At 69.8% G+C, this 115,343-nt stretch carries 96 protein-coding genes, 1 tRNA gene and 3 pseudogenes (2 of these 100 cut by a window edge); 46 read left to right on the forward strand and 54 right to left on the reverse strand.

The annotated features are described in order from the left end of the window. The 3 genes from P3G67_RS02395 to P3G67_RS02405 all read right to left on the reverse strand — a co-directional run. On the reverse strand, window positions 1-374 hold the 5' portion of the coding sequence (locus P3G67_RS02395; protein WP_276091950.1) for a DUF302 domain-containing protein. The gene continues 151 nt to the left of window position 1, outside the view; only the first 374 of its 525 coding nucleotides appear in the window; it begins with the start codon at window positions 372-374; its stop codon lies beyond the left edge, outside the window. Between the two features lie 202 nt (window positions 375-576). After that, window positions 577-1,284 (reverse strand): DUF6585 family protein, encoded by a 708-nt coding sequence (locus P3G67_RS02400; protein ID WP_276091951.1) that lies wholly within the window; start codon window positions 1,282-1,284, stop codon window positions 577-579. Window positions 1,285-1,383: 99 nt separating this feature from the next. Continuing rightward, the gene (locus P3G67_RS02405) at window positions 1,384-2,469 is read right to left on the reverse strand and encodes a BTAD domain-containing putative transcriptional regulator (protein ID WP_276091952.1); all 1,086 of its coding nucleotides are present in this window, start codon (window positions 2,467-2,469) and stop codon (window positions 1,384-1,386) included. A gap of 166 nt (window positions 2,470-2,635) precedes the next feature. Between P3G67_RS02405 and P3G67_RS02410 the strand changes: the two genes are divergently transcribed. The 5 genes from P3G67_RS02410 (at window position 2,636) to P3G67_RS02430 (ending at window position 7,239) form a co-directional block, all read left to right on the forward strand. Beyond that, window positions 2,636-4,996 (forward strand): XRE family transcriptional regulator, encoded by a 2,361-nt coding sequence (locus P3G67_RS02410; protein WP_276091953.1) that lies wholly within the window; start codon window positions 2,636-2,638, stop codon window positions 4,994-4,996. A 350-nt stretch (window positions 4,997-5,346) separates the two neighbouring features. Next, window positions 5,347-6,033, forward strand: coding sequence for an LppU/SCO3897 family protein (locus tag P3G67_RS02415; protein ID WP_276091954.1), 687 nt, complete (start codon window positions 5,347-5,349; stop codon window positions 6,031-6,033). A gap of 139 nt (window positions 6,034-6,172) precedes the next feature. Beyond that, window positions 6,173-6,505 (forward strand): DUF6479 family protein, encoded by a 333-nt coding sequence (locus tag P3G67_RS02420; RefSeq protein WP_269858984.1) that lies wholly within the window; start codon window positions 6,173-6,175, stop codon window positions 6,503-6,505. Between the two features lie 285 nt (window positions 6,506-6,790). After that, window positions 6,791-6,961 carry an FAD-dependent oxidoreductase gene (locus P3G67_RS02425; RefSeq protein WP_276091955.1) on the forward strand — a complete coding sequence of 57 codons (171 nt, stop codon included), beginning with the start codon at window positions 6,791-6,793 and terminating at the stop codon, window positions 6,959-6,961. Next, window positions 6,958-7,239, forward strand: a complete 282-nt coding sequence (locus P3G67_RS02430) for an aromatic-ring hydroxylase C-terminal domain-containing protein (RefSeq protein WP_276091956.1) — start codon at window positions 6,958-6,960, stop codon at window positions 7,237-7,239. Before P3G67_RS02425 ends, P3G67_RS02430 begins: the two co-directional genes overlap by 4 nt. Here the strand turns inward: P3G67_RS02430 and P3G67_RS02435 are convergent. After that, the gene (locus tag P3G67_RS02435) at window positions 7,218-8,333 is read right to left on the reverse strand and encodes an alkene reductase (protein ID WP_276091957.1); all 1,116 of its coding nucleotides are present in this window, start codon (window positions 8,331-8,333) and stop codon (window positions 7,218-7,220) included. The genes P3G67_RS02430 and P3G67_RS02435 overlap by 22 nt on opposite strands. A gap of 97 nt (window positions 8,334-8,430) precedes the next feature. Between P3G67_RS02435 and P3G67_RS02440 the strand changes: the two genes are divergently transcribed. Next, the gene (locus P3G67_RS02440) at window positions 8,431-9,321 is read left to right on the forward strand and encodes a sigma-70 family RNA polymerase sigma factor (RefSeq protein WP_276091958.1); all 891 of its coding nucleotides are present in this window, start codon (window positions 8,431-8,433) and stop codon (window positions 9,319-9,321) included. An 849-nt stretch (window positions 9,322-10,170) separates the two neighbouring features. Further along, window positions 10,171-10,944, forward strand: a complete 774-nt coding sequence (locus P3G67_RS02445) for a glucose 1-dehydrogenase (RefSeq protein ID WP_276091959.1) — start codon at window positions 10,171-10,173, stop codon at window positions 10,942-10,944. Window positions 10,945-10,992: 48 nt separating this feature from the next. Here the strand turns inward: P3G67_RS02445 and P3G67_RS02450 are convergent, their stop codons facing one another. Continuing rightward, on the reverse strand, window positions 10,993-11,199 hold the full coding sequence (locus P3G67_RS02450; RefSeq protein ID WP_276091960.1) for a hypothetical protein: 207 nt from the start codon (window positions 11,197-11,199) through the stop codon (window positions 10,993-10,995). Window positions 11,200-11,630: 431 nt separating this feature from the next. On the opposite strand from P3G67_RS02450, the pseudogene P3G67_RS02455 reads away from it, so the two are divergent. Next, a pseudogene (locus P3G67_RS02455) lies at window positions 11,631-12,002 on the forward strand (wax ester/triacylglycerol synthase domain-containing protein); the annotation flags it as partial. Between the two features lie 489 nt (window positions 12,003-12,491). Here the strand turns inward: P3G67_RS02455 and P3G67_RS02460 are convergent. Further along, window positions 12,492-16,655 (reverse strand): Pls/PosA family non-ribosomal peptide synthetase, encoded by a 4,164-nt coding sequence (locus tag P3G67_RS02460; protein ID WP_276091961.1) that lies wholly within the window; start codon window positions 16,653-16,655, stop codon window positions 12,492-12,494. 444 nt (window positions 16,656-17,099) lie between these two features. Here P3G67_RS02460 and P3G67_RS02465 point away from each other — a divergent pair, with 444 nt between their 5' ends. Next, window positions 17,100-17,681, forward strand: a complete 582-nt coding sequence (locus tag P3G67_RS02465; RefSeq protein ID WP_276091962.1) for a GTP-binding protein — start codon at window positions 17,100-17,102, stop codon at window positions 17,679-17,681. A gap of 245 nt (window positions 17,682-17,926) precedes the next feature. After that, the gene (locus P3G67_RS02470) at window positions 17,927-21,868 is read left to right on the forward strand and encodes a Pls/PosA family non-ribosomal peptide synthetase (RefSeq protein WP_391858163.1); all 3,942 of its coding nucleotides are present in this window, start codon (window positions 17,927-17,929) and stop codon (window positions 21,866-21,868) included. Between the two features lie 108 nt (window positions 21,869-21,976). On the opposite strand, the gene pgm is transcribed toward P3G67_RS02470, so the two are convergent. Next, window positions 21,977-23,623 (reverse strand): phosphoglucomutase (alpha-D-glucose-1,6-bisphosphate-dependent), encoded by a 1,647-nt coding sequence (pgm, locus tag P3G67_RS02475; protein ID WP_276091963.1) that lies wholly within the window; start codon window positions 23,621-23,623, stop codon window positions 21,977-21,979. A gap of 167 nt (window positions 23,624-23,790) precedes the next feature. Then, the gene (locus P3G67_RS02480) at window positions 23,791-25,086 is read right to left on the reverse strand and encodes an ATP-binding protein (RefSeq protein ID WP_391858164.1); all 1,296 of its coding nucleotides are present in this window, start codon (window positions 25,084-25,086) and stop codon (window positions 23,791-23,793) included. 110 nt (window positions 25,087-25,196) lie between these two features. Between P3G67_RS02480 and P3G67_RS02485 the strand changes: the two genes are divergently transcribed. The 4 genes from P3G67_RS02485 to P3G67_RS02500 all read left to right on the forward strand — a co-directional run bounded on the left by P3G67_RS02485 (window position 25,197) and on the right by P3G67_RS02500 (window position 30,485). After that, window positions 25,197-26,459 (forward strand): MFS transporter, encoded by a 1,263-nt coding sequence (locus P3G67_RS02485; protein WP_276091965.1) that lies wholly within the window; start codon window positions 25,197-25,199, stop codon window positions 26,457-26,459. 309 nt (window positions 26,460-26,768) lie between these two features. Further along, entirely contained in the window at window positions 26,769-27,842 is a 1,074-nt protein-coding gene (locus P3G67_RS02490) for an iron ABC transporter substrate-binding protein (protein WP_276091966.1), read from the forward strand. A 74-nt stretch (window positions 27,843-27,916) separates the two neighbouring features. Then, entirely contained in the window at window positions 27,917-29,413 is a 1,497-nt protein-coding gene (locus P3G67_RS02495) for an ABC transporter permease (protein ID WP_276091967.1), read from the forward strand. Window position 29,414: 1 nt separating this feature from the next. Continuing rightward, the gene (locus P3G67_RS02500; protein ID WP_276091968.1) at window positions 29,415-30,485 is read left to right on the forward strand and encodes an ABC transporter ATP-binding protein; all 1,071 of its coding nucleotides are present in this window, start codon (window positions 29,415-29,417) and stop codon (window positions 30,483-30,485) included. Window positions 30,486-30,607: 122 nt separating this feature from the next. On the opposite strand, the gene P3G67_RS02505 is transcribed toward P3G67_RS02500, so the two are convergent. Then, window positions 30,608-31,015 carry an STAS domain-containing protein gene (locus tag P3G67_RS02505; protein WP_269859147.1) on the reverse strand — a complete coding sequence of 136 codons (408 nt, stop codon included), beginning with the start codon at window positions 31,013-31,015 and terminating at the stop codon, window positions 30,608-30,610. 623 nt (window positions 31,016-31,638) lie between these two features. Between P3G67_RS02505 and P3G67_RS02510 the strand changes: the two genes are divergently transcribed. Continuing rightward, on the forward strand, window positions 31,639-31,797 hold the full coding sequence (locus tag P3G67_RS02510) for a hypothetical protein (protein WP_276091969.1): 159 nt from the start codon (window positions 31,639-31,641) through the stop codon (window positions 31,795-31,797). A gap of 27 nt (window positions 31,798-31,824) precedes the next feature. Here the strand turns inward: P3G67_RS02510 and P3G67_RS02515 are convergent, their stop codons facing one another. From P3G67_RS02515 to P3G67_RS02530, 4 genes are all read right to left on the reverse strand, one after another. Next, window positions 31,825-32,238 (reverse strand): DUF3052 domain-containing protein, encoded by a 414-nt coding sequence (locus tag P3G67_RS02515; protein WP_269859148.1) that lies wholly within the window; start codon window positions 32,236-32,238, stop codon window positions 31,825-31,827. A gap of 111 nt (window positions 32,239-32,349) precedes the next feature. Further along, window positions 32,350-32,724 (reverse strand): hypothetical protein, encoded by a 375-nt coding sequence (locus tag P3G67_RS02520; RefSeq protein WP_276091970.1) that lies wholly within the window; start codon window positions 32,722-32,724, stop codon window positions 32,350-32,352. A 206-nt stretch (window positions 32,725-32,930) separates the two neighbouring features. Then, complete coding sequence (locus P3G67_RS02525) at window positions 32,931-33,116, reverse strand: hypothetical protein (protein ID WP_269859150.1); 186 nt, start codon at window positions 33,114-33,116, stop codon at window positions 32,931-32,933. Window positions 33,117-33,314: 198 nt separating this feature from the next. Then, the gene (locus tag P3G67_RS02530) at window positions 33,315-33,845 is read right to left on the reverse strand and encodes a MarR family winged helix-turn-helix transcriptional regulator (RefSeq protein ID WP_269859151.1); all 531 of its coding nucleotides are present in this window, start codon (window positions 33,843-33,845) and stop codon (window positions 33,315-33,317) included. A 222-nt stretch (window positions 33,846-34,067) separates the two neighbouring features. Here P3G67_RS02530 and P3G67_RS02535 point away from each other — a divergent pair, with 222 nt between their 5' ends. Continuing rightward, window positions 34,068-35,759 carry a chloride channel protein gene (locus P3G67_RS02535; RefSeq protein WP_276092058.1) on the forward strand — a complete coding sequence of 564 codons (1,692 nt, stop codon included), beginning with the start codon at window positions 34,068-34,070 and terminating at the stop codon, window positions 35,757-35,759. Window positions 35,760-35,876: 117 nt separating this feature from the next. On the opposite strand, the gene P3G67_RS02540 is transcribed toward P3G67_RS02535, so the two are convergent. Both P3G67_RS02540 and P3G67_RS02550 read right to left on the reverse strand, forming a co-directional pair. Then, complete coding sequence (locus tag P3G67_RS02540; protein ID WP_391858165.1) at window positions 35,877-36,422, reverse strand: Clp protease N-terminal domain-containing protein; 546 nt, start codon at window positions 36,420-36,422, stop codon at window positions 35,877-35,879. Window position 36,423: 1 nt separating this feature from the next. Next, on the reverse strand, window positions 36,424-36,666 hold the full coding sequence (locus P3G67_RS02550; RefSeq protein WP_269859152.1) for a helix-turn-helix domain-containing protein: 243 nt from the start codon (window positions 36,664-36,666) through the stop codon (window positions 36,424-36,426). A 306-nt stretch (window positions 36,667-36,972) separates the two neighbouring features. On the opposite strand from P3G67_RS02550, the gene P3G67_RS02555 reads away from it, so the two are divergent. Together P3G67_RS02555 and P3G67_RS02560 are read left to right on the forward strand one after the other, a co-directional pair. Then, window positions 36,973-38,322, forward strand: a complete 1,350-nt coding sequence (locus P3G67_RS02555; RefSeq protein WP_276091971.1) for a glutamate-cysteine ligase family protein — start codon at window positions 36,973-36,975, stop codon at window positions 38,320-38,322. A gap of 588 nt (window positions 38,323-38,910) precedes the next feature. Further along, a complete protein-coding gene (locus P3G67_RS02560; RefSeq protein ID WP_276091972.1) occupies window positions 38,911-39,648 on the forward strand; it encodes a class I SAM-dependent methyltransferase in 738 nt (245 codons plus the stop codon). A gap of 93 nt (window positions 39,649-39,741) precedes the next feature. Here P3G67_RS02560 and P3G67_RS02565 read toward each other — a convergent pair whose 3' ends face one another. From P3G67_RS02565 to P3G67_RS02585, 5 genes and pseudogenes are all read right to left on the reverse strand, one after another. Beyond that, the gene (locus P3G67_RS02565) at window positions 39,742-40,452 is read right to left on the reverse strand and encodes a class I SAM-dependent methyltransferase (protein ID WP_276091973.1); all 711 of its coding nucleotides are present in this window, start codon (window positions 40,450-40,452) and stop codon (window positions 39,742-39,744) included. Window positions 40,453-40,499: 47 nt separating this feature from the next. Further along, window positions 40,500-40,937, reverse strand: coding sequence for a MerR family transcriptional regulator (locus P3G67_RS02570; RefSeq protein ID WP_276091974.1), 438 nt, complete (start codon window positions 40,935-40,937; stop codon window positions 40,500-40,502). A gap of 134 nt (window positions 40,938-41,071) precedes the next feature. Further along, window positions 41,072-41,374: pseudogene (locus P3G67_RS02575) on the reverse strand (GNAT family N-acetyltransferase); the annotation flags it as partial. Window positions 41,375-41,562: 188 nt separating this feature from the next. Next, window positions 41,563-42,801 (reverse strand): IS4 family transposase, encoded by a 1,239-nt coding sequence (locus P3G67_RS02580; protein WP_276091975.1) that lies wholly within the window; start codon window positions 42,799-42,801, stop codon window positions 41,563-41,565. 328 nt (window positions 42,802-43,129) lie between these two features. Beyond that, window positions 43,130-43,789: a class I SAM-dependent methyltransferase gene (locus tag P3G67_RS02585; protein ID WP_276091976.1), complete on the reverse strand. Its 660-nt coding sequence runs from the start codon at window positions 43,787-43,789 to the stop codon at window positions 43,130-43,132. Window positions 43,790-43,982: 193 nt separating this feature from the next. On the opposite strand from P3G67_RS02585, the gene P3G67_RS02590 reads away from it, so the two are divergent. From P3G67_RS02590 to P3G67_RS02600, 3 genes are all read left to right on the forward strand, one after another. Continuing rightward, the gene (locus P3G67_RS02590) at window positions 43,983-44,408 is read left to right on the forward strand and encodes a hypothetical protein (protein WP_276091977.1); all 426 of its coding nucleotides are present in this window, start codon (window positions 43,983-43,985) and stop codon (window positions 44,406-44,408) included. Window positions 44,409-44,621: 213 nt separating this feature from the next. Beyond that, window positions 44,622-44,786, forward strand: coding sequence for a hypothetical protein (locus P3G67_RS02595; protein WP_276092065.1), 165 nt, complete (start codon window positions 44,622-44,624; stop codon window positions 44,784-44,786). A gap of 32 nt (window positions 44,787-44,818) precedes the next feature. Then, the gene (locus P3G67_RS02600; RefSeq protein ID WP_276091978.1) at window positions 44,819-45,082 is read left to right on the forward strand and encodes a DUF4190 domain-containing protein; all 264 of its coding nucleotides are present in this window, start codon (window positions 44,819-44,821) and stop codon (window positions 45,080-45,082) included. Window positions 45,083-46,265: 1,183 nt separating this feature from the next. Here the strand turns inward: P3G67_RS02600 and P3G67_RS02605 are convergent. From P3G67_RS02605 to P3G67_RS02615, 3 genes are all read right to left on the reverse strand, one after another. Then, on the reverse strand, window positions 46,266-47,639 hold the full coding sequence (locus tag P3G67_RS02605) for a cryptochrome/photolyase family protein (protein WP_276091979.1): 1,374 nt from the start codon (window positions 47,637-47,639) through the stop codon (window positions 46,266-46,268). 95 nt (window positions 47,640-47,734) lie between these two features. Beyond that, the gene (locus P3G67_RS02610; RefSeq protein ID WP_276091980.1) at window positions 47,735-49,240 is read right to left on the reverse strand and encodes an SDR family oxidoreductase; all 1,506 of its coding nucleotides are present in this window, start codon (window positions 49,238-49,240) and stop codon (window positions 47,735-47,737) included. Window positions 49,241-49,325: 85 nt separating this feature from the next. After that, window positions 49,326-49,847: an SgcJ/EcaC family oxidoreductase gene (locus P3G67_RS02615; protein ID WP_276091981.1), complete on the reverse strand. Its 522-nt coding sequence runs from the start codon at window positions 49,845-49,847 to the stop codon at window positions 49,326-49,328. A 1,121-nt stretch (window positions 49,848-50,968) separates the two neighbouring features. Between P3G67_RS02615 and P3G67_RS02620 the strand changes: the two genes are divergently transcribed. The 5 genes from P3G67_RS02620 to sbnA all read left to right on the forward strand — a co-directional run bounded on the left by P3G67_RS02620 (window position 50,969) and on the right by sbnA (window position 59,987). After that, on the forward strand, window positions 50,969-53,596 hold the full coding sequence (locus P3G67_RS02620; protein WP_391858166.1) for a Pls/PosA family non-ribosomal peptide synthetase: 2,628 nt from the start codon (window positions 50,969-50,971) through the stop codon (window positions 53,594-53,596). After that, window positions 53,593-56,841, forward strand: a complete 3,249-nt coding sequence (locus P3G67_RS02625) for a non-ribosomal peptide synthetase (protein WP_276091982.1) — start codon at window positions 53,593-53,595, stop codon at window positions 56,839-56,841. The genes P3G67_RS02620 and P3G67_RS02625 overlap by 4 nt, the downstream gene beginning before the upstream one ends. A 62-nt stretch (window positions 56,842-56,903) precedes the next feature. Then, on the forward strand, window positions 56,904-57,908 hold the full coding sequence (locus P3G67_RS02630) for a TauD/TfdA family dioxygenase (protein WP_276091983.1): 1,005 nt from the start codon (window positions 56,904-56,906) through the stop codon (window positions 57,906-57,908). Further along, on the forward strand, window positions 57,905-58,963 hold the full coding sequence (gene sbnB, locus P3G67_RS02635; RefSeq protein WP_276091984.1) for a 2,3-diaminopropionate biosynthesis protein SbnB: 1,059 nt from the start codon (window positions 57,905-57,907) through the stop codon (window positions 58,961-58,963). Before P3G67_RS02630 ends, sbnB begins: the two co-directional genes overlap by 4 nt. Window positions 58,964-59,000: 37 nt before the next feature. Next, a complete protein-coding gene (gene sbnA / locus P3G67_RS02640; protein ID WP_269859165.1) occupies window positions 59,001-59,987 on the forward strand; it encodes a 2,3-diaminopropionate biosynthesis protein SbnA in 987 nt (328 codons plus the stop codon). A gap of 54 nt (window positions 59,988-60,041) precedes the next feature. On the opposite strand, the gene P3G67_RS02645 is transcribed toward sbnA, so the two are convergent. Beyond that, the gene (locus P3G67_RS02645; RefSeq protein WP_276091985.1) at window positions 60,042-60,953 is read right to left on the reverse strand and encodes an SMP-30/gluconolactonase/LRE family protein; all 912 of its coding nucleotides are present in this window, start codon (window positions 60,951-60,953) and stop codon (window positions 60,042-60,044) included. 526 nt (window positions 60,954-61,479) lie between these two features. Here P3G67_RS02645 and htpG point away from each other — a divergent pair. From htpG to P3G67_RS02670, 5 genes are all read left to right on the forward strand, one after another. Then, complete coding sequence (htpG, locus tag P3G67_RS02650; protein WP_276091986.1) at window positions 61,480-63,405, forward strand: molecular chaperone HtpG; 1,926 nt, start codon at window positions 61,480-61,482, stop codon at window positions 63,403-63,405. Window positions 63,406-63,603: 198 nt separating this feature from the next. Further along, complete coding sequence (locus tag P3G67_RS02655) at window positions 63,604-64,386, forward strand: Fpg/Nei family DNA glycosylase (RefSeq protein WP_276091987.1); 783 nt, start codon at window positions 63,604-63,606, stop codon at window positions 64,384-64,386. Between the two features lie 380 nt (window positions 64,387-64,766). Then, window positions 64,767-65,375, forward strand: coding sequence for a sigma-70 family RNA polymerase sigma factor (locus P3G67_RS02660; RefSeq protein ID WP_276091988.1), 609 nt, complete (start codon window positions 64,767-64,769; stop codon window positions 65,373-65,375). Beyond that, window positions 65,372-66,040, forward strand: coding sequence for a hypothetical protein (locus P3G67_RS02665; RefSeq protein WP_276091989.1), 669 nt, complete (start codon window positions 65,372-65,374; stop codon window positions 66,038-66,040). Before P3G67_RS02660 ends, P3G67_RS02665 begins: the two co-directional genes overlap by 4 nt. Before the next feature lie 97 nt (window positions 66,041-66,137). Then, entirely contained in the window at window positions 66,138-66,320 is a 183-nt protein-coding gene (locus P3G67_RS02670; protein ID WP_276091990.1) for a hypothetical protein, read from the forward strand. 231 nt (window positions 66,321-66,551) lie between these two features. On the opposite strand, the gene P3G67_RS02675 is transcribed toward P3G67_RS02670, so the two are convergent. From P3G67_RS02675 to P3G67_RS02710, 8 genes are all read right to left on the reverse strand, one after another. Beyond that, on the reverse strand, window positions 66,552-67,460 hold the full coding sequence (locus P3G67_RS02675; RefSeq protein ID WP_276091991.1) for a ribokinase: 909 nt from the start codon (window positions 67,458-67,460) through the stop codon (window positions 66,552-66,554). Window positions 67,461-67,509: 49 nt separating this feature from the next. Beyond that, entirely contained in the window at window positions 67,510-69,450 is a 1,941-nt protein-coding gene (locus tag P3G67_RS02680) for an ABC transporter permease/substrate-binding protein (protein WP_276091992.1), read from the reverse strand. Then, window positions 69,440-70,975, reverse strand: coding sequence for a sugar ABC transporter ATP-binding protein (locus P3G67_RS02685; RefSeq protein WP_276091993.1), 1,536 nt, complete (start codon window positions 70,973-70,975; stop codon window positions 69,440-69,442). The genes P3G67_RS02680 and P3G67_RS02685 overlap by 11 nt, the downstream gene beginning before the upstream one ends. Next, window positions 70,972-72,009 carry a LacI family DNA-binding transcriptional regulator gene (locus P3G67_RS02690; protein ID WP_276091994.1) on the reverse strand — a complete coding sequence of 346 codons (1,038 nt, stop codon included), beginning with the start codon at window positions 72,007-72,009 and terminating at the stop codon, window positions 70,972-70,974. The genes P3G67_RS02685 and P3G67_RS02690 overlap by 4 nt, the downstream gene beginning before the upstream one ends. A gap of 312 nt (window positions 72,010-72,321) precedes the next feature. Further along, window positions 72,322-72,669: a hypothetical protein gene (locus tag P3G67_RS02695; protein ID WP_276091995.1), complete on the reverse strand. Its 348-nt coding sequence runs from the start codon at window positions 72,667-72,669 to the stop codon at window positions 72,322-72,324. 228 nt (window positions 72,670-72,897) lie between these two features. Then, window positions 72,898-74,349: an amino acid permease gene (locus P3G67_RS02700; RefSeq protein ID WP_276091996.1), complete on the reverse strand. Its 1,452-nt coding sequence runs from the start codon at window positions 74,347-74,349 to the stop codon at window positions 72,898-72,900. Window positions 74,350-74,528: 179 nt separating this feature from the next. Continuing rightward, the gene (locus P3G67_RS02705; protein ID WP_276091997.1) at window positions 74,529-75,485 is read right to left on the reverse strand and encodes a hypothetical protein; all 957 of its coding nucleotides are present in this window, start codon (window positions 75,483-75,485) and stop codon (window positions 74,529-74,531) included. Between the two features lie 317 nt (window positions 75,486-75,802). Continuing rightward, on the reverse strand, window positions 75,803-78,571 hold the full coding sequence (locus P3G67_RS02710) for a SpoIIE family protein phosphatase (RefSeq protein ID WP_391858167.1): 2,769 nt from the start codon (window positions 78,569-78,571) through the stop codon (window positions 75,803-75,805). A gap of 334 nt (window positions 78,572-78,905) precedes the next feature. Between P3G67_RS02710 and P3G67_RS02715 the strand changes: the two genes are divergently transcribed. Beyond that, entirely contained in the window at window positions 78,906-79,883 is a 978-nt protein-coding gene (locus P3G67_RS02715; RefSeq protein WP_313879553.1) for an Lrp/AsnC family transcriptional regulator, read from the forward strand. A gap of 151 nt (window positions 79,884-80,034) precedes the next feature. Then, window positions 80,035-81,402, forward strand: coding sequence for a carboxylesterase/lipase family protein (locus P3G67_RS02720; protein ID WP_276091998.1), 1,368 nt, complete (start codon window positions 80,035-80,037; stop codon window positions 81,400-81,402). A gap of 103 nt (window positions 81,403-81,505) precedes the next feature. Here the strand turns inward: P3G67_RS02720 and P3G67_RS02725 are convergent, their stop codons facing one another. Next, window positions 81,506-82,111 carry a TetR/AcrR family transcriptional regulator gene (locus tag P3G67_RS02725; protein WP_269859179.1) on the reverse strand — a complete coding sequence of 202 codons (606 nt, stop codon included), beginning with the start codon at window positions 82,109-82,111 and terminating at the stop codon, window positions 81,506-81,508. A 101-nt stretch (window positions 82,112-82,212) separates the two neighbouring features. Between P3G67_RS02725 and P3G67_RS02730 the strand changes: the two genes are divergently transcribed. After that, window positions 82,213-83,796: a carboxylesterase/lipase family protein gene (locus P3G67_RS02730; protein ID WP_276091999.1), complete on the forward strand. Its 1,584-nt coding sequence runs from the start codon at window positions 82,213-82,215 to the stop codon at window positions 83,794-83,796. Window positions 83,797-83,858: 62 nt separating this feature from the next. Here the strand turns inward: P3G67_RS02730 and P3G67_RS02735 are convergent, their stop codons facing one another. Then, window positions 83,859-85,181, reverse strand: coding sequence for an NRAMP family divalent metal transporter (locus P3G67_RS02735; RefSeq protein WP_276092000.1), 1,323 nt, complete (start codon window positions 85,179-85,181; stop codon window positions 83,859-83,861). A gap of 431 nt (window positions 85,182-85,612) precedes the next feature. On the opposite strand from P3G67_RS02735, the gene selA reads away from it, so the two are divergent. The 4 genes from selA to P3G67_RS02755 all read left to right on the forward strand — a co-directional run bounded on the left by selA (window position 85,613) and on the right by P3G67_RS02755 (window position 89,523). After that, window positions 85,613-86,968, forward strand: a complete 1,356-nt coding sequence (selA, locus tag P3G67_RS02740; RefSeq protein WP_276092001.1) for an L-seryl-tRNA(Sec) selenium transferase — start codon at window positions 85,613-85,615, stop codon at window positions 86,966-86,968. Further along, on the forward strand, window positions 86,959-88,791 hold the full coding sequence (locus P3G67_RS02745) for a selenocysteine-specific translation elongation factor (protein ID WP_276092002.1): 1,833 nt from the start codon (window positions 86,959-86,961) through the stop codon (window positions 88,789-88,791). Before selA ends, P3G67_RS02745 begins: the two co-directional genes overlap by 10 nt. A gap of 147 nt (window positions 88,792-88,938) precedes the next feature. Further along, entirely contained in the window at window positions 88,939-89,124 is a 186-nt protein-coding gene (locus tag P3G67_RS02750; protein ID WP_276092003.1) for a hypothetical protein, read from the forward strand. A 222-nt stretch (window positions 89,125-89,346) separates the two neighbouring features. Then, window positions 89,347-89,523: a hypothetical protein gene (locus P3G67_RS02755; protein WP_276092004.1), complete on the forward strand. Its 177-nt coding sequence runs from the start codon at window positions 89,347-89,349 to the stop codon at window positions 89,521-89,523. Window positions 89,524-89,683: 160 nt separating this feature from the next. Here the strand turns inward: P3G67_RS02755 and P3G67_RS02760 are convergent, their stop codons facing one another. Beyond that, on the reverse strand, window positions 89,684-90,079 hold the full coding sequence (locus P3G67_RS02760) for a hypothetical protein (protein ID WP_269859186.1): 396 nt from the start codon (window positions 90,077-90,079) through the stop codon (window positions 89,684-89,686). Window positions 90,080-90,372: 293 nt separating this feature from the next. Here P3G67_RS02760 and P3G67_RS02765 point away from each other — a divergent pair, with 293 nt between their 5' ends. Further along, window positions 90,373-91,473 (forward strand): M20 family metallopeptidase, encoded by a 1,101-nt coding sequence (locus tag P3G67_RS02765; protein WP_276092005.1) that lies wholly within the window; start codon window positions 90,373-90,375, stop codon window positions 91,471-91,473. A 442-nt stretch (window positions 91,474-91,915) separates the two neighbouring features. Here the strand turns inward: P3G67_RS02765 and P3G67_RS02770 are convergent. After that, a tRNA-Sec gene (locus P3G67_RS02770) sits at window positions 91,916-92,009 on the reverse strand. Between the two features lie 68 nt (window positions 92,010-92,077). Here P3G67_RS02770 and selD point away from each other — a divergent pair. Then, a complete protein-coding gene (selD, locus tag P3G67_RS02775) occupies window positions 92,078-93,100 on the forward strand; it encodes a selenide, water dikinase SelD (protein ID WP_276092006.1) in 1,023 nt (340 codons plus the stop codon). 7 nt (window positions 93,101-93,107) lie between these two features. On the opposite strand, the gene fdh is transcribed toward selD, so the two are convergent. From fdh to P3G67_RS02790, 3 genes are all read right to left on the reverse strand, one after another. Beyond that, window positions 93,108-96,350: a formate dehydrogenase gene (gene fdh / locus P3G67_RS02780; protein WP_276092007.1), complete on the reverse strand. Its 3,243-nt coding sequence runs from the start codon at window positions 96,348-96,350 to the stop codon at window positions 93,108-93,110. Between the two features lie 52 nt (window positions 96,351-96,402). Beyond that, the gene (nrfD, locus tag P3G67_RS02785; RefSeq protein ID WP_391858168.1) at window positions 96,403-97,338 is read right to left on the reverse strand and encodes an NrfD/PsrC family molybdoenzyme membrane anchor subunit; all 936 of its coding nucleotides are present in this window, start codon (window positions 97,336-97,338) and stop codon (window positions 96,403-96,405) included. A 74-nt stretch (window positions 97,339-97,412) separates the two neighbouring features. After that, the gene (locus P3G67_RS02790) at window positions 97,413-98,381 is read right to left on the reverse strand and encodes a 4Fe-4S dicluster domain-containing protein (RefSeq protein WP_276092009.1); all 969 of its coding nucleotides are present in this window, start codon (window positions 98,379-98,381) and stop codon (window positions 97,413-97,415) included. Window positions 98,382-98,640: 259 nt separating this feature from the next. Here P3G67_RS02790 and P3G67_RS02795 point away from each other — a divergent pair, with 259 nt between their 5' ends. Next, window positions 98,641-98,997 (forward strand): DUF6204 family protein, encoded by a 357-nt coding sequence (locus P3G67_RS02795; RefSeq protein ID WP_276092010.1) that lies wholly within the window; start codon window positions 98,641-98,643, stop codon window positions 98,995-98,997. Between the two features lie 25 nt (window positions 98,998-99,022). Here P3G67_RS02795 and P3G67_RS02800 read toward each other — a convergent pair whose 3' ends face one another. From P3G67_RS02800 to P3G67_RS02835, 8 genes are all read right to left on the reverse strand, one after another. Beyond that, entirely contained in the window at window positions 99,023-100,831 is a 1,809-nt protein-coding gene (locus P3G67_RS02800) for a complex I subunit 5 family protein (RefSeq protein WP_276092011.1), read from the reverse strand. A 6-nt stretch (window positions 100,832-100,837) separates the two neighbouring features. Next, entirely contained in the window at window positions 100,838-101,182 is a 345-nt protein-coding gene (locus P3G67_RS02805) for a sodium:proton antiporter (RefSeq protein WP_269859548.1), read from the reverse strand. Then, window positions 101,179-101,934 carry an MnhB domain-containing protein gene (locus P3G67_RS02810; protein ID WP_276092012.1) on the reverse strand — a complete coding sequence of 252 codons (756 nt, stop codon included), beginning with the start codon at window positions 101,932-101,934 and terminating at the stop codon, window positions 101,179-101,181. Before P3G67_RS02810 ends, P3G67_RS02805 begins: the two co-directional genes overlap by 4 nt. Continuing rightward, window positions 101,931-102,200 (reverse strand): Na(+)/H(+) antiporter subunit B, encoded by a 270-nt coding sequence (locus tag P3G67_RS02815; RefSeq protein ID WP_276092062.1) that lies wholly within the window; start codon window positions 102,198-102,200, stop codon window positions 101,931-101,933. The genes P3G67_RS02810 and P3G67_RS02815 overlap by 4 nt, the downstream gene beginning before the upstream one ends. Window positions 102,201-102,214: 14 nt before the next feature. Further along, window positions 102,215-102,523, reverse strand: a complete 309-nt coding sequence (locus P3G67_RS02820) for a cation:proton antiporter (RefSeq protein WP_276092013.1) — start codon at window positions 102,521-102,523, stop codon at window positions 102,215-102,217. A 1-nt stretch (window position 102,524) separates the two neighbouring features. Further along, entirely contained in the window at window positions 102,525-102,806 is a 282-nt protein-coding gene (locus tag P3G67_RS02825; protein ID WP_276092014.1) for an MrpF/PhaF family protein, read from the reverse strand. After that, complete coding sequence (locus P3G67_RS02830; RefSeq protein WP_276092066.1) at window positions 102,803-103,288, reverse strand: hypothetical protein; 486 nt, start codon at window positions 103,286-103,288, stop codon at window positions 102,803-102,805. The genes P3G67_RS02825 and P3G67_RS02830 overlap by 4 nt, the downstream gene beginning before the upstream one ends. 102 nt (window positions 103,289-103,390) lie before the next feature. Then, window positions 103,391-104,290, reverse strand: coding sequence for a polysaccharide deacetylase family protein (locus P3G67_RS02835; RefSeq protein ID WP_276092015.1), 900 nt, complete (start codon window positions 104,288-104,290; stop codon window positions 103,391-103,393). Window positions 104,291-104,383: 93 nt separating this feature from the next. Here P3G67_RS02835 and P3G67_RS02840 point away from each other — a divergent pair, with 93 nt between their 5' ends. From P3G67_RS02840 to P3G67_RS02850, 3 genes are all read left to right on the forward strand, one after another. Then, window positions 104,384-104,533: a hypothetical protein gene (locus P3G67_RS02840; protein WP_276092016.1), complete on the forward strand. Its 150-nt coding sequence runs from the start codon at window positions 104,384-104,386 to the stop codon at window positions 104,531-104,533. Window positions 104,534-104,550: 17 nt separating this feature from the next. Next, window positions 104,551-105,336 carry a polysaccharide deacetylase family protein gene (locus P3G67_RS02845; protein WP_276092017.1) on the forward strand — a complete coding sequence of 262 codons (786 nt, stop codon included), beginning with the start codon at window positions 104,551-104,553 and terminating at the stop codon, window positions 105,334-105,336. A 180-nt stretch (window positions 105,337-105,516) separates the two neighbouring features. Then, complete coding sequence (locus P3G67_RS02850) at window positions 105,517-106,962, forward strand: glyceraldehyde-3-phosphate dehydrogenase (protein ID WP_269859539.1); 1,446 nt, start codon at window positions 105,517-105,519, stop codon at window positions 106,960-106,962. Between the two features lie 98 nt (window positions 106,963-107,060). Here P3G67_RS02850 and P3G67_RS02855 read toward each other — a convergent pair whose 3' ends face one another. From P3G67_RS02855 to P3G67_RS02875, 5 genes and pseudogenes are all read right to left on the reverse strand, one after another. Then, window positions 107,061-107,729: an O-methyltransferase gene (locus P3G67_RS02855; RefSeq protein WP_276092018.1), complete on the reverse strand. Its 669-nt coding sequence runs from the start codon at window positions 107,727-107,729 to the stop codon at window positions 107,061-107,063. Window positions 107,730-107,946: 217 nt separating this feature from the next. Then, window positions 107,947-108,924, reverse strand: coding sequence for a phosphatidylinositol-specific phospholipase C (locus P3G67_RS02860; protein ID WP_276092019.1), 978 nt, complete (start codon window positions 108,922-108,924; stop codon window positions 107,947-107,949). Between the two features lie 411 nt (window positions 108,925-109,335). Next, window positions 109,336-109,665, reverse strand: a pseudogene (locus P3G67_RS02865) (alpha/beta fold hydrolase); the annotation flags it as partial. Window positions 109,666-109,798: 133 nt separating this feature from the next. Further along, window positions 109,799-111,112, reverse strand: a complete 1,314-nt coding sequence (locus P3G67_RS02870) for a hypothetical protein (protein WP_276092020.1) — start codon at window positions 111,110-111,112, stop codon at window positions 109,799-109,801. 110 nt (window positions 111,113-111,222) lie between these two features. After that, window positions 111,223-111,801: a TetR/AcrR family transcriptional regulator gene (locus P3G67_RS02875; RefSeq protein ID WP_276092021.1), complete on the reverse strand. Its 579-nt coding sequence runs from the start codon at window positions 111,799-111,801 to the stop codon at window positions 111,223-111,225. Window positions 111,802-112,174: 373 nt separating this feature from the next. Between P3G67_RS02875 and nadE the strand changes: the two genes are divergently transcribed. Then, on the forward strand, window positions 112,175-113,005 hold the full coding sequence (gene nadE, locus P3G67_RS02880; protein WP_276092022.1) for an ammonia-dependent NAD(+) synthetase: 831 nt from the start codon (window positions 112,175-112,177) through the stop codon (window positions 113,003-113,005). Between the two features lie 291 nt (window positions 113,006-113,296). On the opposite strand, the gene P3G67_RS36310 is transcribed toward nadE, so the two are convergent. Next, window positions 113,297-113,428, reverse strand: a complete 132-nt coding sequence (locus tag P3G67_RS36310) for a hypothetical protein (protein WP_449343245.1) — start codon at window positions 113,426-113,428, stop codon at window positions 113,297-113,299. Between the two features lie 4 nt (window positions 113,429-113,432). Further along, window positions 113,433-113,774 (reverse strand): hypothetical protein, encoded by a 342-nt coding sequence (locus tag P3G67_RS02885; protein WP_449343246.1) that lies wholly within the window; start codon window positions 113,772-113,774, stop codon window positions 113,433-113,435. Window positions 113,775-114,540: 766 nt separating this feature from the next. Here P3G67_RS02885 and P3G67_RS02890 point away from each other — a divergent pair. Continuing rightward, window positions 114,541-115,343: the 5' portion of a cytochrome P450 gene (locus tag P3G67_RS02890; protein ID WP_276092023.1), read on the forward strand. It continues 370 nt past the right edge of the window; the window shows 803 of its 1,173 coding nt (coding positions 1-803); its start codon is at window positions 114,541-114,543; its stop codon lies off the right edge, out of view.

The following is a 115,343-nucleotide window of genomic DNA, read 5'->3' on the forward strand; positions in this document are numbered from 1 at the left end:
CCCGTCCGGTCGGTGTGGATCACCACACGCAGGGGTGCGTAGAGCATGGCCGTCGGGTCGTGGCGGAACATGCGCTCGGCGATGACGTGGTTGCCCATCAGATACTCGGTGCACTGCCGGCCCGATCCCGATCCGGCCATGAGCGCGGTGACGTCGGCCTGCCAGTAGACCATGAATGCGTGCGGAGCGTTGGCCTCGGCCTGTTCCACAACGGCGTCCCAGTCGGTGAGTTGGCTGAACCGGGCGAGATCCGCGGCGGGGACCAGTTCGCCGAACCGCTCGATCGCGCGGTCGTACGGCAGCGGCAGTGGAACCGAGAGGTGACGTACCTGGAATGTGGCCACGGCCGTGGATGCCGTCGGATCGGTGCTCATGGCGGTTCCTTCCGGGGGAGCGGTGGTGATGGACGGCATGTTCGCGTTGGATGTGTTGACCGCGGGTTTGAACGGCGTCAGGCCGCCCAGGCGCCTGCTGAGTTGACGTGCGCAGCCGCGACCGCCACCAGGATGAGCGAGTCGCCCCCGTGCCGCCACTGGGCGCGCCAGGAATCGCGTGCGTCAGCCACCGTGCGGGCCGTCACGGCGGGCACGCACCATCCGTGCGCAGGTGTTCGACGAGGGCGCGCAGGACGAAGAAGTTCGGGACCTCGGACACCACGGTTCCCAGGCCGTGCCACTTCCCGGCGATGTTGAGCTCGACGGACCCGTTGTGGATCTCGATCCGCTCAACCAGCGGCCAACGCGCGGAGACTTGCCCGGAGCCGACCTTCTCCTTGGTCAGCCAGATGTCGCCGAAGGCGAGTTGCTCCCCCTTGCCGAGTGCGGCCATCGCACGCGGCAACTGGGCCTCGGTGACGGCTCGCTGGATCTCGGGCTGCCATACTTCCGCGTCGTGGAAGCCGCCGCACGAGGCAATCCTGGTCAAGCCGCGCTCCGGCCTACCGCACAGCGCGACTTGCTGCCCATGGACATCGGTGACCGCATAGGTTTCGAGATGATGGTCCTGGTGTGAGGCGTATGCCCGAAACACGGAGGTGCTGTCATAGCGGACGACATGAATCCGCCCGTTGACGGCAACGGTCATGCCATGCTCGTACAAGTCCAGCCGCGTGGCGGCGCGCTGGGCTTCCCGGATCGCCAGGATCCTCATGACCGCCGGGCAGCTTCTGTGCGCCAGTCCCGGAAAGGTGGCGTGCCGCCTGCCGATGCGCTCCCGGCCCGCCGCCTCGGAGATCCTCGCCAACAGCAACTCGTCATCGCCGTTTCGCGGGGTCTTTCGGGGCACGTCCAGATCCTCCGGTCGACGACAGCGAAGGCTGCCGGTGGCTCATCGGGGCAGGTTGGGCTTTTCGGTGACACCGCGGGGGCACCACCCGAGCGCGGGTCAGCGGGCGGCCCTGGTTCGAGTACGGTCGCGTTCGACATGGTTCTCGCGCAGAACCACCTGGCGAGTCCGCCGCAGCAACTCGCCCGGGGCAACCCCCAGATCATCGGCCAGATGACGGCGGGTGCGGTCGAACACGGCCAGCGCCTCGGTCCGTCGGCCGCTGCGGTGCAGCGCGCACATGAGCATCGCGGCGATCGGTTCGTTCTGGGGGTGCGCGACGGTGAGGGCGGACAACTCGGCGATCGCCTCGCGGTGTTGGCCCAGCCGCAGCTGCCAGTCCAGCTTCCGCTGGGCCAGGGCGATTCTGCGCTCGGCGAGCCGTAGCCGCTCCAACTCGGCGAACGGCCCGGGCAGTCCGGCCAACGGCTCGCCGCGGAAGAGGTCCAGCGCCCGGGAGCAGGCACGCACCGCCTCGGCCAGATCGCCGGCTCGCTCGGCCGCTCCCGCCGCGGAGACGAGTTCCTCCATGCGCGCCACGTCCACCTCGACCGCGTTCCGGGCGAACCGGTAACCGCACCGGTCACGGGTGATCACCGACTCCGGGCTGTCCCCGAGGCGCAGGATCTTGCGGAGCCGGTAGATGTAGACCGGCACGACGTTCCCGATCGGCGGCGCCATCCCCCATACCCCGTCGAGCAGTTCCTGCTGGCTGACCGCCCGATCCGGGCACAGCGCCAACACCGCCAGTACGGCCTGCTGACGCACCGGCCCCAGGTCCACCGGCCGCCCGGCCTGCCACGCCAGCAACGGGCCGAGTACGGAGATGCGCAGCCACGGATCGGGCACGGGGGCCGCCCGCCGGACGGTGATCCGCGGTGCCGCGGTCACCGTGTGCCCGCGCGGACCCTGGCCGGGGATCACCAGGCCGCAGTCGAAGGCGTGCACGATGGCGGCGGCCCGGTCGCGCAGCCCGAGCTTGGCGAGGATCCGGCCGAGGCGTTCGGCTACGGCGTGCTCGGGAACGGCGAGGGCGGCGGCGATCTCCCCCTCCCTCATGCCGCAGCCGATCGCATACAGAACCTCGCGCTCCTGGTCGGTGAGCACGGTGGCGGTCGGTTGGTCGGCGGTCGCGGTCGACGGCATGGCGGCTCCCTGTTCTCCGGATTGGCCGGCGCCGTCGATGCTGGTTCTGGCGTCGGACAGCGGACAGGCCAAACCACCGGCCGTATCCGGCCGGTGGCCGCGCTAGAGTCCCTCACCTGGGGAAACGTGTGAAAGGGCGACACTTCAGGTGGGGAGGCTGTGAGTTGTGGCCAGTGAGTTCGGCCTGCTGCTACGGCGGCTGCGGCACCAGGCGGGAATGACCCAGGAGGCCTTGGCGGAGCGCGCAGGGGTGGGCGTGCGTACCGTTCGCGGCCTGGAGACCGGCGAGCGCGCCGACCCGCGGGTGGCCACGGTGCGGCTGCTGGCCGATGCGTTGCAACTGCGGCCCGAGGAACGCGAGGAACTGCTGAGAGCTGCCGTCCGTCGCACTGCGGAGGGGAACCGGCAGGACGAGTCCGGCGACCGCCTCCAGCCAGGCTCGGGGGAGCCAGGCGCGGAGGAGTCGGGCTCGGGGCGGTCGGGGTCGGCGGCGCACGACGCGCTGGCCGATGTGGCCGAGCAACTCGCGCAGGCGGTGGTCGCTCGCTGGCAACGCGAGGAGGAGCAACGGCAGGTACAGGATCCGTTCCCGCTCCCCGTGCGCTGGCGGTCGGCTTCTGAGGAACTGACCGACCACTGGGCCAACATCCGCCGTCTTCCGGCCGGCAGCACACACGGTCCACTGGACCTGAGCGGCCGGCTGGACGGGATCGTGGAGATGCACCGGCGGATCCCGTCCGGGCGGCTGGTGGTGCTGGGCCGGTCCGGCTCGGGAAAGACGATCCTGACCGTGCGGTTCGTCCTGGACCACCTGAAGTCACGGGCCCGCGCCGAAGCCGTCCCAGTGATCTTCAGCATCGGCTCGTGGAGCCCCACGACCGTGACGTTGAGGGACTGGCTGGCCGGTCAACTCATGCGCGACCACCCCGGTCTGGCTGCCGCGGCCCCCGGCGGGGTGAGCCTGGCCGCCGCCCTGGTCGAGACCGGCCGAGTGCTCCCCGTACTGGACGGCTTCGACGAGATCGCCGACGGTCTGCGGCGCCCCGCGCTGGAAGCGCTCAACGCCACCAACCTGCCCCTGCTGCTGACCAGCCGCCCGGCCGAATACGGCGCCGCGGTGGCCGAGACCGACGTGCTGACCTCGGCCGCCGCGGTCGAGCTGACCGATCTCACGCTGAGCGACCTGGCCGACTACCTGCCGCGCACCATACGCAAGGCCAGCGGCGCGGATCCGGGGGCGACCGCCTGGGACCCCGTGCTGACCGAACTGCGTGAGCGGCCGCACAGCAAGGCCAGCGCCAATCTCACCGCGGTGCTCGCCACTCCCCTGATGGTCGCTCTGGCCCGTACCGTCTACAGCGACACCCCTGACCACGACCCCGCCACACTCCTGGACACAGACCGGTTCAACAGCCCCGAGAAGCTGGAGGACCACCTCCTGGACAACTTCCTCCCCACCGTCTACCGCCGCCGACCCGAGCACCGCCCAACCGGCAGGCGGGGCCGCGGCTTCGACCCCGCACGCGCCCAGTACTGGCTCGGCTACCTCGCCCACCACCTGACCCGACTCGGCACCCCCGACCTGGCCTGGTGGCGACTCGGCGGCGGACTGCGCCGCTCCACGCGTACCCTGGTGACCGCGCTGGTCACGGCGGTGGCCATCGCGCTCGTCGACTGCTGTGTCGGCACGATCTTCGACCCGCTCGGGTTCCAACTCGTGGACGGAATGGTGGCCGGGCTACTGTCCGGGCCCATGTTCGGGCTCGCCTACTGGCTCGTTGTCGCGGCCAGGGACACGGCGGTGGCGCCGTCCATTGTGCGTATGAAGATCCTCGGCAGGTCGGGGAAGACCCGGCACAGGACCGTCCCACGACTCGCGATCGGGTTGCTCTGCGGGCTGGCCTTCGGCTTCGGCTACGGGTTCCTGCGCGGAGTGCTCAACGGCTTCATCCGGGGCGTCGGGCTGTCGGTCGGGCTGGACATCGGGCTCGCCGACGGACTCTTCTACGGGCTCGTGTTCGGCCTAGGCGCCGGGCTCGCCTTCGGCTTCCTGACCCTGCTGGAAACCCCCTTCGACATCAGGTCCGCGGTCAACCCGCCCAGCCTGCTGAGGACGAACCGCAGAACCGTGGCCACCCAACTCCTGGTGTGGGCCCCCGTGTTCGGGCTGCTGGTCGGCACCGGAGCCGGACTGGTGGTCCGACCCATGCAGGGGCTGCTGGGGCCGCTGGTCTGGAGCCTCACGGCAGGGCTCAAGCTCGGAATCGTGAGCGGTCTCAGCGGTGCGCTCGGCTACGCGCTGGCGCTGACCGCGTGGGGCCAGTGGGCGGTACTCTCGCGGATCTGGCTGCCGTTGACCGGGCGGCTGCCCTGGGCCGTGATGACGTTCCTTGAGGACGCCTATCAGCGCGGTGTGCTGCGCCAGGTCGGCGCGGTCTACCAGTTCCGCCACGCCCGGTTGCAACACCACCTCAACCGCGCTTACCAGACACCCCGCACCCCGAGCCAGGCGCCCGGCCAGAGGTAGCGACCCGCCAACCCCAGACGCGGCGGCCCACGCCGCTTCATGGCGATTTCATCGGCCGCTCCTAGCGTCCGGCGTGAACGTGTTCGTGGTCGCGCCTGATCGTCAAGTGCGCGATGCAATGGGGGAGTGGAGTCTTTGGTGACCGATTTGCTGCACAAGCTGGTCTCTGCCGCCATCGCCGGCGGGCTGATCGCGTTGGCGGGACGGTTGGGCGCCCAGAGGCGCAGGCGGAAGGCCGCCGAGGCGGGGTCTGGCGAGGCGGGGGCTGCCACGCCAACCGCGGTCGAGGATCCTTCGCAGGCACCGCAGGGTCACGTCCGGCAGGCCGACCGCAGTCGGGATGGACTCGCATGACGGAACGTCCGAACGGGACGACCGAAGTCATCGTCCGTCTGACGCCGCAGGAGGCGGCGAGCGGGGTCACCAAGGTGGTGGCGCTTCCGGGTGAGACGCTCACCCTGGGCATCCCGCCGTGCCAGGACGGCAGCCTGGTGCGAATCACCCACGGGAGACGGGAGTTGCTGCTCCGGATCCGGGTCACCGTGGGCGACTACCCGTCGGCAGTGCGGCCGAAGCGCTCCGGCGCCGCGGCACTGCTCGCGCTGGGGACGGTGGGCGTCATCATGCTCATCGGCGTGGCCTCGTGCGACAGCGGGTCGCCGGCCGGGGCGACGAATCCGGTCGCCGCCGCCTCCAGCAGCTACGACGACAGCGGCGGTGCCACGGACACCCCGACACCCGGCCCCACGGACACCAGCACGCCCACCGCCAGCCCGTACCGGACCGGTACCTGCCTCAACGGCACGCTGCCGGACTCGACGACGGCGCAGGAGGTCAATGACGTCAGCGAGGTCGACTGCTCGTCGTCCGACGCCCACTACCGCGTGATCCAAACCTTCTACGAGACCACCGACTTGAGCCGGTGCGACAGCAACCCCGGTACCCAGTACGCGTTCTCCGACAAGGAGACCTGGGGCGGGTCCGTCATCGACGAGTACGTCTACTGCCTTGTCGGACTGGGCTCGTACGCACGGTGAGCGCGGGCTCGCCGTGAGCCGACCCCGCAAGGTCCGGACCCACCACGGGGGTGTGGGTCCGGGCCGTCCCTCGCCCGGCAGACAACAGTCGTATGCGCACCGCTCGGCCGGGTAGGCGACCGCCATGCGAACTCCTACCGTGAGCGCCGGCGTTGTACGAGACCTGAGCGTCGGCATCGCCCCTGCCGCCATAGGCATCGCCATCGTGGTCTGCCTGGTCGCCGCCGTGGTGTACGGATACCGGGCGCGAGCCCGTGAACCCGCACCGCCGCGTGAGCCGCAGCCTCGTGGCGGGGCCTGGCAGACACCCGAGGAACGGGAGTCGGCGGTCCCGCCCGACCGAGGTGTGCAGGACCCGGAAGCCGACCCCGTCGGCTACGAGGAGACCAGCCGCGGCCCCGAGGAGGTCCCGCGGGACGGCCACCGCAGAACCCCGCACGAACTGCGCCACTACCCGGGTCCCCGCACGTAGCGGGAATCGGCCACCCGAGACGGCCCGCACCCTACGAGAAGTGCCGTGACCGCGCCCGCGGAGACCGCAACGCCCCGACCGTCCGGGCAGGTTGACCGGAGCCGTACGGCTCCGGTCAACGGTAGTCAACCGCGGTTTGCTGCGTGGCATGGGCAGCGCGTCGATGCCTTCGGTATCGGCGAGTTGGGTATCGCAGCGCACGATCCGCTCCTCGCTGAGCTCGGAACGCGTGGAACTACAGTGTTCCCACACGCGGGAACACTGTTCCAAGCGAAGGGGCATTCCATGCCCAAGCTTCCGGTCCTGATCGCGGGCGGCGGCACGGTCGGCCTGACCACTGCCGTGTTCCTCGGCCACCACGGCGTGCCGTCACTCGTTGTGGAGCGCCGCACGGCGCCGTCGAACCATCCGCGCGCCCTCGGGTTGAGCCCCCCGCACGTTGGAGTTCTTCCGTGAGGTGGGACTGCGCGGCGCGGCGCGGGGGATGGATCTGCGCGCCGTCCGGCTCGACGCTCGGGGCCGCCGCTGTACGGCTTGAGGACGACGGCATGATGCTGCTGCGGCCGGACGGGTTCATAGCGTGGCGTACCCGGCAGTCCGCGGATGCCACCGTGCTGGACGGGGTGTTGACTTCGGTCACCGGTCACTGGCGATTCCGCCTGGTGCGGCGGGAGTTGGCGTCATGGGACCCTCCGGCCGACCGCTTCGCCGGTCACTCCGCAGCGCTGACCTGATGGTCGACGTACCCGCGGGCGCCGCCGGTGTAGTACGTGTCACGATCCGCCACCGCCAAATCGTGCCCCGTCGCGAAGCGGGCGACGAGATCGGGGTTGGCGATGAAGTGGGTGGCGAAGGACACCGCGTCGGCGGTTCCGGCTTCGATGACGGCGTTCGCGGACTCGCGGTCGAAGCCGTTGTTCGCGATCAACGGGCCGTGGAACGCCCGCCGGTAGCGTGCGATCGCCTCGAAGTCGGGGACGGCGCCGGGGGTTGTGCGGTCCTTGCCGCGTAGGTGCAGGTAGGCCACGGGGTGGTCGTTGAGCTGTGCGACGAGTGCGTCGTAGTCCGCGAGCAGGTCCTCGTCGACCCGGAACGGCTCTCCTGGGGTCAGATACGGGCCGAGGCGGACCCCTACGCACCGTCCGTCCCACGGCTCGGCGACCGCGTCGATGATGTCGAGCAGCAGTTGGCGCCGCCGTGCGCGGTCGCCGCCGTAGGCGTCCGAGCGCCGGTTCAGCCCCGGGTTGAGGAACTGCGCGATCAGGAAGGAGCCAAGGGCGGCGATCTCGACTCCGTCGAACCCGGCACGTCGGGCGTTCGCCGCGGCGGTACGGAAGTCGGCGATGGCGGTCCTGATGTCCCGCGCGGTCATCTCCCGCGGGGTGACCGTCTCCTGGAAACCACTGGCCGTGAAGGACATCACCCGGGGGTTGATCGCTGAAGGGCCCGCGGGCAGGCGCCCTCCGAGGTGGTCGGGATGGGAGGCTGCACCGGTGTGCCACAGCTGTAGCACGATGCGACCGCCGAGGGCGTGCACGGTGTCGGTGACCTGCCGCCATGCGGTCACCTGCGGCTCGCTGTAGATGCCGGGTACGTTGACGAAGCCGACGGCCCGCTCACTGACCCAGGTCGACTCGGTGATGATCAGCCCGGCGCTGGCGCGTTGGCCGTAGTGGGTAGCGTGCATCGGTGTGGGCACCAGTCCGTCGTCGACCGCACGGGCCCGTGTGGTCGGCGCCATCACCACTCGGTTGGGCAACTGGAAGTCTCCGAAGTCCGCTCGCCGCAGCAGCGGCTGGTCGAGGGCGGCGGGTAGGGCGGTGCTCATGGTGTGTCTCCTTGTCGTGTCCCGGGCGCGTTGCCGTCACTTCGGCCTGGTGGCATGCGTCATAAAGGTGACGGAGCCCGATGGCGAAAGGTGACCGATGGACGAGCAGGACCGGCTGGCCGAACGGTTCGAGACGCGGCGAACCCATCTGCGAGCGGTCGCCTACCGGATGCTCGGTTCACTCAGCGAGGCCGACGACGCGGTCCAGGAGGCGTGGCTGCGACTCAGCCGCACGGATGCCAGCGGTATCGAGAACCTGCCCGCCTGGTTGCGGACGGTCGTCTCCCGGGTGTGCCTGGACATGCTGCGAGCACGTGCGGCACGACGGGAGGAGCCGGTCGGACAGCAGCCGGAGCAGGACTGGGACGAGCGCGGTACTGATGACGGTGGTGATCCGGAACAGGAGGCGCTGCTCGTCGACTCGGTCGGCCGTGCGCTTCTTGTGGTCCTGGACCGGCTGGCTCCGGCCGAGCGGATCGCCTTCGTGCTGCATGACACCTTTGCCGTGCCGTTCGAACAGATCGCGCCCATCGTGGAACGCACTCCGGTCACGACGAAGAAGCTCGCCAGCCGGGCGCGTCAGAAGGTGCGCGGGACGGCGGTGGATTCCACTGTCGATCTCGCCCGTCAGCGGCGCGTGGTCGATGCCTTCCTCGCCGCCGCGCGGCTCGGCGACCTGGACGCGCTGCTCACCGTCCTCGCCCCGGATGTGGTACGCCGCGCCGACCGTGCCGCCCTGCCGCCGGGCGTCGAGACCACGGCCATCGGTGCCCGTACCGTGGCGGAACAGACCGTTGTCTTCGGCCGCCGGGCGCGCTTCGCCGAGCCCGCGCTGGTCAACGGGTTGGTGGGCGCCGTCGTGGCACCGCGTGGGCGACTGCTTCTCGTGCTGACCTTCACGACCGAAGGGGAGAGGATCACCGGATATGAGGTGATCGCCGACCCCGCCCGCTTGCGGTTGCTGGAGTTGGCCGTTCTGGGCGAGTGAGGTCGCCGCCACTGCTGGGAGCCGGGCCGGAGCGGAAGCAGACCGGCTGTTGTTCGTCGCCCACAGGCCGCGCACGGCACAGCGTTCGGCGGTCAACCAGGCGGCGCACGCGATGAGTTGGTCCCCTCCGGCAGCGAGCCGTCCGCCAGGGTTCGCCCGTACGGGACAGGCCCCTGCGGTCCCGGAGAGCGGCAGGGGAACGGCTCGTCCGCGTGGCCGATGAGGGGCGGCGGGGCAGCGGCAGACCATGGTTCCAGAACGTGAGCCGTATCAGAGTCCGCCGCTGACAAGGGAAGACAAGGAACCTCATGAACGCCCGCAGTCCACGCCCTGTCGCCGTATCCGACGAAGACCTGAACCAGCCGCGCAGTCAGGCGGCGTTCCGGAACGCGAAGCGGCTCGTCGGCGCCTACCTCGGCATCAGCGTGGTCACCCTCGCGGTCATCGCGCTGCTTCGCGGTGACCCCGCTGTGGTGAACCATGCCGTCTGGGTACGCGGCAGTGCGGTCGCCGCCAGCGCCCTGTTGACCTATGTGTTCGCCACCCGTATGACCCGTGGCTCGCGTGACGCGTACCGCCGACTGCGGATCATGTCGGCCCTCATGGTGGTGGCCATCGTCGCCATCGTCACGCTGCCCGGCACGTATCCGCTGTGGATGAAGGTCGAGCAGGGGCTCTGCGGGCTCTGCCTGCTGGGCGTGGCCCTGATCGTGAACGGTAGGCACCTGCGGTCGTTGCTCACCGCATCGTGGCCAGGTGCCCCCGCGCAGTCAACGCGGCGTCGCGGTTGTGTCCGGGCCGTGGTCCTGGGTAGGTGGTCGACAGGCGTCGGTCTGGTGGAGGCGCGCTGTGAACGGCAATGGAAAGCTCAGTGGGAAAGCCGCCCTGGTCACGGGAGCGAGCCGGGGCATCGGCAAGGCGACGGCCGTCCGCCTCGCCCAGGACGGCGCGAGCGTCGCGGTCAACTACCGAGGCAACGCCCGCGGCGCCGAGGAACTGGTCCGCGAACTCAAGGCACAGGGAGCCGAGGCCGCCGCGTTCCAGGCGGACGTCTCCGACGTCGCCCAGACCACGCGGCTGGTGGACCTGGCGGCCGATGCCTTCGGCGGGCTCGACATCCTTGTCAGCAACGCCGGGGTGGAGCATTTCGCTCCGCTCGCCGAGATCACCCCGGAGGACTTCGACCGGATATTCGCCATCAACACCAGAGGTCAGCTGTTCGCGGTGCAACAGGCGGTCCGGTACATGGGCGACGGCGGCCGCATCGTGCTGACCTCCTCGGTGAGCGCGACCCGCTCCGTCTTCCACCACACCCTTTACGCGGCCAGCAAGGCCGCGGTGAGCAGCATGGTGCTCAACCTCGCCGCCGAACTCGGGCAGCGCGGCATCACGATCAACGCCATAGCCCCCGGTGGTACCGCCACGGACATGGCCAGTACCCACGCCGCCAGCTACAAGCCACCACCGCTCGACGTGTCGATGGAAACCTGGGTGAAGCTGTACGTCGCCCTGGGCCGGTTGGCCCGGCCGGAGGAGATCGCCGCCGTGACCGCTTTCCTGGTCTCCGACGACGCCTCCTACATCACCGGTCGAACCATCCAGGCCGACGGCGGTTTCTACTGAGCCGACCGGGCCGCGCTCCGTTCGCCGCCGGGCCGAATCCGGCAGCCCTCAGCCGAGGCGCAGCAGCTTCGCGCCGAACGACGGCTCGGTCAGATCGGCGCTCCGCGTCACCGGCACCGCCACCCGGCCCGTACCAGCGCCCGCGGTGAGCGAGCCGATGCGCGTACCAGCCTGCGCCTGGCGCGGAACCCCCTTGCCGTTGTCTCCTTCGCGCCCGCGAGCCGCCGCACCCGTGGACCCCGGCGGCTCGTTCACCGATGCCCAGCCCGATGCGGCCTTGCCGATCTTGCTGGAGTCTCGCTAGCGGGGACGAGGGGGACATACCTACGGTTCCCTAAAGATCCGCGCAAAGTGGCCGGCACGCCCGTGGGCGTTCACCGATGGCGGGCGTGTCAGGTTTCAATCTGGTTACGGTCACGACCCGTTACCCGCCAAGCCAGGGATCGTTGCAGCCGTTGACCGGAAACGGTGGGGGAGAGGACAGCGGACAAGTGGCAAGCGGGAGTGGACATGTCCACCCGGATACGACTGGTACGAGCGCACCTGCCGCGACATCGGGCGCGGAACAGTCCAGCGGAGCCGACGCGGTGAGCAGCCTCGCCATGGACCGGGCGATGCTGGAGTGGTCACGGCGGCGACCCGGCGACGGGTACACCTTCGGTGTGCTGCTGGGCGTCAACGGCCCCATGCCGCCGTTGCGCCAGCTCGCCGCCCTGGCCCAGCGGCGGGCCGCGGGAGTGCCCTGCCTGTCGTGGCACCTCACCGGGCCGACCCGGGAGGAGCTCTGGCAGCCTTACGAGGACTTCGACGCCGGCGCGCACGTCCACCGCCTTGAGCTGCCACCCGGACCGGACCCGTACACCCGGGCGTTGACCGCCCTCGCCAACCAACCGGTGTCCGGAGCAGGGCCGTTGTGGGGGCTCTGGGTACTGGACGGCGCCCAGCCGGACACGTACCTGCTCGGCTACCTTGTGCACCAGGCGGCACAGGACGGCGTCGGCGCCGCACACGCGTTGCAGCGGCTCTTCGGCGACACCCCCGGCAGCCGGACCGACGAGGACACGGCCGAGCCCGACGGGCGGCCCGAACCGTTCATCGGTTCGGACCCGCCGAGCCTTCCCACCACCGGCCAGCGCACTCTTGTCACCGCGGCCGTGCCGCTCGACCTGCTGCGTGCCGCCGTCGGCGCGGGCACGAGCACCGTGCACGACGCCTATCTGGCCGCGCTCGCCGGTGCGTTGCGCTGGTGGCTGCCGCCCGCTGACCGCGGCCATGACATCCCGGTGCGGGTGCCGTTGTCCATCCGGCAGCCCGGTGACGATCCCGCCTTGGGCAATCACGTGGGCAACGCGCGACTGTTGCTGCCCGTCACCGAGCCCGACCCCGTGCGGCGGCTGGCAGAGGTCACCCGTCAGACGTCCGCAGTCAAGACACCCGCCCACCGTGAACGCACCCGTGACCGACTGGAACGGGTGCCGGAACAACAGCTGTTGCGCCGTATCGCCGAACCGGTGTCCCCTGTGGACTCCCTGCTGTGCGCCACCTCGCTACGCATCCGCCATCCCCTCGCGGTGGCGGGTGCGCCGGTGGCCACGGCCGCGGCGATTCCGCCGCTGGTCGGAGGGCATCTGCTCACCAGCATGCTGTGCACCCACGACACCGGCGCGTCGGTCTCGTTCACCACCCAGATCGCCCACCAGGAAATAAGGCGACTGCCCGCGCTGTGGCAGGAAGCCGTCGGCGAACTTGCCGCCGCGATCTGAGGGGTTGGCGGTCACCGGGATGTCGTGAGGGGGTGTGTGCCAACGCACCACGGGGTTGCCGAGCCAACGGCTGCCGGCGGGCACATGCTCGCCCCGCATCACCAGGGACGAGGGACCGATCACGGTGCCGTCGCCGAGCGTCGCGCCGGGCAGGATGATGGAGTGCGGACCCAGCGTGGCGCCGCGGCCCAGACGCACGGTGTCGACGCGCAGCAGCCGGTCGTGGAAGAGATGGGTTTGCAGCACACAGCCGCGGTTGACGCTCACCGCGTCGTCCAGCCGTACCAGGTCGGTCTCCGGCAGCCAGTGGCTTTCCAGCCACACGCCCCGGCCGATGTGCGCGCCGAGGGTGCGCAGCCAGGCGTTCAACATCGGTGTGCCCACCAGGTAGTGGCCCAGCCAGGGCATGGCGAGGGTCTCCACGAAGGTGTCGTACAGCTCGTTGCGCCACACGAACGAGCTCCACAGCGGATGCCGGCCGACGGTGAAGCGCCCGACCAGCAGCCACTTCGCCGCGGTCGTGGTCAGCAGGGCGAGCACACCCGCGGCCATGAACAGCGGACCGACCAGTGCTATCGCCGCCAACCAGCCGACGGCGTCGGTCAGTTCGGTCAATGCCAGGAAGAAGGCATCAGCGAGTACGGCCACGCACAACAGCGGAACCAGGCGGCACGCCTCGACCGCGGCGCGCATGACTACCAGATGCCTCGGTGGGTGGAACGTGAGCCGTGGATCCGCGGCCTCCGGGCGGCGGGGCACGGTGAACCCCGGGCGCCCCAGCCAGGAGGCGCCGGGAGCCAGGTGCGCGGGCGCGTCGGACAGCACGCCGACGAGGGCCTGGTCCGGCAGCGCACGGTCCGCCCCGACGATGCCGGAATTCCCGACGAACGCCCGCCGTCCGACCGCGGACCTGCCCAACCGCAGCCATCGGCCACGCAGTTCGAACGGCGCGACCAAGGTGTCGTCCGCCAGGAAGGCGCCGTGCTCGATCCGGGTCAGCTGCGGCAGCGTCAGTACCGTGGAGATCTCCGCCCGACGGCCCACCTTCGCGCCGCACAGTCTCAGCCACAGCGGGGTCAACAGGCTGGCGTAGAAGGGGAACAGCAGCCTGCGGGCCTGATCCATCAGCCGTGAGGTGACCCACGCACACCAGGCCACCGAGCCGTACACCGGATGTGAACCCGGCCTCAGTGCGCCACCGGTGACGCGTACGACCAGCGCGACCAGGGCGGCGTAGCTGGCCGTGGTCAGCACCGCACCGATCGGTGCCGCCCACGGCAGTTGATGGATGATGGCGGTCGGCGTCACGCCGTCGCCCGTGGCGTTCGCGAAGAGGACCAGCGCGGGGAGCAGGGCGAGCAGGGGGATGGCGTCGAACCCGAGACCGGCGAGCGCGTACGCCGTGGGCCACCAGATGCCGCGTGACCGCGTGGCGCCGTGCGCATCCGGGCCATGGCCGTCCACGTTGTCTCCACGCGCCGGTCGCGCCGGGCTGCCGCTCCACATCCGGCCGGGCGGCACCTGCCCGGTGAGACAGGCGCCGGGGGCGACGTCGGCTCCGGCCCCGACGCTCGCGCCGGGAAGCAGCGTCGCACGGGCCGCGACCCGGGCATGGGCGCCCACGCGGACCGTGCCCAGGCGGAACGCGTCACCGTCCAGCCACCAGCCGCTGACGTCCGCCTCCGGCTCCACGGCGCACCCGTCCCCGAAGTCCGCCAGCCCGGTGACCGGCGGCGGGGCGTGCAGCACCACGTCACGGCCCACCGAGCACCCCACGGCCCGGGCGAACAGCGCTGCCCACGGTGTCCCGAGCAGTGTCGGGACACCCATGGTGGTGGCGATGCGCTCCGCCGCCCACACCCGTAGGTGCACGGAACCACCCCGTTGATGGGTTCCTGGTCGGACACCCGACGTGAGCAGCCGCGCCGCTCCCGCGCTGATGCCCACTCGGGCCGGTGCGCTGTAGAGGCCGAGCCAGCTGACGACGATCAGCCACCAGGACAGTCGCGCGGTGCCCGGCAGCGGTCCCGCCAGGTTGTTGAGGGCGGCCAGCACGAGCAGCCAGCGCAGTCCGGCGACGGTCGACAGCACGACAAGGAAGAGGAACTGCAGCACTCCGGCCCGGCGCGGGGTGGGCCGGACCACACGGTGTGGCTCGCTCCGCCGCGACTGCGCGTCAAGTCTGTCGGCCAGGTCGCGCAGCGTCGGGTAGTGGTAGACGTCGGTGACGGAGACCTCCGGGTACCGCTCGCGCAAGGTCGAAACCAAGCGGGCCGCGGTCAGGCTGGTACCGCCCGCCGCGAAGAAGTCCGACTCGCCGGTCACGGCGACGCCCAGCAGCCGCCGCCACCGCGCCGCGAGCCACGCGGCGGTTCCGTCCAGCAGGTCATCGTGCGGACCGTCGTCCGCTGGTGGCGGCCAGGGCAGTGCCCGCCGGTCGATCTTGCCTGACGTACGCCTGGGCAGATCGTCGACGACCACGATCCTGGGCACCAGCGCCGTCGGGAGCCGGGTGCCCAGCCGTTCGCGGGCGGCGGCCGCGTCGAAGTGGGGCGCGCCGTCGTCCAACGGGCGCTCGGGGACCACGTATCCCACCAGCACCTGGTCCGAGCCCGTGGTGCTGCGGACGGCAGCGGCGGCGGCCCGTACCCCCGGCAGTTCTCGCAGGGCGCCGTCGATCTCACCGAGTTCCACCCGCCGCCCGGCGAGTTTTACCTGATCGTCGACGCGACCGAGGAACACCAGGCCCTGCGGGTCGGCCCGCACCAGGTCACCGGTGCGGTAGGCCCGCCGCCCGTCCAGTACGGGGTGGGTGCCGAACGCCTCCGTGTCCCGTGCGTCGTCGAGGTAGCGGGCGGTGCCCACTCCGGCGATCACCAGCTGACCGGTCGCGCCCCACGGGACCGGGCGGCCCTGGGGGTCCACCACGGCGACCATCCAGCCGTCCAGCGGCCTGCCGATGCGCACCGGCTCACCGGGCCGCAGACGGCAGGCGCAGGCGACCACAGCGGTCTCGGTGGGGCCGTAGGTGTTCCACATCTCCCGGCCCGCGCCCAGCCGCTCGACCAGTTCGCCCGGACAGTCCTCGCCGCCGACGACGAGTAGCCGTACCCGGTCCAGCGCCGCGTTCGGCCACAGCGCCAGCAGGCCGGGAACCGTGGAGATCGCGGTGACGCGGCGGTCGACCAGCCACGGCCCGAGGTCAGCGCCCGTGCGCACAAGTGAGCGCGGTGCCGGGACCAGGCAGGCACCGTGCCGCCAGGCCAGCCACATCTCCTCGCAGGAGGCGTCGAACGCCACGGAAAGCCCGGCGAGTACGCGGTCCCCGGGGCCGAGCGGTCGGTCCTGTAGGAACAACCGGGCCTCGGCGTCCACGAAAGCCGCGGCCGACCGGTGGGAGACCGCGACACCCTTGGGCCGCCCGGTGGTTCCGGAGGTGAAGATGACCCACGCGTCGTCCTCCGGGGACGGGCGGCGGGCTCGCCCCCGCGGCTGCGCGCGGTCTCGGCGGCGCACCGACAGGCCGGGGCCGATGACCGCGCGTACGGCGGCCTCGGACCAGATCGTCTCGGCTCGCTCGTCGGGGTCGTCGGCGTCGACCGGTACGTAGGCCGCGCCGGTCCACAGCACGGCCAGGATCGCGACGTACAACTCGGCGGTGCCGGACGGAACGCGGACCCCTACCCGGTCCCCGGGGCCGATCCGCAGTTCGCGAAGGGTCGCGCCGAAGGCGTTCACCTCGGCGAGCAGGGCCTGGTAGTCAACGGCGCCGGATCCGGCGTCCAGCGCCGGGGCGTCCGGATGCGCGCACGCCGTCGCCTCCAGCACGTCCACCAGCGTGCGCGGCGCAGCCGCGGGCACCACCGGCCACAGCGTCCCGCTCGGCGCGGGCGCTGTCCGCACACTCTGCGAGACCGGCATCCTGCCAGTGGGAAGGACGTGGTTCATCGGCCCGTCCGACGGTCCTTCGCAGCGGTATCGCGCGTCCCTTCGGTACGACCCGGCCCGGACCGCGCACGACGGCGGACCGGATCCACTTCCATTGTCGCTCCGATTTCGTCCCCGTCGAGGCGAAAGTCGTCCGAGTGCTGACGAACAAATACCGGGCCAATTCCGGCGGCAGCCAATCAGCAACCGGAGAAGTAACGACACAGGCACGGCCACCAGTTCGCACTTTCCGTCACATTGCGCATCTTCCACGGATGACCGGCGGAGGGTTGGTACGACTACTGCCCCGGCGCACGGCATCGGTCACGCGTGCTGTGCGTTTCCATTCGATTCCGGTGACCAAGGGGCGGTGATCGTCATCAGCCACGGACTTCGCTGGTGCCACGCCGCTTCGGCTCCGCGGTAGACGGCTGACCGGACATGGCACTGCTCGAAAGGCGCTCAGTGGACTTCGCACCCTCCAGTGCTGTGGTGCCCCGCTCCACCACCTCGGCGAAGATCGTGGTGGCCGGTGGCTTCGGGGTGGGCAAGACCACGTTCGTCGGATCCGTCTCGGAGATCAGCCCGCTGCGCAGTGAGGCCGTGCTGACCTCCGCCTCGGCGGGCATCGACGACCTCACCCACGCGCCGGAGAAGACCACGACGACCGTGGCGATGGACTTCGGCCGCCTCACCCTCGACGACGACCTGGTGCTGTACCTGTTCGGTACGCCCGGCCAGGACCGCTTCTGGTTCATGTGGGACGACCTGATGCGCGGCGCGATCGGCGCGGTGGTCCTGGTGGACACCCGGCGGCTGGCCGACTGCTTCCCGGCCATCGACTACTTCGAGAACTCCGGACTGCCCTTCGTCATCGCGCTCAACGGGTTCGACGGCCACCAACCCTACGCCCCTGACGAGGTACGAGAGGCGCTGCAGATCAGCCACGAGGCACCCGTCGTGAGTACCGACGCACGCCTGCGCCAGGAAGCCAAGAACACACTCATCGCCCTCATGGAACACGCCCTGCTGGCCCGACTGCGCTAGGTCGGCCGTGAGTGCGCCCCTTGGACTTCGCGATTCTGAGAGCGTCTCAGAGAGCTTCCACGTCTTATAAGACATCGCTCAACTATGCCTAAGAAGACAGTGAAAGGCGCAACCCGCGCATTCCGGTTCGCCGTCGGAATCCAGTGATGTGACGTTGCCTGTGCCGGATGTGAGGCGATTCCCGCGTGAGCGCGGCATCCGGCGCATGTCGTCAGCCTTCTCGACCCGGAACAGAAGGACTGGATATGTTGACCCGGACACCGGAATTCCCCGTGGAGTCAGGCCAGTCGGCCGTGCCTCCACCCCCGTCAGCCGCCCCCGCCGCCGACCGCGCCGTATGGCGTGCCGACGGGCGGGCCGCCGCGCCGAGGACGCTGGTCGATGTGTTAGAGGCATCGGCGAGGGCGCACCCCTACGCACTCGCCCTCGACGCCGGTGACACCGCGATGGACTACCGCGAACTGCTGGCGGAGGTCACCGCCATGGCGGGGAAGTTGCGGACGCACGGTGTGGGCGCCGGAGACCGTGTCGGTGTACGGGTCCCGTCGGGCACCGCCGATCTGTACGTGGCCGTGCTCGCGGTGCTGGAGGCCGGCGCGGCCTACGTACCGGTCGACGCCGACGACCCCGACGAACGCGCGGAGTTGATCTGGTCCGAGGCGCGGGTGTGTGCGGTGATCGGCGCGGGGCTGGCGATCACCCTGCGTCCGGAAGTAGCCGGGTGCGGTGAACACCGCGGACCGCGGCCCGGGGACGACGCGTGGGTCATCTTCACCTCCGGAACCACCGGGCGGCCCAAGGGTGTCGCCGTCTCCCACCGGTCGGCCGCGGCCTTCGTGGACGCCGAGGCCCGGTTGTTCCTACAGGACCGACCGCTCGGCCCCGGGGACCGCGTACTCGCCGGGCTTTCCGTGGCGTTCGACGCCTCCTGTGAGGAGATGTGGCTGGCCTGGCGGCACGGTGCCTGCCTGGTCCCGGCACCGCGCTCGCTGGTCCGCACCGGCGGCGACCTGGGGCCCTGGCTGGTGGAACGGCGGATCACCGCCATCTCCACTGTGCCAACTCTGTTCGCGCTCTGGCCGGTTGAGTCCCTGGAGCGGGTCCGGTTGGTGATCCTGGGCGGCGAGGCGTGCCCGCCCGAGCTGGTCGACCGGCTCTCCGCCGGACACCGCGAGCTGTGGAACACCTATGGCCCCACCGAAACCACCGTGGTGGCCTGCGCGGCACCTCTGCTGGCGGGTCAGCCGGTACGGATCGGCGTGCCGCTGGACGGATGGGACCTCGCGGTGGTGGACGGTGACGGCCACCCCGTCCGCTGGGGCGAGAGCGGGGAGTTGCTGATCTCAGGGGTCGGCACCGCGCGCTACCTGGACCCGGCGAAGGACGCCGAGCGGTTCCGTACGCACCCGGCCCTGCCCGGCGGACGCGTCTACCGCAGCGGCGACCGGGTACGTGCCGACCGAGAGGGCCTGGTCTTCCTCGGCCGCGTGGACGAGCAGGTCAAACTGGCGGGTCGCCGGATCGAACTGGGCGAGATCGACGCGGCGTTGCGGGCGCTGCCTGGTATCGCGGCGGCCGCCGCGGCCGTGCGGAGCACCGCCACCGGGGGACGGACGCTGGTCGGCTACCTGGTACCTGAACAGGCGCCGGGTACGACCGAGTTCGACACCGCCGCCGCACGCGAACGACTCCTGGAGCAGCTGCCGCACGCGCTCGTCCCCGTGCTCGCGCTCGTAGCCGAACTGCCGACCCGCACCTCCGGCAAGGTCGACCGCGACGCCCTGCCGTGGCCCGTACCGCTCGCCGGGACGAGCGGCGAAGGCGGCCCCGACGCCTCGTCGACCGGCACCGAAGCCTGGCTCGCCGAGCGGTGGCAGGAGGTGCTGGGCCTGCGAGTGTCCAGTGACAGTGACTTCTTCGCACTCGGTGGAGGCAGTCTTGCCGCCGCCGCACTGGTGTCGGCGCTGCGCGAGCGCTACCCGGAGGTCTCGGTCGCCGACCTCTACCGCTCTCCCACGCCGCGCGCACTGGCCGCACGGCTGGACGGATCGGCGCGGGGCTCCCGGTCACGACGTGAGGTGCGCCGGACACCGCGCCGCACCGGATTCGTCCAAAGCCTCGTGCTCGCCGGGCTGTTCGCGGTGACCGGGCTGCGCTGGCTGCTCGTCCTGGCCGCGATCGACAACATCGCCGAACCGCTGCCGTGGGCCAGGCACACCTCGTGGTGGCTGGTCACGGCCGGCTGGGTGGTGCTGTACAGCGCGCCCGCCCGAGTGGCGATCGGCGCGGGCGCGGCCCGACTGCTGACCCGCGGACTGCGCCCCGGCACCCATCCGCGAGGTGGCGGTACACATCTACGCCTGTGGGCGGCGGAGCGGATCGCGGGCACGTTCGGGGTGCCCGCGCTGCTCGGTACCCCCTGGGCCAGCCGCTACGCCCGTGCGCTGGGGTGTGCCGTCGGCCGCGATGTGGAACTGCACGCCATGCCGCCGGTCACCGGGCTGGCCGAGTTCGGCGACGGCTGCGCGGTCGAGCGGGAGGTCGACCTCGCCGGGTGGTGGCTGGACGGCGACCTGCTGCGGATCGGCGCGGTACGCGTCGGCGCCGGTGCCCGGGTGGCCGCCCGCAGCACACTGCTGCCCGGCGCGGTGATCGGTGACCGGGCCGAGGTGGCCGCTGGATCCAGCGTGCACGGCACGGTGCCGGACGGCCAGTTGTGGGCCGGCAGCCCGGCCCGGCCCGCCACCGAAGCCGGGCGCGACTGGCCTGCCCCACGGCACGGCACCTCGCGCCGGTGGCATGTCGCCTACGGCGCCGGGCTGTTGGGGTTCGCCGTACTGCCGTTGCTGGCCGCACTACCGGCGGTCGCGCTGCTCGGCCGGGTCGCGGAGGGCACGACCACGTTGACCGCCTTGCTCGGCGAACTCCTGGCGTGGGCGGCCCCGGCCACCGTACTGGTGACGGTCTGCTACGCGGCACTGCTGGCCGGGGTGGTACGGCTGGCCGGGCGGGGCCTCACCCCCGGCTTCCACCCGTCGCACGGGCGGGCGGCGTGGTGCGCATGGGTGACCACCCGGGCCATGGACCAGGCTCGCTCGGTCCTCTTCCCCGGCTACGCGAGCCTGTTCACCCCGGCGTGGCTGCGGCTGCTCGGCGCCTCGGTGGGGCGCCGGGCGGAGGTCTCCACCGCACTGGTGCTACCGCGGTTGACCACCGTCGGCGACGGGGCGTTCCTGGCGGACGACACTCTGGTCGCGCCTATCGAACTGCGCGGTGGATGGCTGTACTTGGGGCGCTCGTCGGTCGGCTCTCGCGCGTTCGTCGGCAACTCGGGCATCGTCGGGCCGGACCGTCAGGTACCCGACCGGGCGCTGATCGGGGTCCTCTCCGACGCCCCCGCGCACGCCGAACCCGGCACATCCTGGTTGGGGCGGCCCGGCGTCACCGTAGCCAGGGCCACCGACGACGCCGACCCGGCCCGCACCTTCGACCCGCCCCGGCGCCTGGTGGTGGCTCGGGCTGCGGTCGAACTGTGCCGCGCGCTACCGCTGTTGTGCGCCGCCGCGCTGGCCGACCTGGTGTTCGTGGCGATGCAGGAGGCGGTCGACCGCCTGGGCTGGCTGGCCGCGGGCGCGGTCTGCGGTGCGGTCCTACTGGTGGCGGGAGTGGTCGCCTGCCTGCTCACCACCGCCGCGAAGTGGCTGCTGGTCGGCCGCTTCCGGACCGGCGAACACCCGCTGTGGAGCTCGTTCGTGTGGCGCAACGAACTGTACGACACCTTCGTCGAGTCACTGGCGATGCCGTGGTTGGGCACCGCCATCACCGGCACCCCGATGCTCAACGCCTGGCTGCGCACCCTCGGTGCGCGCATCGGCCGCGGTGTGTGGCTGGAAAGCCACTGGCTGCCGGAGACCGACCTGGTACGGCTGGACGACGCGGTGAGCGTCAACCGCGGATGCGTACTGCAAACGCACCTGTTCCACGACCGGTTGATGCGTGTCGACACGGTGCACCTACACCGCGGCGCCACCCTCGGCCCGAACTCCATCGCGCTACCGGGCGCGGCCGTCGGCACGGCGACCACGGTCGGCCCCGCCTCCCTGGTCATGCGCGGCGAACAGGTGCCACCCGAATCCCGCTGGACAGGCAACCCGATCGCGGCGCACACCCCGGACGACGGCCGGTAGCCCGGCGTCGCGTACCGGCCCTCCCGAAGCCGTTGGGGCTTCGGGAGGGCCGGCCGCCTCGCGGATGCCGCGTTTCCCCAGCGGAGCCGCGCGGCGTCGGCGCAGCCGCTACCGCGCGCTGGCGAGGGCGGTCGACACCACGGACCTGGCTTCCTCCTGGACCTGGCTGAGGTGGTCGGGGCCGAGGAAGGACTCGGCGTAGATCTTGTACACGTCCTCGGTGCCCGAAGGGCGGGCCGCGAACCAGGCGTTGCGCGTGCACACCTTGATGCCGCCGATCGGGGCCCCGTTGCCGGGGGCCTCGGTGAGGACGGAGGTGATCCGCTCGCCCGCGAGGGTGTCCGTGGTGATCTGCTCCGGCGAGAGCTTGGCGAGGACCGCCTTCTCGGCCTTGGTGGCGGGCGCGTCGATGCGAGCGTAGGCCGGTTCGCCGAAGCGGTCGGTGAGGGCGTAGTAGTGCCAGGACGGAGACCTGCCGGTCACGGCGATGATCTCGGAGGCGAGCAGGGCGAGGACGATGCCGTCCTTGTCGGTGGTCCAGACGGAACCGTCACGCCGTAGGAAGGAGGCCCCGGCCGACTCCTCACCGCCGAAGCCGAGCGTCCCGGCCAGCAGTCCGTCCACGAACCACTTGAAGCCAACGGGTACTTCGACCAGTTGCCGCCCAAGCTCGGCGGCCACCCGGTCGATCATGCCTGACGACACCAGGGTCTTGCCGACTCCGGTGGTGCGCGGCCACTGGTCCCGGTGCGAGTACAGGAAGGAGATGGCCACCGCGAGGTAGTGGTTGGGATTCATCAGGCCGCCGTCCGGAGTGACGATGCCGTGCCGGTCGGCGTCGGCGTCGTTGCCGGTGGCCACCTGGTACTTGCCGCGCTGCGCGATCAACGAGGCCATGGCGTAGGGCGAGGAGCAGTCCATACGGATCCTGCCGTCCCAGTCAAGCGTCATGAAGCGCCAGGTGGGATCGGTCAGCGGATTGACCACCGTCAGGTCGAGCCGGTGCTGCTCGGCGATCCGCTCCCAGTAGGCGACCGACGCGCCGCCCATCGGATCCGCGCCGATGCGCACTGCCTCCGAGCGCACCGCGTCCAGGTCGACCACGCTGGGCAGGTCCTCGACGTAGCGCTCCAGGAAGTCGTACCGGCCGGTGGTCGGCGCCGAGAGCGCGCGGGCGTACGGCAGCCGACGTACGTCCTTGAGGCCGCCGGCGATCAGCTCGTTGGCGCGGTCCTGGATCCAGGATGTCGCGGCCGAGTCCGCGGGGCCGCCGCTCGGCGGGTTGTACTTGAAGCCGCCGTCGGAGGGCGGGTTGTGGGACGGGGTGACCACCACACCATCCGAAAGGCCACTGGTGCGGCCCCGGTTGTGGGTGAGGATGGCGTGCGAGACGGCCGGTGTGGGGGTGTAGCCGTCGGCGCTGTCGATGAGCACGGTGACGTCGTTGGCGGCGAAGACCTCAAGGGCGGTCACCCGCGCGGGCTCGGACAGCGCGTGGGTGTCGGCGCCGAGGTACAGCGGGCCGTCGGTGCCCTGTCTGTCCCGGTAGTCGCAGATCGCCTGGCTGGTGGCCGAGATGTGGTCCTCGTTGAACGCCGTGGCCAGCGACGAGCCGCGGTGCCCGGAGGTACCGAAGGCCACGCGCTGGGCGGGGTCGTCGGGATCAGGGTGCAGGGCGTAGTACGCGGTCACCAGCCGGGCGATGTCCACCAGGTCGGACGGCTGTGCGGGCCGTCCCGCTCGTTCGTGCGGCATCCAGGCTCCTCCAGATCCGGTCCGGACATGTCATTTTTCCGGACGCCTGACCGTAGGATCCGCTTCGACACGGGTGCGGGGCGAGAGCGGCTTCCGGCCCGTCCCGGCGCGCCGTGCCGCTCGGCTGGACGCGAGCGAGGTCCCCGCGGTCGGCCGCCTTCGGCGCCTCAGACGCGGGCGGCCGCCCTGAGGTCACGGTCGAAGGCGCGGATGTCGTCCTCGGTGAGCGATGTACGGGTGTCGGCGATGGCCCGCAGATAGTCGCCGGTGAGCTGGCCCGGTGCCGGTGCTGACCGTGACTCCGCCGCCAGGTGCCGCTCGAAGGCGGTCTGCGCGGCGGTGCGCGCGGCGTACTCGATGTCGGCGGGGGTGAAGCGGTCACTGGCCTCGACCAGTGCCTCCAGGTCGACGTCGGCCGCCCGGTCCGGGCCGATGTAGCGGATCCAGATGGCCCGGCGGGCCTCGGCGTCCGGTGGCCCCACCGGGATCAGGTAGTCGAAGCGTCCGGGCCGCAGGAAGGCCGGGTCCAGGGACCGTACGGCGTTGGTCGCGCAGATCAGCAGTCTGCGGTCACCACGTCTGAACTGCGGGATGAGCTTGAGCAGTTCATTGGTCACCCGGTGCGCCAGGGTGGTGGGGTCATGCCGCTGCGAGGCGATCTCCTCCGCCTCGTCGAAGAACAGCACCAGCTGCTGCAAGTGCTCGACGCGTGAGAAGAGTTGGCGCAGCCCATCGGCCACCCCGTGCGCGTCCTCGGCGAGTTGGTAGGGCAGCACCTCGATGAACGGCCAGCGCAGTCGCGAGGCCACCGCCCGCGCGAAGGTGGTCTTGCCCGTACCGGGCGGCCCGAACAGCACCACGGCGCGGGGCGGCACCAGGCGGTAGTGCCGCGCGACGCCCGGATGCTCCAGCGGCAGTACCAGCCGTCGCTCGATCAGTGCCTTCTCCGCGGTCATGCCCGCGATGCCGTCCCACAGCCCGTCCTCCGGCACCGCGCCACCGAGCTGGTCGAGGATGGTGGCCTCCGCCGAGTCCGCGGTCAGCAGCTTCTCGAAGTACGTCAGATCGGGTCGGCCGGCGTAACCGGAGTGGATGAAGGAGTGCTCGCCGACCTCGCCCGGCGGCAGCAGCGCCCCGATGCGGCGCACCCCCGCCTGCGCCAGCCGCTCCTCAAGGGCGGCCAGCAGCGCCGATCCGATGCCGTGGCGGCGCCACTCACGGGCCACCGCAAGCCGCAGCACCCAGCCCCGCTCCTGCGCCGTCGAGGAGACCGCGGCACCGATGACCTGGTCGCCCACCACGGCCACCACGGCAGGCGCGCCCATCCGCAGGGCGCTCACCACTTCGGCGAGGCTCACCGCTGGGTCAGAAGTGCTGTTGCGCGACTCCTCCCAGATGCGCACCATCTGGTCCAGGTCGCCTTCCTCCAGGGTCCGAAGCCGCCAGGGCGTCATCACGGTCACCTCCCGGCCATTTTCCTCCACGTCACGGCCGCTGGCGCGCCGTGCGCCCGCCCCGCGCGGTGCCGGAAAATGCCGAGCGGCACTCCACGCCGCTGCGTTAGCCTCCGGCCATGGCCGAACTCGCCGACCACGGGCCTGCGTTGGGCCGACCGCGTCCGCTGTGGCGTGACCGTGACTTCAGTGTCTTCTGGGCCGCGCAGACCCTGTCGGTCGTCGGCGACTCCTTCGCGCTGATCGCCCTGCCGCTGCTGGTGCTGCGGGCGACCGGGTCGGTGGCGCAGATGGGCCTGCTGACGGCGGTGGCTGGTACGGCGTCCGTCGTCGCCGGTGTCTTCGCCGGGGTCGTGGTGGACCGGCTGGACCGCAGGATGCTGCTGGTCGTCTGTGACCTCGCCCGTATGGTGCTCTACGGGCTGGTCCCGCTGGCCTGGGCGTTCGGCCCGCACATCTGGCTGCTGTACGTGGTGCTGCCGCTGGGCGAGGCGGTGGGGATGCTGTTCTCCGTCACCTATGTCACCGCCGTACGGGCGCTCGTCCCCGGAGCCCGCATCACGCGGGCCAACGGCAGGCTGAACGCCACGGCTGCGGCGGCCGGAGTCGTCGGCCCGGTGTTCGCGGGGATGATCGCCGCGCGCTTCGGTCCGACCGCGGCGGTCGGCGTGGACGCGGCGAGCTTCGGGGTGTCGGCGGCCTGCGTGAGCTTCGTACGGTTCCGGGGCCGGCCGCGGGAGGACGAGCGGACTGACGGCGGGACGCCATGGCGGGAGCTGCTGGCCGGAGCGGCGTTCCTGCGGCGGCACCCCGTGCTGCGGACGCTGACCGTGCTGCTGTCGGTGTTCTGCTTCCTGACGCTCGGGCTGAACGACCTGATCGTCTACCACCTCAAGCACGATCTCGGCCAGGGCGACGGAGCGGTCGGCACCGTCTTCGCGGTCGGCGCGGTGGGCACGATCACCGGGGCGCTGCTCGTCGCCCCGATCCGCCGGGTGCTGGGCTTCGGGATGACGTGGATCGGCGGCGTGGCGGTGTGCGGGCTGGCGCTGGCGGGCATCGGCTCGGCGGACAGCGTGCCGGTCATCGGGGCGTTGGCCGCCGGGTTCCTGGGGTGTGTCAGCGTGGCCGGAACATGCTCCATGTCGCTGCGGCAGGAAGTCACTCCGGACCATCTGCTGGGCCGGGTCACCTCGGCGTTCTGGACCATCCACTACTCGGCGGCCCCCGTGGGCGCCGCCGCCCTCACCTGGGCCGCGCAGCGCTGCGGTACGGCGGCGGTGTGCCTGGTCGCCGGGGCGTGCTGCCTGATCACCGCGGTACTGGCGCTGTTCACCCCGGTCCGTGCCCCCCGCCCGGAACACTCGGGCGATCCGGCCTGACCGGCTGCCGCCAAGGCATCACGCTTGGATCACGGTTGGGCGGCGCGGGGGTGTGGGAAGGGTCATGCGGTGGTCAAAAATCGCTCCCCAAAACCGGGCGAACGGTGGCTTTTGGGCTGGGTGATGGCAGGAAACCGCTGTCCGGACTGGTGTGAAGCCAAGGGTTACCTAAGTAAGGTACCCCTTGCTTCATTGGTCGGGTGTGTGCCGGGCGGGCGGGAAAGTCCGTGAAAGCGGTTGGGGCCGCGGCGCAGACCCAGGCGGGTTCCGTCGGTCGACGGCTCGTTTGCGTCTCACTTCGGAGGGCCCATGTCTGTCGTAGTTCCACGGTCCGTGCGCCGGACCACGGCGGTACTGGCGACAGCCGCCGCGTCGGCGCTGGTGCTGACCGGATGCGGCGGTTCGAAGACGCCGGGCAACTCCTCGTCCGCGTCGGGCGGGTCGCTCAAGGGCCAGTCGATAACCCTGTACAGCGGCCAGCACCAGCAGACCGTGGACGCGCTGGTGAAGGGCTTCGAGTCGCGCACCGGCGTGAAGGTCAACGTCCGCTCCGGCGACGAGGCCGAGTTGGCCAACCAGATCCTCCAGGAGGGCGCCGCCTCACCGGCGGACGTGTTCTTCGCGGAGAACCCGCCCGCGCTGACCACGCTGGAGGAAAAGGGCCTGCTGACCAAGGCCGACTCCAGCACGCTGGCCGCCGTACCATCCGGCGACAGCTCGGCCAAGGGAGACTGGGTGGGCGTCTCCGCCCGCGAGGCGGTGTTCGCCTTCAACACCGGCAAGCTGTCCGCCGCACAGGCCCCCTCCTCGGTGAAGGACCTGGCCTCGGCGGCCTGGAAGGGCAAACTGGGCGTCGCACCAAGCGAGACCGACTTCTCCCCGATCGTCACCAGGATGATCAAGGCCGACGGCGAGGCCGCCACCAAGTCCTGGCTGGAGGGCCTGAAAGCCAACAGTAAGGTCTATGCCAGCAACGAGGACCTGGTCGCCGCCATCAACCGCGGCGAGGTCGAGGGCGGCGTCATCGACCACTACTACTGGTACCGGCTGCGGGACGAGCAGGGCGCGTCCGGCATCCACAGCGCGCTGGCCTACTTCAAGCAGGGCGACCCCGGCTCGATGGTGGACGTCTCCGGCGCCGGGATCCTGGCAAACAGCAAACACCAGGCCGCCGCCCAGGCGTTCCTGGTGTATCTGACCAGCAAGCCCGCCCAGCAGATCATCGCCACCTCGCACAGCTACGAGTACCCGCTGGCCGCCGGGGTGCAGAACACCAAGGTCAGCCGCCCGCTCAAGGACGCCGGTGCGGTGGTCCCGGCCAGCGACCTCGGTGACGGCAAGCAGGCACTGCAACTGCTGCAGAGCGTGGGCCTGTTGTCGTGAGCATCCCGCGTTCACTGACGCGGCCGAGCCGGCCACCGGTGTTCCGGTGGCCGGCCGGCCGCGTGCTGCCTGCGGTGGCCGGGCTGGTCGCGCTGCTGGTCGCCTGCCCGTTGCTGTTCCTCGGCCTCCAGGCCGGGCAGTCCGGCTGGGCCACGGCAACCCGTCTGCTGCAACGCCCGCTGATCGCCACCCTGTTGTGGCACACCGTCTCACTGACGGCGCTGGTCACCGCCGCCACGCTGGTAGTGGGCTTCGGCGCCGCCTACTTGGTGGAGCGCACCGACCTCCCCGGCCGCCGCGTCTGGACCGTGGCACTGGCGATGCCGCTGGCCGTACCGGAGTTCGTGCACGGCTACTGCTGGGTCTCGCTGTTCCCGTCGGTACAGGGCTACTGGGGCGCGGCACTGGTGATGACCTCCTCGCTGTACCCACTGGTGTTCCTGCCGGTGGCCGCCACGCTGCGGCGCAGCGACGCCGCCGCCGAGGAGGTGGCGCGCAGCCTGGGACACGGCCGGTTGGCGACCCTGTGGCGCGTCACGCTGCCGCAGACCAGGCCCGCGCTGGCCGGGGGCGCGCTGCTGGTGTCGCTCTATCTGCTCGGCGAGTACGGCGCATTCGCGATGCTCCGGTTCACCACCTTCGCCACCGCCATCTACACCGAGTACGAGACGGCCTTCGACACCGAGTCCGCCAGCGTACTGACCCTTGTCCTGGTCGCCCTGGCGCTGCTGGTGGTGGCCCTCGACGCGCGCTCCGCACGCCGTGGCCGCGTGGTGCGCGAGGGCGGCACCGCACGCCCCTGCGCCCCGCAGCCGCTCGGCCACTGGAAGGCACCCGCGACCGCGGCACTGGCCGCGGTCGTCGCGGTGACGCTCGGGGTGCCGGTGTACGCGCTCGTCTACTGGACGGCGCGCGGCAACTCCTCCACCCTGCCGTCGACTTCCATCCTGTCGGCCACCGCCGCGACGCTGGGCTACGCGCTGGCCGCGGCGACCGCTGCCACCGCCGCCGCGGTGCCGGTGGCGCTCTACGCCTGGCGGCGGGCCACCCGACTGGCCCGGGCCGTGGAACGTGCCGTCTACCTGACCAGGGCGCTGCCCGGCATCGCGGTGGCGCTGGCCGTGGTCTTCTTCGCGATCCGCTACGCACCGGCCGTCTACCAGCAGCCCCCGATGCTGGTCGCCGGATACGCGGTGCTGTTCTTCCCGCTGGCGCTGACCGCGGTACGCGCCTCACTCACCCAGGTGCCGCACGGTGTCGAGGACGCCGCCCGCTCCCTGGGCGTGCGTCCGCTGGCGGTACTGGCCCGGGTGACGCTGCCGCTGATCCTGCCCGGCCTCGGCGCCGCCTTCGCCATGGTCGCGCTCACCGCCAGCACCGAACTGACCGCCACGCTGCTGCTGCGCCCGACCGGGACCGAGACGCTGGCCACCCAGTTCTGGGCCTACACCACCGATCTGTCCTGGGGCGCCGCCGCTCCGTACGCCGCCGTGATGACCGCCCTGTCCATCCCGGCCGTCGTGCTGCTCACCCGCCGCACCCTCGGCACCCCGCGAACCCGAAAGGCGTGAGATGAGCGGCCTGTCGATCAGCAAGCTGCACGCGGCGCACGGTCACACCACCGTGCTGCGCGACCTCGAACTGACCGTCCCCAACGGCGCGCTGGCCTGCGTACTGGGGCCCTCCGGATGCGGCAAGAGCACCCTGCTGCGGATCATCGCGGGCTTCCACCAGCCGGTCAGCGGCAAGGTCACGGTGGGGGAGCGCACCCTCAACGACGACCGCACCCAGATCCCCGCCGAACGTCGGCGCATCGGCTACGTACCGCAGGACGGCGCCCTCTTCCCGCATCTGACCGTCGCCGCCAACGTCGGCTTCGGGCTGCCCCGCGCCGAACGCCGGGAGCGGGTGGCCGAGATGCTCGACCTCGTCGGCCTGAACGGTCTAGCCGACCGGCACCCCCACCAGCTCTCCGGCGGCCAGCAGCAACGCATCGCGCTCGCCCGCGCACTGGCCCCAAGGCCGGAACTGCTGCTACTGGACGAGCCGTTCGCCGCACTGGACGCCGCCCTGCGCACGGAACTGCGCACCGAGGTCGCCACCACACTGCGCCGCGCGGGCGCCACCGCCGTCCTGGTCACCCACGACGTGGACGAGGCCCTTGCCTTCGCCGACGTCATCGCCGTGATGCGGGACGGCCGAATCGTCCAGGCCGACGCCCCGCACGCCCTCTACCACCGGCCCGCCGACACCGGCGTGGCCCGCACCCTCGGCGAGGCCAACCTGATCCCCGCCAAACTCGCCGCCGACCACGCCATCACCGCGTTCGGCGAACTACCGCTCACCGACGGCGCTTCCAACGGCACCGAAGACGCCGTCGTACTGCTGCGCCCCCAGCAACTCCGGCTGTCCGCCGCCTCCGGCCCGCACACCATCGAGGCCCGCATCATCAACGCCGGCTTCCGCGGCCACGACTACCGCCTCGAACTGGACCCCGCCGCCCGCCACGAACTTCCCACCCCCCTCATCGCCTACACGAGCGCCGACGCCCCACCGCCCACCGACCAGACGATCCACGTAGCGGCACACGGCACAGCGCATCCACTCGTCCCTGAACAGGCGCCCGTCTCCGCCACCGTGTAGGTGCCCGCCACACGAGCGTTGACGTGCGGCGCGGGGCGCGGCCGCCGTTCTCGGGGCGCACGGCGCCGCGTGCGGTGACGGCGTGGGGGCGCGAACCGTTGGCGTGCGCCTCGCGGCCCGGATCAGGCCACCGGCGGTGCGCCCTCCTCGACCCAGTCGGCGGTACGCCACTCCTGTCGCCTTTCGGCACTCAAGGGCTGGTGAGCGGTGAGCGCGGTGGCCAGGTCGCAGTGCACGGCGATGGGCGGCTGCTCACCGGCTGGCACGATCGACCCGTCGGCGGGGATGGCGGCCAGCTCCAGCGGCCGGTCGTGCGCGGCGAGGCGGCGGGCGGCGTCGAGCACGGCGACCTGACCGGCGGGCGACCAGCCGTGCAACGCGGTGAGGTCCAGGATCACCGGCCCGGCACCGCGCGCCAGCGCCCATCCCACCGCCCCCGCGAAACGGGCGACCGCCTCGGCGCCCAGGTAGCCGGACAGCGACAGGATGCCCAGATCATCCCGGTTGGTGTAACGCCACTGGATCGTCATACGTGTCTCACATGCCCTTTCGTTGCGCGGAGTTGCCGCGGACGGGCTTGCCACGAGGACGCCACTTCGACGACGCGGTCCGCCGGGTTTGTCGGGGCCCGGCGCGCACCCGCGTCGTCCACGCGGTCGCGGGCAGCGCGTGGTACCCCGGACCAGACGGTGAACAGACGGGTATGCGCGGGGAGTTGGCCGACAGCGCCGAGCGCGTCCAGTACCCGTAGCTGGTCGTCCCTGATGCCAGAAGCGATGACCTGATCCCACGCCTGCCCAGTTCGTCGACGGCGTCCCTGAGGACAAGAGTGCCGCTGGCATCGATAGTGGACCTCCGCGACATGCGCAAGATGACCCCGCGGGTATCGGCGAGTTGTTCTGGCTCCTCCAGCGCGGCCCCGCGGCTCGGGCCGAGGCCTGTTGCCTGTCGCGCGACGCCATCGAACGTCTGGGACAGCGCAGGCCGTACGCATGCGAATCAGCCCCCGCGCTCACGCTGCCGGTTCCGCTGCCAGTCGGATACGAGGAGACGTTGACACACCACAGCACGCGGTGCCGTCGATCGGCGAGCTGGTCATGGCCTCGGCGACCACTTCGCCCGCTTCCCTGATCCCGGCCTGTACGGCTCGGCGATGGACCACCTCACACGACTCGGCGCCCGAGAAGTGATCCACTTCCCCGGCGCCGACGAACCCGGCGACCCGGACCGCCGCCTCGCCCTGTCCGGGCTGACGGGGGTGGACCGCCTGTTCTCCTTCGAGGCCGCCGTCGCGGCGACTTCGCCAGAGTGAGGGCAACGTGGCCAGGGGCTGCGACCACTACCGCTTGGGGCTGGCGAGACGGGTGCCCGACCAGTCCTTGCCGACGCTGATGGACTTGGTCTGGGAGAGGCCCGAGGTCTGGGCGCCGTCGCTGATGTCGCTGGGCTCGATGTAGCCGTCGCGTCCCGTCTTCGGAGTGAACAGCCAGATCATGCCACCCTCCTCGAGCAGGCCCAGGGCGTCCACCAGGGCGTCGGTGAGGTCTCCGTCCTCGTCCCGGAACCACAACAGCACCACGTCGGCAACGTCGTCGTAGTCCTCGTCGACCAGTTCCCGGCCGATGATGGACTCGATCCCCTCGCGCAGGTCGTGGTCGACGTCGTCGTCGTACCCGATCTCCTGGACGACCTGCCCGTGCTCGAACCCCAACCGGGCCGCAGGGTTGGTCCGCTCGTTTCCTGATTCCGTCATCGCAGTCCCTTCGCGCAGGACGCGCCTGCCGCGCCCCTTCTGATAGCCAATCAGACATGCCCGGACGGCGGTGGCCAACTCACCGATCGGGCCGCCCCGAGCGTGGGGGCGTCAGGACCGGACCTCCTCGCAGGCACGGCCGCGTAGTTGTGGTCCGCTGCCGCTGTGCTCCCACCCCTCGGCGCAGACCACCGCGTGGTTGGGCAGGTCACGCCCCACGGGCACGGTGTACTTCTGGTGGTAACCCCAGAACCCCGTCGGGCTGTTGGCGTTGAGCCCGCCACCGTAGATGTGGAAGTGGCCGGTGAAGTCACCACCCCACGTGGTGGACGCGCTCACCGCAGCGACATGAAGACCGCGGCCGTCGACGCTGAGACACGTCCTGTCGTTGCACCCCGCGCCCCCCGCGAACGCGGACGGCGCGCCCGCCACCAGTGCCCCCGACGTGGCGATGCCCACCGTCACGCGGACGCACCAACGCCCCATCCCCGCAACCCTGTTCACCCGCGGCACCCCTCGGCTCGTGACAACTGCTGGGGGATCCTGCCAGTCCCGTCGGCAAACGGAACGTCTCTCCAACCGCGATTCCCCCCAAGGGATGACCGGCCTCCGTCGCGCGGCAGCAACTGCCACGTGCCGTCCGGTCGGCGCGGCTTGCGCGGTGCGTCGTCAGGTCAGGGGGAAAGCCACGCTTACTGAAGGTCGTCCAAGTCGTCCTGGTCGAAATAGGTGCCGTCATCGTCCGTCTGCCGGGCGCGCTGCTGCTCCTGCTGGCGCTGGCGCAGCTGGCGCTCCTGCTCTTGGGACGCGAGTGTCTCCTCGGTCATGTCCTCTATGAAGTCCGCATCGCTGTAAGGGTCGCGATCCCTGTTTGCCATTTCGGTCTCACTCCTCGGTGAGGTGGCGTGTGGGAGGCGTCTCCACCGAGATCAGCGTGGCACGCGCCGGTAAGGCACGCATCTCGTGTCGATGCCGTGCGGTTGTGCCGCAAGTCCAGCCGTAGCAGCGGGTTAACGGTGTGGCTGATGCGACCAGAGAGCCGGGCGGTGCGACGCGACTTCACCGCACCCTGAGGCTCACCAGGCGCTTCCGACGCCGGGCCGCTCGTGGGCGGTCGGTTCGCCGCCCGCCTCCGTGAACGCCTGCAGTGCCGCCACGAGGCCCGTGCGCTGGGCGGGCGGCATGGCGGCGACGATGCGGGCGATCTCGGCCCGCCGCCGCTCGGTGGCCTCGCGCACCACTCGACGTCCGGCATCGGTGAGATCGATGAAGACCTCGCGTCGGTTGGCGGGACTGGCCTCGCGCTCCAGCATGCCTGCGGCTACCAGCCGGTCCACCATGCGCATCGCGGTGGACGGGATGACGTCGAGGTGTTCGCCGAGCCGGGAGATGTTCATCGCCCCGCGGCTGTCCAGGATCACCAGCATCCGGAACTGGGGAAGAGTCAAGGTCTCCTCGACCGAAGCCAACGACCGCGCGGAGACCGCCACCAGCAACCGCGAGGCGGTCAGCACGGCGGTGACCACCTCGTCCGCGCTCTCGGCCGCCCCTTGCTGGCTGTCGGCAGGGGGCGGGGAGGAGTCCGTGATCGGCGCGCGCTTCGACATGTGCTCCTTTCTACCTCTTCCGCAACGCTTCCGAGCCGCTCGGCCTCGCACAAGGTGGCGCGCTCTTGCACACGACAAAGGTTCATATTGCATAATGCAAAAATGATGAACGGACCGGAGCTGACCGCTGACCCCGCCCACCCGCAGCCTCGTGACGCGCCCGCCGTGCCGCGCGGCCTGCCCGCCGCCGTAGCCCTGCTACGGGAAGCCAAAGGTGGGCTACTGGTCCTTGCCTTGCTGGTGGGGGCCGGTGCGGGCCTCGGCGCGATCGCCTTCCGCTGGCTGATCAAGACGTTCACCTCGCTGCTGTCCGGCCACTCCGACTACGCCGCCGCCGGGCACGCCGCCAACCCGCATGCACCGTGGCTGGGTCCGTGGTTCGTACTGCTCGCCCCGGTGCTCGCCGGTCTGGCCTACGGCCCGCTGGTGCACCGGTTCGCCCGCGAGGCCCGCGGGCACGGGGTGCCCGAGGTGATGTACGCGGTCGCGCGCCGCGGTGGGCGGATCGCACCTCAGGTGGCGGTCGTGAAGTCACTGGCCTCGGCCTTGTGTATCGGCGGTGGCGGTTCGGTGGGTCGTGAGGGGCCGATCGTCCAGATCGGTTCCGCGCTGGGCTCGACGCTGGGCCGGGTGGTGAAGGTCGCCGAGGACCGGATGAAGGTGCTGGTGGCCTGTGGCGCGGCGGGCGGCATCGCGGCGACGTTCAACGCGCCGCTGGCCGGAGTGTTCTTCGCGATGGAGCTGATCCTGCGGGACTTCACCGCCGAGTCCTTCGGCATGGTGGTCCTCGCCTCGGTCACCGCGAGCGTCATAGGCCGGGCCGCCTTCGGCAACACTCCGTTCCTGCACCTGCCCGCCTTCTCCGTCCAACACCTCTCCGAGTACCTGCTGTTCGCCGCGCTGGGGGTGCTGGCCGGAGCGGTCGGCGTCGGCTTCACCCGCGTCCTGTACTGGATCGAGGACGCCTGTGACTTCGCCTGGCGCGGCCCGGAGTGGGCCCGCCCGGCGGTCGGCGGTGTGCTGTTGGGCGCTCTGCTGCTGGTACTGCCGCAGATGTACGGGGTCGGTTACCCCGTCCTGGAGAATGCCGTGGACGGCAAGTACGTCATCGGCTTCCTCCTCCTGCTGCTCGTCGGAAAGATCGTCGCCACCAGCCTGACCATCGGCATCGGCGGCTCCGGCGGTGTCTTCGCGCCGTCGCTGTTCATGGGCGCGATGCTCGGTGCCGCCTACGGCACCGCCGCCCACCATCTTGCCCCCGGCGTGACCGGTCCGGTCGGGGCGTACGGGCTGATCGGCATGGGCGCGGTCTTCGCCGGAGCCGCCCGGGCTCCGATCACCGCCGTGATCATCATGTTCGAGCTGACCGGCGAATACTCGATCATCCTGCCCCTGATGACCGCCATCGTCCTGGCCACCGGAACCAGCCGGATGCTGTCCCGGGACACCATCTACACACTGAAGTTGCGCCGCCGCGGCATCGACCTCGACCACACCCCGCCCACCGCACCCCTGGCCGGCGTCCCGGTCGGGACGGTGATGGAAGCGGTCCCCGAACTCCTCAACGAAATGCTGCCGTTGGCCGAGGCCGCTGCCGCGCTCACCCGCTCACCGCACGGCATCCTGCCCGTCATCGCCGCCGACGGCACATATCTGGGCGCCGCCACCGCCCGTACCGCCGCGGAGACCCTGGCCGACGGCGCCCACGACGCCACCACCGTCGCCGCCATCGCCCACCTTCCCCACCCCGTCACTATCGGCACCGATCTGTCGGCCGCGCTCGACGCCCTGGTGTCCGCCGACGGCGCGGGACTTCCCGTCCTTGACGACGGCCGCACTCGGCTGGTCGGCTGGATCACCCATCAGTCGGTCCTCACGGCACTGCACCGCGGCTCCGCCCAGGCTTCGGCATGACGAACGCGTAAGAAGCGAGCGCGGTGGGAGGCAGTGAGTGCTCAGTGCCTCCCACCGGCTCAGGGAACGACGCAACGGCCTTGGTCAAATGGTGAGTTGACGCTCAGCCGCGCCGTTCTACGAAGCCTGCGGTGCCACCCGGCTGAGAATCGTCTGGCGCAGCGCGGCGACGTCGACTTCGAGTGCGGTCAGCACCTTGATGGCGAGGCCCTCTCCCTCTGCGAGGAGGCCGAGCAGCACGTGCTCGGTGCCGATGTCTTCGTGGCCCAGCGCTCGCGCCTCGCGCACCGAGAGTTCCAGTGCCTTCTTGGCCCGCGCTGTGTAGGCGGGCCGGGGGTACTGGAACGCGCCCGTGCCGAAGGTACTGTCCGCCTGCCTCCGGATCTCCTCGACGTCGATACCGATCGAGGAGAGCGCGTCCTTGGCGGCCTGGCCACCGGTGCCGACGACTCCCGCTTCCTCCCAAAGCCGTACGGTCTCGTCCCGCGCCCGTGACACGTGGACGCCGTGCTCAGCCAGTACCTCATGGGCCGTGCTCTCGTCGGTGCCCGCCAGTCCGAGCAGCATGTGCTCCGTGCCGATGAAGTCATGCCGGAAGGCAAGCGCCTCGTCCTGCGACGCCACCACAGCCCGCTTGGCGTGGTCGGTGAAGTACTCGAACACCTCAGTCCTCCTTGCCCATGGCCTTGCGCCTGCCCGCGTGCTTCTCGTGCACCGTCTGCCGACTGACCTGTAGCGCCGTCGCGATGCTCTGCCATGTCCAGCCCTGATCACGGGCGTTGTCGACGTGCAGACGTTCCAGTTCCTCCAGCAGGCGGCGCAGCGCTACCACGGCCTGCAGCCCCACGGCGGGGTCCTTGTTGGTGACTTTCCCGGCCAGCGTGGCCGGTGTGTCCTCATCAGCCATGCTGTCAGGTTAGCCTGACGCGGCTGCTTGTCAAGGTTCCCTGACAGGCGCGGTCGTGGGACGACGGATCCAGGCGACATCGCACGGGCACCGATGCCGCGCGTGTCCGGGAAACCCCCACCCCGGTGCGGCCTGGTTGCCCGTGATGGCGTACTGATCCACGCTGACAACGAGACGACGCGAGGTGCACAGGTCCGACGAGAGCTTCGACTTCCCCGGTCGGCTTGCTGGACCGGCCCGCCCACCGGGCGGGCGCGGCGTACGGGGCGGGCGCAGCCGTCGGCGAGGAGGTAAGGAGACCTGCTTGTGAACACCACCCGGCTACAGCGCGACGAGCTCAGATCGCTGTTCGCCCCGTCGGCCGCCCCTTCGGAGAGGATCGGGCTTGAGATCGAAAGCGGCATCGTCGACCCTGAGACCGGACTCGCCGCCCCGTACACGGGAAGGAACGGCGTCAAGGCCATCCTTGAGACACTGATCGCCGAGTGGGGCGGGGAGGCGCAGCACGACGCCGGAGAGCTGATCGGCGTGAAACTGTCGGACGATGTCCTGATCGGCCTCGAACACGGCGGCCAGGTGGAGTACTCCTCCGCCCCGGCAGCCGACCTGGTCACGGTGGTGGACGACGCACGGGCCGCCCTTGAGCGCCTGTCGGAGATCGTCAAACGCTTCGGCTGGGCCCTGTTGCCCGGCGCCTACCTGCCGTTCGACCAGATCGACAGAATCCCCTGGGTGCCCATGAGCCGCGGCAGGGTCATGCGCGACTTCTTCGCCCGCATCGGCGACGCGGGTCGTGACGCCCCGAAGATCCTGTCGATGTCGCTGTGCACACAGGTACATCTGGACTTCCTCTCCCACGAGGACTTCACCCGAAAGCTCCGGATGCAGGCGGCGGCCTCACCGGTGGTCGCCGCGCTGTTCGTCAACTCCCCTTTGCAGAACGGCCGGTTGACCGGGCTGCTGTCACACCGGTCCCATGACTGGCTGTGGACGGACCCCCAGCGCTGCGGTGTGATGGGCCCGGCCCTGCGCGGTGACGTGGGCGCCGATCACATCATCGACTGGGCGTTGCGTCTTCCCATGATCTACTACCTGGGGCCGGACGGTCGGTACCAGCCCGCCCCCGACCGGCCGTTCGCCACGATCCTGGAGCGGGGCTTCGAGGACGGCTCGATGCCGACCTTCGCGCACTGGGTCTCCCACATGACGCAGACCTGGACGCACGTCAGGGCCAGGCGCACCCTGGAACTCCGCGCGGCGGACGGCCCCCCGTACCAACACATCCCCGCCGTCCCCGCGCTGTGGGTGGGGCTCAGCTACCACCCGCCGTCCCGCGATGCGGCATGGGAACTACTGCGGCAGTACAGCGTGGAGGAGCAACGCACGGCGATGCTCAGGCTGCCGGTCGAAGGGCTGCACACCATGCTGGGCGGGGATCGGATGGACGAACTCGCCCGTGAACTGGTGCGGTTGGCGCGGGCGGGGTTGCGGGCGCGGGTGGAGGCGGGGCTGGAACGTCCCAAGGCCCTGGACTACCTCGATCCACTCGACGAGGTGTTGGACACGGGGGAGACCTTCGCCGAGCAGTGCGCGCGGCGCTGGGAGACGGACCTGGGACGCGATCCGCGCCGCTACGTCGCGGCCTTCCGCGTCTGAGCCACGAGAGGGAGGCTGAATCCCGTCGGACCTGCGCACCGCGAAGGCGCCCTCGCAACAACGATGCCGTGCAAGGACCCTGCGCACGGTCGCCGCCGGGCACCCCGGCTGGGGAGGGCGCCTCGTGAGCGGTACCGCCGACCGGTCTGCTTTCTCGGCCTGAGCTTCGGCGGCCACTGGGCCGCCGAACTCCCCTTGCTGAGCCGGGCGGACGCCGCCATCGACGTGGGGTGGCCCGACGAGTGCCGTCCAGCGCGACGCCGACGACCTGCTCCGCCTGCCGTACGGGATGGCCGCAACCACCGGCAACGCGCTTGCACTTGACCGGTCGCCCGATGACGCGGCTGTCGCGCACTGGCGGCACCTGATCCAGCTTGGGCCAGAAAGTCACTTGAGCCCCGCCCGTAACGTCTCCACAACGGCCCCTGGCCGGAGCACCGGCGAACGGGTGCACATGGTCGGAGGTGACTCCCTCCGACCCTCGCGCAGCCGCCCCCAGCGCCAGCTCAGCCAATCGCGCCCGCCGCTCTGAGCTGGGATTGAGCAGCATTCGACCGTACGATCTCACTCATCGTTGAGGGGGAACTCATGGACCGTGACGTCCGCTCGGTGGATGACCTGCTCAAGCTCCTGGACAGCCTGTTCGTACCGGCAACCGACCGTTGGACGGACGGCGCCGCGACCTGGTGGGACGACTTCTACGCAGACCGTTCCAGGCCGGTGCCGTTCTTCGTGGCGAAGCCGGACGAAAGCCTGGTGTCGTACCTGGACCGAGGCCTGATCGCCCCGGGCCGCGCCCTGGATCTGGGCTGCGGCCCAGGCCGCAACGCCGTCCACCTGGCATCCCGTGGCTTCCAGGTGGACGCTGTCGACCTCTCTCCCACAGCCATCGAATGGGCCGAGGAGCGCGCCCGTGAAGCCGGAGTCGACATCGGCTACCACTGCGGCGATGCCTTCGCGCTGACCGGCGAGCTGACCGGCCCGTACGACCTGATCGTCGACTCGGGCTGCTTCCACCACCTGCCGCCGCATCGACGCATCAGCTACCGCGCCCTACTGGATCGCTCCCTCGCACCCGGTGGCCATCTCGCCCTCACCTGCTTCGCGGCGGGGACGATGGGTTGCGAACTGGCCGACATCGACCTCTACCGCGAGTTCTGCCTGCACGGGGGACTCGGCTATTCACGGGATGCCCTGCGCTGGATCTTCGCCGATCTCACGGAGATCGAACTTCGTCGGATGCGCGACGAGCCTCCCGACTCCGAGTGTTTCGGCGAGCACTTCCTGTGGGCGGCCCTGTTCCAACGCGGTGGTACGGGCGCTTGACCGGTCGGTTCGGGAGCTCGCCGCCAGGGGCGGGGCCGCGCCTGTGTTCCCCACGTGGCGGATGAGGAGTCCGCTGGAAGCGACGGCAGCCGCTCAGTTGCGCCGATGCGCGGCGAGGAAGACCTGGTCGAACTCCTTGTACACGCAGTCGACTTCGTCGAATCCCGCTTCGCGCAGCCAGGCCAGATTACCTTCCAGCGTGAGTTCGGCGAACCGCGCTCCGCCGGGTGCGTCCTCGTGGACGTGAGCGCCGTGGGGGTGGCCGGAACCCCGGGCGTAGAGTGCGGCAAGTGGAGTGCGTGACGATGACATCACCACATCCAGCACCAGGTCCAGGTTGAAGAACCAGCCACCAGGACGCAGCAGCGAGTGCACCTGACCGTATACCCGGCGAACGGCGTCCGGATCACCCAGATTGTGCGTCGTGAGCGAAGACACCACCGCATCGAACGGCCCTTCAACCTGCTCGATCCACGTAGAGTCACGCAGGTCACAGCGTCGATAGACCACTCGCGGGCCGAATTCGGCAAGTACGCTCGTGGCCCGGTCGAGCATCGGGGCGGAGTAGTCCTGGAGACACACACCGGCTTCCGGGTACTCGGCGAGCACTTGCCGACTGAACTCACCGTAGCCGCCCCCCAAGTCGAGGACCCGCGGGTGGGGCGAGTCCGCCAGCGGCAGCAGTGACGCGGCGCGCCGCAGTCGGAGTTGGCGACGTTCCCCGTCGGAAGCGACGTAGTTGGTCCACTGCTCGACGTATTCGGGTGACTGCCAGTCGTGTTGGGTCTTGACGTTCTCGGTCATGGACACTCCTCGTCGTAGGGATGGGACGTGGCGCCCATTGCAGCGGCTCAACCCAAGTTGAGTGCAACACCGTGTGCCGTGTGGCTGACCGAGCTCCCGTTCCCAGCGATCTCTCGGCGTAGCTCAGGACATTCCGCCGCGGGGTTGTCGCGGGGGCAGGACAGCAGGTGGTTGAGGTAGCCACGGGCAGTACGCAGCTGCTCCAGTTGGTTGTCGATCGCCGTGATGCGATCGGTGACGATCTCACGCCAGTCGCTGGTACTGGTCCGCCCGCGGAGTACGGAGTCGATCTCGTCCAGGCTCATCAGGCCGGTCGACTGCCACAGTCGAATCAGCGCGATGCGGTACCGCTGGTCCGCGTCGTAGTAGCGCTGCCCGGACCGCCGGTGCGCGGTGATCAGCCCACGGCGTTCCCAGTAGTGCAGGGTTGACAACGCCAAACCGTACTGGTCCGCTATGTCGCGGATCCCGATGAGATCGTTCATGGACCCAACCTGACCTCACTCGGGCACGAGTGACAAGGACCCAGGCCACCAAGCCTGTTGGGCAGGGCCGTTGCTGCCTGACCAGCCGCGCACCGGCGTTGGACGAGGCCGGGTTCCGAAAGCCCCCGGCCGGGTCAGGAAAGCCGCAAGCTGATCCAGGGGATGGTCTCCCCGGGCAGCAGGTAGCGCTCCACCTCGAAGAACCCATGCTTTTGCGCGAACCGCAGCCCGTCCACGTTGGAGGACAGGACCACAGTTTCGACTGCTTCCGCGCCAAGCTCTCGTGCTCGTCGCAATCCCCGTGCATAGAGTTCCTCGCCGAAACCGCGGCCGCGGTAGTCAGCCAGCACACGGGCTATCACGGTGGCGATCGTTGTGTCCGCCGTCGGCGGGCGGACGGTACTACAGCCCACCAGGGCATCCCCTAGATACAATACCGGTGACTTAGTGATCTTTTCGGCGGCTTGGTGTGGTCTTGGTGGGCTCGACGGTCGTGACGGTCGGCGTGTGGGGTCGTGGCGGGTTGATGTGCTCGGGGCGTTTGAGTTTCCAGTTGGCCATCTTGCGTTTGATCACGCGGGGGTTGGACCGCAACCGTCGCGGTGGCAGCAGTCGTTCACAGACCTCAGACAGGCTCTGGGTCAGTGCCCGGGCGAGTCGGGAGGGGGGAAAGCGCCGCCTGGCCGGTGACGTGGCGGCGGACGACGCGAAGGGTGCGAGTGAAGGAGATCCGGTCGGGATCGCAGCCTTCATCCCGCGCGGCCTGGTGCATCAAGTCGCGTAGCGCGTGGTGGATCAGCAGGAACGCGAAGATCTCCTGCTCGACGCCTGTCGGGTGTTGGGAACGCAAGACAAGGCGGGGACCGCCCTGGTGGGTCTTGATCTCATCCAGCGTGGTCTCGATCTCCCACCGCTGGGCATACAGTGCGGCCAACTCGGCTGCCGGTGCGGCCTTCGGGTCCAAGATGGTGGTGATCAGCCGGTAGACCGTGCCGTCGGCGGCGGGGCCAAGGGTGTACTCGATGACCCGGACGGTGATCGGGTCCGCGCGGCGGTTCTTGTCCCGGGCGGCGACGATCTGCGACAGGTACGAGCCGTCGCCAAGCGTCCGCACGACCGGCAGGACCGCGCTGTTCTTCACCCGCCACAGCAGGTCGGCGCCGGTTGCGGTGGCAGCCCGCCACAGGTCGAACCCCACGAAACCCCGGTCGGCCAGCACCAGCATTCCTGCAGCCAGATGGTCGAACAGGCACCGGGCCAACGCGGTTTCGTGCACGGCCAGCGGACCGGCTTCAGCGGCGAAGACCGCATGGGTGCCGCACTCGACCAGCGCAGCCACCCGCGCCTGCGGAAACGCCCCCCGCTTCTGCCCGCGCGAGGATCCCGGACGGCCGAAATAGGCGTCGTTGGCCTCGGTGTCGGGCACGTCGAAGGTGGTGCCATCCACTGCGACCAGCCGCCAGCGCCGGTACCAGGCCCCGACGGTCGCCTCGGTGGCCACCGGCCGGCACACCCGCGCGAACAGCACCTTCAATGGTTCGGATCCCAACCGCAGCCGGGCCCGGCCGATCGCCCCCGTCGATGGCACCCGCCACGTCCCCTCCCACCGCCGCTCGTCTTGGAGCCCGCAGGTGAGCAGGCGCGCGACCTCCTCATAGCCCTGTCCCGAAAACAGGCACATCGCGAGTACGAAGTACAACACCACCCGCGCGGGCAGAAGCCGACGACGCTGCTCGACCCGCCCGCATTCAGCGATCACCTCATCGACCAACTCCGGCGGGAAGGCACGTGTGAGCACACCGAGCGCGATGCGATCCGACAACCGCTCCGTCGCGGATGACTTCACCTGTCCGGGCCTTGGCACACCACATCCAACGACCCAGACCGGCCAAAGTCACCGGTATTGCCCCTAGATACGCGACTTCAAGGTGGTTGCGCTGGGCGCGTTCCCTTACCTCGTCCATGGACAAGGTGTGGGTGGGAATGATCACGTTGTGGACATACCGCCAGTCTTCGAACTCGGCGTCACTGTCCGGCTGCTCGATGCGGAGGTCAGACATCGAATCAGAAGACCTGAATACGCCTTGGGCCGTCAACTCCTTGTCGGCAGGCAAGCCATGACAGTGAGGAGAGCAATGCTCGACCCTCAATTGGTGACGTAACCCGTTGGGCGTTTGGAACCGCGTTTGTGCTCAAGGCCGTTGTGGTTTGTGAGCCAGAAACGTACCGATCCTCCTCTTCGCTCCTACTTCGGGCTCCTGCACCAGTTGTGCGGTGACGGTGAGACCGGCCCGGGTCAGCAGCTTGACGATCCGGTCTGGCGGCAGCAGATGGGACTCGTAGGACACCGGATGGCCGCCGTACGCATGGGTCGGGCGTAGATGCTCGTCGTCTCCCACGTAACCGGCCAGCATCAGATGACCGCCGGGCGCGAGCGTGCGATGGAACTCGGCGAACACGACTGGCAACAGCTCGGGCGGGGTGTGGTGGGTGGAGTAGTAGGCCAGGATGCCGCCCAGCCCGTCGTCCTGGAGCGCCAGCGCGGTCATCGATCCCACTTTGAAGTTCAGGCTCGGATGGTCCTGCCGGGCCAGCTCGATCATCTTCGCGGACAGATCGATGCCGAACGCGGACACCCCCGTATCTGCGAGATACGCGGTGACGTGACCGGGCCCGCACCCGAGGTCCGCCACCGGACCACGGTCAGTCGTCCGAACGCCTTCGGCGAACGCCGCGAGCATCGCGCGTGACAGCGGATCCAGCTCCGCCGGGGTCTTGACCAGTTTCACGTAGTCGGCTGCGACGGTGTCGTACGACTCCCGGACCGCGGCCAGGTAGAAGGGCTCGATCACTCGGGCGACTTTAGAGGAGGGCCTCGGAGCACTCAGCCGCGCGCCTCGGCCCGTTTGAACTGAGCCAGGCAGGGGGGTGATCGGGTGGCCGGAACTTTCCGACGGGCGAGGAGCGGAGGAGTGGCTTAGCCTGGTGTTTCCGGGCTGCCTTGCCGGTCGGTAGGGGCGGTACCTCAGCCGAGGGAGACGAGCCATGCCTGGTCGCACCGTGCTGCGTTCCATCCTCGCCTTCACAGTCGTCGCCGTGCTGTCGGCCGCGCGGCCGCTGGATTCGGGCCCGACGATCCGGCTGGAGGACCTGTCCCAGCGTGCTTCGGTGCGCCCGAGCACCTTCCAGGTGACCTACCACGTGGCCCTCACAGGTCTGCGTTGGAGGGGCTGGGGTGCCCCGGTGGCCGTCAGCACGGGGACCTTGGACATCAACACCTGCCAGCCGACCTGCGCTGGAGGTCGTTACCGTCTGCTGCGCAACGCCGAGCTTCAGGTGCGCGGAGTGCGGATCGACCAGGGACGCCGTTTCTACCGGCAGTACCGCGTCACGGGGCCGGCCCTGACAGCGGCTGACCGCCTCGCGTACGCGCACTGGACCAACGCGTACGTCCCGAGCGACTTCCGCTAGCCCGCGAATGGGAGCGCCGTGGGGACCGGGCGCCCAACGGGCGCCGCGGACAAGCAGGTTGGGAATCGGCCCAGACACAACGGCCGACTTCGCGGCAATGTGAGAAAAGGCACGCGGTCCGCGCACACATGCCCGTTTCCAGTGGCTGCGTCCGGGCAACCGCGAGAGTGCGCGCGTCTTTCGACACATCCCTACCGAGAACTGAAGAGGGGTATGGAGATGCTCTTCCTCGTTGCCGCGCTCACGCTGTTCGGTGTGTTGTTGGGCGCGGTTGTACACCTGCCGTTGCCCGCCATTGTTGCCATCGCGACCGTCATCACCTGCTGGCTGGCCGTCTACCTCGTGCGCAGGCGGCAGGCTGGCGATCGAGGTAACTGACCCCCGGATCCACGTGAGTTCAAGGAGAGAGTATGGACACCGACGCTCCCGTACGCGACCGTCCAGCCTCCAGGCAGTATGCCAACAGTATGGCCGCCGCGTCGTTCATCTTCGGGTTGGTCGGCATCCTGGTGTTCAACGTGCTGTTCGGTCCCTTCGCCATCGTCCTCGGCGGCCTGGCGCTCATCCGGGGCACCCGCCACCGAACCCGTGCCTGTCTGGGGCTGGGTCTGGGCGTGGTGGACCTGGTGATGCTGGCTGTTCTGACTTCCGCGGACCACACGGTGAGCTGGTAGTCGATGTCACCCGGCCAGCGGCCGCAGGACAAGCCCCGTTGCCCGCGGGGCCGTGGCGGACAAGGGAACGGCCACCCGGCGTACGGGGGAAACCGCCGGGTGGCCTACGACGTTTCTGCCCGACGAGCACGCTGATATGCCACCGAGCTCTCCGAGGGCGGGACACACTCGTGCGGTCAACCTGGGCCCGCCCCACCTCGACATCAGCGACAGCGGAACCGGTGCCCCGCGGCGGACCTACGGGAGTTAGGGATGATGCGCCGGGTCCAGGGCACGCGTCCCCCGGGCACCGCAAGCGTGATGAATCCGATCGCCGGCACAAGGAGGACCGTTCATGCAGGCATTCATATTGCTGAGCATCCCGCTGATCGCCGGGGTCAGCGCAAGTGCGTGGGCGGTTGCCGACCGTGGCGCCGGCAACACCTCCCGCCGACGGCTCCCTCGGGGCCAACAAGCACGGTAGCCGAAGGTGTGCTGCGTCTCGGCCACCCCTCGTTGGCAGTCTTTCGAGTGAATCAGCACATGTGCGGGGTGGGCTGGGACAGGGGAGTCGGTGAACGCACACCGCACCGATGGAAGGGAGTTCGTCATGGGTGCCGTGGAAGCACGGGTCGCCGTGGTCGGCGTGCTCAAGCCGGTTCTCGGTAGCCCCTGCCTGAGCGGCTGAGCCTGCGGCACAGGGGTACTGTCCACGGCACCAGCCAGATTCCGGTAGCCGATGGCTGGTGATGCGGGCGGCACCGGCGGTGCACCGGCACGGGTTCTCATCCAGTGACGTGCTGTCAGCCATGCTCGCAGTAGTGCGGCGTGGGAAGTCGTTGTGGCCGAGAGGGAGTGATTCTTCGTGGACGTGAAGATCCGCAGGCTCATCCTCTGTACGGGGGTACTGGGCGGTGTTCTGGGCGCCGCGCTCGCAGCGCTCTCCGCGGGAAGCGGGTACAGCATCGTCTTTGGCGCAGTGCTCGGAGTGGTGATTGGAACCGCCGCGGTCCTCCAGCGGAGTGAGCATGGTGGCGCACGGCGACGTCCTGCTTCGCGATCCGTGCGGTCCCTCCACATTCCGCGGCAACACATCCGGCCGACGCACCGCTGACGAAGGCCCCTTTCGGGAGGGCGGGCCCTGCCGAGCGTAGTCGCCAGGGCCCGCACGTTGTTCGGGAGTGGGGACGCCCATGTCGTCGGCTCAGCCGAGTCCTCGGAAGTGTTTGAACCGGGCCAGCCCTTCGGACAGGTCAACGACGGGCTCGGGGTAGTCGTACGCGGCGCGCTCGTGGGCGGGGAGTCTCCACGGCTCGTGGACGGAGGGCCCGGGGAGTCCGGCCAGTTCGGGCAGCCAGCGGCGGACGTACGTACCGTCGGGGTCGTACCGCTTGGCCTGGGCGAGCGGGTTGAAGATCCGGTTGGGTCTGGTGTCAGTGCCGGTCCCGGCCACCCACTGCCAGTTGAGCTGGTTGTTGGCGATGTCGCCGTCCACCAGGAACCGGAGGAAGTGGCGGGCGCCGACGCGCCAGTCGACGTACAACGTCTTGGTCAGGAAGCTCGCCGTCAACAGGCGAACACGGTTGTGCATCCAGCCTTCGTGCCGCAACTGCCGCATGGCTGCGTCGATCACGGGATAGCCGGTGCGGCCCTCCTTCCACGCGGTGATCTCCTGGGCGGCCTCGTCCTGCGACCGCCAACGATCGTTGCGCGGGCGGTAGTCGACAGTCGCCGCCTGGGGCCGGGCGGCCAGCACCTGGTAGTGGAAGTCGCGCCAGGCAAGCTGCCGTTCGAACGCATCGGCTCCCGGACCGCGTACGCGGCGGGTGCGGTGGACGAGTTCGACGGCGGAGACGGTCCCGAAGTGCAGATGGGCTGAGAGACGGGACGTGGCATCCCCCGCCAGGTCGTCCTGGTTCCGCGCGTACTGGGCCAACTCTCCGCGCAGCCATGCCGTCAACCGCTTCCGCGCCTCCGTCTCGCCACCTGACGGCAGCCGCTCCGCGACTCCCGGGACATCGTCGCGGGAGGGCATCTCGTCCGAACCCACATGGTCCGGTACCCGTACCACGCGTGGCGCCCCCAACACATCACGCAGCGGCTGCCGCGCCCAGTGGCGGTGGTAGGGCGTGAAGACGGCGAAGTGGTCCGATGACTGCGGGGTCACGGCTCCCGGCGCGACCGCCGTGACCACGCTGTCGTGGCTGTACAGGTGGCGGCCGCGCGACTCAAGCGCCTCCCGTAGTCGTTCCTCGCGACGCTGGGCGTACCTGGTGACCCCGGCAGCCATGTGCACCTCGTCGGCATCGGCCTGGGTGACGACGTCGCACACCTGCGCCACGACATCGCCGTGCCGTACCACGAGGCGACCGCCGCGCCTGCGCAGCCCCGCGTCGAGATCCGCCAGGCAGTCCGCGAGGAACGCCCGACGGTTGGGGACGGCGAAGCCGATGTCGATGATGCCGTCATCGCAGACGAACAGCGGCACGATCTCCCGCGCGGAGTCCAACGCCGCGCGCAGCGGTGGATGGTCGTGCAACCGAAGATCAGAGGTGAACAGCACAACTGAGACGTTCAAGACGCCACTCCTGGACTGGATGGAGGACGAACAACCGGTCCGATTTCCCTCGCCGCCCGCCGCTGAGGAGCCGCCAGAGGGGTACCCGGGGCTTCCTACCCACGGGCTGTGCCGTCTTTGGCGGCGGTGCGCGCGATGTTACGCGCCATTCCGCCGAACACCGCGGTGTGGAACGGTGCGATGCTCCACCAGTACATGTGGCCGAGAAGCCCGCGTGGGTGGAACAGCGCTCGCTGCCGGTAGAGGGTGCGGCCCGCGTCGTCGCAGCCGGCGTACATCTCCAGCCAGGCCAGACCCGGCAGCCGCATCTCGGCACGCAGGCGCAGCAGTCGGCCTGGTTCGACTTCCTCCACCCGCCAGAAGTCGAGCGAGTCGCCGACCCTCAGCCGGGCCGCGTCGCGTCGGCCACGGCGCAGCCCGACCCCGCCCACCAGCCGGTCCAACCAACCGCGTACCGCCCACGCGAGAGGGAAGGAGTACCAGCCGTTCTCGCCGCCGACCCCCTCGATGACGCGCCACAGCGCCTTCGGTGAAGCGTCGACGTTCAGCTCACGGACGTCGGTGTAGAGGCTGCCACCGGCCCAGTCCGGGTCAGTGGGCAGCGGGTCGCTGGGGGCGCCGGGCACCGCGGCGGACGACCAGCGAGTGGCGACCTGGGCGTCGCGTACCCGTTGCAGCGCCAGGCCGACCGCGTCGTCGAAGCCGAGCGGCGCACCGGGAGGGTTGGGAACGTACCGCTGGATGTCGTCTTCGTGGCAGATGACCTCGTGCCGCAGCGACTCCACGAGCGGGCGGGCGATGGAACTCGGTACGGGCGTGACCAGACCGACCCAGTGGCTCGACAGCCCCGGTGTCAGCACCGGCACGGGAAGGATCAGCCGACGTGGCAGGTCGGCGATCACCGCATACCGTTGCATCATCTCTTGGTAGGTCAGGATGTCGGGGCCGCCGATGTCGAAGGCGCGGTTCGCCTCCGCCGGCATTCGCGCGCACCCCACGAGGCAACGCAACACATCCCGCACGGCGATCGGTTGGATGCGGGTGTGTACCCACCTCGGGGTCACCATCACGGGAAGTCGCTCGGTCAGGTAGCGCAGCATCTCGAACGACGCTGATCCGGACCCGATGATGACCGCGGCGCGCAGCACTGCCGTCGGTACCCCCGAGCCGAGCAGGATCCGTCCGACCTCGGCGCGGGACCGCAGATGTGGAGAGAGGCGTTCCTCGGGGACACCCGCGGGAGTAAGGCCGCCGAGGTACACGATCCGCCGCACTCCCGCGGCACGGGCCTGCTCCCCGAAGACGCGCGCGGCGTTCCGGTCGGTCTCCTCGAAGCAACGGCCGGTTCCCAGCGCGTGCACCAGGTAGTAGGCGACGTCGACGCCGCACATCGCCTCGGCGACTGACGCGGCATCGGTCACATCGCCCCGGACCACCTCGGTGCTGCCCACCCACGGTTGGTCGCGCAGCTTTTCCGGGGAACGGGCCAGACAACGCAGCCGGTGGCCTTCGGCTAGAAGTTCGGGGGCCAGCCGACCTCCGATATAGCCCGTGGCACCGGTCAGCAGACAGGTCAGGCCGTCCGTGCGGTCGCTTGGCATGGGCCTTTTCCTCCTGGGCGTTCTCCTGTTCGGCAGCGAGGCCGCACGCCGCGAGGGGTGTGGCGGTTGCCCGGGAGCTGTCTCGTCAGTCTCCCGCTGGCACGGTCGAGGAGTGGTGGTTGACGATCAGCCACCGGCCGCCGCGCAGCTCGTAGACGAAGGTGTAGCGCGCGTTGACCGTGCTTTTGTGGCCGTTTCCGCTGGTCAGCGTGAACTGATACAGGCCGGTGTCGATGGCGGCGGTGCGGTTCAGGACTTTGATGATTCGCCGTTGGATCCTGCCGACGGGCTTGTTCTGGAGGAAGTGCTGGAAGTAGTCGACGATCTCGGCCCGGGTGGTGCGTATCCTGGCGGACACGGTTGGCAGCAGAACGGCGTCCGGGGCGTACAGGTCGGCGACACGGTGGGCGTCGCCCGTTGCCAGGGCTGCGTTCCATCGGTCGAAGAGCGCCGCGATCTGCCCGTTGGTGGGCGATGCCGTGCTGGGTGCTACGGAGGGCCGCGCAGCGGAGCGCTGGGCGGACGCGTCGACGAAGTGCGTTGCTCCGGTGCCGGTGAGTATGGCGGCGGTGGCGACAGCCAGCCAGGCGCAGTGTTTGTGGCTCATCGAGCGGCTCCTGCCTCATCGGGGTGGCGTGGCATAACACCAGCCTCACCCGTTTCAGGCGGCTCCGCATGGCGAACGCCCGGCGCCTGGGCCGACGCGCCGCCCTTCATGCGGTGGCACTCAGCGCCCGCACCGGCTCGGCTCGCGCGTCGCGGAGAGCCGGACAGTCTCAAACGGAATGGGCTCATCTGTTTCTTCCCGCGTCCAGGGGGATCCGCCCGTTGCCGTTCGCAGGCGACGGGCGGAACCTGGGCCGCTTTCCATGGCCTGTGCCGCACGGAGAGTGTTCGCAATTTGAGGGAATCCCGATCGAAGACATGTTCCGGGAACGCGCATTCCATTGCCTGTCCGGTGGATTTCCCGCCCGCTCACCGTGGCAATTACCATTGCTTGACCTCTTGTGCGGATCGCGTTCGTTTCGCGTCTGATCGGGGCGTAACGGAGCGTGTGCGTCCACGCCTCTGCTCCGCGATGAACGTCGAGCTACCGCCGAGGATACGTCGAAGCCTGACCCGACGTGGTGTTACCAAAAGTGACGGACGATGGGCTTCCGGGGTCCGTGAAATCGGCCGGATTGCCCGAAGGTGCGGCCGAACATTTTTCGAACGGAAGGCGATAGAGGGGTGTCGCCAAGTGCCGATGATGGTTCTGTCAAGACTCCTCAAGCGGCATTGACAGTGTCATGTGGAAATTCTTAACGTCCTTAATAGATCGCCGTTTGGGGCAGCGGACGATCCGCACCGGTGCGACATGTGCCGGGGTGCGAGTGTGCCGTAACTGCCTGGCCCTCCGTGCTGCTTCATCAGTCGAAGCGAGGTGCTCGTCGTGGAATTACGCACGCCCGACGGTGAATGGGATGCATTTCCCTCCGAGTTGTGTTCGGGGCGTGTGGGAATCCACGAACCAGATGGTGTGAATCCGCCGGGAAATGTCGCCGTCTTCTCGCTGAGGGACCGATGGCGGCGCCCGCCGCCAGCCAGCGGCGAACTAGCTCCCGGTGCCGTCCGGCGAAAGCTTTCTGGGCGCAGGGCGGTCAGGACATCGATGTCACCAACGCCCCGGCCGGACGCCGACGCAGATGTGAGTGCCGACGAAACGACACTCACACCCCAGGAGATCACGTGGTAAGAGAACCAGCCGATGTCTCAGTCGACGCCGAGCCGTCGACTCGGCAGGACGGCCGCGCGGATCCGGCGAGAGCCGTCGAGAAGATCTACGCCGAGGTGTTGGCTGACATCCTGAGTGCCGAACGACTCTGTGTGGAAAGCCACTTCTTCGACGAGCTCGGCGCGGACTCCATGGTGATGGCGCGCTTCTGTGCGCGCGTCAGGAAACGCAGCGACGTGCCGTCGGCGTCGATGAAGGACATCTACCAGCACACAACCATCCGGAGCCTGGCCACCGCACTCGCCGACGCCACGTCAGCCCCTGTCGTACCGGCAGTCACGCCGCCGCCCCCGGAACCGGTCGTAGCGGGCAGCACGACGCGGTACGTCCTCTGCGGAACGCTGCAGTTCATCGCCTTCCTCGCGTACTCCTACCTCACCGCGCTCGTCACCACGCGGGGCTACGGCTGGGTTGTTGCCGGGAAGGGGCCGTTGGCCTTCTACGGGCGCGCGGTTGCCTTCGGCGGGGCCTACCTGTCCGGTCTGTGTGTCTTCCCGGTCGTGGCCAAGTGGATTCTGATAGGCCGGTGGAAGCCACGCGAGTTCCCGGTCTGGAGCCTGACGTACCTGCGCTTCTGGATCGTCAAGTCCCTGGTGCACGCGAACCCGATGGTCTTCTTCGTCGGCAGTCCGCTGTACGTGCTGTATCTGCGGGCACTCGGCGCGCGGATCGGCAGACAGGTCACGATCCTCTCCCGTACCGTGCCGGTGTGCACCGACCTGCTCACCGTCGGCGCGGGTACGGTCATCCGCAAGGACTCGTTCCTGCTGTGCTACAGAGCGCACGCCGGGCGCATCCAGACCGGGCCGGTCACCCTCGGCCGGGATGTCTTCATCGGTGAGCGGACCGTACTCGACATCAACACGTCGATGGGCGACGGCGCACAGCTGGGCCACACCTCCACGCTGCACAGCGGCCAGGCCGTACCGGTCGGTCAACGCTGGCACGGATCGCCGGCGCGGCGCACCGAGCTGAACTACCTGAGGGTGGCGCCCGCCAGGTGCGGCAGAGCGCGGCGGACAGCGTTCGCCCTGTTCGCCCTGCTGAAGCCGGTCCTCGTGACGGTGCCGCTGACGGTCGTGTTCCTGTACGCACTGCTGAACGAGGTGCCGCTGCTGCTCGGCCAGTCGGACGCGGGGGCGGAGTCGGTCACCTCGTCCGCGTTCTACGTGGACGCGCTGCTGCTGTGCACCGTGCTGTTCTTCGGCTTCGTCATCGCGGGACTCGGTGTGCTGTTCACCGTTCCGCGTCTGATGCGCCTGGTGATCGAACCGGGCAGGACCTATCCGCTGTACGGCTTCCGCTACGCGATGCACCGGGCGGTCGCGCGGATGACCAACCTCAAGTTCTACATCTGGCTGTTCGGTGACAGCTCCTACATAGTCCACTACCTCAAGTGCCTGGGGTACGACCTGTCGCAGGTCGAGCAGACGGGTTCGAACTTCGGCAGCGGGGTGCAGCATGAGACGCCGTATCTGAGTGTGGTCGGCAGCGGGACGATGGTCGCCGACGGGCTGTCGCTCATGAACGCGGACTACTCCAGCACGTCATTCCGGGTGTCCCGGACGTCGATCGGATCGCGTAACTTCCTTGGGAACTTCATCGCCTACCCTCCGGAAGGCAGGACGGGGGACAACGTTCTCCTGGCGACCAAGGTGATGGTTCCGCTCGACGGAGGGATCCGTGAAGGCGTGGGACTGCTGGGCTCGCCGTGCTTCGAGATTCCCCGGACGGTGGAGCGCGACACCCGCTTCGACCACCTGCGGGCCGGGAACGAGTTTCGCCGTCGTCTCGCGGCGAAGAACCGCTACAACCTGCGTACCATGGGCATCGCCTTGTTCCTGCGGTGGCTGGACTTCCTGGTCCTCACCGCCCTCGGGCTCGCCACCATCGAGCGGTACGACGCGATCGGGCAGCTACTGGACACCGTGCTGCTGGTGGTCGGCCTCGGCTTCACCGCCGTGTACTTCGCCTTGGTGGAGCGGTATCTGACGCGGTTCCGTCCGCTGCGACCGACGGTGTGCTCCATCTACGACCCCTACTTCTGGCGGCACGAGCGCCTGTGGAAGGTGCCCGACACCCACTTCGCCGCCTTCAACGGCACACCGTTCAAGAACATGCTCTGGCGGCTGTTGGGCGTCCGGCTCGGCAGGCGGGTCCTCGACGACGGCTGCTACCTGACGGAGCGCACCCTCACCACCATCGGGGACGACTGCGTACTCAACGCCGGAAGCAAGATCCAGTGCCACTCGCAGGAGGACGGCACATTCAAGTCCGACCACATCACGCTCGGTGCCAACTGCACCATCGGCGTCGGCGCGCTCGTCCACTACGGAGTGACGATGGGGGACGGTGCGGTACTCGCCGCAGACTCCTTCCTCATGAAGGGCGAGGAAGTCCCCGCGTACGCCCGGTGGGGCGGGAACCCCGCCACCCCGATGCACCCGCACGGCAGCTTCGAGACTCCCGCGCCCCCGGTTCCCGGGAAGGCGGGATCGCGGCGGTGGTACGGAAAGCGAATCAAGGCCACTTCCCACCCGTGTCCAGCCGACCGCAGCGTCGAGAAGGTGAAGTCTCCATGAACAGGTCATCCGACACGGCCCGTGACTTCTGGCGCGACATGCTCGCCACGGGCGGATCCAGCGCCATCCCACGCTGGACTGGCAAGCCCACGGCGGGAGTCGCTGAGCACGAGGAAACCATCACCGACGAACTCGCGGCCGCCCTGGGCCGGTTGACGGGCGCCTGCGCGATACCGTTCGACGCGGTGCTGCTGTCCGCCCACGCGAAGGTGCTGGCGGCGCTGTGCGGGGAGCAGGAGGTCACGACCGGCTTTGTCCTGGAGCCGGGCGGACCGGTGCTGCCATGCCGGCTGACTACCAGACCTCTGTCGTGGCGGGCGCTGCTGACGGACGCCCACCGCGTGATATCGGGGATGCGGTCCCACCAGGCCTTTCCCGTCGACGCCCTGCTGCGTGAACTGGGCCTGGCCCAGCCGCTGTTCGAGTGCGAATTCAGCGCGTCCGGCGACGGCGGCGCACTCGCCGAAGCCACAGTGCTGTCGGTGGCGTTCGCCCGACGCGACGGGCACCTGACGGTACGTTTGCGGTACCGCACGGAGGCCATCGACGCGGACCACGCCGCACGGATCGCGGGTTACCACCAGACCGCACTGGCCCTGATGGCGGCTGACGTGGACGCCACGCACGGACAGCAGAGCCTGCTGTCGGTGGATGAGCGTCGCTTCCAGTTGGAGGGGCTCGCCGGGCCGGTCCGCGAACTGCCCGACCGGCGGTTCCACGAGCTGTTCCAGGAGCGGGCTCGGACACACCCCGACGCCGTGGCCGTCGTCCGGGGCGAACGGCAGTGGACCTATCGGGAACTCAACCAACGCGCCAACGTACTGGCCCGGGCGCTGCTGTCGCGAGGCCTCGGCCACGAAGGCGTCGTGGCGGTGGTCACCGAGCGCACCCTGGAATGGGCGGCCGCCGTCCTCGCGGTCTTCAAGGCAGGCGGTGTCTACCTGCCGATCGAGCCGCACTTTCCGGGCGAGCGGATCGCTGTCATGCTCTCTCGCGCCGGGTGTGAACTGGTCGTGACCGAACCCGGCAGCACCACCACCCTGGACGAGGCGCTGAAGTCGCTGCCCGGGGTGCGCACCCTGTTCGTCGACGCGGCACTGGAGGAGGGACGCGCCGACGCCGACCTCGGCGTTGACGTGGCGGCGGATCAACTCGCCTATGTCTTCTTCACCTCCGGGTCCACAGGTGAGCCGAAGGGCGCGATGTGCGAGCACGCGGGGATGCTCAACCATCTCTACGCGAAGATCGGTGACCTGGGGATATCCCAGGGGCAGGCCGTGGCGCAGACAGCGCCGCAGTGCTTCGACATCTCGCTGTGGCAACTCGTCGCGGCGCTGCTGGTCGGTGGGCGGACCCTGCTGGTCGAGCAGGAGGCGATCCTGGACGTGGACCGGTTCGTGGACAGGATCGCCGAGGGACGCGTCGGGGTGCTGCAACTGGTGCCTTCGTATCTGGAGGCGCTGCTTTCCCATCTGGAGCGTCATCCGCGCGAGCTGCCCGACCTGCGATGTGTGTCGGTCACCGGCGAGGCACTGAAGAAGGAACTGGTGCAGCGCTGGTTCGCCGCCAAGCCGGGAGTCAGGCTCGTCAACGCCTACGGCCTGACCGAGACTTCGGACGACACCAACCACGAGGTCATGGACCGCGCTCCGAGCGGTGACCGGGTCCCACTGGGCCCGTGCGTCCCCAACGTCCGTGTCTACGTCGTCGACGACAACCTCTCGCCGGTGCCGCTGGGCGCCCCCGGAGCGATCGTCTTCTCCGGGGTCTGCGTCGGCCGAGGCTACGTGAACGACCCGGAGCGGACCCGGCAGGCCTTCACCAGCGACCCCCATCGCGAGGGCGAACGGCTCTACCAGGGCGGTGACTTCGGCCGCTGGCAGCCCGGCGGCAAGCTGGAGTTCCTCGGCCGCAGGGACAACCAGGTCAAGATCCGTGGCTTCCGGATCGAGATCGGTGACATCGAGAACGCACTGCTGCGGGTGCCCAGCGTAGGCGACTGCGCGGTGGTGGTCGCCGAACGGTCGGACCACAGCAAGCACCTCGTTGCCTTCTACCAGGCACCCCAGCCGCTCGAAGCGGAGGCCCTGCGGGACCGGCTCGCCGCGACACTGCCCGCCTACATGGTGCCCAGCACCTTCCACTGGCGGGAACGACTGCCCCTGACCGCCAACAGCAAGATCGACACAAAGGCACTGACCGCCCTCGCAGCGGAACTCGACACCGTCGGCGGGGACCACGACGCCCCGCGCACACCGGTGGAGAAGCGGCTCGCGACGGCCTGGGCGAAGGTGCTCGGTGTGCCCGAAAGCCGGATCAGCAGGCAGGACAACTTCTTCCACAAAGGCGGCACGTCACTGTCGGCGGTGAAACTGGCCATCGATCTGGACCGCGCCGTGACCCTGAAGGACATCACACGACACCCGGTCCTCGCCGAGCTGGCCCACCTGGTCGACGGACATGCCGAACGACGCTGCGGACTACTGCACACGCTGGGCGAGCCGGGCAGCGCGTCGACCGGCGATCTGGTGTGCTTCCCGTACGCCGGTGGCAACGCCGTCAACTTCCGGGCGATGGCCGCGGCGCTACGCGGAACCGGGCTGGCGGTCCACGCCGTCGAGCTGCCCGGCCACGATCTGGCCGTCGAACACGAGCAGTTCACCCCGCTGGAGCGGGTGGCCGAGCAGGTCGCCGCCGAGATCACTCGGCGCGGTCCGGCCCGGGTCCTCCTGTGGGGCCACTCAGCCGGCACCGCCGTCGCGGTGGAGACGGCCCGCCTGCTCCAGACGTCCGGGGTGCACGTCCAGAGGGTCTTCCTGGGCGCCCAGTTGCTCGGCGACATCACCCACCGGCGCGCAGCCGTCGCCCGGCTGATCGAGATGAGCGACGCCGAGATCGCCAACGAGCTGACCCACGAAAGTGGCCACAGCGCACTGGGCGAGCTCGACGCGCGACACGCCGAACACACCAGCGCCGCCTACCGACACGACTGCCTGTCCGCCAACCGCTACTTCGCCGACGTCCTGGCCGGCCCTCCCGCGGTGAAGCTCACCGCACCGATCACCGTGGTGGTCGCCGCCGACGATCCCAGCACGGCGCAGTTCGCGCACCGACACCGTGACTGGCAGCTCCTGGCGCACCAGGTCGACCTGTACGAACTCCCCGACGGGGGCCACTACTTCCACCGCACCCGCCCGGCCGCGGCCGCGCGGGCCGTACTGCGCGCGTCCGACCTCTTCGCCTGAACCGCGCAGAGAGGCGAACGGCCCGCAGGGACACGAGCCATCCGCGACGAAAAGGACGACACATGTCATCATCACCCCCAACCCCCCTGCTCGACCTGGAAGTGAGCCCCGGCAGACCGCCTCTGCTGCGGGCCGAAGCCCCCGGCGCCGGGCGGGAGTGGGCGGCCGAGCATCGCGACGCACTACGCGCCGTCGTCGCCGAGCACGGCTCGGTACTGGTCCGCGGGCTCGGGCTGCTCGACACCGCGGGAGCCGGTGCCGTCTTCCGGGAGATAGGAAGCGGACTGCTGCCCGAGGCGGAGCCCTTCGCACCCCGGCTGCCGTTCGGCGACGGTGTGCACTCCTCGACGAAGTGGCCGCAGAACCAGCAGATGTGCATGCACCACGAGCTGAGCTACCGGCTGGAGTTCCCCGGCCTGATGCTGTTCGCCTGCCTGACCGCGCCGCCCGTCGGCGGGGCGACCCCCGTGGCCGACGCGCCTTCGGTGCTGGAGGCCTTGCCGGCCGCGTTGGTCGAGCGGTTCGAACGGGACGGCTGGCTGCTCACCCGCACCTACAACGAGGAGATCGGAGCCTCCGTCGCCGAGGCCTTCGGCACCGAGGACCGGCATGCGGTCGAGGCATACTGCCGGGCGAACGCCATCGACTTCGACTGGCAGCCGGGCGGCGGACTGCGCACCCGCCAACGGCGCAGCGCCGTGCTGCGGCACCCGGTCAGCGGCCGACGCTGCTGGTTCAACCAGGTCGCCTTCCTCAACGAGTGGACCATCGCCGAGGAAGTGCGCGAATACCTACTGGACGTCTACGGCCCCGACGGACTGCCGTTCAACACCTCCTTCGGCAACGGGGATCCGATCGACAAGGACATCGTGGAACTGCTGAACGCGGTCTACGAGGACCACACGCTGCGCGAGCCCTGGCAGGACGGCGACCTGCTCATCGTCGACAACATCCGCACCGCACACGGCAGGGAACCCTTCGAAGGACCACGCGAAGTGGTCGTCGCCATGACCGACAAGACCCAGCTGGCCGACTGCGATCCCACCGTGGAGGTGACCGCCCAGTGACCACCCATGCTGCGCCGGGGGCTGAAGGACCGGCCGGTGTACCGCCGTTCGCGGTGATCCCCGGGGCCCAGGTTCACCAGGCACTGTACGGCCGGGAGAAGCAGGTGACGGAACTCGTCGAGGCCGCCTACCGGTTGCACGCGGACGGAGAGTCGGTCAACCCGCCCTCGTACTTCCTGCGGTTTCCCGACCGGCCCTCGTCCCGGATCATCGCGCTGCCCGCCTCGATCGGCGGCGACCTACGGGTCGACGGCCTGAAGTGGATCTCCAGCTTCCCACAGAACGTGGCGGCGGGCATCCCACGGGCCTCGGCGGTGCTGATCCTCAACGACCACACCACCGGCTACCCCTTCGCCTGCCTGGAAAGCTCCATCATCAGCGCCACCCGTACCGCCGCCTCAGCCGCACTCGCCGCCGACCACCTCAGCCGTACCCGGCGACGCCCCACCCGTATCGGGTTCTTCGGCACCGGACTGATCGCCCGCTACATCCACGGCTACCTTGCCGGCACCGGCTGGGCCTTCGAGCACATAGGCGTCCACGACCTGTCCGCCGACAGCGCCAGCGGCTTTCGTACCTACCTCGAACAGTCAGGGGCCTCCGCCGCGGTCACCGTGCACAACAGCCCCGAACAACTCATCCGTTGCAGCGACCTGATCGTCTTCGCCACCATCGCCGGCACACCCCACGTCCACGACGTGCGCTGGTTCGACCACCACCCCCTGGTGCTGCACATCTCCCTGCGGGACCTCGCTCCCGAAGCCCTGCTCACCTGCGCCAACTTCGTGGACGACATCGACCACTGCCTCAAGGCCGACACCTCACCCCATCTCGCCGAAAAGCTCACCGGCACCAGGGACTTCATCACCGGAACGCTCAACGACGTCATCACGGGACAGGTACCCGCACCCGACGACCGGACCGTGGTGTTCTCCCCCTTCGGACTCGGCGTCCTCGACCTCGCCGTCGGCAAATACGTCTACGACGCGGTCACCAGCTCCGGAGAACTCAATGTCATCCCCGACTTCTTCCACGAACTGCGCAGGTACGGGTGAACGAGCGCCATACCGCGACCGACGAGGGGAGGACGCCGTGCGCGTCATAACCGCTCCCATGGACTTCAACGAGGAGGAACTCTACGTCGACCTGCGGCCCATGACCGGTCACCGCGTCCTCCTCAAGTGCGAAGGCTTCAACTTCGCGGGCTCGATCAAACTCAAGGCCGCCAGCGCGATGGTGGAAGCCGCGGAACGCAGCGGCGCCCTCACGCCGGAATCGACCCTCGTCGAATCCTCCTCGGGCAACCTCGGCGTGGCCCTCAGCATGATCGCCGCCAGCAAGGGCTACCGCTTCCTGTGCGTCACCGACGCCCGCTGCAACCTGTCCACCCGGCGCATGATGGAAGCACTCGGCAGCCAGGTCCACATCATCACCGAACCGTCGGCCACCGGTGGCCTGCTCGGCGCACGGATCGACCACGTACGCGCGCTCTGCGCCGCGGACGACCGGTACGTCTGGCTCGACCAGTACACCAACCCGGCCAACTGGAAAGCGCACTACCGCACCACCGCACCAGCCATCGCCCGACGCTTCCCACGCCTCGACGTGCTGTTCGTCGGAGCCGGTACCACCGGCACCCTGATGGGTTGCGCACGCTACTTCCGCGACTCGCACCATCCGGCGCGCGTCGTCGCGGTCGACACCGTCGGATCGGTGGCCTTCGGCGGTCCACCCGCCCGCCGGATGATCCCCGGCCTGGGGACCAGCGTGCGCCCACCCATCCTGGACGAGTCATACGTTGACGAAGTCATCCGGGTCGAGGAGGCGGACGCCATCCGCACCTGTCACCGCCTGGCACGAAGCGGATTCCTCTTCGGCGGCTCCACCGGAACCGTCGTCAGCGGTGCCACCGACTGGCTGGGCCGGCACGACGCGGAGCACCTCACCGCCGTTGCCATCGCCCCCGACCTGGGCGAACGCTACCTCGACACCATCTACCAGACCAACTGGGTACAGGACCTCTACGGCGAACACCTGCTGCGAACGGAGGAACTGACCGTCGACGCCCGCAGACCCTGACCGTCGAAAGTACGGCAACCCGCCAACAGCGCGGGCTGCCGTACGGCCCAGCCGTCAGGGCCGCGGTAGGTCGAGCACGGCGATGGCGTCCTCCAGCAGACTGCCGACGTAGAGCCGCCCATCGTGCTCACACGCGCTGGTGGCCATCCGATAGCGGGCACGAGGCCACCGCAGATCGTGGACGGTACGCCCCGCGCTGTCCACCGCCGCGACCCGAAGCGTACGGCGCGGACCCGGCTGCATCGAGTCAGGCAGCCGCCACAGGCCGCGCCGCAGCACCGGGGGAGTGCGGTGCAGCCAGTCCAGCATCGGATCGCGTGGCGCGGCGTAGGCGATCCATACCAGCCCGCCGGACCCGGTGGTGAGGTTGTCGGGGAAACCCGGCAGGTCCTTGAGGAAGGTGTCCCGGTGCCCGGCCTGCGGACCGGACAGCCACAGTCGGGTAAGACGGTACGCCCCGGTCTCCGCGACGAGAACGAACGACTCGTCTTCCGCGAGTGCCACGCCGTTGGCGAAGTACAGGCCGTCCAGCACCACTTCGGGCTCGGCGGCGCCGGGTGCGACCCGGATGAGCCGTCCGGTGCCGGAGTGTTCCAGCAGATCGCCCAACCAGTGGTCGATACCGAACCGCCGGCTGGAGTCACTGACGTAGATCGTGCCGTCCCGGGTGACTGCCACATTGCTACAGAAACCCAGCCGCTCGTTGCCAGCGGCCCGCAGGAGCACCTCACACTTTCCCGTGTCAGGCGCCATGCGCAGCAGACCGCGCCGTGCGTCGCACACCAACAGCCCCCCGTCGGGGAGGAGTTGCAGACCCAGAGGCCGTCCTCCGGTGTCGGCGACGGTCGTCACCTGTCCGGTGTCCGGGTTGACGCGCAGGATCCTGCCGTCGGCCACGCCGGTCACCAAGTGTCCCGACGCGTCGAAGACCACGTGCTCTGGCCCGACCCCACCGAGCGGAAGCATGCGCGGAGCGGACGTGGGCACGCGCTGCCCACGTGGGCGGCCCGGCCGCGGCGGCGGGCGCCATGCCACAGGTTGTAGGGCGGGTTTGTCGGTAGACGTCATGATGCCTCCGTGCGGACGTGCTCCTCGGGGCAGGGTAGGGCGGGGAGCGGGGCATCCGCCGTGTTTCGGCGCAGATTTCGCCGGAGGAGTGGTCAACCGCGGTTACTGGCAGGGCGCGGCCTTTACCGGCGGTTGACCGAGCGCGTGATCACCTCCTCGGCGGTTCGCCCTGAGCGTGAGCGGTTGCCAGCGGCCACAGCGGTGTTGGAGCCTTCGACAGTGACCGCATCCGTCGCGCCCTCAGTAGCGGCAGCCACGCCGCGGCACCGGTCGCCTGCTTCTGGCGGAACGTACGACGGTGCCCCGGCGTTGTCCGGGCAGGCCCCAACAAGTCCGGGGTATGGGATTGACGGGGTGACCTGCTGGTTTACAGTGCCGATGGTCAGTATCCGCCACTTGGTGACCTGAGAAGGAATCACGGACTATGTCGACTGAGACGTTCGAGTTTCAGGTGGAAGCGCGCCAGCTTCTGCAGATGATGATCCACTCGATCTACTCGAACAAGGACGTCTTCCTGCGCGAGCTCGTCTCCAACGCCTCCGACGCGCTGGACAAGCTTCGTCTCGAAGCTCTCCGCGACGACGCGCTTCGCGCGGACGCCTCCGACCTGCACATCGAGATCGAGACGGACAAGCAGGCTCGTACCCTCACCGTGCGGGACAACGGCATTGGCATGTCGCGCGACGAGGTGGTGCAACTCATCGGGACCATCGCGAACTCCGGTACCGCGAAGTTCCTGCAGCAGCTGAAGGAGGCCGACAACACGGCCGCCGCGGAAGGACTGATCGGCCAGTTCGGCGTCGGTTTCTACTCCAGCTTCATGGTGGCCGACGAGGTCACGCTGTTGACCCGGCGCGCGGGCGAGAGCCAGGGCACCCGCTGGACCTCGTCCGGCGAGGGTACGTACAGCATCGAGACCGTCACCGACGCCCCTCAGGGCACCTCGGTCACACTCCGGCTCAAGCCGGAGGACACCGAGGACCGGCTGTACGACTACACCTCGCCTTGGAAGATCAAGGAGATCATCAAGCGGTACTCGGACTTCATCACCTGGCCCATCAAGCTGGCTCCGCAGCCCGCGGCCGAAGACGCCTCCGGGGACGGAACCGATGACGCCCCGCGGGAGCCCGAGACGCTGAACTCGATGAAGGCACTGTGGGCGCGCCCTCGTGACGAGGTCACGGACGACGAGTACCACGAGCTGTACAAGCACATCAGCCACGACTGGAACGACCCCCTGGAGACCATCCGTCTCCAGGCGGAGGGCACCTTCGAGTACCAGGCACTGCTGTTCATCCCGGCGCATGCCTCCCAGGACCTGTTCCTCCAGGGCTACAAGCGAGGCGTCCAGCTTTACGTCAAGCGCGTCTTCATCATGGACGACTGCGAGGAGCTGATGCCGCCCTACCTGCGCTTCGTCAAGGGCGTGGTCGACGCGCAGGACCTGTCACTCAACGTGTCACGCGAGATCCTCCAGCAGGACCGCCGGATCCAGCTGATGCACCGCCGCCTGGCGAAGAAGGTGCTGTCGACGGTCAAGGACATGATGTCCAACAACCCGGAGCGCTACGCCACGTTCTGGCGGGAGTTCGGCCGTGTCGTCAAGGAAGGGCTGCTGAGCGACTTCGAGAACCGCGAGGCCATCCTGGAGGTGTGCTCCTTCGCCACGACCCATGACGCGGACAAGCCGACCACGTTGCGGGAGTACGTGGAGCGGATGAAGGACGGCCAGGAGCACATCTTCTACCTCGCCGGTGAGTCCCGGCAGGCCATCGAGAACTCCCCGCACATGGAGGCGTTTCGGGCCAAGGGCATCGAGGTGCTGCTGCTGACCGACCCCGTCGACGAGGTGTGGGTGGACTCCGTGCCGGACTACGACGGCAAGCAGTTGCGGTCCGTGGCCAAGGGCGAGGTCGACCTCGGTACCGAGGACGAGAAGAAGGAGGCGGAGACAGAGCGGGAGAAGCACCAGAAGGAGTACGCGGGTCTACTGACCTGGATGAAGGACCAGTTGAGCGAGAACGTCAAGGACGTACGGCTCTCCTCACGGCTCACCGTCTCTCCCGCCTGCATCGTCTCGGACACGCACGACGTGACTCCGGCCCTGGAAAACATCTACCGCGCCATGGGCCAGGCCGTTCCGCACGTCAAGCGCATCCTCGAACTCAACCCGAGCCACCCGCTGGTCAGCGGCCTCAACCGGGCACACTCCGAGCGCTCGGGCGACACCGGCCTGCAGGAGACGGCCGAACTCCTCTACGGCATGGCGCTGTTGGCGGAGGGCGGCGAGCTGAGCGACCGCTCGCGCTTCGTCAAGCTGATGGCAGACCGCTTGGAGCGCACGCTGTGACGCCACTTCGGCGCCGTGTGTAGGTGAGGCCCGCGGTCCCGGCAGTAGCCGGGCCGCGGGCCTGGCCGGTGCTGACGGCACCGACCCGGAGTGTGGCCCGAACACGTGCACCGGCTGCGACGCCGAGCGCGCAGCACACCTCGTAGCCGTTCGACCACGAGGGGTCGCCGCACCTCCTCTGGCGCGTACGCTTGATGTATGCCCGAGTTGCCGGACGTCGAAGGGTTCCGGAGGGTGTTGGCCGCCCACGGGCAGGGGCGGCGCATCGCGGACGTCAAGGTAGCGGACCCGGGGGTGCTGCACGGAGTGTCGGCGCGCGGACTGCGGCGCGAGTTGGTGGGCCGTCGGCTCGGTGCGCCCGAACGCCACGGCAAGTGGCTGATCGCCCGCACCGACGCGCCCGTCCTCCTGTTCCACTTCGGGATGACCGGTGCCCTGGTCCCCTGCACGCCCGATGACCCGCCGCACCCCCACGACCGGGTGGTCTTCGTCCTCGACGGCGGCGAGCTCCGTTTCCGGGACCAGCGCAAACTCCAGGGCATCCGGCTCGCCGACGAGGCCGAAGCCAAACGCCTCCTCGCCACCCAGGGGCCGGATGCGCTGACCGTGGGACGTGATGAGTTCGAGCAGTTGCTGTCCCCGCGGCGAGGGCGGATCAAGGCGGCTCTGCTGGACCAGTCACTGATCGCCGGGCTGGGCAACCTTCTCGCCGACGAGATTCTCTGGCGGGCCCGGATACACCCCGCTTGCCTGGCCAGCAAGCTCGATGGTGCGCAACTGCGCGGGTTGTACACGCAGATGCGACACGTTCTACGGGCGTCGGTGCGGGTGGGGCGCGTACCCGGACGCCCGTCCTGGCTCACCGGGGAGCGGTACGAGGAGGATCCGCACTGCCCGCGGTGCGGGCACCCCCTGTGCAGGGGGCGGATCGCCGGGCGCGGGACAGTGTGGTGCCCGCAGTGCCAGCCGGAACGGTGCTAGCGCCCCTGCGCTCGGTGCTGCCCCGCCGCGTCAGGGCAGGACGCCGCCGTCAACCCGCAGGACGGTGTCGGTCACGTAGGAGGAACGCGGCTGGGCTGCTCAACACTCCTGTGACATATGTCACTTCATGCTCGGAACCCTTCGAACGTGATCGACAGGTGCCCGTCGTTTTCCCTGTTCAGAACGCTTTGTTGAAGGCCGGCGCACCTGTCGGGAACTACTTTGCGTGGCTCCCTGTGATCGCTGGGTCATTTTTTGCAGGGCGTGATGAGTGATCGGGGCCCATCCTCGCCATGGTGGTGCCAAGAGCCAACTGGCTCCCGGCGCGCCCCCCTTGGCCGTGCCGACCCCTCAATGAAGAGGAACGCAATGAGTAGTGCATGTCGGAGGTCCGAGTGAGCGACGAAGACCTCCGCGCGGACGTTTGGCGCGACAACGGCGGGCAGAGTCAGCCGGTGGACGAACCGCTTGACCTACCGCTGGATTTCGAGGGCTTCTACCTCGGGCACCAGGAGTTCTTCCACGCCTTCGCCGAGATCCACCTGGGCACCCGCCGAGCCGCAGAGGAATCGGTTCACCGGGTGTTCCTGGAGATCCTGGCGGGCTGGGACCAACTGCTGCAGCAGGGCGACCTGGAGCAGCTGACGCTGGCCGTGCTGCACCGTCACGTCACCGAGCGGCTGAAGCGTGAAGGCCGCGGTCCGGCGTTCGTGCTGAACGGGCCGATAGCCCTGAACCTGCGAGCGATCCGCAACGAGTTGGAGATAGCGGAGAGCACCGCGGGCCTGTACGAGGCGATCGCGGACCTGCCCACCCGCCAGTTCAACGTGATCGTCCTAAAGTACCTGCTCGGCTACAACACCGCCCGCATCGCGCGGTTCATGAGCCTTGACGTCCGCACCGTCGGCTACCACGACCGCAGGGCCAAGGAACGGCTCCGCGTCCGCCTGGGCCTACCCGCCCCGAAAAGAGAGAGGTCAGGACAGTGACCGCCACCATCGAAGACCTCCTGGCCGACGCGGCGCTGCCGACAACGCCCCCGGTAGCCTTCGACGTCGGAACCGCGCTGCGCCGACTCGCCCGTGACGCCTCCCGGACCGCGCCGCCACCGCACATGGAACGAACCGCCCAGGCCGGGCAGCGCCTGGCCGTGGTCTCCCGCTGGATCCTCAACGGCCCTGGCGCCGCACACCACGTGGACCGCCTCGCGCAGGACACCCGGTCCGCTCCGGTCGAGGAGGACCAGCTGGACGTCGAGGGCGCCGCGGTGTTCGCCTGCCTGCTCTACCTCACCGATCACCCCGAAAGCGCCCAGTTCTGGTGGCAGTTGGCGGCGGGAGCCGGACACCGTGCCGCCGCCTACTGCCTGCACCTGCACCACCTCGCACTGGGCGAGACCCGGGAGGCGGCGCACTGGCGGCACCAGATCACGCACCCGATGGTCGAAGCCGACGCTGTCGACGACGACTTCCTTGACTGCGTGGAGGTCGTCGCGCGCTACGTACGGCGCAACGGATCGGCCGCGAGCCCGCCGACGGCCACGCTGGAGATGGAGGTCGACCGCCTCGCTGACGACGCGACGAACCCGTGCATCATCGTCCGTCGCCCTGACCGGCGCCTCGCCGACCACCTACGCGACTTCGCTCGCCGCTGACCCAGCAGAACGACGGAGGAGCCCGATTCCGGCCCCGGTTCCTTAGCCAGCGGGTCGGAAGGGCTCCGCCGCGACGCCCTCGAAAAGGACAGCCACCATGTACACCAGCCCCGAACACCGCCCCTGGCATCAAGCCGCGGGAACCATCAACGGCCTACGCAGCTGGACCGCCCGGCGCCGCCGCGCCGCCACCGCACAGCTGATGCGCGGCGCCTTCTACAGCCTGGGCAGCGGCATCGTCAGCCTCTTCATCCTCTGGATCCAGCATCAGCGCTGGTAGACGCGCGCAGCTCCACCAGCGGTCCAGAACGACCACGGCACGCGCAACCCTGGGTCCGCACCAACTCCACGACTGCTGCGTGGAGTTGGGCTGCCGCAGCCGGAAGGCGGCACCAGGCTCGGCGGCTACGGTACCGGCGGGAAGGGCTAGCGCTCGCACATCGGGAACATGGCGCATCGAGTGTCCTTCCTTCGGACGGCGGCCAACTCGCTCCACCGTGCCCTGGAGGGTTCAGCTGCCCGCCAAGGACGCGAGCTCCTCCTCCGTCGGATACGACTCCTGTGCGCCGACCCGGGTGACCGCCGCCGCGCCCACCCGGACCGCGTACGCCGCCGCGTCCGCCAGCGACGCACCCGCCCCCAGCCGCCAGGCCAGCGCCGCGGTGAACGCGTCGCCCGCGCCCGTGGTGTCCACCGCGGCCACCCGCACCGAAGGGATCCGGACCGTGCCGTCACCTGTCGCCACCAGCGCGCCCTGCGCGCCCAGCGTCACCACGACGGAGCGCGGCCCCAGCGCCAGCAGCGCCGCGGCCCACTCCTCGGGTGAGTCGTCCAGTTCGCCGCCCACGATCACCCGTGCCTCGTGCTCGTTGACGACCAACGGGTCACAGGCGGCCAGCAGTTCGGCGGGCAGCGGGCGCGGCGGCGAGGGATTGAGTACGAAACGGGTCCCGTCCGGCAGATTCCGTACGACCTCCACGACCGACTCCAGCGGGATCTCCAGTTGCGCCGAGACCACTCGGGAGCCGTGCAGCAGGCCGCGGGCCGCACGTACGTCCTGCGGTGTCAGTCGGCCGTTCGCGCCCGGGGACACCACGATGCTGTTGTCTCCCGACGGGTCGACCGTGATCAGCGCGACCCCGGTGGGTGCCCCACCGACCAGCACGCCCGTGGTGTCGACGCCGGAGCGGCGCTGCGAGTCCAGCAGCAGCCGACCGTGCGTGTCGTCGCCGACCCGGGCCAGCAAGGCCGTACGGGCGCCCAGGCGGGCCGCGGCGACCGACTGGTTCGCGCCCTTGCCACCCGGATGAACCACCAGGTCGGATCCGAGAACGGTCTCACCGGCCGCGGGTCGCCGCTCCACCCCGACCACCAGATCGGCGTTGGCCGAACCCACGACCAACACGTCGTAGTCGTACACGAGTTGTCTCCCAGGAAATCCCTGCCGCGGCTGCTGCCAGCGGTCGGGGTCAGCCGGTGAAGCCCGCCGCGTTCGCCTTCGTGACCACCTTCACCGGTACCTTCACGGTCTTGTCGACCGCCTTGCCCTCGGCCGCCCGCAGGGCGTTGCGCACCGCGATCCGGCCCAGTTCGGTGGGCTGCTGTGCGACGGACGCGTACAGCGTGCCCGCCTTGACCGCTGCCAGGCCGTCCGGTGTGCCGTCGAATCCGACGACGGACACCGACGTTCCGGCCCTGGAACCCAGTGCCTTGATGGCGCCGAGAGCCATCTCGTCGTTCTCGGCGAAGACGCCCTGGACGTCCGGATGGGCCTGGAGCAGGTTCGCCATCACATCCAGGCCCTTGGTGCGGTCGAAGTCCGCGGGCTGCTCGGCCACCACCGTGATGCCGGGATATGCCTTGAGGCCCTCGGCGAAGCCCGCGCCCCGCTCCCGGCTCGCCGACGTGCCCGCCTGACCCTGGAGGACCACGATGCTGCCCTTGCCGCCCAGCTTCTCCGCCAGCGTCCGGGCGGCGAGCTCGCCGCCCTCGATGTTGTCGGAGGCGACCAGCGCGGCCGTGTCCGCCTTGTTGACTCCCCGGTCGACGGCGATCACGGGAATCCTCGCCTTGTTCGCGGAGCGCACCGAGGGGCCCGCCGCGTCCGAGTCCACGGGGTTGACGATGATCGCGCCGAGCCCCTCGCTGGTGAAGTTCTGCAGCTGGTTGGCCTGTTGGGACGCGTCGTTCTGCGCGTCGGTCACCGTGAGGTCCACGCCCAGCTGCCTGGCCTCCGCCTGCGCGCCCGCCCTGATCTGCACGAAGAAGGGGTTGTTCATCGTGGACAGGGACAGGCCCACCTTCGGAGTGGTCGAGGACGCCCCGCCGTGCAGGAAGGACATCGCACCCACCAGCGCCGCCGCGACCACGGCCGCGAGTACGTACGTCACGGCCTGCCTGCCCCGGCCGCCGCCCGCACCCGCCCCGGCCGCCACCGGGCCCGCCCCGGCCCTGCGCCGCACCGTGTCGAGCAGTACAGCCAGCGCGATCACCACACCGATGACGACCTGCTGCCAGAAGGCGGACACCGAAAGGAGGTTGAGGCCGTTGCGCAGCACGGCCAGTATCAGTGCGCCGACCATCGTGCCGGACGCCCCGCCCGTACCGCCCGCCAGCGAGGCGCCACCGATGACGACGGCCGCGATCGCGTCCAACTCGTAGCCTGTCGCGGCCTGCGGCTGCGCCGAGGAGAGCCGGGAGGCGAGCACGATGCCCGCGGCGGCGGCGAACAGCCCGGACAGCGCGTAGATGGCGAGCTTCTGCCGCCGCACCCGGAGCCCGGACAGCCGGGCGGCCTCCTCGTTGCCGCCGATCGCGTACATCGAGCGGCCGACGTACGTCCGGCCCAGGACGAGCGCGGTGAGCAGGCCCATCACCACCATCACCAGCACCGGGACCGGCAGCCAGCCGCCCAGCGTGTCGCCGAGATGCGAGACCGAGTCGGGGAAGGCGATCGGGGAGCCCTGCGAGATCACCAGGGAAAGACCACGGCCCACCGACAGCATGGCCAGCGTCGCGATGAACGGCGGCAGTTTGCCGTACGAGATCAGGTAGCCGTTGACCAGGCCGCACGCCACCCCGGCGGCGATGGCGAGGACGACGGCCAGGACCACCGGGATCCCGTGTGAAGTGGCCGTCCAGGCAAGGACGGTGGCGGACAGCGCCGCGACCGAACCGACCGACAGGTCGATGCCCGCCGACACGATCACGAACGTCACGCCGAAGGCGAGGATCGCCGTCACCGCCGCCTGTACGCCGACGTTGAGCAGGTTGTCGGCCGTCAGGAAGTCCCCGGAGAGCGCCGACATCGCGATGACGAGGGCGATGAGCGCGGTGAGTGCGCCGTTGTCCAGCAGCAGGCGGCGCAGGCCGCCCGAGCGCGCTGCGCTCTTGAGCGTGTCAGTGGCCACGGGCGGCCTCCACTTCGGTAGCGGCTTCGTTGCTGGTCGGTGTGCTGACGGCGAGTGCCATCACGGAGTCCTGGGTCGCCGCCGAGGCGGGGAGTTCACCGACCATCCGGCCCTGGGCCATCACCAGCACCCGGTCGCTCATGCCGAGCACCTCGGGCAGGTCGCTGGAGATCATCAGGACCGCGGCGCCCGCGGCGGTGAGTTCGTTGATCAGCTGGTAGATCTCGACCTTGGCTCCCACGTCGATGCCGCGTGTCGGCTCGTCCAGGATGAGCACCTTGGTGTTCGCTAGCAGCCATTTGCCGATGACGACCTTCTGCTGGTTGCCGCCGGAGAGCGTGCGCACATGCTGGCCGAGCCCGGCCATGCGCACGCCGAGCCGCTCGGCGACCCTCGCGGCAGCCGCCCGCTGGGCCTTGCGGTCGACGAGTCCACCGCGGGTCGCCGCCCGCAGCGTGACCAGCCCGAGGTTCTCCGCGACCGAGGCGTCCAGGACGAGCCCCTGCCCCTTGCGGTCCTCCGGCACCAGCCCGATGCCCGCCGCCATCGCGGCGTTGACGTCGTGCCGCCGCAAGCGCGCACCCGACACGTGCACGGTCCCGCTGTCGTAGGGATCGGCGCCGAACACGGCCCGCGCGACCTCCGTGCGGCCCGCGCCCACCAGTCCCGCGACGCCCACGACCTCACCGGCCCGCACCTGGAACGAGACGTCATGGAAGACCCCGTCCCGAGTCAGCCCTTCGACGGTGAGCAGGGCCGCCCCGGCGTCGGTGCGCTCCCGCGGGTACTGCTGGTCGATGGAGCGCCCCACCATCAGCCGTACCAACTCGTCCCGCGGAGTGGCGGCGGGCACCTGCCCGACGCTCCTTCCGTCCCGGATCACGGTCACCCGGTCGCCGATGGCGGCGATCTCCTCCAAGTGGTGGGTGATGAAGACGATGCCGACGCCGTCCTCGCGCAGTCTGCGTACGATCGTGAAGAGTCGGTCGACCTCCCCGGAGGTGAGCACCGCGGTCGGCTCGTCCATGATGAGCACGCGTGCGTCGAGGCTGAGCGCCTTGGCGATCTCGACCATCTGGAGCCGGGCGATGCCGAGTTCACGCACCCGTGCGCGGGGCGAGACGCTGAGGCCCACCCGCTCCAGGAGTTCGGCGGCGTCGGCCTCCGTCCTCTTCCGGTCGATCATCCCGAAGCGACGCGGCTGGCGGCCCAGGAAGATGTTCTCGGCGACGCTCAGGTCGGGAACGAGGTTGAACTCCTGGTAGATGGTGGCGATTCCCAGGCGCTCGGCTTCCTGTGCGTCGTGGATGCGCACCTCCTCGCCGTCCACCAGGACGCGTCCGGCGTCGGGGCGATGGGCGCCGGAGAGCATCTTGATGAGGGTGCTCTTTCCGGCGCCGTTCTCACCGAGCAGTACGTGTACTTCGCCACGGCACAGGTCGAAGTCAACGCCGTCGAGCGCGACCACGCCCGGGAAGGTCTTGCGTATGCCTTCGATGCGCAGCAACTCGTCCCTGTCGCTCACGACCTGCTCCTTCTCGCGGGGTACGGCTCGCGGTGGGCATGGGCCGGTTCGCCGCACGAGCGGCGCGCGACGAGCCGGGCGGGGACGGTGACGGACCGGGCGGGACGTCCTTCGATGCGGTCGACCAGCGCGCGGACCGCGGTGCGCCCCAACTCGCCGGTCGGCTGGGCGATCGCCGTGATCGGCGGGTCGGTGTGCACGAACCACGCGATGTCGTCGAACGCGGCGAGACCGATGTCCTCGGGGACGCGCAGCCCACGTGCGCGGATGGCGTCCAGTGCGCCGAGCGCCATCAGGTTGTCGGCGGCGAAGACGACCTCGGGCGGCTCGGCCAGGTCGAGGAAGTCCTCGGTGACCCGACGGCCGCTGTCGGCCTTGAAATCACCTTGTCCTGTGTAGGCGTCCGGTAGCGGGATGCCGTACTCGGCCAGCGCCTCCCTGAAGGCATCCACTCGCTCGCTGCCGGTCGTGGTCGCCGCGGGCCCCGCGATGATGGCGAGCCGACGGTGCCCGAGGCCGTGCAGATGGGCGACGAGATCGTGCACGGCCGCCCGGCCGTCGGCACGTACGACGGGGACGTCGACGCCTGGAATCCACCGGTCCACGAAGACCATCGGCGTCCCGGCGCGGACCGCGTCCAGCATCAGCGGAGAGCCGCCGTCGGTGGGGGAGATCAGCAGTCCGTCGATGCGGCGGTCGAGCAGGGTCCTCACATGGTGGTCCTGCAACTCGGGCCGTTCGTCGGCGTTGCCGATGATCACGCTGTAGCCGAGGGTGCGGGCCTCCTCCTCGACGGAGCGGGCCAGCTCGGTGAAGTAGGGGTTCAGCACATCGCTGATGACCAGGCCGAGGGTGCGGGTCTGGTCGGTACGCAAGGAACGGGCCACGGCGTTCGGGCGGTAGCCCAACGTCCGCACGGCGGCCAGCACCCGGGTGCGCGCCTCCGCGCTGACCGACGGGTGGCCGTTCAGCACGCGGGACACCGTCGCGACGGAAACCCCCGCCGCCGCGGCGACGTCCTTGATGCCCGCCATCGCCGACCACCTCCTGGTGAGCCAGTGGAATCGTTTACACGACTGACACGGAGGATTGGAAACGATTACACGGGGGTTGATCAAGGGGTTGGGAGTTGGCCGAGACCGGATCGTGATCTGGCGCCGCTCACATGGGCGGCTTCGACACGGGCGTGTGGGCCGACCCGTTCGCGTGCAACTGGCCTGCGGTGGCTGCTAGTTGGGGGGCCGGAAAGGTTCGTGCCGGGGGCAGCTGGTGGGGAGGGGCCGTCGGCCGGGGGCCGTTCGCTTCTCGCCGCGCGGGTGAGCGGGTTCGCGGCGCTGGGGCAGGCGTCAGGGAAGTGGCCGGTCGACGAGCGGGAGCAGCCGTGAATCCTCAAGCGCCGCGGTTCTGTGCCCGATTCCGGCCTGGTACTCCTCGTTGGAGGCGAACGCGAAGAAGTCCTGGATGCTGGACTGGCGTATGAGCATGACCAGGTCCCAGCGCTCGTCCGGCGGACCGATGAAGTACGGCCCCCCGGTGCCGAAGAACTGGACCGAGCCGCCGCTGGCGGCCAGGAACGGGAGGGTGTGGCGGACGTACTGGTCGTAGGCGGCGGCGCCGGAGACGGGTGCGGACGGGGCGAGGTGCGGGAAGCCGGAGTAGTCGGCGACCTCGCGGAACCGCAGCAGGTTCAGCATGGTTACCGGACCTTGGATGCCGCGTTCCAGGAGCAGACGGGCGCTGTGCTCTGATGGGTCGAGGTGCACAAACGGGACCGTAGCAGGGTCCTGTGACACCACGTCCGGATTTTTCTCGCAGGCGTGGACCTGGTCGTCCTCGACCGCCACCCCGAAGGGGTTCCTCTTCGCTTGCCCCCTTTTCCGCGCACTTGGGGAGGGCCGGGGGCAGTCGGCCCTCCCCCCAGGTCAGACGAGGTCCATGGCGGCCACCTCGTCGGGGCTGCCGTAGCTGACCGGTCCCTGGAAGCGGCGTCGGGCGGTAGCGAACCACCACACGGTGGCGATGAGAAGTACCACGGCCAGTGCGACAGGCGCGTAGTTGAACGTCTTGGCGCTCGTCGGGGAGGTCTGCGGGAGCATGAACAGCACGTTGCTGACCACGATCCACGCCACGGCGATCGCGGCGACCAGCTTGCCGTGCCGCCCCAGGTTCCACGGGCCGGGCTGGAAGTCGTCCAGCCGTAGCCTCAGGAAGATGGGCACGCCGTAGGCGAGGAACAGTCCGACGACGTTGATGCTGACGACCGCGGTGAAGGCGGTGTTGGACCACCAGCCGGGCAGGACCAGCACCAGGGAGCATGCGGCGGCCAGCCAGACCGCCTTGACCGGAGTGCGCGTGCGTGGCGATACCGAGTGCCACCAACGGGAGCCGGGCATGGCCCCGTCGCGGGAGAAGGCGAAGATCTGCCGGGTGTTGCTGGTCATGTTGGCCAGGCCGCAAAAGAGCATGGCGCCGATCACGATCAGCAGAAGGAGTTTCGCGGTGCCGGTGCCGAGTGCGTCGATGAGAATCTGTACCGGTGGCGCCGAGGCGCTTGCCTCGGCGGCGTAGTCACGGATCGCGTAGACCAGGGCGAGCATGAGGACGAGTCCGGCGAGTGCCGAGTAGGCGATTGCCCGCATGATGCCCTTCGGGGCGTTGACGGTGGCCCGCACGGTTTCCTCGGACATGTGGAAGCTTCCGTCGAATCCGGTGAAGGTCCAACTGGTCACGAGCAGGCCGAGCATGGCGCCGTAAAGGCCGTTGGAGAATCCTGTGTTGTTGGCAAAATGTGTTGCGAAAGACGCCGGTTGATGCTGGGCGGGTAGCACGGTCAGGGCGGTGACGATCACCACCATGCCGATCAGGAGCCACCACACGGATATCCGGTTCACCATGGCGACCAGTCGCACCGTGTAGGTGTTGGCGAGCGCCTGGACCAGCAGGATCGCTGCCGTGATGGCGACCGTGCGCTCCGGTGTCACCTGGTAGGACGGCCACTGCAGCGCGATGAACGCCTGGATGAAGGTGGCGGCCGCGTAGTCGGTGGCGGCCGTTCCGCCGACCTGGCCGACGAAGTTCAGCCAGCCCGTGTACCAGGACCAGGCACCGCGGTGCCGCTTGGCGAGCTTTCCCGCCGAGAAGTACAGGGCGCCGCTCGTCGGATATGCCGAGGCGATTTCTCCCATGGCGGCCCCGACGAACAGCACCATCACCGAAACGCCGATCCAACCGAAAACCAGGATTCGTGGCCCCCCGGCGTTCATACCGAATCCGAACGAGGAGAAGATTCCCGAGATGATGTTGATGATGGTGAAGGAGATCGCGAAGTTGTCGAACGCCTGGAATCGACGGGTGAGTTTCCGTGGATATCCCATCGCGTGCAGTGTCGCGTCATCGTCGAGGGGGATGGGCGAGGCATGCCGCCGGTTTCTGGTACGAGCCGGGTTCACGGGATCGGACACGATCGCGACCTTTCTGGTGGGGGACAGAAGGCATCGTCATGGGTTTCGAGAAGGGGCTGCCTCGCCGATTCGGCTGCGGCATGCCCGAGGGTTCAGGTGGTACCGGGCACCGGCAGTCCGCACAGGCGTCTGGCTTTGGTGAGTTGTTCCTCGGGATCGCCGAACGCGCTCCACGGCATGCGGGACGCGTACGGGCCCATGGCCGTGAAGACCGCCCGCGCCTCCAACTCGCGCTTGGCCATGAACAGTGCGTGCGCGAGATACGACAGGTCCAGCACCGGTGTGCGGCGGTGGTTGGCCACGTCGGGGAACCAGTGCTGGTAGGCGGCCAACGCCGCTGCGCGCCACTGGGGTTGCTCCCAGACGTGGTCGGCCAGCGGAGAGGACCGGTCGTGGTCGTCGACCAGCGCCACCAGCGGCAGCAGGCGCAGTACGGAAGCGGCCGGTGCGCGCTGGGCGAGGAACGCGGCGACGTCCCAAGCCGCGTTCGGGGCCCCGCCGTTGCGGGCGAAGAAGAAGGCCAGGAAGCGGTGGTGCGCTTCGCGGTGCCAGGGGTCGAGCCGCAGGACGCGGAGGAACAGGGACCAGGGGCCGGGCGGTGCGGTGAGCAGTCCCTGGGGTGCGGGATCGCACCAGCGCTGTAGGCGGGTCAGGGCCAGCTTGTTCACCCAGGGAGTCGGGTCCTGCGGCGACAAGCGAACCGCCCGCTCGCTGGCCGCCACGGCGATACGCAGCAGGGCGTCCGCCCGCTGGTCGTGGGCGTCGGCCGCGCGTAACGCACGCAGTGCGGCCACGCGTGCCCACAGCAGTGCGGCCTGGGGGCTCGGTTCCTCGGCCAGCCAACGCTCCGCCAGATCCGAGTCGGCCGCCTCGGATGCCAGTACCAACGACCTGTGCGCCAACAACCCGAAATCCGCCTGCGCGTCCCTGAGCGCCTCGTACGCGCTGAAGTATCGGCCCGCCCGGACATCCACGCAGGCGTGTGCCAACTCGCGGTCATCGGCGGCGGGATGCCATACATAGTGGCCCTCGAACGCACCGGCGGTCACGTCGTTCCACCGATCCGGCCGACCTCGCCCACGCGCACCCATCCCGTCCAAGTCAATTCCGCCGAGTCTCGTCACATAACCTCTCGGCGGTGGACCTCTCACCCTACTCACCATCAAGTGGAACCGGAACCGGTCTTGTCGACTAACTGGTTCCATCTCGATTGTGTTCCCCGCATTACCGAGTCGGCCAGGTGGTCGGCATATGCGTTGGCCCGCTGGATGATTCCTCAAGCGAGTCGGGTACCGCTGACCTGTTCTTCTCGCAGGTAATAACTTCCGAATTCCCGCGGCCCCGGCCCCTCTCGGGGGGGGCGCGCTCAGGCGCCGGGGATGGGCAGTTCGGCCCAGATGACCTTGCCTTCGGGGGTGTACCGGGTGCCCCAGCGCTCGGCGAGTTGGGCGACGAGGAACAGGCCGCGACCGCCCTCGTCCTCAACGGCCGCGTAGCGTAGGTGTGGTGAGGTGCTGCTGGTGTCGGACACCTCGCAGATCAGGTTGCGGTCACGCAGCAGGCGCACCCCGATCGGGCCGCAGGCATGGCGGATGGCGTTGGTGACCAGCTCACTGAGGATCAGCTCGGTGGTGAAGACCGTCTCCTCGTCCATACCCCACTGCGTCAGCTGCCGGGTGGCTGCGGCGCGGGCGCGGGAGACGACCGTGGGGTCGCAGGGCAGTTCCCAGCTGGCGATCTGGTCGGCGTCCAGCACCCTGGTGCGCGCGACCAGCAGGGCGATGTCGTCACTCTGCCGGGCGGGCAGCAGCGAGTCGAGCACCGCGTCGCAGGTCTCCTGTGGCGTCCGGCCGGCGTGCGCGAGCGTGCTGCGCAGGATCTCCAGCCCGGTCTCGATGTCCCGCGCGCGGTCCTCGATGAGCCCGTCGGTGTACAGGACCAGGGTGCTGCCCGCGGGAAGGTGCAGTTCAGCGGCTTTGTAGGGATGGCCGCCGACGCCGAGCGGCGGCCCGACGGGGACGTCGGGGAACTCGACGGTGCCGTCGGGGAGGACGACCGCCGGTGGTGGATGCCCGGCGCGGGCCAGTTGGCAGGCGCCGGTGGCGGGGTCGTAGATCGCGAACAGACAGGCGGCGCCGACCACCGCGGCTTCGCTGTCCTCGTCGGCCGTCTCCTGGTCGATGCGGCCGACGAGCTCGTCGAGGTGGCCGAGGAGTTCGTCCGGTGGCAGGTCCAGGGCGGAGAAGTTCTGCACCGCGGTGCGCAGCCGCCCCATGGTGGCGGCGGCGTGCAGGCCGTGGCCGACGACGTCGCCGACGACCAGGGCGACGCGGGCGCCCGGCAGGGAGATCACATCGAACCAGTCCCCGCCCACTCCGGCTTGGGCGGGGAGGTAGCGATAGGCGATGTCGAGCGCGTCCTGCGAGGGCAGGGCCCGCGGCAGCAGGCTGTGCTGCAGGGTGACTGCCATGGCGTGCTCCCGCGTGAAGCGGCGTGCGTTGTCGATGCACACCGAGGCGCGGGCCGCCAGTTCCTCGGCGAGGGACAGGTCGTCGTCCTCGAAGGGCTCGCTGTCGCTCGTCCGCCAGAAGTTGACGATACCCATCAGGACGCCGCGGGCCTTGAGCGGAACGGTGATCAGCGAGCGGAACCCGTAGTCGAGGATCGCTTGGCTGTGTTCCACGTCCTGGGTGCGCCAGCCTTCGGCGGCTCGCAGATCGGGCACGAGCACGGGTTGCCCGCTCATGAAGCCGTTGGCCTGCGGAGTGGGCGCGGCGAACGCGACCAGCTCACCCTCCCCGTGCAGGGGGTTGTCGTCGCGGACGCCGTGCAGTGCGACCCGGCGCAGTTGCGCCCCGTCGCTGCCCACCCGCACATGCGGCTCCTCACCACGCAGGACGGGGTCGGCGAGATCGACGGTGGCGTAGTCGGTGAACTGCGGTGCGGCCACATAGACCAGTTCCTCGGCGGTGCGCTTGATGTCGAGGGTCGTGCCGATGGCCATGCTCGCGTTGTACAGCAGGTTCAGACGGCTCCGCGCGACCTCGGCCTTTCCGGCGAGGGCCCGCAGTTCGGTGGAGTCCCGCAGCGTCGCGACGCTGCCGCGCGGGCCACCGCGGCGGTCCGTCGGCCGGTTGTTCACGGCCAGTAGCCGGTCCCCGACGGGCAGCAGCTCGTCGGTGGCGACACGACGGGAGGACAGCAGCTCGGCCATCCGGGGGTCGAGGCCGAGCGCGCTGACGCGGTGCCCCTCCACATCCGGTGGCAGGTCGAGGAGCCGGCGCGCCTCGTCGTTGCTGAGCAGGACCCGGCCGTCGCCGCCGACGATGACCACGCCTTCGCGGACCGCGTGCAGCACCGCGTCATGGTGCTCGTACATCCGGGTCATCTCGTCCGGTCCGAGGCCGTGGGTCTGCCGCCGCAGCCGCCTGCTCACCAACGCGGTTCCGGCCGTCGTCAGGGCCAGCGCGGCGGCTCCGGCGCCCAGGACGACCGGCAGCTGCCGGTCGACGGCGCTGCTGACGTTGCTGGCCTTCATCCCCGCCGACACGAGACCGACGACCGCGCCGTGGGCGTCGAAGACCGGGACGACGACCTGGACCTCCTCGCCGAGGGGGCCGTGCACGGTCTCGGTGGTGATGCGGCCGGCCAGTGACGGTCCGATGGTGCCGACGAACTTCTTCCCGATCTCCTCTGGCCTGGGGTGCGTGTAGCGGATGCCCTGCCGGTTCATCACCACGATGAAGTCGACACCGCCCCGCTTGCGGGCGGCCTCCGTACGCGGCTGCAGCACCGCGGAGGGACTGGGGCCCCGCAGTGTGTTCGCCAGGCCGGGGGAGTAGGCGAACGCCTCGGCGGCGGCCAGGGAGCGGTCGCGGGCGGCCTGGAACCTGTCGCTGCGTGACTGCAGCAGCAGCGTCGCAACCGCGGCCACCACCAGCAGCACCACGATCAGCACCTGGAGCACGAACATCTGGCCGGCGACACTGCGGATGCTCGTCACCGGCCACACACGTCGTGCCGACGCCGCCCGTGAGCCGTGGCGCCGTTGTCGCCGCTCACGTCGGCTACCTGGGTGCCGACCGGTAAACCAGCGGCCCGAGGGCCCCCAAGAGCGGCCCCGGTTTCGGGCCATACCCCATGTCTACCCCGACCTCCCCGCCGCCGCGAACGATACGCGCCACGCGTTGCCCTGTCCCCGCCCCGGCGACACCCGGTTACTCCGCCGCCAGGGGGACGAGGAGACGATCTCGGGGCCTTCGGCGATCCGGCGGGTTCACGGCCGGCGGTGAGGCGACGGCCGCCGAGGGCGCGCGGATCGTCGTCACCCTCGCGACTGGGTCCACGTACGGCCCTGGCGGCGGCCCCCGTCGACGAGCACGGTCGCGTTCCCTGGCAGGCGGACGGGTGAGCCGCGCCAGGGATGGGCGAGCGCCATTGCCCGCCTCCACGTCACTACGCTGCGACACGTGCGAGAGAGCCTGGACGAGACCGATCGGCGGATCGCCGCGGCGCTGCTCGTCGCGCCGCGCGCCTCGTGGCGCACGGTCGCCCGCTGTCTTGACCTGTCGGAGCGGACGGTGGTCCGCCGGGCCGGGCCGCTGTTCGCGGACGGCACGCTGCGCACCACGGTGGTGCGTGCGCCGGTGCACTTCCCCGAGCTGATCCCGCTGGCGCTGCGCCTCCGGTGCCGCCCGAACCGCATCCGCAGCACCGCGGCGGCGCTGGCCCGCAGGCGGGACACGCTGTGGGTGGACGTGCTCGGCGGCGGGGACGAGATCTGCGTGGTCGCCTTCCTGGAGGGAGCGGAGGCGCGTGACCGGCTGCTGCTGCGCGACCTTCCGGCCACCCCCGAGGTGTTGTCGTGGACGGCCCACGCCTTGATGCGGGTGTTCCCGGCCGCGTTCTCGTGGACGGGCGGGTTGCTCACCAGCGAGGAGGAGGCGCTGCTGCGCGCCGAGCATCCGGCGCGGGAGCATCCGCCCGCCCCGGTGCCGTTGACCGCCGCCGACCACGCCCTTGTCCGGGGGCTGATCGCCAACGGGCGGGCCGGATACGCCGAGTTGGCCGAGCGGGCGGGGATCGCGGCCCCGACCGTCCGTCGCCGACTGGGCGCGCTGGTCGACCACTGGGTGGTGCGGCTGGCCACGGAGGTGGACCTGGCGCTGCTCGGCGTACGGGCCGACGTGCTGTTGTGGTTGACCGTCGCCGCCGGTGAACTCGACGCGACCGCCGAGCGGTTGAGCAGGCATCCGCAGGTGCGGTTCGCCGCAGCCACCACCGGCTCGTCCAATCTCCTCGTGGCCGCCGCGGCCACGGACCTGGAGGCGCTGTACCGGTTCCTCACCGACACCATCGGCTCGCTCTCCGGCATCGGCGCGATCGAGACCACGCCCGTGCTGGCCACCTTCAAACGCACCGGACTGCCGCGCCAGCGACGTGGCTGAGTCCTGGCCGCGGCTGGCGTGTAAACGCAGTGTCGGCCCGCATCCATGTCGCACATTCGATCAATCGAGGCCGACTTCTGGCCGGAACCCCTCACCCGGTCGAGGCTGTGCCGTGCAGGGACCGGTTCCGAGGCGATGGAGGCGAGAGGGCATGACGAGCAGCGGTGAGGTGCGGGGAAACACGCCGGTGGTCACCGTCCCGGCGGGGCGGTTGCGCGGGGTCGTGGACGGCGCGCACGGGGCCGTTGCCGCCTTTCGCGGCATCCCCTACGCCGCCTCACCGGTCGGCGCGCTGAGGTTCGCGGCGCCTCGGCCGTACCCGGCCTGGGACGGGGAGCGGGACGCGACCGTGGCGGGGCCGTCCGCACCGCAGGGACCCTCGCGGTTGGAGGCGGTGATGGGCGCGCGGATCCCCGACTGGGACGAGGACGGCTGCCTCAACCTGAACGTGTGGACACCGGTTTCGGCCTTGGCAGGCGGGGCGCGGCCCCGGCCGGTGCTGGTGTGGTTCCACGGCGGTGCCTACACCAGTGGCTCCGGCGGATGGGACTGGTACGACGGTGCCCGGCTGGCGGCGCTCGGCGACATGGTGGTGGTGACGGCCAACTACCGGCTGGGCGCGCTGGGTTGGCTCTACCTGCCTGAGGAGGGCATCGACAACCTGGGTGCCCGTGACCAGGCGGCGGCGTTGCGCTGGGTCCACGAGGCGATCGGCGCGTTCGGCGGCGACCCGGCCCGCATCACCGTCGGCGGCCAGTCGGCCGGGGCCAACTCCGCCGTCGCGCTTGCCACGGACCCGGCCACGGCCGCAATGGTGCAACGGGTGCTGGCCCAGTCGGGCGCGTTCCGGATAGCGGGGCAGGACCCGGGCGAAGCCGCCGAGGCGGCGCGCGGACTGCTGCGCCTCCTGGAGCTGCCCAGTCCCGGGTCCCTCGGCCTCCTGGAGCGGCTGCGCGCCGTCCCGGCCAAGGAACTGCTGGACGGCTACGCCGAGTTGGCGGTGCAGACCGCGCGGCCCGGCAGTATCGCGCCGCCGATGGCCCCGGTGCTGGGCGGGGCCGGGTATCCGCGCCCGCTGCTCGACGCGGTGCGAGACGGCGCGCTGGACGGGCGGCCGCTGCTGATCGGCACCACCACAGAGGAGATGACGGCGTTCCAGGTACGCGGACCGGAGCTGGCCGCGGCCACGGCGCGGATGTTCGGTGCGGACAGCGACGCGATCGCGCGGTACTGCGCCGCGCGGGGCGGCGACGCGTACGTCTACCGCTTCGGCCGCCGCCCCGACCCGGACCCCGAGGGGCTCGGGGCCACCCACTGCGCCGACCTGCCCTTCCTGTTCGGCACGTTCGACACCTTCCCGGACGCCCCGATGCTGGGCGCCGTGGACGCCGCCGACCGTGCGCTGTCCCGGTCGTTCGCCGCCGCGGTCACCGCCTTCGTCACCGGCGGAACCCCATGGCCGGTCTTCGAGGCGGACCGGCGGTACGTCCACGACTTCGACCGCTCCAGCGCGGGCTAGGGAGCCGCGAGCGGCACCGCGCGATTGGAGGGAATCGCCCGCTGGCCAGGGGCGGGACCGGCGAGGGAGCCCTCCTGGCCAATGTGCGCACGTTCACCCGGGATCAGCTCGTACGTCTGGTGAACAGTCTGTCCAGATGCAGATCGACAGCGGTCAGGGCCGCCCGGGGCTCGATCACGTCGAGTTCGAGGAGAGTGGTGAAGCCGGTGAGAGCGAGGAGCAGATTGGCCTCGGCCGCCGGGTCGCGGTCGGGGTCGATGTGCCCGTCGGCGATCGCCTGGCGGATCAACTGCTCGACGAGGGTGCGCCCTTGGGTGATCCCGTCGCGTGCCCGGGCGCGGACGTTCCTGTCGTGCAGCGCCTCCAGGACGTAGGCAGCGCTCATGCGGCTGGTGGCGCGGGCGTCGGCGTGCAGCGGGAGCATCTCCGTGAGCATCAGCCGGAGCACGTCGCGGGGGTGCGGCGGCTCGCCGAGTTCCTGGAGGCCCCGGCTGACGCGCAGGGAGGCCTGCTCGGACGCGAAGTCCATGGCGAAGGAGAGCATCGCCTCCCGGGAGGCGAAGTAGTGCTGCAACTGCCCCAGGGAGATGCCCGCCTCCTGTGCTACCTCACGCATGGTCAGGTGTATGACGCCGCGCTGCTCCACCACGCGCCACAGCGCTCGGGCGATCGCTTCGCGCCGTTCGCGGTGATCCACCTGTTTCGGCATCGTCGGCTGCTCCGTCGGTCGCTTTCCAATACGGTTGACATAATACAACTGACCTATAACTCTGGAAGCACTGTGGAGGCTTTGCCCGGAGGGAAGTTGACATGCCTGAACAGCCAACGGCACGCACCGCGGAGGGAGTTGTCGAGGGCCGCTGGCGGCGGGGACACGCGGTGTTCCGCGGCATCCCGTACGCCCAACCACCGGTGGGTCCGCTCCGCTTCGCCGCACCCGCCCCTCCACGGCGCTGGGACGGGACGCGGCAGGCAGCCGAGTTCGGTCCTGCGGCCCCGCAGTCCGGGCCGGTGCAGGCGGATCCGCAAGAGGCCACGGGCTGGTTGACGCTCAACGTCAGCACTCCGGATCCTGGCGCGGCGGGACTGCCGGTGCTGGTGTGGATACACGGAGGCGCCTACATCGCGGGCACCTCAAGCGACCCGACGTACGACCCAGCGGCGCTGACCGCGGCGGGACTTGTCGTCGTGAGCATCAACTACCGCTTGGGCGCCGAGGGTTTCGTCCTTCTCGACGACGCCCCAGCCAATCGCGGATTTCTCGACCAGATCGCGGCGTTGCACTGGGTGCGGCGGAACATCGCCTCCTTCGGGGGAGACCCCGACCAGGTCACCGTGGCCGGACAGTCCGCCGGGGCGGGGTCGATCGCCGCCCTGCTGACGATGAAGGCGGTGCGCGGCCTGTTCCAACGGGCCATCACCCACTCGGTGCCGGGCTGGCACTGCACCCCCGCACTGGCCGAACGCGTCGCCGCCACGCTCGCGGAGCGGCTCGGCACGGCCCCCACCGCCGCAGCCCTGCGCGGCGTCGCCCCCCGACGCCTGGCCCAGGAGGTCACCGCCCTCAGCGCCGACCTCGCTGCCTACCAGGCGAGTTGGGGACGGTTCTGCCAGGCGGGCATCGCCGTATGCCCCGTCGTCGACGGCGAAGTCCTCTCCGAAACGCCCTGGTCCGCGCTGACCGGTGGCCGCGCGAGCGGAACCCGGCTCCTTGTCGGCCACACCCGCGACGAGTTCCGGCTGTTCAGCGTCATGACCGGGCGCCTGGGCAGGTTCACCGACCAGGACGCCCGTACCGCGCTGGACCTGTTCGCCCCGGCGCCGGACGGCGCGCATGCCTACCGTGCCGCCCATCCGCAGGCCACCGCGGAGGAACTGGTGGAAACGGTGTACTCCGACGCCCTCTTCCGGATTCCCTCACTGCACCTTGCCCAGGCGAACGCCGCGGCCGGCGGTACCTCGTACCTGTTCGAGCTGCGACTGGCCTCCCCGGCCCTCGCAGGGACCCTGGGCGCCTGCCACAGCCTCGACGTGCCGTTGGCCTTCGGCACGCTGGACAGCCCCACCGGCAAGGAACTCCTCGGCGATCCACCCGCCCCCGAGGCCATCGCGGTGTCGCGGGAACTCCAGCGGGCGTGGGTCCGTTTCGCCACCACCGGCGACCCCGGATGGGCCGCCTACCGCCCCGACCAGCAGCTCACTCGTGTCCTGGACGCCGAGCCGATGACCGTGCCATACCCCGAACAGGCCTCCCACCGGATCTGGGAGGGCCGCAGCCCGGTCCCCTTCGAGGCGAGCCCCGGTATCGAGCCGGTCGCCCCTGATCGTGTGGCGCAGGCATACGTTCGCTCCGTCGAGGGCGGCCAGACCGGACAGGTCCACCCGTCGCTGTGAACGATGCCCCCGCCAGCGCGGGCCGGCGGGGGCATACGTGGTGGTTGGCCGTGGTGCGTGGATCAGGTCCAGCCGAGGGTGGAAGGCACCATGTACAACCCGAACCCCATCACCAGCAGGCACAGCGTCCAGGTCAGGTACTTGCGAAAACCGCGCATCCGCCATTGCTCGGGCAGCGCCTTGGCCTCCAGGGCCAGCAGGAAGCCCAGCACGATGGGCAGCAGTAGTGCGTTCATCACCTCGACGTCGACGCTCAGATTGACCAGGTCGACGCTTGCCAGCACCAGGACCGCGCCCACGACGTGGGCGAGGGCGTAGGTGATGTAGAACTTGGCGGTACGGCGGTTGGGGCGTTCGTTGAGGGTGTGCTTCCAGCCGAATACCTCTGCCAGGCCCCACGCCCCGGCCAGCGAGGAGACGATGGCGGCGACCAGTGCCGCGCCCATCATCCCGAGGCCGAACAGCACGGTGCCACCGAGGTGCCCGAGGTAGGGGGTGAGCGCACCGGCGATCTGGCCGACGGTGTTGAGCGCGGCGCCGGGGTTGTGCAGGCCGATGGTGGCGGCGACCGCCACCACCATGGAGATCATGATGAGTTGGGTGAGGACGGCGCCGAACGCGGTGTCCTGGCGGGCCTGTCGGATGGTGGCGACCGACAGTTGCTTGTCGATCACGGCGCCCTGCTGGTAGAAGACCATCCAGGGCATGATCACGGCACCGACGTTGGCCGCGACCAGGAGCAGATAGGAACTGTTGCCCAAAGGCATCGAGCCCAGTCCGTGTGCCATCGCGCCGATGTGCGGGCGGCTCATGAACATCGCCACGAAGAAGGCGAGTTCGGCGAGACCGACGGCTATGCCGATCCGCTCGACCCGCCCGTAGCTGCCCGTCAAGGCCAGGGCCAGCAAGAAGACGGTGGCGATGGGAATGGTGACCCAGGGCGAGACGCCGAACAACTCGCCAACGCCGGCAACTCCGGCGAACTCGGTGAGCAGCGCGCCGATCGCCGAGACGAACAGCGTGCAGGCGGAGAGCAGGGCCCACCAGCGACCGAACCGGGCTCGGATCAGCGCACCATGGCCCTGGCCGGTGACGATCCCGAGCCGCACCGTGATCTCCTGGACCACATACAGGATCGGCATGAGGATGACCTGGGGCATGATCATCTTGTAGCCCCACTGGGCGCCCGACTGCGATGCGGTGATCAGCGATCCGGCGTCGGTGTCGGCCAGCATCACCACCAGTCCCGGTCCCCACAGTGCCAGGAATCCCAGCCCGAGCCGCCGGCGTCGCGGTGTCGGCAGCGCGGAGCTAGCGGTTGGTGCGTCTTCCTCCGCACCCGGATGTACCTGCCCCGTCGCTATGGCACTGGCCCTGTCCGCCATCGCTGTCCCCTTTGATGCGTCTGCGTTCTCCGGACAGCCATGCTCTGCGGCGTCCGGATGACGGCAGCATAGCGACGAGGTAAGGCTTACCTAAGTTGGATCCTGAATGCGTTGGGGTCGCGGAACGGGTGAATGGTGTCATTTTTTGCGGTTTGAGCGGTGAGTGCTTGACCACGTGATTGCCATCCGTAAACCGTGGCACACCGCAGTCATGACCGAAGTTTGGTGAGGCAGGGCAAGCGTGACCGCGCGGGACCGTCACGGAACTTGACCGGCGTTCGAGCGGTTCCCGGTGCCAGCCCGCCCGTCCGTGAACCCCGGCTCCCTTGGTCTTGCGCCTGTTCGGCGGCGTGTCCACCGGGTACCTGACGGTGATTCAAGGGAGGCTGAAGAGGCTTGACTGTTTGCCCCGCGTACCCGAAGGCAGACCGATGGACCGTGAGCACACCAATGGGACCGCCCGGCCCGACCCGCGCCGAAGACTTCCGCGAACCGATGCCGTGCTGGCCGATCCGCGGCTGACCGCGGCAGCCGAGCGGCTGGGACGACGACTCGTCAAGGACGCGGTCACCCGGGCACAGGGCTGGGCACGGCGCAACGAGATCGCCCCGAACGACGTGGTCGACGCGGCCGTGCGGTCGCTGCCCGCCACGGCCGCCACGCCGCGCCGCGTCATCAACGCGACGGGGGTGCTCCTGCACACCAACCTCGGCCGAGCGGCCCTCTCCAGGGCGGCCCGGCAGGCGGTCATCGCCGCATCCGGGAACACCGACATCGAGTTCGACCTCGCCACCGGGCGACGTGCGCCACGAGGGCGCTCAACGGTGGCGACTCTGCTCAGCCACGTCCCGGCGGCCCAGGCCGCGCACGTGGTGAACAACGGCGCGGCGGCCCTGGCCCTGGCCGCCACGGCGCTTGCCCAGGACCGCGAGATCATCGTCAGCCGGGGCGAGTTGGTCGAGATCGGCGACGGCTTCCGGCTGCCGGACCTGCTCGTGTCGACCGGCGCCAGGCTGCGCGAGGTCGGCACAACAAACCGGACCACCCTGGCCGACTACGCCGCCGCCGTCGGAGACAGAACCGGCTTCATCCTCAAGATCCACCCCTCCAACTTCCGCATCACGGGCTTCACCGAAGACGTCGGCCTCCCCGAACTCGCCACCGTGGGACCGCTGGTCGTCGCAGACATCGGATCGGGTCTGCTCCACCGAGAACCGCTGCTCCCCGACGAACCGGACGCCGACACCTGGCTGCGCGCCGGAGCGGCACTGGTCACCGCCAGCGGCGACAAGCTCCTCGGCGGCCCGCAGTGCGGCCTGCTCCTGGGACGCGCCGATGTCGTACGCCCGCTGGCCCACCACCCCCTGGCGCGCGCCCTGCGGGTGGACAAGCTCACCCTGGCCGCACTGGAGGCCACTCTCAACAACCCCGACACACCAACCCGTTCCGCGCTCCACACCGCGACCCGTGCTCTGCGGGAGCGGGCCGAACGACTGGCCGCGAGCCTGGTGGCGGACGGTATCCCGGTGCGGGTCGTGGACAGCCTGGCGGTGGTCGGTGGCGGCGGCGCTCCCGGGGTGACGCTCGCCAGCGTCGCACTGTCCCTGCCGGAAACGTTCGCCGCCCGGCTACGCCAGGGCCCGACACCCGTGGTGGGAAGGGTCGTTGAAGGCCGTTGCCTGCTCGACCTGCGCGCCGTCGCCCCGGAGTCGGATGCCGGCATCGCCGCCGCCGTCCGTGCCGCGGCCGCGCGGAACGCTTCGGAGCCGGACCGCGCATGCACGTGATCGCGACCGCGGGGCACGTGGACCACGGGAAGTCCGCGCTGGTGCGGGCGCTGACCGGAATGGAGCCGGACCGCTGTCCGGAGGAACGCCGTCGCGGGATGACGATCGACCTCGGCTTCGTGTGGACGTCGATGACCGGCGCGGGCGATGTGGCCTTCGTCGACGTGCCGGGCCACGAGCGGCTGGTGACCACCATGCTCGCCGGCGTCGGGCCGGTACCCGCCGTCCTCTTCGTGGTCGCGGCCGACCAGGGCTGGCAGCCGCAGTCGGAGGAGCACCTCGCCGTCCTCGACGCACTGCGGGTACGGCACGGCGTGCTGGCCGTCACCCGTTGCGACCTGGCGGATCCCGTGGACGTGCGGGAGCAGGCGCTCACCCGGATCGCCCGCAGCTCGCTGGGCCGCGTGGAGTCGGTGGCAGTCAGCTCGGTGACGCGGCACGGGCTGGCCGAGTTGCGGGCCGCGCTGGTCAGGCTGGTGAACGGGCTTCCGGAGGCGGACCGGGCCGCCGACGTCAGACTGTGGGTCGACCGGGCGTTCACCGTGCGCGGCCACGGCACCGTGGTCACCGGCACGCTCTCGGCCGGCACCATCGCGGTGGGCGACCGCCTGCACACGGCCGGGACGACCGGCGGCCCGTCCGGTGGCGACGCGGTGCTCCGGGTGCGGGGACTGGAGAGCCTCAAGCGACCGCGGACGTCCGTGAGCGCGACCGCCCGCGTCGCCGTCAACGTGCACGGGCCTGCCACCGCGAGCCTGCGCCGTGGGAGCGTGCTGTTGACGCCCGGCCGGTGGTTGACCACCGACGTCCTGGACGTCCGGCTCCGTGGCGGCACGGCCCCGGAACTACCGCGCGGCCTCACCCTGCACCTCGGTTCAGCCGCCGTGCCGGTCTCCGTACGCCCGCTGGGCATGGACAGCGCGCGGCTGTCCCTGGCCGTACCGCTGCCGCTTCGGGTCAATGACATCGTGCTGCTGCGTGATCCCGGTCGGCGCCACATCGCAGCTGCGGCCACCGTCCTCGACGTCCGCCCGCCCCGCCTCATCCGCAGGGGCGATGCGGCCCGCCGCGCCCGCGAGCTTGACGGGCGGACAGGAGCGCCGGACGCGGCCACCGAGTTGCGCCGGCGTGGGATGGTCCGGCGCGGGGACCTGGTCGCGATGGGTCTGCGTACCCACGCACAGCCCGTCGTGGATGACTGGATCTGTGCCCCGGGACACTGGACGCGCCTCCAACAGCGCTTGGCCGAAGTGGTCGAACGGCACGCGAGAGAGCACCCGACCGAGCCCGGGCTGACCATCGAGGCGGCCCGTCGGCTACTGGAGCTGCCCGACCGCGGCCTGGTCCACGCCCTGGTCCAGGCCACGAACGGACGCCTGGGACACCGCGACGGCCGCATCTACGGCAGCGTCTCCCAACCGGCCCTGCCGCCCGCCGTTCGCACCGCTGTGCAGGAGGTGCGCGCACGGCTCGCCGCCCGTCCCTTCCACGCGCCGGAAGCGGCGGAGTTGGAGGCGCTGGGACTGACGCCGAAACTACTCGCCGCCGCGGCCGCCGCAGGCGAACTACTGCGACTGCCCGACGACATCGTGCTGCTTCCCGACGCCGACTGGCAGGCAGCAGTCGCTCTGGCCCGCCTCGACCAGCCGTTCACCACCAGCACGGCCCGCATCACGCTCAACACCACCCGCAGAGTCGTCATCCCACTACTGGAACACCTCGACCGCCGCGGCTGGACCATTCGCCTGGACTCCCGACTCCGCCGCTGCAACTCGGCGGAAATCGGCGGAGAGGAAAGGGAGTTGGACGGGCTTCAGCGGTGAGCTCGGGGAGCGCGTTGCGGGCGAGGGAGCGGTTGGGAGCCACCACGGCCCATTACCCCCGTGAACAAGTTGGTCAAGTCGCCTTTTCCTTGCGGGGCTTGCCCGAATTCGGGGTGTGCCGTCAGCGGGAGGTAATAGAGTAAAGGCATGCCCCCGAACTGCTCGCAGTACTGCCGTCTGCCTGCTTCGGTGCGCCTTGTCGAAGCTCAGCAGAAGATCCGCGTTCTTGTCGCGCGGCGTGTTCTGTCGGCCGAGGAGCGGCTGGAGCTGGCCGCATGGCAGCGGGCGTGGGTGGCCGCCTGGCGCGAGTGCCAGTACGTCATCGCGGCGTGATACGCGGCGGTCGTACGAGCCTGGCCGGAGCGTCGGCGCCGTACTGCCCGTCAAGGCGGTCCGTCGCGACGACGCCGACCGCCGGCTGGCCATGGGCGAAATGCCACGTCACCGAGGGGCGGGTCACCCGGTTGGCCTACCAGGGGCGGCATGGCCCCACCCGCTCCACGAGCATCGGTCGGGGGGACGCCCCGTACGACCACCGCGTGAAGGGGAAGCGACATGGGGATCAAGGACCAGTGGCAGAACAAGGCGCGACAGGCCAAGGAAAAGGCGCAGCAGGCCCGGCAGCAGGCGCAGGAGCGCGGTCGGCAAGCACAGGACCGCACAAAGGAGCAACAGGGGCAGGGGCGACAGCAGTCCCTCGATGACGTTCAGGACGAGTTCGACGACCAGTAGTACTGCGAATCCTCGGCCGCGCTCGCCAGCGAGTACCTGCTCGCGATCCCGAGCCGCTGCGGCTGCGCAAGGATGCGAGCGCGGCATCTGGCGAAATCCCGCCAGGTGCCGCGCTCAGTCACACCCCCGGCATCGGCAGAAGGTCTGGCCGCCTGTCGCCTCAGTTGTAGTACAGCCAGACGTCGGCATCGACGCTGGCGTCTGCGTGCGGCAGGATCCTCGCCCGGAAACTGCCCCTGAAGTGCCTCCACGGGCTGCACGTCTTGTTCTTCGGCCCGTAATAGTGCGCCGTCCATTGGGCGCCGGAGTCCGACGCCAGGATGACGAAGTAGCCGTCACGCAGGTGGTTTCCCCAGATGTTGAAGCAGATCTGGGCACTTGAACCGGACCACATGGCGGGTGTCGCGCCCACATCGCCGGAGTATGAGTGGACCCGGAACGGCCCTGACGCGTTCGCCGGTGTGGCGACGGCGGCTCCCGCCGGGCCACCGGTAAGCGAAAGCATTGCGGCGGACAGGGCCACGGTACCGAGGCCGACCGCGAACTTCGTGCGCATGAACTCTCCTTGCTCTGCTTCGAGTTGCAACGATGGTCGAGAGCCCGCGGCCAGGTTCCGTTCACGCCGCTTGGCTGGTGACGCCAGAGTGCGAACCCGAGCAGCGGTGAGTCCAGGCAAGACGGGCGGGTGATGAAAACCCGGGACGTCACGCACGCTGGCCTGCGCGGACATGAGCCGCGGTGACACCTGACTGGGACACGATGCGCCGCTCCGCGGCCGACATCGCCGTCGGCCCATGCCGTCCGTCGTCCTCCGTTCCTCCGCTGCGGCGCGCCAGATACCCTCGCGGCATGACGATGGACAGGACCGTCGATGTAAGTGTTGACGCGATGATCGAGGACCTCAGGACGCTCGTTGAAATCGAGTCGCCATCGCGCGATCTCGACGCCCTGACCGCATCCGCCAAGGCTGTTGCCGCTGTCATCGAGAGCCGCCTTGGCGGGCAGGCCGTCCTCGTTGAGAGCGAAGGCGGTCCGCACGTCCACTGGTCAGCCGGTGGCGATCCCAAAGTGCTGGTCCTCGGCCACCATGACACGGTGTTTCCGCTCGGCACCCTTGAACGGCGCCCGTTCAAGGTCGAAGACGGGCGTGCGACCGGCCCCGGGGTCTTTGACATGCTTGGTGGCCTGGTGCAGGCCGTTCATGGTCTGGCGGCGCTTGATGACCGGTCAGGCGTTGAGATCCTGGTGACCGCCGACGAAGAGGTCGGCTCACGCTCCTCCCGAGCCCTCATCGAAGAGCGGGCCCTCGCTTGTGGCGCTGTGCTCGTGTTCGAGGGGGCTGCCGAGGGTGGAGCCCTGAAGACCGGCCGTAAAGGCTGCGGCACGTTCCAGATCTCGGTCGCGGGCCGGGCCTCTCACGCAGGGCTTGAGCCCGCAGCCGGGGTCAACGCCCTGATCGAAGCATCGCATCAGGTTTTGGACATCGCGGCACTTGGCCGCCCCGATATCGGTACGACTGTTACCCCGACCGTCGCGTCGGCAGGGACCCTGGACAATGTCGTGCCCGCGGAGGCGACCGTCATCGTGGACGTCCGGGTCGAGTCGGCCGAGGAGAAGGAACGAATCGAGTCCGCGTTCGCGGCACTGACTCCGCATCTCGACGAAACGCGGATCACGGTCCAGGGGGCCATCAGTCGACCTCCGATGCCTGAGTCGGCGTCGGCCGAGCTCTTTGCGGTGGCCAAGCAGCTGCTTCCTGACCTTGAGGGCAAGGCGGTCGGCGGCGGAAGCGACGGCAACTTCACGGCCGCACTGGGGGTGCCGACACTTGACGGCCTCGGAGCAGTCGGGGGCGGTGCCCACGCGGAACACGAGTACCTGGTGGTTGAAGCCATGGCCGAGCGGGCGAAACTTGTTGCCGGACTGGTCAACGCGATTCAAAACACGTAGGGGACGGAGAATGTGGGTGCCGGGCGGCGCTGATGGTCACGCGGGCCGTCATGCCGTGCGCGGCCGCCAGGGGAACCGTCTCCGAATCTGGCGGGTCAGCTCTCACAACGGCTGATGCAATGAGGTGGATCGACGTGGATGCCCGTGCCCCGCAGGCGAGTTGCGCGTGGTGCGGCGCGTGGAGAAGCCGCGGTGGATGGTGTCGGATGAGGCGTGGGTGTGGAACGAGCCGCTGCTGCCGAGGAGGCAGCATCGCCTCCGGCGTGCGAGCCGCAGGCCGTGGCCAGGCGCTCAGGCATTCACGCCACGTGGGCGGCTGCTGGGTTCCTCGTGCTCGGCCTGGCCCTGTTCATCCATGACGAGCTCGTCGCGGCGCGGTGAGGGCTCAGTGCGGCGGCACGCGAGGGAAACCGCATCTGCTCTGGCCAGCGGCCTGTAATGTGCGGAGACGGACGGGAATCGAACCCGCCTGCCCGAGATCCTCGGGCACCTCGGTTTTGAAGACCGGGAGGGCCACCAGGCACCCACACGCCTCCCCACCGGGCCCCATGCAAGCGGGTCATCGACCAGGGATCAATCCGCCACACCGCCCTGAGGAGCAGTCATGACAACCACCGCCCCCGCCGACCGGGCACGCGTTCGCCTCACCGGTTACGCCCGCGGTGGCGGCTGCGCCTGCAAGATCCCGCCGGGGGAGCTGGAAGCGGCCCTGGCCGGCCTCGTGCCGTCCCCGAAAGGATTCGGCGCCGCCGAGCTCCTGGTCGGACTGGACAACGGTGACGACGCCGCCGCTGTCCTCCTCCCGGGCGGGGGCACGGCGTTGATCGCCACCGCTGACTTCTTCACCCCGGTCGTCGACGACCCCTTCGACTGGGGACGCATCGCCGCCGCCAACGCCCTCTCCGACGTCTACGCGATGGGCGGAAGGCCGCTGGTCGCCGTCAACCTGCTCGCCTGGCCGCGCGAGGTGCTGCCGTTCGAGCTGGCCAGGGAGGTGATGCGGGGCGGGTTGACGGTCGCCCGCGAGGCGGGCTGCCACGTGGCGGGTGGCCACAGCGTCGACGATACGGAACCGAAGTACGGCATGGCGGTCACCGGCATCGCCGACCCCGCACGGCTTCTACGGAACGACACCGGGCGCCCCGGCGTACCCCTGTCGCTGACCAAGCCGCTCGGTACCGGAGTGCTGAACAACCGTCACAAGGCGACCGGAGAGGACTTCCCGCAGGCCGTCGAGACCATGGCGGCCCTCAACCGTGACGCCGCCGAGGCAGCGCTCGCCGCCGGGGTCGTGTGCGCCACCGACGTCACCGGCTTCGGGTTGCTCGGCCATCTGTACAAGCTGGCCCGGGCCTCGGGCGTCACGGCCGTCCTCGACACCGCTGCGGTGCCCTACCTGGACGGCGCCCGTAACGCCGTCCGTGACGGCTTCATCAGCGGCGGCACGCGCCGCAACCTCGACTGGGTGACCCCGCACACCGACTTCGGACGCACCGGTGAACCGAACCGGCTGCTGCTGGCCGACGCCCAGACCTCCGGCGGACTGCTGATCGCCGGTGAGATCCCGGGCGCGCCCGTGATCGGCGAACTGGTGGACGCTACCGAGCACACTCTGGTACTGCGCTGACCTGCAGTCAGATCTCTGTCCCCGTCTGGTCCGTGATGCCTGCGCGGCGGCGGTACTCGCGGGCCAGTTCCACCGCGGCGGGCCCGCGCGGTCGCCGTCCCGGCCGGATGTCGCAGGCCAGTGCCTTGGTCTCCTGGATGTGCGTGTTGGGGTCCAGGGACAGGTGCACCAGTTCGTTGGCCGCGTCGCCCGTGGTGTAGCCGTTCGGGCCCCAGTGGTAGGGCAGGCCGACCTGGTGCAGCGTACGGCCCTGCACGATAAGGGGCACCATCCGGTCCGTCACCAGCACGCGTGCCTCGATCACGTTGCGGGCCGTCACCACCGTGGCCCAGCCCAGGTGTTCCAGCGAGCGTTCGGCCGCCAGCAGCGGGGAGACCTCGCAGAACATCTCGGGCTGCAACTCGGCCAGATACGGTTGCCAACGCGTCATCCCGCCCGCCGTGTGGTGCTCGGTGAGCCGATAGGTCGTCGCCACGTACGGGAAGACCTCCGAGCCCGGCGCGCTGCCGCTGGGCTGGTACCGGTTGTCCGGAAGCGCTGGCAGCACCTGCCGGACCGGGTTGCGCTGCTGGCGGTAGAGCGGGTTGTCGAACGGTGAGTCCTGCGGCTCGTAGTGGGTGGGCAGGGGGCCGTCGGTCAGTCCGGCGGGAGCGAACAGCCAGCCCTTGCCGTCGGCCTGCATCACGAACGGGTCGGTGCCGGACAGCGCCTCCGCCGCCTTGGCCTCGGCGGGCGGGCGGTAGTCCGGTGGTGTCGTGGCGGGGAAGTCGGGGATGTCGTGTCCGGTCCAGCGGGACTGGTCGGCATCCCACCACACCAGGGCCTTGCGCTCGCTCCACGGCCTGCCCTCCGGATCGGCGGAGGCGCGGTTGTAGAGGATGCGGCGGTTCGCGGGCCAGGCCCAACCCCACTCCCCGGCAACCCAGTTCTGCTGCACGCCCGGTTTGCGGCGGGCCGCCTGGTTGACACCGTCCGCGTACACCCCGCAGTAGATCCAGCAGCCGCAGGACGTCGAACCGTCGTCCTTCAGCTGGGTGTACGCGCTCAGCGGCCGCCCGTCGGCGTCGCGGCCGCTCACCTCGGCGAGAACGGCCTCGGCGTCCGGCTCGGCAAGGGCGCCCTTGGTCGGGTAGTCCCAGGCCAGGTCGAGCACCGGGCGGTCCATCTCATCCGTGGACGCGGCCAGCTTCTCGCGGATGATCCGGCCCAGGTGGAAGGTGAACCACAGGTCGCTGCGGGCGTCCCCGGCCGGTTCGACCGCCTGATGGTGCCATTGCAGTAGCCGCTGGGTGTTGGTGAAGCTGCCGTCCTTCTCGGTGTGGGCCGCGGCGGGCAGGAAGAAGACCTCGGTGGCGATGTCCTCGGTGCGCAGTTCGCCGGTCTCGATCTCCGGACCGTCCTTCCACCAGGTGGCGCTCTCGATCAGTGAGAAGTCACGCACCACCAGCCAGTCGAGGTTGGCCATGCCGAGCCGCTGCATCTTGGTGTTGGCCGAGCCGACCGCCGGGTTCTCGCCGTAGAGGAAGTAGCCCCGGCAGACGCCGTTCTGCTGTGCCAGTACCGTCTCGTAGGTGCTGTGCGAACCGGTGAGCCGCGGCAGGTAGTCGAAGCAGTAGTCGTTCTCCGCGGTCGCCGCCTCACCCCAGTACGCCTTCAGCAGGCTGACCAGGTAGGAGCGCATCCCACCCCAGTAGCCCTTGTGTGCGGCCTCCGCCTCGACGAACTTGTCCAGGCTCTCGTGCTGGTGGGCGTGCGGCATCGGGATGTAGCCGGGCAGCAGGTTGAACAGCGTCGGAATGTCCGTGGAGCCCTGGATGGAGGCGTGGCCGCGCAGCGCCAGGATGCCGCCGCCGGGCCGCCCGACGTTGCCCAGCAGCAGCTGCAGCACGGCGGCCGTGCGGATGTACTGCACCCCGACGGTGTGCTGGGTCCAACCGACCGCGTACGCGAAGGCCGTGGTGCGGTCGCGCCCGGAGTTCTCCGTCACCAGCTGGCAGACCTGCTGGAACACGTCCTGCGGCACGCCACAGGTCCGCTCCACCATCTGCGGTGTGTAGCGCGCGTAGTGCCGTTTGAGTACCTGGAAGACACAGCGCGGATGGGTCAGCGTCTCGTCGCGCTCCGGCTCGCCCTCGCCGATCGCCGCTCCGCCGGAGCCGTGCGCCTCGCCACGGCCCGACTCGGCGATCCGCCGCTCGTACTGCTGGTCGCGCTCTCCGGAGGCGGCCTGGACCTCCACCCCCTCGTACTGCCAGCTGGTCGGGTCGTACGCGCGGCCCTCCCGGTCCAGGCCCGAGAACACCCCGTCCAGATCCTCGGTGTCGCGGAAGTCCTCACGCAGGATCATCGGGGCGTTGGTGTAGGCGACGACGTAGTCACGGAAGTACTTCTCCTCCCGCAGCACGTGGTTGACGATGCCGCCGAGGAACGCGATGTCACTGCCCGCGCGCAGCGGTACGTGCAGGTCCGCCAGGGCGCTGGTCCGGGTGAACCGTGGGTCGACGTGCACCAGCTTGGCGCCGCGCGCCTTGGCCTCCATCACCCACTGGAACCCCACCGGGTGGCACTCGGCCATGTTGGAGCCCTGGATGACGATGCAGTCGGCGTTGCCCAGATCCTGCTGGAAGGTCGTCGCGCCGCCGCGACCGAACGAGGTCCCCAGACCGGGGACGGTGGAGGAGTGTCAAACCCGCGCCTGGTTCTCGATCTGCACCGCGCCGAGCGCCGTGAACAGCTTCTTGATCAGGTAGTTCTCCTCGTTGTCGAGGGTCGCACCGCCCAGACTGGCGAAGCCGAGGGTGCGTCGGGTCCGCACCCCGTCGTCCTCCCACTGCCAGCCGGTTCGGCGCGCCGCGATCACCCGGTCGGCGATCATGTCCATCGCGGTGTCCAGCGCCAGCGGCTCCCAGTCGGTGCCGTGTGGCCGCCGGTACAGCACCTGGTACTTCCTGGCCTGGCCTGTCGTCAGTTGCAGGCTGGCGGAGCCCTTGGGGCACAGCCGACCGCGCGAGACGGGGGAGTCAGGGTCGCCCTCGATCTGTGTGACCTTCCCGCCCTCGACGTAGACGTTCTGAGCACAGCCCACCGCGCAGTAGGGGCACACGGACTTGACGGCCTTGTCGGCCGTGCTGGTCCGGGATGTCAGCCGTTGGCTGCGGGCGCTCTTGGCTGCCGCTCCACGGCCCAGGGGGTCCCTGCCGGCCAGCTGACGGTAGACCGGCCAGGAGCCGATCCAGGTCCGTACACCCACGGCGGAACCTCCTCGTCCGGGGTGCCCGCGAGCGGGGCACCGGTTCCCATCATCACCTCGGCGGCTTCGTGCCGCAGGTCGGCGCCCCTGCTTCGGCCCGGCCCGCCAGCCGCTCGCGTTGCGGCAGCACCGTGTACTTCGGGTCCTCGGCGGAGCTGACCCCGGCCTGGAAGACACCGAACCGCAGCGCGGCGGAACCCGCCAGCAGCGCCGCGCCCGCGGCGGCGGCCACCCCGCGGGCGCGGCGCCCGGCCACCAATGCTCCGGCCGTCCCGGCGCAGGTCAGGATCCGCGAGGCGCGCATCAACTGGCCCGCGCGCCCGGTCCGCAAGGGCTCGGCGCTCAGGCCCATGCGGCGTCTCATCAGCTCTGTGGCGCCGAGTTCGAGCACGGCACCGAAGGCGGCGGCGCGCCGTGCCGGAGCGTTCTGCCCGGCGGGGGAGACCAGCAGGCCCAGTCCGGCCGCGGCCGTCGCGGCGGACCCGCAGAACACGAACGGCATCTCCCGGTGGCCGTCATGCCAGGTGGGCACCGCGGTGTCACTGATCAGCACAGCCGTGTAGGACGCGACCGCGGGCCCCAGCAACGCCGCCGCGGCCCCGGCTGCCGCACCGACGCGCGGCAGCCGCCCCGTCACCGTACTGGCCGCGGCGGCCCCGGCCAGCGGGGCGTAACCGGTGAGCAGCCAGGAGCCCATGCTCATCGGCGAGGTCGGTTTCATGACGCGCAGCATGTTCAGGAAGCGGGCCGGTCGGCCCAGGTCATGGACGAGCGCCGCCAGCGACAGCGAGATCGCGGTGAACGCGCCCACCCGAAGCGGTCGCGCCAGGCCGTGCCGACCGCTGGCCGCGGCTCCCGCCGCCAGGACCGAGGAGCCTCCGGCGAGTCCGCCGAGGAAGAGGTATCCGGCGATGTCGAGGGCCCGCCAGACCGGCTTCTTCAGCACCGGGCGGCCGTAGTAGGAGGCGAACTCCGTCGGCGGGACCATGGCGCGCTCGCCTCGCCCACGTCCACCCCGCCCGCGACCGGTACGACTGCCGCCAACGGGTACGTCGGCCCCACTCATCGCCTCCTCCGGACGCAACACGCCGCCATCCCGGCGGCCAGCGTCACCGCGGCGACCGCGGCGTGCCGCCACATCGCGGGCAGGTCACGGGTGGTCACCACCGGATCGGGCGGCAGGCCGTAGACCTCGGGCTCGTCCAGCAGCAGGAAGAAGGCACCGTCACCGCCGACGCCGTCCGCCGGGTCGTGGCCGTACAGCCGAGCACCGGGAACACCGGCGTCCTGAAGCCGCCGGACCCGCTCGGCTGCCCGTTCGCGCAGCTCGTCGAGTGGGCCGAACTGGATGGAGTCGGTGGGGCACGCCTTGGCGCAGGCGGGTTCCAACCCGGCGCCCAGGCGGTCGTAGCACAGGGTGCACTTCCACACCCGGCCGTCTGACTTCCGCTGGTCGATCACGCCGTACGGGCAGGCCGGGACGCAGTAACCGCAACCGTTGCAGACGTCCTGCTGGACCACCACCGTGCCGAACTCGGTACGGAACAGGGCCCCTGTCGGACAGACGTCCAGACAGCCCGCTCGGGTGCAGTGCTTGCACACGTCGGAGGACATCAACCAGCGCAGTTCCGTCCGCCCGTCGGGCGCCACCGGCGCGATCCCGCCGCCTTCCGTCGCCGCACCGGTGCCCAGCCGGGCGGCCTCCGCGAAGACGTCGACGCCGCGGTGGTCGACGGTCGCCCACGCGCCGCCGGAAGACTTCTTCTGTTCGACGAACGCGACATGCCGCCATGAGTCGGCCCCGAGGCCCTGCGTGTTGTCGTACGACATGCCGGTGAGTTCCAGGCCGTCCTCGGGGACCGCGTTCCACTCCTTGCACGCCACCTCGCAGGCCTTGCAGCCGATACAGATCGAGGTGTCGGTGAAGAACCCGACCCTTGGCGGGTGGTCACGGTGGCCTGCCGCGGCCGCGACATCGAGCGGTGCCCTCCCCGCCGTCGGCGTGGGCGCATCCACCGGGCGTTCCTGCACGGTCGGGCTCCTTCGTCGAGGCTCGGGCGTTCGATGGGCCAGCGATAGCCTCCCTCCACTCAACCGTTGGAACTCCCGTCCCGCGAACCGAGAGCGCCCCCGAGTGGTCCAAGTGGGTACGGGAGCGAAGGCGGACCGCGGCCGTTGACCGTACTCTGGCCTGCCGATGCCAACAGCCCCCGTCGACGTTCCGAATCGCCTGGCGCCCGCGGCGAAAAACGCCTGGCACCAGCTTGACCTCGGTGGCTAGGGTCGGCCGGTGAGCATTCGCACCTTTCGTATCACCGTCCGCGGTGTCTTCGCCGACCTCAGCACCGACCAGCGGGCCGAACTCCTGGCCCGCGCCCCGGAGCACGACGTACTGCACGCCGCCTTCACCCCGGACGGGCATCTGAGCTACGACCTCGCCGCCCGGCCTGCCTTCACCTTCCGCTTCCTGGCCTCGGGAGAGGCGGAGGAGGACATCCTGGCCGCGACCGAACGCGCCGAAGACGCGGCGAAGACCTGGATGACCGAGCGCGGCTACGGCTACAAGAACCTCAGGTGCAACGCCGAGGACCTCTCCCAGGCACCCCTTGGCAAGCGGCAGCGCCGGGCTGCCGCGCGGAACGCCTGACGCGGAGACTCGCGGTTCGGGGACGTCACAGTTGAGCGCGGACGGCGACCAGCAACACCGCGATGCCGACGACGAGCCAGCTGACGTAGTCGCCCATGTGGCCTGAATGAAGGCGGCGTAGCGGCCTCACGACGCTCTGGGCGTCGCGTGGAGCCCCCCACAGCGCCGCCGCGGCGAACACCACGGCGAGGGCCGCGGAGGCCAGGCCGAGGGCGATGCCTTCGGCGGTCCAGTCAGCGGCGGGCGGCTTCGCCGAGGCATGGGTGTACCCGTAAACGGCGCCGACGTATCCCGCGCGATCGGTGAACAACCGTGCGGCTTGGGCCAGTTGACGGCCGATGCCGGGGAGCAGGCCGAGGGCCAGCGACCCGCAGAGCAGCAGGGCGGGCACGGCGAGCATGGGCAGCGGAACGCGGCGGGACGGGTCGCGGATCTCCGGCTCCTCGCCGCTGCCGGTGGTCTCCGGAACCTCGTGGTTTTCGCGCGGCCGACGCCCCGCCCCGGCGAAGACCCGCACTCCGGCGCGCAGCACCGCCGCGCCGGTGGCCGCCGAGGCGAGTACGAAGACGACGGGCAACCAGGCGGCGTGGGACTGCGCGGAGTGTTCGGCGACGGCCTTGCCCAGTGCCGTACCGAACGGCGGCAGCCCGGCGAGTGCGAGACCGCCGAGCACGAACAGGACTCCGGCGAAAGGCAGTTCCCGGCCCCGGCCGTACAAGGAGTGTTCGTCAACGCTGCCGTACCGGTCCAGCAACGTGCCCGTGACGCCGAACAACGCCGCCTTGGCTCCGGCGTGTCCGGCGACGTACAGGGCCGTACCGGCCGTGCCTTCCGGGGTCAGGAGCGCGACGCCGACCAGGAACAGGCCGACATGGCTGACGGTGGAGAACGCCAGCATCCGCTTGAGGTTGCGCTGTTGCCAGCACATCACCGCGCCGACGACGGCGGTGATCACGCCCGCGACGACGAACGTGTCACGGAAGACGTGGTGCTGGATGCCGTGCGGGCCGGAGAAGACGATCCAGTAGATCCGCGCGGCGCCGTAGACGCCGAGCTCGACCATCGCACCGGAGAGCAGCATGCACACGGGCGTCGGCGCGACGGCGTGCGCGTCCGGCAACCAGAAGTGGAACGGCGCCACCGCGCCCTTCACCAGCGGCCCGATGAGGACCAGTACGAAGGCGGTCACCAACAGCGCGTCGGTGCGATGGCCGGTGAGCTTCTGGCCGATCTGGGCGAAGCCCAGTTCACCGGTCCTCGCGTACAGCAGGCCGATGCCCAGCAACGAGCAGTAGGCAGCGAGCGAGTTGATGACGCCGAAGGCGAGCGCGCCCTGCAGAGGCCGCGGGTCCTCGATGCGGAATCCGGTCAGCGCGTAGGCCACCGCACCCATCAACTCGAAGAAGACAAAAGCGTTGAACAGGTCGCCGGTGAGCGCGAACCCGCACATGCCCGCCTCGAACAGCAGGATGAGAGCGGGAAAGGTGCCCGCGTGCCCGGCGGGCGGTTCCTCGAAGTACCGCCAGGAGTAGGCGACCACGGCGAGCACGAGCACCGCGGTGAGCAGCGCGAGTCCGATGCCGATCCGGTCGTTCACCAGCACGATGCCGACGCTTTCACCGTGCTGGAGTCGCCAGCCGCCGAGCCAGCTGACGGCGTGACCGTCTCCGGTGCGCATCCACAGCAACACCAGGTCGGCGACCTCCGCGGCAGCCCAGGAGGTGACGAGGAAGTCGCTGACGACGCGGGGCAGTCGCCTGCCGACGAGGACCAGGACAACGGCCCCGAGCAGCGGGATGGCGACGCCCAGTGGCAGCAGGTTCGCGGTGCTCATCCCGGCTCAGCCCTTGAGCCCGGTGAGGGCGTCGGGATCGACCGTGCCGTGGCGCTTGCGCAACTGGAGTGCGATGGCCAGGAGCAAGGCGGTGACAGTGGCACCGACGACCACATCGGTGAGGGCGAGTGCCTGCACCACCGGATCGACGACGGGCGTCCGCGTGGAGGTGTCGGTGAAGTACGGTGCGGTACCGCCACGGCGGAAGCCAACGGTCAACAACAGCACGTACGTTGATGACTGCGTCACCGCGAGGCAGCCGACGGTGCGGATCACATTGCGGCTGGTGACCATGCCGTACGCCCCGACCAGGAAGATCCAGCCGGCGGCCAGGAAGAACAGCGACGTCATCGTCCGGTCCTGTTGTCTTGTTCGCCGGGGGAGTCGATCTCCACCGCCTGGTCCAGGAAGCCGGCGAGCAGTACCACCACGCCGGAGCCCACCTCCAACCCAACGGCCGCGTTGATGACGGGCACCAGCCCGCCCGACGACAGCTGACCGAAGGTTCCCAGCGGCAGGACGTTCTGGAGGTACGCCGCGCCGACGGCCAGGCCGACCAACCCGAGGCCCACGAAGGCACCCGCGCCCACGGCGTCCGCGACGTCGAACACGGCCAGCGGACGGATCGCCTTGAGCACACCGTAGTCGGCGGCGACGTACGCGAGGTGCAGCCCGGTGGCGAGGATGACGCCGCCCTGGAAGCCACCGCCCGGCGACAGCTGCCCATGGGCGACGATGTAGACGCCGGTCAGCAGGGTGATCGGCAGCAGGACCGAGCCGAACAGCCGGGTGGCGGGCAGCACCCGGCCCCGCCTGACCCCTCCCAGCCGTTCGTCACGGGCACGGCGCAACAGTACGAGGCCGCCGAGCACGGCGGCGAACAGGATGGACTCCTCGCCGAGGGTGTCGAAGGCACGCTGGTCGAAGTTGACCGAGGAGACCGTGTTGGCGGTGCGCTGGTGGAAGGCCGCGGCGATGGCGCGGGCTCCGTAGGGATGCGACAGCGTGCCGAAACGCGGCAGTCCGGTGCAGGCGGCGGCGAACGCCACCGCGAAGACCGCAGCGGCGGCCCAGAACAGTCGGACCCGCAGGACGCGGCTCATCGTTGCCGCTCCTCGTCCCGCCGTTGCCCAGCGGAGCGCCGCACCTTACGCACCGTCAGCATGATGAGCAGTGGTGTCACGGCCGTGCCCACCCCCAGCTGGGACAGCGCCACGTCAGGCGCCTGCAACACGGTGAACAGCAGCGTCAGGCCGAGGCCCAGCATGGCCAGCACAAGGGCCTGGCGCATCGGCTCCCGGGTGAGCGCGGCGACGGTGGCGGTCACCGTGACCAGCAGAAGGCAAGCCGCGATCAGGTACTCGCTGATGGCATCGGTACCGCTCACGAGGGAGAGTCCTTCCGTAGCAGGCCGTCGTTCTGGGCGGTGCCCCGGCCGATCGCCATGGTCGTGACCGGTCCGCCGACGGCGGTCAGCGCGGCGATGACCAGGAACTTGACCGCGCCGCGCCCCGGCCCCGTCTCGACGGCCAGTGCCAACGCGACCAGCGGCACGCCGAGCGAGGTGGCCGGGGTGAGGGCGTGCAGACGTCCGTAGGGGCGGGGCAACACGATCAGCGCCGTCGCCGACAGGAGCAGTACCGCTACGCCGAGGGTCAACAGGATCAGCGCGCAGATGTGGCGGAATGTCATATCAGTCGGGCTCCCCGCGGGTTGATTCCGGTGCCTGGCTGTCCAGGAAGCGCGCGAAGACAAGGGTTCCCGCCGGTCCGAGAGTCGCCAGTACCAGCGGGAGATCGGCGTACGAGCTGCGGTTGAACCCCTCGGTGAGCAGGAGAAGGATCGCCGAGCACACGGGGGCGGCCATGTTGAGTCCGGTCAGCCGCTCCTGTGGTGTGCGACGGCACACCAGCCACAGGCATGGCGGCAGGCCCAGCGTCAGCAGCACCGCGCTCGCGACCAGCCAGGCGTTCATGACCGTTCACCTCCGGTGAGGACGCGTTCGAGCGCTGTTGTGGTGTCACCCAGGACGTGAACGGTGAGGGTGTCCCCGAACCCCGCCACCCCAGGACTGACATCGACGACGTACGCGCCGGGGGTGGCGGACAGCAGGGCGCTCGCCCAGGCGCTGCTGGTGCCCTTCCTCAACTTGACTTCCCGAAGACACGACTTGACTTCGCGCCCTCGCAGAGCAGCCGTGGTGGCCCCGGCCAGCCGCCCGGTGTCGGCGAGCACCGCCCCCGGCCAGGCCAGCAGTGCGCGCACCCAGGGGCCACCCCGTTTTCCCCCGGTACCGGACGCGCGGCGCACCGCCCACGCGGCGACCGCGGCGAGCGCACCCGCGCCAGCACCGACTGCGAGCTCCAGTGTGGAGACGGTGCTGATGAACATGAGGTTGAGAACGAACAGAAAGGCCCACCACGCCGCGATGTGCACCACAGCATCGGCCCGCCGCATCGGTCCTCCTCCAGTCCCCTGTGTCGTCAGCAACGTCTACCCGTAGCTGCGGGACTGATGCGGCGCGCACGCCGATGCGGTCGACGGGAAGGAGGTGGACCGTCACCGGCGTGGAGCAGTGACCGAGCATGCCGCGAGGTTGTACGTCGCGTTCGCCAACGGGCCATGAGCGGCCGTGTTCTGTGTTGGGTCGAGGATGCCGCGCAGGTCGACGATGTCGTATCCATGGGCTCGGATGGCTTCGACGACTTGGGGCAGTGCGTCGGCGTCGAGGACCGTGCTCTGGCCGTCGGAGCCGACGTGCATCTGGATGATCTCGCCGGGGCGCAGGGCGTCCAGCGCCCGCTGGACCACCTTCCGTACGCTCATGCCGCCCCTGGGGCCGCGGTAGCCCTTGGTGTCGGTGGTCCACTCGATGTCGGCGAAGCCCAGCGCGTTGACTTCGCCGATCTCCTGCGGAGTGGTGTCGCCGTACGGGAAGCGGAAGAACGGCAGGGGAGTGGTGCCGGTGGCGGTGCGGATGGCGTGGTCGGCCCGGAGGACCTCCGCCGCGCGCTCACCGGGCCGCAACGTCTCGAAGTGCGGATGGCTGTAGGAGTGGTTGCCGATGCCGTACCCGGCCGCCGCGATGGCGCGGGCGGCTGCCGGGTGGCGGTCGGCGAAGTCGCCGGTGAGGAAGAACGTGGCCGGGACGTGGTACCGGCGCAGCACGTCCAGCGTCGTGTCGACGCCCTCCACGTCCCAGGCCGCGTTGAACGTCACTGCCACCACACGTCGTTGGGTGGGCATCGTGCGGTTTTCCGACCCGAACAGGGCCCGCAGCCGGTTGATGGGCGGAGCAGGTTCGGAGAGGGCTTCCGCCGAGCCGGTCCGCACGGCGGGGGCCGCAGCACGGCCACGTCCGGCGGCGGCTGTCGGTGCCGTGCCGAACACCGTCAATGCCGCCGCCACGACCACCAGGCCGACCACGGTCCTCTTCGCTGCTTTCGGGAAGGGAGTCACGTCGGCAAGCTACCGTCAACCAGGGCAGGCGAGTTGCCCTCGGACGGGTTGCGAGGGGCGACGACCGCCGCCGCGGTGCGCCATGCTTACACGGTGGTGCGCCATGCTGACGCGGTGACGATCAACCTCACTGTCGATGACCGGTTCCAACTCCCGCACACCTTCGGGGCATACGCCGTCCTGGCCGATGGCCACGATCCGGTGAACCCGCAGACACCATCACCACTCCACGCGGAAGACTGACAGCGACCATGCAAGACGTGAACGAGGTTCTGGCGGAGCCCGGTTCGGCCCTTGGCGGACCCGCCAGACGAGATGTGCTGCGGCTCGGGATTGCCGCTGGTGCGCTGGCGATGGCAGGCTGCCTCGGCGCCAACCGCGCCGAGGCGGCGGCGAGCCCGCACGTGAGAGGACACCTGGCGGGCCAGGATGTGACCAGGCTGCCGTTCCCCGAGCAGAAGGTGGCCCTGACCTTCGACTGCGGCAGCACGCCGGACGGCGTCGACAAGGTCCTGGCGGCCCTGGCCGAGCACGGGCTTCCCGCGACCTTCTTCATGACGGGGCGCTTCGCTTCCACCCATGCGGACGCGGCCCGCCGCATCGCCGATCGGCATCCGGTGGGCAACCATTCCATGACGCATCCGATGTTCACCAAGCTCACCCACGACGAGCGGGTGCGGGAGGTCCAGTCGGCAGCCGATGCCATCAAGAAGGCGGTGGGGCGGCGGCCCGTGCCGCTGTTCCGCTTCCCCTTCGGCGACGTCGACCCACAGTGCATCGCCGATGTCAACGACGAGGGATACGTGTGCGTCCGGTGGACGGTTGACACCTGCGGCTGGAAGGGCACCTCCGGCGGCGCCACGACGGACACCGTCATCGCCCGCGTCATGAAGGCGCTGGTCCCGGGAGCGATCATCCTGATGCACGTGGGAAGCACCGGTTCCACCGATCCCTCGACCGTCGACGCCACCGCACTGCCTCACCTGATCAAGGCGCTCGACGACCGGGGCTATGGCTACACCACGCTCGACAGCCTCATCCCCTGACCGCGAGGAGTGCCGCGCCAGCAGGGCCCGGCATGCCGGTCGGACCCTGCTCGGGCCGCCGTCTCCTGCCGTGGCCGACCAGGGGAGACCGCTCCCTCGGCACCCTGCTGGGGAGCACGTGCGAATGATCAAAACGCGGGGGTTAGCATATGAGCACCGCCTAGCTCGAAAGAGAAGCCTGTGACTGTCAACGAGGACACGTTCACCAACTGGAAGCACCGCGAGGAGACCGCGGAGTCGATGATCCCGATCATCGGGAAGCTGCATCGGGAGCGGGACGTCACGGTCCTGCTGCACAGCCGCTCCTTGGTGAACAAGTCGGTGGTCAGCATCCTCAAGACCCACCGATTCGCCCGGCAGATCGCCGGTGAGGAACTCTCGGTCACCGAGACGCTGCCGTTCCTGCAGGCCCTCACCACGCTCGATCTGGGCCCCTCCCAGATAGACATCGGCATGCTCGCCGCGACGTACAAGGCCGACGACCACGGTCTGTCGGTGGCGGAGTTCACCGCCAAGGCCGTCGCCGGTGCCACAGGCGACAACAAGATCGAGCGCCGCGAGGGCCGCGACGTCGTTCTCTACGGGTTCGGCCGCATCGGCCGCCTTGTCGCCCGCCTGCTCATCGAGAAGTCCGGCTCCGGCAACGGCCTGCGGCTGCGCGCAATCGTCGTCCGCGGAGGTGGCGACCAGGACATCGTCAAGCGCGCCTCGCTGCTGCGCCGGGACTCCATCCACGGACAGTTCCAGGGCACGATCACCGTTGACGAGGCGAACAGCACGATCGTCGCCAACGGCAACGAGATCAAGGTGATCTACTCCGACGACCCGATGTCGGTGGACTACACGGCGTACGGCATCAAGGACGCCATCCTTATCGACAACACGGGAAAGTGGCGCGACCGCGAGGGTCTGTCGAAGCACCTCCGCCCCGGGATCGCCAAGGTCGTCCTCACCGCGCCCGGAAAGGGCGACGTCCCCAACATCGTGCACGGCGTCAACCACGACATGATCAAGCCGGACGAGCAGATCCTGTCCTGCGCGTCCTGCACCACCAATGCGATCGTTCCGCCGCTGAAGGCGATGGCGGACGAGTACGGTGTTCTGCGCGGCCACGTGGAGACCGTCCACTCGTTCACCAACGACCAGAACCTGCTGGACAACTACCACAACTCCGATCGCCGCGGCCGCTCGGCGCCGCTCAACATGGTTATCACCGAGACCGGTGCCGCCTCCGCCGTGGCCAAGGCGCTGCCCGATCTCAAGGCGAAGATCACCGGCAGCTCGATCCGCGTCCCGGTGCCTGACGTCTCGATCGCGATCCTCAACCTGCAACTGGCGCGCGAGACAAACCGCGAAGAAGTCCTCGACTACCTGCGTAACGTGTCGCTGACCTCGCCGCTCAAGCGCCAGATCGACTTCATCAGCGCCCCCGACGCGGTATCCAGTGACTTCATCGGCTCCCGCCACGCCTCGATCGTCGACGCCGGCGCCACCAAGGTCGAGGGCGACAACGCGATCCTCTACCTCTGGTACGACAACGAGTTCGGCTACTCCTGCCAGGTCATCCGCGTCGTCCAGCACGTCTCCGGCGTGGAGTACCCCACGTACCCGCTCCCGGTGGCCTGAGCCCGGTGTGAAGCTTGGCTTCCGACAACTGGGCTCCGACCAGGGCGAACACCCTGGTCGGAGCCCTCGGCCGTACGGGCGGGCTTCCCCTGGGTGGGTTAGTCGGTGACGAGGGCGAGGACGAAGCCGTCGTAGCCCTTGGCGCCGACGGTCTGAATGGCGGTGGCGGTCAACCGGGAGTGCGCGGCGAGGAGTTCAGTGAAGCGGCGGACGCCCTGGACGCGGGAGTCGGTGCTGGCCGGGTCGGTGACAGCGCCGTCGCGGACGACGTTGTCGCCCACGATGACGCTGCCGGGCCGGGTGAGCTTCAACGCCCATTGCAGGTAGTCGGAGTTGGAGGGCTTGTCAGCATCGATGAAGACGAGGTCGAACGGATCCGGCCCTTCCTGCGCGAGCAGGGGCAGGGTGTCCAGGGCCCGGCCGACACGGAGGTCGACGACGCGGTCCAGTCCGGCGCGGGCGATGTTCGCGGCGGCGACCTCCGCGACGTGCTCATCGGCCTCCAGGGTGACCAGGCGCCCGCCGTTCGGCAGGGCCCGGGCGAGCCAGATGGTGCTGTAGCCGCCGAGGGTGCCGATCTCCAGGATGTTGCGAGCGCCCCGAACGCGGGCGAGCAGATGCAGCAGCATGCCCTGGTTCGGCGCCACCTGGTGCGGCGGCAGCCCGGCCGCCTCACTGCTCTCGACGGCCGCGAGCAGGGCGGCGTCCTCCTCGACCAGCAGGCCGTTGAAGTAGTCGTCGACGGCTGTCCAGGTCCGCTGCGCCACAGTGGGTTCCCTCCCAGTGCTCACCCAGTACGGACACGGAACTTACGATGTGTATCCGATGCCCTGTCAACCGAATTCCTCGGCCGTACGGCGATGCAGGGCGCGGCCGGGCTCCTTGTGGCGGTCGGCCGTTCCCGGAACTTCTCGCGTCAGCCGCCCTGAGGAGAACCTCACCGCTGAGCGGCAGAAGTGCCGTACGGCCCCCTCCGGTCGCCTGCTACACCGACCGCGCCTGGTGGAACCACCCGAAGTTCCACTGCCACAGCTGCCGTGCCGCTGTCACGTGGAAGTCAGGGAAGTCCATCGGCACCACGCCCAGGTGGGCCATCTGCGGCCGGTGGCTGTCGAGGTAGTTCTCAAGGGTCGGTACGATCTGGTCAGCAAGGTACTTCGGCCAGGTGAAGACGTTGTACGAACTGGGCGCGAGGCTGATGAAGTTGATGTACAGCTTGCCGGAGTCCTGGTCCGCCAGCGCCTTGTCGAAGTGCTGCACGATCGCCGCGCGTTTGTCGTCGTTCGAGACGTTGTACTTGTCCTGGAGCTCGAACCACTGGTTCGACATGAAGTCGTTGTCTCCGTCCGGCCAGCGCAGCAGCGTTCGGGGCCCGGTGTAGCCCTGGAGGACCGGTACGATCCGGCCCCTTGCCTCGCCGAGCGCCGGGACGTGATCGCCGAACCAGAACAGGTCCGCGTAGCCCCGGTTCGTCACATAGTTCTCGAACGTCGACGTGAACTGATCGTTCGTCAGCTCGTGTTCGTTCTTGACGCGCATCAGCACCAGCTCCTGCGGGTGCTGGCCAAGGAAGGACCGCGTCTGGTCCAGGACGTCGTCGAAGGTGATGTACTGGTAGTAGTTGGCGTGGTAGATCCCGAACCGCTGTGGCTGGTCCTGGAGCCGGCCGCAGCGGATGTCGAAGAAGCGTATCCCGCGTTGGAGTTGCTCCGGGATGCCCATGTTCTGCGTGTGCGACCACTCCGTGCCGTGGTTCGGATCCGTGCAGCAGGTGTCGTGTGTACCCGGAAGCGTCATCCTGTCAAGTCGCACGTGGTCCGACAGCCACCCCATCCACGAGTCCGACTGGACGTCCCCCGCCCGGTCGTCCGCCGCTGCGGCCCCCGCCGCGCCGAGCGGTAATGTTGCGGCCAACGAGCCCGCTGCTGCCGCCTTGAGGAAGTCTCTGCGGGGTATGTTCATGCCGTACGCCCTCCCGCTTCGGAACACCGTGGTGCGCGTCAGGATCGAACTCCAGTGCCAGCAAGGCACTTTGACACCACGCCACCGAATGGTCAATCGCCAAACCGATGCGATAGGTGTTCCACCAAGCCGGGCTCACCTCCGGCCCCGTCGCGGGCGGCGCGCCCCGTGATCGCCTCACGCGACTCCGCGGGCTCGTGCGTCGTCGTTGCGCGGGAAGGGAGCCTTTCGTGCGCGGCACCACCTCACGTTGGGTTCTCGTGTGCGACGCGTCCTGCGGAAGCTGCCGGGGGGCCTCGGAGACCGTACGGCCCGCGGCCGAGGCCTCGGCCGCGGGCTGCTCGAAGAACTCTCGTGCCTGGTCACAACCAGGCAACGCTGGTTACGGCAAAGTCAGGCGCGCGGGTGCGGTTACGGCAACTGGGCCAGGAACGGGAGTACCACGGCGGCTACCTCGTCGGGAACTTCCTCCGCGAGGTCGTGTCCGGCGTCGAAGACATGCCCGGTGACGTCGTGGGCTATGAGCCGCATCTGGGCCTCGTTCCGGTCGCCGATGAACGCCGACCCGCCGAGCGCCAGCACGGGAACATCCAGCTTCTTCTGTGCTGCCCGCCGGTTCTGTTCTGCGTCGATGAGCATCGCCCGATAGATCGCCAGCATCGCGCGGATACCGCCGGGCATGGAGTAGCAGCGCACGTATTCGTCGACCGCTTCGGCGGTGGCCGTGTCGGGGTGGCTGCGACTCGTTCCGTTGACGGGGGCCCGGCCCGTGCGGACCGTGTCCCCACGATGATCGAGAATCATTTCCTCATCGCCTTTCCTGGTGTGCTTCGCAGCGCTGCGCCTGCGCTTGCGCCTGCCCCAGCCGCCACGGTCACCGTGTCTTCGGCGCGCTGTCCTGCCGGTCTGCGGCGCCGTGGTCCGCAATGTCGATGACGACGCGGCGGGGACTGCTCGTGCCCGCGCTCACCGGACCGGCGCGGTGGCTGACGGGGCGTAGGAAGACGTTGTCCGGGTAGAGGCGGCCGAGCAGCGCCAGAACGGCGATGTCGTCCTGAGCGGTGGCGTCCAGGGTGACGTCGCTGCCCTCCGTCCACACCAACCCGGGTGCGCCCAGTACGGTCCACACGTCCGCGGTTCGGACTTCACCGGATGCTCCGGCACTTGCGGTGAGGCCGTGGCGCTGGGCGAAGCGGTGGCCGCGCAGGGCCTGGCCGAGGTCGACGCGGACGCTGGTGCCGTTGTGGGTGACTTCGATGTGAGCGGTGCGGGTCCCGTCGACGACCGGTTCGGCCACGATGCGGCCGGTGATCCGTCCTGGTGTTCCGGTGGCGGGTGGCAGGTGCTCGATGAGCGTGCGGGGTGCGGCGTAGTAGTCCTGCACCTCGGGGACGTATGCGGCACTGCCGCGCGTGGCAGGGCCGGGACGCCAGGTCAGCAGGTGCCGGGGCGCGGTGAGGGGCGGCGCGTCGACGACGGCGGGCAGGACGGTGCCGCCGTCGTGGTCGAAGCCGTAGCCGTCGGGACCGGAGCCGCCGGTGACGACGCGACGGGCGAAGTCCACGATGGTGGTGTGCCGGATCTGGCGGACCAGGAGTTCTGTGAGGAAACGGTCGCGGTCCGGCTCGATGTGCCGCAACCCGGTCGGGGTGACCAGGAGAGGGGCCTCCTGCCAGTTGACGAAGGGCAGCAGGGCGTCGCGCAGCAGGACCATCTGGTGCAGCCACTCGTTGTACAGCTGCATCGTGACGGGGCCGCCGTGGCGGCCCATGAGCAGGTCGGCCGCGGGATGGGTGAGCAGGTGGCCGTAGCAGTGGCTGCGGACGGCGAGCTGCCCGGCGGGCAGCGGTATCCGGTGGCTGAGCAGCCGGTCCAGGGCCGCGGTCGCCCAGGAGGCGATCTCCCGTCCGATGGTCTCGGCCTGCGCACCCAACTCGCGGGTCGCCGGGGCCGCATCGGGGCCGAGTACCAGCGGCAGCGAGGTCTCCCGGGTGCCGAGGCCGAGCGTCGCGCGGATCTGGGCGTCGAGTACCTCGCGGTCGACGCTCTGCAGGGCATCGATGACGCCCTGCAGCAGCGGCTCGGCGCCGGTGAAGAACTCGCGGGCGGTCATGGTGCCCGTCGCCGGGAAGGTGTTCCATCGGCTGCCGCCGAGGGCGGGAGCGGTCGAAGTCTGCGAGGGGAGCATGGATTCTCCTCTGGTGTCGATGAGGCAGTGGTCGGTGCCGCCGACGTCTGCGTCCGCATGAGCGACGGTCTTTTCTGGATCATCCGATACAGATTGAGGGCGTGAAAAAGTCAATCGAGGGTGGCCAGCGCGACCTCCACAAGGGGTTCGAGGGCGCGAGGGTCTGGGGTGATCTTCGAGGAGACAAGCAGGCCGTTCAGGAAGGTGACGAGGAAGGCGGCGAGGGTGTGCGCGTCGTGCCGCGTCGAGATCTCGCCCCGGTCCGCCGCCACGCGCAGCACTTCGGCGAGCGCGTCCTGACTGGCGCCCAGTGCATCACGCACGGTCCGGTGGGTCGCCGCATCCTCCGGTACGCGCTCGCAGGCGGCATTCACCAACAGGCAGCCCCGGCCGCCGAGTTCGACGGCGATGCGGACCCGTTCGATCAGCATCGCGCGGATCGCGGACCGGGCATCCGACCCCTCGTCGAGGCTGCGCAGTGCGGCGGCCGCGAACGTGGTGCGGTAGTGCTCCAGTGCGGCCCGGTACAGCCCGTCCTTGTCGCCGAACGCGGCATACAGGGACCCCTGCCCGATGCCCAGGTGCCTGGTCAGGTCGCGCACCGAGGTCGCCTCGTACCCGCGCACCCAGAACAGCTCCATCGTGCGGCTCACTGCCGCCTCGGTGTCGAATTCCCGGGTCCTTGCCATGCGCTCACCCTAATCTATCTGGATCGAATGCTCAAGAAAGTGTCGTGGCATCCGTCGGGTGCGTTCCGGATCATTCGCCTTGCCTGTGTCCTGTTGACGGTGTCGGCGGCCTACGCAGCCGCTCAGCGTTCTCGAACTGGTCGCAGCCATAAGGGGCCTGGATCCCCGTGGCAATGGACAGAGCGTGCCGCTGCCGCTGATCGCGCCCCGGCGAACGTCCTGCCGCGGCAGGCGCAGGAGGTTCCCAAGTCACATGCGGAGAGCAGGCTTTCGCGGTCTTCCTCTAGAGTGCTTTCCGTCCCCTACACGCGCCTGTGGTCCCCGCCCGTCGGCGCACGCCGATCCTGCCCACGGGGCCGACCGAGGAGCAACCGTGACCGACCTGTCGTCCATGTCCCTGCAGCAGGAGATCGCCCGGGACCTCCGGGTGAGCGAGTCCTTCGACGTGCGGCAGGAGATCGAGCGCCGGGTTGCCTTTCTCGCCGACCAGCTGAACTCCACGGGCCTGCGCTCGTTGGTGCTGGGCATCAGCGGCGGTGTGGACTCCACGACTGCGGGCCGACTGTGCCAGCTCGCGGTCGAGCGGGTCCGGGCCGCAGGGCGGCAAGCGACTTTCATCGCGATGCGGCTGCCGTACGGTGCCCAGGCCGACGAGAAGGACGCGCAGCTGGCCCTGGAGTTCATCCGGCCCGACCAGGTCCTGACCGTCGATGTGAAGCCTGCCAGCGACGCCGCGCTGGAGGCGGTGCTGGCCAGCGGCGCGGTCTTCCGCGACACGCACCACCAGGACTTCGTGCACGGCAACATCAAGGCCCGGCAGCGCATGATCGCCCAGTACGCGGTAGCGGGCGCGCACGAAGGCCTGGTTGTGGGGACCGACCACGCTGCCGAGGCGGTCTCCGGCTTCTTCACCAAGTTCGGCGATGGCGCGGCCGATGTGGTTCCGCTCACCGGGCTGACCAAGCGGCGCGTGCGGGCCGTGTCGGAGGCTCTGGGGGCGCCGTCCGCGCTGACTTGGAAGACCCCGACCGCAGACCTGGAGACGCTGAACCCGGGCAGGCCCGACGAGGAGGCGCTCGGCGTCACCTACGACGACATCGACGACCTCCTGGAAGGCAAGCCCGTCGACGAGCCCGCCTACGCGGCCATCGTCCGCCGCTACCGACTGACCGAGCACAAGCGACAGTTGCCGATCGCGCCCTGATCCCGGCGGCGAACCCCGATGCTGCTGGCCGATTCTTTCCCACCTTGTCCTGGCGTAGGCGTTCGGCCCGGTAGCGGTTGGAGCCACCCGAGGACTTGAACTAGTCCCTCCGCTACCAGTGGCGTTGGCTTCGGCTCGCAGCAGGCGAACTCTGCTCGGGGCCACTGGTGAGGCGGCCGGCACTCACGCGGGACCGCGGCTGAGCGAAGGGCCGTGGCCACCGAGCGCGTTGCCCACAGCCCTGTCCTTGTGGCCCTCGCGCCGCAGCCCCGGCACCACATGCCGGCCCGCTCAGTTCATGTTCTTCCCGATCGCAGCGATGTACCTGTGGATCGAGTGGTCGCGTACGCCGTCGCTCACGGGTGCGAAGGCATCGGCGGTGAGCCCCTTGGCCCGGTCGGCGAGGCCGCCGAAGAGCGACATGGACTCACGAAGCTTGCCGTCGGCGTCGATCGGTCTTCGCCGGACCGGGCCACGGCGGGGTGGAGGCGTCCGAGAGCCAGTCACGGATCTCCGCCGGTTCGGTACCCCGGAACGCCGTGACGATCATGCTGTCGCTGGCCATCGTGTACGCCTGGGTGTCCTCCAGCGGGAACGGTGGAGTGAACCGCGTGTGGTGGTGCCGTACGGTGTCGAACCCCCAACTCCGGGCCTGCTCCTCGATGGTGGCCTCGTCTTTGTAGGCGAGGTCGGATGCCTTCGCCAACCAGTAGGCCTGCTGCAGGCTGTAGCCGCGGGCACGGTGGTCGATCGAGGTCGGAAGGGGCACGGAAGGACTCCTCGGCGAGTGGGTGACAGGGGGACACCACACTCGTAGCGATCGCACGCGCCGTTCAAAGAGTCAGCCGGTCGCGTTCACCGGAAGGGCTGATGCTTCCTGTGCCCAGATCATCCCGGAGACGTGGTGCGGGCTTTCGTCGCCTCCGTGCAGTCAGGGCAGGGGCTCGGCCGTTGGGAAGCCACCTCATGCGGATCCCGCGTGGTTCTGGCCGCGCTGCTGCTTGTTGTGATGCAGGTGCGCCGACGCGGGGCGGTACGGGTCTGCTGACCGCGTGCCCCGCAGCTTGGTGTCGCCATGAGACGACAGGCGCCATTTTGGCGCCCATGTGGCCTTGATTTGGCGCTAGTTTGGCGCCATCCTGGTGTCCAGGTCGATGAGATGGCAGCCGCCAACCTCTGAGGACCTACCGCGGCGACAGCCGTGGGGACCGCGTTACGGAAGACACCGAGGCCGTCGCGTCGGGCCGGTTCGACATCGGCCAGGTCGGGGGCGCGGTGTCCTTCGGCCACCGGTGGGCGTCAGCGGTTTTCAACCGTGGCGTCAAGCGGTAACCGGCGTACCGCACAAGCCGCTTCACCCGGATACGTCGCATCACCGTTCCCGCACATCACCTGGATCGGATCTGGAGGACACCATGCAGCAGGAATCACCGGCCCTTGCCCAAGCCGTCGGCACGACTCAAGCGGGGGAAAGCCCACGTCCCGAGAAGAGTGCCCGGCACACAGCTCCGCCCGCCGAGCCGGTACAACTGCCGATGACCCGTCCCTCGGGCTGTCCCTTCGACCCGCCCACCGAGCTGGCGCGACTGCGCGAGAGCCAGCCGATCGTCCGCATGCGCTACCCCGACGGGCACCTGGGCTGGTTGGCTACGGGCCATTCGGCGGTTCGCGCGGTCCTGGCCGACACTCGGTTCAGCTCGCGCTACGAGACCATGCACTACCCGTTCCCCGACGGGCCCACCGGTGAGCTGCCACCAGCGCCGCTTGGAGATCTCACCGGGATCGACGCACCCGAGCACACCCGCTACCGGCGGCTGCTCACCGGCAAGTTCACGGTCCGCCGGATGCGCGCACTCACCGCGCGGGTGGAGCAGATCGTCGCCGAGCACCTCGACGCCATGGAACGCCGGGGGCCAGTGGTGGACCTGGTCGAGGCCTACGCCCAACCCATCCCCGCGCTGATGATCTGCGAACTCCTCGGTGTGCCGACCGATGACCGGGAGGTCTTCCAACGTCATACGACGACGCTGACCAACCAACTCTCCACTGACGACGAGCGGATCGCCGCGATAGGCGCGTTCCACGAGATCCTGCACGCGCTGGTCCTCGCCAAGCGCGCCGAGCCCACCGACGACCTTCTCAGCGATCTGACCCACGGCAGCGACCTCAACGATGACGAGCTGGCCGGCATCGGCAGCTTTCTGCTCGGCGCCGGCCTCGACACCACCGCCAACATGCTCGCGCTGGGCACCTTCGCGCTGCTGTCCAACCCGGAACAACTCGCCGCCCTGCGCGCTGATCCGGGCCTTACCGACCAGGCCGTGGAGGAGTTGATGCG

This window comes from Streptomyces silvisoli (assembly GCF_029269905.1).
In the GTDB taxonomy this organism is placed as follows: Bacteria; Actinomycetota; Actinomycetes; order Streptomycetales; family Streptomycetaceae; genus Streptantibioticus_A; species Streptantibioticus_A silvisoli_A.

Excerpts from the sequence above, each read along its gene's own strand:
- P3G67_RS02670 (WP_276091990.1), top strand. The coding sequence starts at position 66,138 with ATGTACACCAGCCCCGAACACCGCCCCTGGCATCAAGCCGCGGGAACC.
- P3G67_RS02560 (WP_276091972.1), top strand. The coding sequence starts at position 38,911 with ATGGACCGTGACGTCCGCTCGGTGGATGACCTGCTCAAGCTCCTGGAC.
- P3G67_RS02595 (WP_276092065.1), top strand. The coding sequence starts at position 44,622 with ATGGAGATGCTCTTCCTCGTTGCCGCGCTCACGCTGTTCGGTGTGTTG.
- P3G67_RS02590 (WP_276091977.1), top strand. The coding sequence starts at position 43,983 with ATGCCTGGTCGCACCGTGCTGCGTTCCATCCTCGCCTTCACAGTCGTC.
- P3G67_RS02440 (WP_276091958.1), top strand. The coding sequence starts at position 8,431 with ATGGACGAGCAGGACCGGCTGGCCGAACGGTTCGAGACGCGGCGAACC.
- P3G67_RS02870 (WP_276092020.1), bottom strand. The coding sequence starts at position 111,112 with ATGCTCCCCTCGCAGACTTCGACCGCTCCCGCCCTCGGCGGCAGCCGA.
- selD (WP_276092006.1), top strand. The coding sequence starts at position 92,078 with ATGACAACCACCGCCCCCGCCGACCGGGCACGCGTTCGCCTCACCGGT.
- P3G67_RS36310 (WP_449343245.1), bottom strand. The coding sequence starts at position 113,428 with ATGTCGCTCTTCGGCGGCCTCGCCGACCGGGCCAAGGGGCTCACCGCC.
- P3G67_RS02745 (WP_276092002.1), top strand. The coding sequence starts at position 86,959 with ATGCACGTGATCGCGACCGCGGGGCACGTGGACCACGGGAAGTCCGCG.
- P3G67_RS02725 (WP_269859179.1), bottom strand. The coding sequence starts at position 82,111 with ATGCCGAAACAGGTGGATCACCGCGAACGGCGCGAAGCGATCGCCCGA.
- P3G67_RS02485 (WP_276091965.1), top strand. The coding sequence starts at position 25,197 with ATGGCCGAACTCGCCGACCACGGGCCTGCGTTGGGCCGACCGCGTCCG.
- P3G67_RS02800 (WP_276092011.1), bottom strand. The coding sequence starts at position 100,831 with ATGAGCACCGCGAACCTGCTGCCACTGGGCGTCGCCATCCCGCTGCTC.
- P3G67_RS02500 (WP_276091968.1), top strand. The coding sequence starts at position 29,415 with ATGAGCGGCCTGTCGATCAGCAAGCTGCACGCGGCGCACGGTCACACC.
- P3G67_RS02710 (WP_391858167.1), bottom strand. The coding sequence starts at position 78,571 with ATGGCCCGAAACCGGGGCCGCTCTTGGGGGCCCTCGGGCCGCTGGTTT.
- P3G67_RS02515 (WP_269859148.1), bottom strand. The coding sequence starts at position 32,238 with ATGACGGAATCAGGAAACGAGCGGACCAACCCTGCGGCCCGGTTGGGG.
- P3G67_RS02570 (WP_276091974.1), bottom strand. The coding sequence starts at position 40,937 with ATGAACGATCTCATCGGGATCCGCGACATAGCGGACCAGTACGGTTTG.
- P3G67_RS02460 (WP_276091961.1), bottom strand. The coding sequence starts at position 16,655 with ATGAACCACGTCCTTCCCACTGGCAGGATGCCGGTCTCGCAGAGTGTG.
- P3G67_RS02610 (WP_276091980.1), bottom strand. The coding sequence starts at position 49,240 with ATGCCAAGCGACCGCACGGACGGCCTGACCTGTCTGCTGACCGGTGCC.
- nrfD (WP_391858168.1), bottom strand. The coding sequence starts at position 97,338 with ATGGTCCCGCCGACGGAGTTCGCCTCCTACTACGGCCGCCCGGTGCTG.
- P3G67_RS02860 (WP_276092019.1), bottom strand. The coding sequence starts at position 108,924 with ATGAACATACCCCGCAGAGACTTCCTCAAGGCGGCAGCAGCGGGCTCG.
- P3G67_RS02425 (WP_276091955.1), top strand. The coding sequence starts at position 6,791 with ATGCCCAAGCTTCCGGTCCTGATCGCGGGCGGCGGCACGGTCGGCCTG.
- P3G67_RS02510 (WP_276091969.1), top strand. The coding sequence starts at position 31,639 with ATGGACCACCTCACACGACTCGGCGCCCGAGAAGTGATCCACTTCCCC.
- P3G67_RS02660 (WP_276091988.1), top strand. The coding sequence starts at position 64,767 with ATGTCGGAGGTCCGAGTGAGCGACGAAGACCTCCGCGCGGACGTTTGG.
- P3G67_RS02520 (WP_276091970.1), bottom strand. The coding sequence starts at position 32,724 with ATGGGGCGTTGGTGCGTCCGCGTGACGGTGGGCATCGCCACGTCGGGG.
- P3G67_RS02750 (WP_276092003.1), top strand. The coding sequence starts at position 88,939 with ATGCCCCCGAACTGCTCGCAGTACTGCCGTCTGCCTGCTTCGGTGCGC.
- P3G67_RS02405 (WP_276091952.1), bottom strand. The coding sequence starts at position 2,469 with ATGCCGTCGACCGCGACCGCCGACCAACCGACCGCCACCGTGCTCACC.
- P3G67_RS02810 (WP_276092012.1), bottom strand. The coding sequence starts at position 101,934 with ATGAGCCGCGTCCTGCGGGTCCGACTGTTCTGGGCCGCCGCTGCGGTC.
- P3G67_RS02525 (WP_269859150.1), bottom strand. The coding sequence starts at position 33,116 with ATGGCAAACAGGGATCGCGACCCTTACAGCGATGCGGACTTCATAGAG.
- P3G67_RS02720 (WP_276091998.1), top strand. The coding sequence starts at position 80,035 with ATGACGAGCAGCGGTGAGGTGCGGGGAAACACGCCGGTGGTCACCGTC.
- P3G67_RS02505 (WP_269859147.1), bottom strand. The coding sequence starts at position 31,015 with ATGACGATCCAGTGGCGTTACACCAACCGGGATGATCTGGGCATCCTG.
- P3G67_RS02630 (WP_276091983.1), top strand. The coding sequence starts at position 56,904 with ATGTCATCATCACCCCCAACCCCCCTGCTCGACCTGGAAGTGAGCCCC.
- P3G67_RS02875 (WP_276092021.1), bottom strand. The coding sequence starts at position 111,801 with ATGGCAAGGACCCGGGAATTCGACACCGAGGCGGCAGTGAGCCGCACG.
- P3G67_RS02530 (WP_269859151.1), bottom strand. The coding sequence starts at position 33,845 with ATGTCGAAGCGCGCGCCGATCACGGACTCCTCCCCGCCCCCTGCCGAC.
- P3G67_RS02655 (WP_276091987.1), top strand. The coding sequence starts at position 63,604 with ATGCCCGAGTTGCCGGACGTCGAAGGGTTCCGGAGGGTGTTGGCCGCC.
- P3G67_RS02470 (WP_391858163.1), top strand. The coding sequence starts at position 17,927 with ATGTTGACCCGGACACCGGAATTCCCCGTGGAGTCAGGCCAGTCGGCC.
- P3G67_RS02825 (WP_276092014.1), bottom strand. The coding sequence starts at position 102,806 with ATGAACGCCTGGCTGGTCGCGAGCGCGGTGCTGCTGACGCTGGGCCTG.
- P3G67_RS02565 (WP_276091973.1), bottom strand. The coding sequence starts at position 40,452 with ATGACCGAGAACGTCAAGACCCAACACGACTGGCAGTCACCCGAATAC.
- P3G67_RS02820 (WP_276092013.1), bottom strand. The coding sequence starts at position 102,523 with ATGACATTCCGCCACATCTGCGCGCTGATCCTGTTGACCCTCGGCGTA.
- P3G67_RS02690 (WP_276091994.1), bottom strand. The coding sequence starts at position 72,009 with ATGGCGGGCATCAAGGACGTCGCCGCGGCGGCGGGGGTTTCCGTCGCG.
- P3G67_RS02730 (WP_276091999.1), top strand. The coding sequence starts at position 82,213 with ATGCCTGAACAGCCAACGGCACGCACCGCGGAGGGAGTTGTCGAGGGC.
- P3G67_RS02755 (WP_276092004.1), top strand. The coding sequence starts at position 89,347 with ATGGGGATCAAGGACCAGTGGCAGAACAAGGCGCGACAGGCCAAGGAA.
- pgm (WP_276091963.1), bottom strand. The coding sequence starts at position 23,623 with ATGCCGCACGAACGAGCGGGACGGCCCGCACAGCCGTCCGACCTGGTG.
- P3G67_RS02435 (WP_276091957.1), bottom strand. The coding sequence starts at position 8,333 with ATGAGCACCGCCCTACCCGCCGCCCTCGACCAGCCGCTGCTGCGGCGA.
- P3G67_RS02615 (WP_276091981.1), bottom strand. The coding sequence starts at position 49,847 with ATGAGCCACAAACACTGCGCCTGGCTGGCTGTCGCCACCGCCGCCATA.
- P3G67_RS02600 (WP_276091978.1), top strand. The coding sequence starts at position 44,819 with ATGGACACCGACGCTCCCGTACGCGACCGTCCAGCCTCCAGGCAGTAT.
- P3G67_RS02735 (WP_276092000.1), bottom strand. The coding sequence starts at position 85,181 with ATGGCGGACAGGGCCAGTGCCATAGCGACGGGGCAGGTACATCCGGGT.
- P3G67_RS02490 (WP_276091966.1), top strand. The coding sequence starts at position 26,769 with ATGTCTGTCGTAGTTCCACGGTCCGTGCGCCGGACCACGGCGGTACTG.
- P3G67_RS02625 (WP_276091982.1), top strand. The coding sequence starts at position 53,593 with ATGAACAGGTCATCCGACACGGCCCGTGACTTCTGGCGCGACATGCTC.
- P3G67_RS02765 (WP_276092005.1), top strand. The coding sequence starts at position 90,373 with ATGACGATGGACAGGACCGTCGATGTAAGTGTTGACGCGATGATCGAG.
- P3G67_RS02830 (WP_276092066.1), bottom strand. The coding sequence starts at position 103,288 with ATGCGGCGGGCCGATGCTGTGGTGCACATCGCGGCGTGGTGGGCCTTT.
- P3G67_RS02805 (WP_269859548.1), bottom strand. The coding sequence starts at position 101,182 with ATGACGTCGCTGTTCTTCCTGGCCGCCGGCTGGATCTTCCTGGTCGGG.
- selA (WP_276092001.1), top strand. The coding sequence starts at position 85,613 with ATGGACCGTGAGCACACCAATGGGACCGCCCGGCCCGACCCGCGCCGA.
- P3G67_RS02700 (WP_276091996.1), bottom strand. The coding sequence starts at position 74,349 with ATGGGATATCCACGGAAACTCACCCGTCGATTCCAGGCGTTCGACAAC.
- P3G67_RS02415 (WP_276091954.1), top strand. The coding sequence starts at position 5,347 with ATGACGGAACGTCCGAACGGGACGACCGAAGTCATCGTCCGTCTGACG.
- P3G67_RS02550 (WP_269859152.1), bottom strand. The coding sequence starts at position 36,666 with ATGGCTGATGAGGACACACCGGCCACGCTGGCCGGGAAAGTCACCAAC.
- P3G67_RS02760 (WP_269859186.1), bottom strand. The coding sequence starts at position 90,079 with ATGCGCACGAAGTTCGCGGTCGGCCTCGGTACCGTGGCCCTGTCCGCC.
- htpG (WP_276091986.1), top strand. The coding sequence starts at position 61,480 with ATGTCGACTGAGACGTTCGAGTTTCAGGTGGAAGCGCGCCAGCTTCTG.
- P3G67_RS02645 (WP_276091985.1), bottom strand. The coding sequence starts at position 60,953 with ATGCTTCCGCTCGGTGGGGTCGGGCCAGAGCACGTGGTCTTCGACGCG.
- P3G67_RS02695 (WP_276091995.1), bottom strand. The coding sequence starts at position 72,669 with ATGCTGAACCTGCTGCGGTTCCGCGAGGTCGCCGACTACTCCGGCTTC.